This is a genomic window from Rhizobium quercicola (assembly GCF_021168455.1).
Lineage (GTDB): Bacteria > Pseudomonadota > Alphaproteobacteria > Rhizobiales > Rhizobiaceae > Ferranicluibacter > Ferranicluibacter quercicola.
Genome location: NZ_JAJOZR010000002.1, coordinates 1 through 115,343 on the forward strand (window position 1 = coordinate 1; position 115,343 = coordinate 115,343).

92 protein-coding genes (1 of these 92 running past the window's edge) are annotated in these 115,343 nt (G+C 64.6%); 42 read left to right on the forward strand and 50 right to left on the reverse strand.

Features of this window, described 5'->3' with window-relative positions; translation table 11 throughout:
* The first annotated feature begins 545 nt into the window (after positions 1 to 545).
* The 3 genes from hrpB to LRX75_RS03570 all read left to right on the forward strand — a co-directional run bounded on the left by hrpB (position 546) and on the right by LRX75_RS03570 (position 5,020).
* The gene (gene hrpB / locus LRX75_RS03560) at positions 546 to 3,020 is read left to right on the forward strand and encodes an ATP-dependent helicase HrpB (RefSeq protein WP_231812012.1); all 2,475 of its coding nucleotides are present in this window, start codon (positions 546 to 548) and stop codon (positions 3,018 to 3,020) included.
* Positions 3,021 to 4,355 carry an ActS/PrrB/RegB family redox-sensitive histidine kinase gene (locus LRX75_RS03565; RefSeq protein WP_231812014.1) on the forward strand — a complete coding sequence of 445 codons (1,335 nt, stop codon included), beginning with the start codon at positions 3,021 to 3,023 and terminating at the stop codon, positions 4,353 to 4,355.
* A gap of 71 nt (positions 4,356 to 4,426) precedes the next feature.
* Positions 4,427 to 5,020 carry an ActR/PrrA/RegA family redox response regulator transcription factor gene (locus tag LRX75_RS03570; protein WP_231812016.1) on the forward strand — a complete coding sequence of 198 codons (594 nt, stop codon included), beginning with the start codon at positions 4,427 to 4,429 and terminating at the stop codon, positions 5,018 to 5,020.
* A 4-nt stretch (positions 5,021 to 5,024) separates the two neighbouring features.
* Here the strand turns inward: LRX75_RS03570 and LRX75_RS03575 are convergent, their stop codons facing one another.
* Positions 5,025 to 5,555 carry an MmcB family DNA repair protein gene (locus LRX75_RS03575; RefSeq protein WP_231812018.1) on the reverse strand — a complete coding sequence of 177 codons (531 nt, stop codon included), beginning with the start codon at positions 5,553 to 5,555 and terminating at the stop codon, positions 5,025 to 5,027.
* Positions 5,556 to 5,756: 201 nt separating this feature from the next.
* On the opposite strand from LRX75_RS03575, the gene LRX75_RS03580 reads away from it, so the two are divergent.
* On the forward strand, positions 5,757 to 6,428 hold the full coding sequence (locus LRX75_RS03580; protein ID WP_231812020.1) for a L,D-transpeptidase: 672 nt from the start codon (positions 5,757 to 5,759) through the stop codon (positions 6,426 to 6,428).
* A gap of 104 nt (positions 6,429 to 6,532) precedes the next feature.
* On the opposite strand, the gene LRX75_RS03585 is transcribed toward LRX75_RS03580, so the two are convergent.
* From LRX75_RS03585 to hslV, 6 genes are all read right to left on the reverse strand, one after another.
* A complete protein-coding gene (locus LRX75_RS03585) occupies positions 6,533 to 8,692 on the reverse strand; it encodes a malate synthase G (protein ID WP_231812022.1) in 2,160 nt (719 codons plus the stop codon).
* A 100-nt stretch (positions 8,693 to 8,792) separates the two neighbouring features.
* The gene (locus LRX75_RS03590; RefSeq protein WP_231812024.1) at positions 8,793 to 10,187 is read right to left on the reverse strand and encodes a cytochrome P450; all 1,395 of its coding nucleotides are present in this window, start codon (positions 10,185 to 10,187) and stop codon (positions 8,793 to 8,795) included.
* A gap of 43 nt (positions 10,188 to 10,230) precedes the next feature.
* Positions 10,231 to 11,151 carry a DUF1402 family protein gene (locus tag LRX75_RS03595; RefSeq protein ID WP_420851149.1) on the reverse strand — a complete coding sequence of 307 codons (921 nt, stop codon included), beginning with the start codon at positions 11,149 to 11,151 and terminating at the stop codon, positions 10,231 to 10,233.
* Positions 11,152 to 11,338: 187 nt separating this feature from the next.
* Positions 11,339 to 12,646, reverse strand: coding sequence for an ATP-dependent protease ATPase subunit HslU (gene hslU / locus LRX75_RS03600; protein ID WP_113149963.1), 1,308 nt, complete (start codon positions 12,644 to 12,646; stop codon positions 11,339 to 11,341).
* Entirely contained in the window at positions 12,643 to 13,167 is a 525-nt protein-coding gene (locus tag LRX75_RS03605; protein WP_231812028.1) for a GNAT family N-acetyltransferase, read from the reverse strand. Before LRX75_RS03605 ends, hslU begins: the two co-directional genes overlap by 4 nt.
* Positions 13,157 to 13,714, reverse strand: coding sequence for an ATP-dependent protease subunit HslV (gene hslV / locus LRX75_RS03610; protein WP_113149961.1), 558 nt, complete (start codon positions 13,712 to 13,714; stop codon positions 13,157 to 13,159). The genes LRX75_RS03605 and hslV overlap by 11 nt, the downstream gene beginning before the upstream one ends.
* A 211-nt stretch (positions 13,715 to 13,925) precedes the next feature.
* Between hslV and hisB the strand changes: the two genes are divergently transcribed.
* From hisB to coaA, 7 genes are all read left to right on the forward strand, one after another.
* On the forward strand, positions 13,926 to 14,531 hold the full coding sequence (gene hisB / locus LRX75_RS03615; RefSeq protein WP_231812029.1) for an imidazoleglycerol-phosphate dehydratase HisB: 606 nt from the start codon (positions 13,926 to 13,928) through the stop codon (positions 14,529 to 14,531).
* Positions 14,532 to 14,632: 101 nt separating this feature from the next.
* Positions 14,633 to 15,115 carry a DUF2628 domain-containing protein gene (locus LRX75_RS03620; RefSeq protein WP_231812031.1) on the forward strand — a complete coding sequence of 161 codons (483 nt, stop codon included), beginning with the start codon at positions 14,633 to 14,635 and terminating at the stop codon, positions 15,113 to 15,115.
* On the forward strand, positions 15,115 to 15,765 hold the full coding sequence (hisH, locus tag LRX75_RS03625) for an imidazole glycerol phosphate synthase subunit HisH (protein ID WP_231812033.1): 651 nt from the start codon (positions 15,115 to 15,117) through the stop codon (positions 15,763 to 15,765). The genes LRX75_RS03620 and hisH overlap by 1 nt, the downstream gene beginning before the upstream one ends.
* A gap of 1 nt (position 15,766) precedes the next feature.
* Complete coding sequence (gene hisA / locus LRX75_RS03630; RefSeq protein WP_231812035.1) at positions 15,767 to 16,510, forward strand: 1-(5-phosphoribosyl)-5-[(5-phosphoribosylamino)methylideneamino]imidazole-4-carboxamide isomerase; 744 nt, start codon at positions 15,767 to 15,769, stop codon at positions 16,508 to 16,510.
* Positions 16,507 to 17,316 (forward strand): imidazole glycerol phosphate synthase subunit HisF, encoded by an 810-nt coding sequence (gene hisF, locus LRX75_RS03635; protein WP_231812036.1) that lies wholly within the window; start codon positions 16,507 to 16,509, stop codon positions 17,314 to 17,316. Before hisA ends, hisF begins: the two co-directional genes overlap by 4 nt.
* Positions 17,313 to 17,633 carry a phosphoribosyl-ATP diphosphatase gene (locus LRX75_RS03640; protein ID WP_231812037.1) on the forward strand — a complete coding sequence of 107 codons (321 nt, stop codon included), beginning with the start codon at positions 17,313 to 17,315 and terminating at the stop codon, positions 17,631 to 17,633. Before hisF ends, LRX75_RS03640 begins: the two co-directional genes overlap by 4 nt.
* A 32-nt stretch (positions 17,634 to 17,665) precedes the next feature.
* On the forward strand, positions 17,666 to 18,625 hold the full coding sequence (coaA, locus tag LRX75_RS03645; RefSeq protein WP_162742921.1) for a type I pantothenate kinase: 960 nt from the start codon (positions 17,666 to 17,668) through the stop codon (positions 18,623 to 18,625).
* A 4-nt stretch (positions 18,626 to 18,629) separates the two neighbouring features.
* On the opposite strand, the gene tsaE is transcribed toward coaA, so the two are convergent.
* The 8 genes from tsaE to LRX75_RS03685 all read right to left on the reverse strand — a co-directional run bounded on the left by tsaE (position 18,630) and on the right by LRX75_RS03685 (position 28,535).
* Positions 18,630 to 20,123 carry a tRNA (adenosine(37)-N6)-threonylcarbamoyltransferase complex ATPase subunit type 1 TsaE gene (gene tsaE / locus LRX75_RS03650; RefSeq protein WP_231812039.1) on the reverse strand — a complete coding sequence of 498 codons (1,494 nt, stop codon included), beginning with the start codon at positions 20,121 to 20,123 and terminating at the stop codon, positions 18,630 to 18,632.
* Entirely contained in the window at positions 20,120 to 22,585 is a 2,466-nt protein-coding gene (locus LRX75_RS03655) for a PAS domain-containing sensor histidine kinase (RefSeq protein WP_231812451.1), read from the reverse strand. Before LRX75_RS03655 ends, tsaE begins: the two co-directional genes overlap by 4 nt.
* A gap of 482 nt (positions 22,586 to 23,067) precedes the next feature.
* A complete protein-coding gene (gene ahcY / locus LRX75_RS03660) occupies positions 23,068 to 24,468 on the reverse strand; it encodes an adenosylhomocysteinase (RefSeq protein ID WP_231812040.1) in 1,401 nt (466 codons plus the stop codon).
* Between the two features lie 163 nt (positions 24,469 to 24,631).
* Positions 24,632 to 24,904 (reverse strand): HPr family phosphocarrier protein, encoded by a 273-nt coding sequence (locus LRX75_RS03665; protein WP_231812042.1) that lies wholly within the window; start codon positions 24,902 to 24,904, stop codon positions 24,632 to 24,634.
* 15 nt (positions 24,905 to 24,919) lie between these two features.
* Positions 24,920 to 25,321: a PTS sugar transporter subunit IIA gene (locus LRX75_RS03670; protein WP_092931151.1), complete on the reverse strand. Its 402-nt coding sequence runs from the start codon at positions 25,319 to 25,321 to the stop codon at positions 24,920 to 24,922.
* A gap of 173 nt (positions 25,322 to 25,494) precedes the next feature.
* Positions 25,495 to 25,947, reverse strand: a complete 453-nt coding sequence (locus LRX75_RS03675; protein WP_231812043.1) for an HPr kinase/phosphorylase — start codon at positions 25,945 to 25,947, stop codon at positions 25,495 to 25,497.
* 31 nt (positions 25,948 to 25,978) lie between these two features.
* Positions 25,979 to 27,733: a stimulus-sensing domain-containing protein gene (locus tag LRX75_RS03680; RefSeq protein WP_231812453.1), complete on the reverse strand. Its 1,755-nt coding sequence runs from the start codon at positions 27,731 to 27,733 to the stop codon at positions 25,979 to 25,981.
* Between the two features lie 70 nt (positions 27,734 to 27,803).
* The gene (locus tag LRX75_RS03685) at positions 27,804 to 28,535 is read right to left on the reverse strand and encodes a response regulator transcription factor (RefSeq protein WP_092935839.1); all 732 of its coding nucleotides are present in this window, start codon (positions 28,533 to 28,535) and stop codon (positions 27,804 to 27,806) included.
* 387 nt (positions 28,536 to 28,922) lie between these two features.
* On the opposite strand from LRX75_RS03685, the gene LRX75_RS03690 reads away from it, so the two are divergent.
* The 7 genes from LRX75_RS03690 (at position 28,923) to trxA (ending at position 39,923) form a co-directional block, all read left to right on the forward strand.
* Entirely contained in the window at positions 28,923 to 30,533 is a 1,611-nt protein-coding gene (locus LRX75_RS03690) for a phosphoenolpyruvate carboxykinase (RefSeq protein WP_231812045.1), read from the forward strand.
* Positions 30,534 to 30,729: 196 nt separating this feature from the next.
* A complete protein-coding gene (gene arfB, locus LRX75_RS03695) occupies positions 30,730 to 31,164 on the forward strand; it encodes an alternative ribosome rescue aminoacyl-tRNA hydrolase ArfB (RefSeq protein WP_231812047.1) in 435 nt (144 codons plus the stop codon).
* Between the two features lie 128 nt (positions 31,165 to 31,292).
* On the forward strand, positions 31,293 to 31,904 hold the full coding sequence (locus LRX75_RS03700) for an alpha-ketoglutarate-dependent dioxygenase AlkB family protein (RefSeq protein WP_231812455.1): 612 nt from the start codon (positions 31,293 to 31,295) through the stop codon (positions 31,902 to 31,904).
* A gap of 115 nt (positions 31,905 to 32,019) precedes the next feature.
* Positions 32,020 to 32,748 carry a nucleotidyltransferase family protein gene (locus LRX75_RS03705; RefSeq protein WP_231812049.1) on the forward strand — a complete coding sequence of 243 codons (729 nt, stop codon included), beginning with the start codon at positions 32,020 to 32,022 and terminating at the stop codon, positions 32,746 to 32,748.
* Between the two features lie 11 nt (positions 32,749 to 32,759).
* Positions 32,760 to 35,948, forward strand: coding sequence for a double-strand break repair protein AddB (addB, locus tag LRX75_RS03710; RefSeq protein WP_231812051.1), 3,189 nt, complete (start codon positions 32,760 to 32,762; stop codon positions 35,946 to 35,948).
* Positions 35,941 to 39,510 carry a double-strand break repair helicase AddA gene (gene addA / locus LRX75_RS03715; protein WP_231812053.1) on the forward strand — a complete coding sequence of 1,190 codons (3,570 nt, stop codon included), beginning with the start codon at positions 35,941 to 35,943 and terminating at the stop codon, positions 39,508 to 39,510. The genes addB and addA overlap by 8 nt, the downstream gene beginning before the upstream one ends.
* A gap of 89 nt (positions 39,511 to 39,599) precedes the next feature.
* Positions 39,600 to 39,923, forward strand: coding sequence for a thioredoxin (gene trxA / locus LRX75_RS03720; RefSeq protein WP_231812054.1), 324 nt, complete (start codon positions 39,600 to 39,602; stop codon positions 39,921 to 39,923).
* 87 nt (positions 39,924 to 40,010) lie between these two features.
* Here the strand turns inward: trxA and LRX75_RS03725 are convergent, their stop codons facing one another.
* The 9 genes from LRX75_RS03725 to LRX75_RS03765 all read right to left on the reverse strand — a co-directional run bounded on the left by LRX75_RS03725 (position 40,011) and on the right by LRX75_RS03765 (position 48,972).
* Entirely contained in the window at positions 40,011 to 41,351 is a 1,341-nt protein-coding gene (locus LRX75_RS03725) for a bifunctional folylpolyglutamate synthase/dihydrofolate synthase (RefSeq protein WP_231812056.1), read from the reverse strand.
* An 8-nt stretch (positions 41,352 to 41,359) separates the two neighbouring features.
* The gene (gene accD, locus LRX75_RS03730; RefSeq protein WP_231812058.1) at positions 41,360 to 42,286 is read right to left on the reverse strand and encodes an acetyl-CoA carboxylase, carboxyltransferase subunit beta; all 927 of its coding nucleotides are present in this window, start codon (positions 42,284 to 42,286) and stop codon (positions 41,360 to 41,362) included.
* 49 nt (positions 42,287 to 42,335) lie between these two features.
* Positions 42,336 to 43,175, reverse strand: coding sequence for a tryptophan synthase subunit alpha (gene trpA / locus LRX75_RS03735; RefSeq protein WP_231812060.1), 840 nt, complete (start codon positions 43,173 to 43,175; stop codon positions 42,336 to 42,338).
* 4 nt (positions 43,176 to 43,179) lie between these two features.
* The gene (trpB, locus tag LRX75_RS03740) at positions 43,180 to 44,400 is read right to left on the reverse strand and encodes a tryptophan synthase subunit beta (protein ID WP_113149941.1); all 1,221 of its coding nucleotides are present in this window, start codon (positions 44,398 to 44,400) and stop codon (positions 43,180 to 43,182) included.
* Entirely contained in the window at positions 44,397 to 45,071 is a 675-nt protein-coding gene (locus LRX75_RS03745; protein WP_231812061.1) for a phosphoribosylanthranilate isomerase, read from the reverse strand. Before LRX75_RS03745 ends, trpB begins: the two co-directional genes overlap by 4 nt.
* A gap of 75 nt (positions 45,072 to 45,146) precedes the next feature.
* Entirely contained in the window at positions 45,147 to 45,926 is a 780-nt protein-coding gene (locus LRX75_RS03750) for a M48 family metallopeptidase (RefSeq protein ID WP_231812063.1), read from the reverse strand.
* Positions 45,927 to 46,050: 124 nt separating this feature from the next.
* Positions 46,051 to 46,503 (reverse strand): DUF2852 domain-containing protein, encoded by a 453-nt coding sequence (locus LRX75_RS03755; RefSeq protein WP_113149939.1) that lies wholly within the window; start codon positions 46,501 to 46,503, stop codon positions 46,051 to 46,053.
* A 157-nt stretch (positions 46,504 to 46,660) separates the two neighbouring features.
* Positions 46,661 to 47,932: a polyhydroxyalkanoate depolymerase gene (gene phaZ, locus LRX75_RS03760; protein ID WP_231812065.1), complete on the reverse strand. Its 1,272-nt coding sequence runs from the start codon at positions 47,930 to 47,932 to the stop codon at positions 46,661 to 46,663.
* A 236-nt stretch (positions 47,933 to 48,168) separates the two neighbouring features.
* Positions 48,169 to 48,972, reverse strand: a complete 804-nt coding sequence (locus tag LRX75_RS03765; RefSeq protein ID WP_231812066.1) for an HpcH/HpaI aldolase family protein — start codon at positions 48,970 to 48,972, stop codon at positions 48,169 to 48,171.
* Positions 48,973 to 49,174: 202 nt separating this feature from the next.
* Between LRX75_RS03765 and LRX75_RS03770 the strand changes: the two genes are divergently transcribed.
* The gene (locus LRX75_RS03770) at positions 49,175 to 49,777 is read left to right on the forward strand and encodes a nitroreductase family protein (RefSeq protein ID WP_231812068.1); all 603 of its coding nucleotides are present in this window, start codon (positions 49,175 to 49,177) and stop codon (positions 49,775 to 49,777) included.
* A gap of 100 nt (positions 49,778 to 49,877) precedes the next feature.
* On the opposite strand, the gene gyrB is transcribed toward LRX75_RS03770, so the two are convergent.
* From gyrB to LRX75_RS03795, 5 genes are all read right to left on the reverse strand, one after another.
* Positions 49,878 to 52,313 (reverse strand): DNA topoisomerase (ATP-hydrolyzing) subunit B, encoded by a 2,436-nt coding sequence (gene gyrB / locus LRX75_RS03775; protein ID WP_231812070.1) that lies wholly within the window; start codon positions 52,311 to 52,313, stop codon positions 49,878 to 49,880.
* Between the two features lie 267 nt (positions 52,314 to 52,580).
* Positions 52,581 to 52,958, reverse strand: a complete 378-nt coding sequence (locus tag LRX75_RS03780) for a helix-turn-helix domain-containing protein (RefSeq protein ID WP_113149934.1) — start codon at positions 52,956 to 52,958, stop codon at positions 52,581 to 52,583.
* On the reverse strand, positions 52,955 to 53,524 hold the full coding sequence (locus LRX75_RS03785; protein WP_231812072.1) for a Smr/MutS family protein: 570 nt from the start codon (positions 53,522 to 53,524) through the stop codon (positions 52,955 to 52,957). The genes LRX75_RS03780 and LRX75_RS03785 overlap by 4 nt, the downstream gene beginning before the upstream one ends.
* Complete coding sequence (gene mltA / locus LRX75_RS03790; RefSeq protein ID WP_231812074.1) at positions 53,521 to 54,627, reverse strand: murein transglycosylase A; 1,107 nt, start codon at positions 54,625 to 54,627, stop codon at positions 53,521 to 53,523. Before mltA ends, LRX75_RS03785 begins: the two co-directional genes overlap by 4 nt.
* Positions 54,628 to 54,682: 55 nt before the next feature.
* Positions 54,683 to 55,381, reverse strand: coding sequence for a Tim44/TimA family putative adaptor protein (locus LRX75_RS03795; protein ID WP_113149931.1), 699 nt, complete (start codon positions 55,379 to 55,381; stop codon positions 54,683 to 54,685).
* A gap of 220 nt (positions 55,382 to 55,601) precedes the next feature.
* Between LRX75_RS03795 and LRX75_RS03800 the strand changes: the two genes are divergently transcribed.
* A complete protein-coding gene (locus LRX75_RS03800) occupies positions 55,602 to 56,093 on the forward strand; it encodes an FxsA family protein (protein WP_231812076.1) in 492 nt (163 codons plus the stop codon).
* 144 nt (positions 56,094 to 56,237) lie between these two features.
* Positions 56,238 to 56,729 carry a protein-export chaperone SecB gene (gene secB / locus LRX75_RS03805; protein ID WP_113150004.1) on the forward strand — a complete coding sequence of 164 codons (492 nt, stop codon included), beginning with the start codon at positions 56,238 to 56,240 and terminating at the stop codon, positions 56,727 to 56,729.
* Positions 56,730 to 56,788: 59 nt separating this feature from the next.
* Here the strand turns inward: secB and dnaQ are convergent, their stop codons facing one another.
* The 5 genes from dnaQ to LRX75_RS03830 are packed head-to-tail and all read right to left on the reverse strand — an operon-like array spanning position 56,789 to position 60,455.
* The gene (gene dnaQ, locus LRX75_RS03810; RefSeq protein WP_231812078.1) at positions 56,789 to 57,487 is read right to left on the reverse strand and encodes a DNA polymerase III subunit epsilon; all 699 of its coding nucleotides are present in this window, start codon (positions 57,485 to 57,487) and stop codon (positions 56,789 to 56,791) included.
* 48 nt (positions 57,488 to 57,535) lie between these two features.
* Positions 57,536 to 58,126, reverse strand: coding sequence for a dephospho-CoA kinase (gene coaE, locus LRX75_RS03815; RefSeq protein WP_231812080.1), 591 nt, complete (start codon positions 58,124 to 58,126; stop codon positions 57,536 to 57,538).
* Positions 58,123 to 58,986 carry a shikimate dehydrogenase gene (locus LRX75_RS03820; protein WP_231812082.1) on the reverse strand — a complete coding sequence of 288 codons (864 nt, stop codon included), beginning with the start codon at positions 58,984 to 58,986 and terminating at the stop codon, positions 58,123 to 58,125. Before LRX75_RS03820 ends, coaE begins: the two co-directional genes overlap by 4 nt.
* Positions 58,979 to 59,605 (reverse strand): Maf-like protein, encoded by a 627-nt coding sequence (locus LRX75_RS03825; RefSeq protein ID WP_231812084.1) that lies wholly within the window; start codon positions 59,603 to 59,605, stop codon positions 58,979 to 58,981. The genes LRX75_RS03820 and LRX75_RS03825 overlap by 8 nt, the downstream gene beginning before the upstream one ends.
* Before the next feature lie 28 nt (positions 59,606 to 59,633).
* Complete coding sequence (locus LRX75_RS03830; protein WP_110730350.1) at positions 59,634 to 60,455, reverse strand: pyruvate, water dikinase regulatory protein; 822 nt, start codon at positions 60,453 to 60,455, stop codon at positions 59,634 to 59,636.
* Here LRX75_RS03830 and LRX75_RS03835 point away from each other — a divergent pair.
* From LRX75_RS03835 to LRX75_RS03875, 9 genes are all read left to right on the forward strand, one after another.
* Positions 60,423 to 60,788, forward strand: a complete 366-nt coding sequence (locus LRX75_RS03835) for a hypothetical protein (protein WP_231812086.1) — start codon at positions 60,423 to 60,425, stop codon at positions 60,786 to 60,788. The genes LRX75_RS03830 and LRX75_RS03835 overlap by 33 nt on opposite strands.
* Positions 60,789 to 60,861: 73 nt before the next feature.
* The gene (gene hemE, locus LRX75_RS03840; protein ID WP_231812088.1) at positions 60,862 to 61,893 is read left to right on the forward strand and encodes a uroporphyrinogen decarboxylase; all 1,032 of its coding nucleotides are present in this window, start codon (positions 60,862 to 60,864) and stop codon (positions 61,891 to 61,893) included.
* Positions 61,890 to 62,453, forward strand: coding sequence for a protoporphyrinogen oxidase HemJ (gene hemJ, locus LRX75_RS03845; RefSeq protein ID WP_231812090.1), 564 nt, complete (start codon positions 61,890 to 61,892; stop codon positions 62,451 to 62,453). Before hemE ends, hemJ begins: the two co-directional genes overlap by 4 nt.
* 183 nt (positions 62,454 to 62,636) lie before the next feature.
* Positions 62,637 to 63,902 (forward strand): transcription termination factor Rho, encoded by a 1,266-nt coding sequence (gene rho, locus LRX75_RS03850; RefSeq protein ID WP_092990171.1) that lies wholly within the window; start codon positions 62,637 to 62,639, stop codon positions 63,900 to 63,902.
* Between the two features lie 112 nt (positions 63,903 to 64,014).
* Entirely contained in the window at positions 64,015 to 65,331 is a 1,317-nt protein-coding gene (gene mnmE / locus LRX75_RS03855; protein WP_231812092.1) for a tRNA uridine-5-carboxymethylaminomethyl(34) synthesis GTPase MnmE, read from the forward strand.
* Positions 65,332 to 65,390: 59 nt separating this feature from the next.
* Positions 65,391 to 67,268 (forward strand): tRNA uridine-5-carboxymethylaminomethyl(34) synthesis enzyme MnmG, encoded by a 1,878-nt coding sequence (mnmG, locus tag LRX75_RS03860; protein ID WP_231812094.1) that lies wholly within the window; start codon positions 65,391 to 65,393, stop codon positions 67,266 to 67,268.
* Complete coding sequence (locus LRX75_RS03865) at positions 67,265 to 67,927, forward strand: 16S rRNA (guanine(527)-N(7))-methyltransferase RsmG (RefSeq protein ID WP_420851150.1); 663 nt, start codon at positions 67,265 to 67,267, stop codon at positions 67,925 to 67,927. Before mnmG ends, LRX75_RS03865 begins: the two co-directional genes overlap by 4 nt.
* The gene (locus tag LRX75_RS03870; protein ID WP_231812096.1) at positions 67,914 to 68,711 is read left to right on the forward strand and encodes a ParA family protein; all 798 of its coding nucleotides are present in this window, start codon (positions 67,914 to 67,916) and stop codon (positions 68,709 to 68,711) included. Before LRX75_RS03865 ends, LRX75_RS03870 begins: the two co-directional genes overlap by 14 nt.
* A gap of 33 nt (positions 68,712 to 68,744) precedes the next feature.
* Positions 68,745 to 69,632 (forward strand): ParB/RepB/Spo0J family partition protein, encoded by an 888-nt coding sequence (locus tag LRX75_RS03875; protein WP_231812097.1) that lies wholly within the window; start codon positions 68,745 to 68,747, stop codon positions 69,630 to 69,632.
* Between the two features lie 25 nt (positions 69,633 to 69,657).
* On the opposite strand, the gene holA is transcribed toward LRX75_RS03875, so the two are convergent.
* The 3 genes from holA to leuS are packed head-to-tail and all read right to left on the reverse strand — an operon-like array spanning position 69,658 to position 73,852.
* Positions 69,658 to 70,695, reverse strand: coding sequence for a DNA polymerase III subunit delta (holA, locus tag LRX75_RS03880; RefSeq protein WP_231812098.1), 1,038 nt, complete (start codon positions 70,693 to 70,695; stop codon positions 69,658 to 69,660).
* Positions 70,696 to 70,707: 12 nt separating this feature from the next.
* Entirely contained in the window at positions 70,708 to 71,238 is a 531-nt protein-coding gene (gene lptE / locus LRX75_RS03885; protein WP_231812099.1) for an LPS assembly lipoprotein LptE, read from the reverse strand.
* Positions 71,225 to 73,852, reverse strand: coding sequence for a leucine--tRNA ligase (gene leuS, locus LRX75_RS03890; RefSeq protein ID WP_231812100.1), 2,628 nt, complete (start codon positions 73,850 to 73,852; stop codon positions 71,225 to 71,227). Before leuS ends, lptE begins: the two co-directional genes overlap by 14 nt.
* Positions 73,853 to 74,080: 228 nt before the next feature.
* Here leuS and LRX75_RS03895 point away from each other — a divergent pair, with 228 nt between their 5' ends.
* Entirely contained in the window at positions 74,081 to 74,761 is a 681-nt protein-coding gene (locus LRX75_RS03895) for a YggS family pyridoxal phosphate-dependent enzyme (RefSeq protein ID WP_231812101.1), read from the forward strand.
* A gap of 80 nt (positions 74,762 to 74,841) precedes the next feature.
* Here the strand turns inward: LRX75_RS03895 and LRX75_RS03900 are convergent, their stop codons facing one another.
* Positions 74,842 to 75,540 (reverse strand): DUF1013 domain-containing protein, encoded by a 699-nt coding sequence (locus LRX75_RS03900; protein ID WP_110730361.1) that lies wholly within the window; start codon positions 75,538 to 75,540, stop codon positions 74,842 to 74,844.
* Between the two features lie 216 nt (positions 75,541 to 75,756).
* Between LRX75_RS03900 and acs the strand changes: the two genes are divergently transcribed.
* Positions 75,757 to 77,706 (forward strand): acetate--CoA ligase, encoded by a 1,950-nt coding sequence (gene acs, locus LRX75_RS03905; protein WP_231812102.1) that lies wholly within the window; start codon positions 75,757 to 75,759, stop codon positions 77,704 to 77,706.
* 55 nt (positions 77,707 to 77,761) lie between these two features.
* On the opposite strand, the gene LRX75_RS03910 is transcribed toward acs, so the two are convergent.
* A complete protein-coding gene (locus LRX75_RS03910) occupies positions 77,762 to 77,959 on the reverse strand; it encodes a DUF1674 domain-containing protein (protein WP_420851151.1) in 198 nt (65 codons plus the stop codon).
* 131 nt (positions 77,960 to 78,090) lie between these two features.
* Here LRX75_RS03910 and htpX point away from each other — a divergent pair, with 131 nt between their 5' ends.
* The 4 genes from htpX (at position 78,091) to purH (ending at position 84,012) form a co-directional block, all read left to right on the forward strand.
* Positions 78,091 to 79,050, forward strand: a complete 960-nt coding sequence (htpX, locus tag LRX75_RS03915; protein ID WP_231812103.1) for a zinc metalloprotease HtpX — start codon at positions 78,091 to 78,093, stop codon at positions 79,048 to 79,050.
* Positions 79,047 to 80,426, forward strand: coding sequence for an RsmB/NOP family class I SAM-dependent RNA methyltransferase (locus LRX75_RS03920; RefSeq protein ID WP_420851142.1), 1,380 nt, complete (start codon positions 79,047 to 79,049; stop codon positions 80,424 to 80,426). The genes htpX and LRX75_RS03920 overlap by 4 nt, the downstream gene beginning before the upstream one ends.
* A gap of 136 nt (positions 80,427 to 80,562) precedes the next feature.
* A complete protein-coding gene (locus LRX75_RS03925; RefSeq protein WP_231812107.1) occupies positions 80,563 to 82,245 on the forward strand; it encodes a heparinase II/III family protein in 1,683 nt (560 codons plus the stop codon).
* Positions 82,246 to 82,398: 153 nt separating this feature from the next.
* On the forward strand, positions 82,399 to 84,012 hold the full coding sequence (gene purH, locus LRX75_RS03930) for a bifunctional phosphoribosylaminoimidazolecarboxamide formyltransferase/IMP cyclohydrolase (RefSeq protein WP_231812109.1): 1,614 nt from the start codon (positions 82,399 to 82,401) through the stop codon (positions 84,010 to 84,012).
* 21 nt (positions 84,013 to 84,033) lie between these two features.
* On the opposite strand, the gene LRX75_RS03935 is transcribed toward purH, so the two are convergent.
* Both LRX75_RS03935 and LRX75_RS03940 read right to left on the reverse strand, forming a co-directional pair.
* Entirely contained in the window at positions 84,034 to 85,431 is a 1,398-nt protein-coding gene (locus LRX75_RS03935; RefSeq protein WP_231812111.1) for an MFS transporter, read from the reverse strand.
* Entirely contained in the window at positions 85,431 to 90,254 is a 4,824-nt protein-coding gene (locus tag LRX75_RS03940) for an NAD-glutamate dehydrogenase (protein ID WP_231812113.1), read from the reverse strand. Before LRX75_RS03940 ends, LRX75_RS03935 begins: the two co-directional genes overlap by 1 nt.
* Before the next feature lie 240 nt (positions 90,255 to 90,494).
* Between LRX75_RS03940 and pdxY the strand changes: the two genes are divergently transcribed.
* Together pdxY and LRX75_RS03950 are read left to right on the forward strand one after the other, a co-directional pair.
* A complete protein-coding gene (pdxY, locus tag LRX75_RS03945) occupies positions 90,495 to 91,370 on the forward strand; it encodes a pyridoxal kinase PdxY (RefSeq protein ID WP_231812115.1) in 876 nt (291 codons plus the stop codon).
* Positions 91,371 to 91,493: 123 nt separating this feature from the next.
* On the forward strand, positions 91,494 to 92,135 hold the full coding sequence (locus LRX75_RS03950; RefSeq protein WP_231812117.1) for a carbonic anhydrase: 642 nt from the start codon (positions 91,494 to 91,496) through the stop codon (positions 92,133 to 92,135).
* Between the two features lie 141 nt (positions 92,136 to 92,276).
* On the opposite strand, the gene LRX75_RS03955 is transcribed toward LRX75_RS03950, so the two are convergent.
* Complete coding sequence (locus LRX75_RS03955; protein ID WP_231812119.1) at positions 92,277 to 93,092, reverse strand: lytic murein transglycosylase; 816 nt, start codon at positions 93,090 to 93,092, stop codon at positions 92,277 to 92,279.
* Positions 93,093 to 93,256: 164 nt separating this feature from the next.
* Positions 93,257 to 94,291: an aspartate-semialdehyde dehydrogenase gene (locus tag LRX75_RS03960; protein WP_113149905.1), complete on the reverse strand. Its 1,035-nt coding sequence runs from the start codon at positions 94,289 to 94,291 to the stop codon at positions 93,257 to 93,259.
* A 458-nt stretch (positions 94,292 to 94,749) separates the two neighbouring features.
* Here LRX75_RS03960 and LRX75_RS03965 point away from each other — a divergent pair, with 458 nt between their 5' ends.
* Positions 94,750 to 96,636 carry an MFS transporter gene (locus tag LRX75_RS03965; protein ID WP_231812121.1) on the forward strand — a complete coding sequence of 629 codons (1,887 nt, stop codon included), beginning with the start codon at positions 94,750 to 94,752 and terminating at the stop codon, positions 96,634 to 96,636.
* A gap of 57 nt (positions 96,637 to 96,693) precedes the next feature.
* Here LRX75_RS03965 and LRX75_RS03970 read toward each other — a convergent pair whose 3' ends face one another.
* The 5 genes from LRX75_RS03970 to LRX75_RS03990 form a co-directional block, all read right to left on the reverse strand.
* A complete protein-coding gene (locus tag LRX75_RS03970) occupies positions 96,694 to 97,392 on the reverse strand; it encodes a phosphatase PAP2 family protein (RefSeq protein WP_231812123.1) in 699 nt (232 codons plus the stop codon).
* Positions 97,393 to 97,523: 131 nt separating this feature from the next.
* Positions 97,524 to 98,636: a 3-isopropylmalate dehydrogenase gene (leuB, locus tag LRX75_RS03975; protein WP_231812125.1), complete on the reverse strand. Its 1,113-nt coding sequence runs from the start codon at positions 98,634 to 98,636 to the stop codon at positions 97,524 to 97,526.
* 113 nt (positions 98,637 to 98,749) lie between these two features.
* Entirely contained in the window at positions 98,750 to 99,868 is a 1,119-nt protein-coding gene (locus tag LRX75_RS03980) for an OpgC family protein (protein ID WP_231812457.1), read from the reverse strand.
* A 202-nt stretch (positions 99,869 to 100,070) separates the two neighbouring features.
* Positions 100,071 to 108,659: a glycoside hydrolase family 94 protein gene (locus tag LRX75_RS03985; RefSeq protein ID WP_231812127.1), complete on the reverse strand. Its 8,589-nt coding sequence runs from the start codon at positions 108,657 to 108,659 to the stop codon at positions 100,071 to 100,073.
* 423 nt (positions 108,660 to 109,082) lie between these two features.
* Positions 109,083 to 109,976, reverse strand: coding sequence for a LysR substrate-binding domain-containing protein (locus LRX75_RS03990; RefSeq protein WP_231812129.1), 894 nt, complete (start codon positions 109,974 to 109,976; stop codon positions 109,083 to 109,085).
* Positions 109,977 to 110,102: 126 nt separating this feature from the next.
* On the opposite strand from LRX75_RS03990, the gene hglS reads away from it, so the two are divergent.
* Genes hglS through amaB form a run of 3 tightly spaced genes read left to right on the forward strand, consistent with a single transcriptional unit; the run spans position 110,103 to position 114,526 of the window.
* Entirely contained in the window at positions 110,103 to 111,536 is a 1,434-nt protein-coding gene (hglS, locus tag LRX75_RS03995) for a 2-oxoadipate dioxygenase/decarboxylase HglS (RefSeq protein ID WP_231812131.1), read from the forward strand.
* A 14-nt stretch (positions 111,537 to 111,550) separates the two neighbouring features.
* Positions 111,551 to 112,969: an FAD-binding oxidoreductase gene (locus tag LRX75_RS04000; protein ID WP_420851152.1), complete on the forward strand. Its 1,419-nt coding sequence runs from the start codon at positions 111,551 to 111,553 to the stop codon at positions 112,967 to 112,969.
* A gap of 21 nt (positions 112,970 to 112,990) precedes the next feature.
* Complete coding sequence (gene amaB, locus LRX75_RS04005) at positions 112,991 to 114,526, forward strand: L-piperidine-6-carboxylate dehydrogenase (RefSeq protein ID WP_231812135.1); 1,536 nt, start codon at positions 112,991 to 112,993, stop codon at positions 114,524 to 114,526.
* A gap of 43 nt (positions 114,527 to 114,569) precedes the next feature.
* On the opposite strand, the gene phnN is transcribed toward amaB, so the two are convergent.
* Positions 114,570 to 115,160, reverse strand: coding sequence for a phosphonate metabolism protein/1,5-bisphosphokinase (PRPP-forming) PhnN (phnN, locus tag LRX75_RS04010; RefSeq protein ID WP_231812137.1), 591 nt, complete (start codon positions 115,158 to 115,160; stop codon positions 114,570 to 114,572).
* Positions 115,157 to 115,343 carry the end of an alpha-D-ribose 1-methylphosphonate 5-triphosphate diphosphatase gene (locus tag LRX75_RS04015; RefSeq protein WP_231812139.1) on the reverse strand. 956 nt of this gene lie beyond the right edge of the window, so 187 of the gene's 1,143 nt are visible here — the last part of the coding sequence; its start codon lies off the right edge, out of view; its stop codon occupies positions 115,157 to 115,159. Before LRX75_RS04015 ends, phnN begins: the two co-directional genes overlap by 4 nt.

The window sequence follows — 115,343 nt, forward strand, 5'->3', positions numbered from 1 at the left end:
GAAGTCTATTCCATGAACCGTCAAAAGCCCGAAAGCTCTCTCAGATCCGCGCAACATCCGCCGCCCACGTTTCTCTTTCTCATCTTCAATTGTCAAAAAACCGACACAACCCATCAGGTCCGTCACATCCGCAAATCGCCCGCCTTCCGGCAAAACAATCGCAAAACTCTACCACACGAAGCCATCAAGCCATCCGCCCTAGACCCCCAAACACACTCAAAGCTTCAAGAAACTTCAGAGCGAGTTCGTCGGTCGCCAGCAGCGCCGCCGCCCTCGTTGGTGTGCGGTTTATAGATCCGCGGGAGAGCGTTCGTCAACCGTCGTGTTTCAAAAAAATGACATTTCTTTTATGCCATTGAAATTTATCGATATTATTGGATGGATACCCTCGCGACGGTGATGTGGCGTCGAACGCGGTCATCTCCCAACAGGAGAATCGGCTTTTCAGGCAGTCGGGGCGCATCTTGGACCAGTGCCGGCTGAGGGCGTTTGGATTGCCCTTGCGGTGTCGTGCACTTTGCCGCAGCTCCCTATAGGATGACGGCATGACATCCCCTGTTTTTGCCTCTCTTCCCGACCTTCCCGTCAAAGCGGTCCTGCACGAGATCGGTGCTGCCCTCTCGAGCCATGGCATGGCCGTGCTTTCGGCACCGCCAGGTGCCGGCAAGACGACGCTCGTGCCGCCGTTTCTGCTCGATGCGGACTGGAGAGGCGACGGGCGGATTCTTCTTCTCGAGCCGAGACGTCTTGCCGCCAGGGCAGCGGCCGGGCGGATCGCGTCGCTTCTCGGCGAGGAGATCGGCGAACGGGCCGGCTATCGCATGCGGCTCGACAGCCGGATCTCGGCCGCCACGCGGATCGAGGTGGTGACGGAAGGCGTATTTGCCCGCATGGTGCTCGACGATCCCGAGCTTCGAGGCGTTGCCTGCGTTCTCTTCGACGAGTTCCATGAGCGGTCGCTCGATGCCGATGTGGGGCTGGCGCTGGCGCTCGATGTGCGTGCCGCCTTGCGCGAGGATCTGCGCATTCTCGTGATGTCGGCAACGCTCGACGTGGAGCGGGTGGCCGCGCTGCTCGGTCATCCCCCCGTCATCGAAAGCCATGGCCGGACCTTCCCGATCGACATCCGGCACGGCGACCGGTTGCCGAACGAGCGGATCGAGGATGCCATGGCGCGGGCGATCATCGCGGCACATCGCGGCGAGGAGGGCTCGATTCTTGCCTTTCTGCCCGGTCAGGCGGAGATCAAGCGAACGATCGAGCGGCTGGAGGGGCGCCTTCCCCCAACGACCGATCTCATCGGTCTTTATGGGACGCTGAGCCAGGCCGAACAGGATCGCGCGATCCGGCCCGTTGCAAGCGGGCAGCGCAAGGTGGTTCTGGCGACGTCGATCGCGGAGACCTCGATCACCATCGATGGCGTGCGGATCGTCGTCGATAGCGGCCTTCAGCGCCTGCCGGCCTATGAAGCTGCGACCGGCATCACGCGACTGGAAACGGTGCGCGTGTCCAAGGCTTCGGCCGACCAGCGGGCCGGTCGGGCCGGGCGAACCGAGCCCGGGATCGCCATCCGGCTCTGGCACCCGGGCCAGACGGCGGCGCTGCCCGCCTTCACGCCGCCGCAGATTCTCGCGAGCGATCTCTCCGGGCTCGTACTCGATCTGGCGCATTGGGGGGTGACCGACCCGTCGTCGATGGCGTTTCTCGATGCGCCGCCGGTACCGGCCTGGCGCGAGGCACGGGCCCTGCTTGCCGCTCTCGGCGCCGTGGATGCGGAGGGCCGGCTGACGGCAGCGGGACGGCGCATTCGCGAGCTTGCCTTGCCGCCGCGGCTCGCAGCCATGGCCGTGGGGGCGGCGACGGAGGGGGATGGCATGGCGGCCTGCGAGATTGCCGTGCTTCTGACGGAGCAGGGTCTCGGCGGACCGTCGGTCGATCTGGAAGATCGGCTGCGGCAGTTTCGCAGCGACCGGAGCCCGCGAGGCGACGCGGCGCGCGGGCTTGCGCGGCGCATGGCATCCGAGCTTGGCGTCCGGCGCCAGGGCACGGCAGGACCGGTGCTGGCCGGCGCCCTGCTGATCCGCGCCTTTCCCGACCGGATCGCCCTGCAGCGGGGCGGACGGGGGCGGTTCGTGATGGCGAACGGGCGCGGCGCGGAGCTTGCCGAGACGGAACGCCTGGCGGGCGCCAACATGCTCGTCATCGCCGATGTGACCGGGTCGGCCGGACGACACCGGATCCTTTCGGCCGCAGACATCCGGCTCGAGGATGTCGAGGCGCATTTGCCATCCGCGATCACGACCGGGACCGAGACCTTCTTCGACCGCCAGAGCCGGCAGGTTCGGGCGCGGCGCGTGACGCGGATCGGTGCGATCGTGCTCGAGGAGACGCCGATGGCGCGGCCGACCGGCGCGGACGCGGCACAGGCCCTGGCCGACGGGGTGCGGATGCTGGGTCTGACTGTGCTGCCGTTTTCCAAGGAAGGGCGCCAGCTTCGCGACCGGATGGGTTTCCTGCACCGAACGCTGGGAGACCCCTGGCCGGACGTTTCCGAGACGGCGCTTCTCGCCGGTCTCGACGCCTGGTTCGCGCCCTTCCAGACGGAGGCGCGGGGCCTGGACGAGATCGAGCCGGGCAGCCTGACGCAGGGGCTGATGTCCCTCGTTCCCGCCGGAACGCGGGATCTCGCGGCACTCGTGCCGACGCATTTCCAGGCGCCCACCGGCAACCGTCATCCCATTCGCTATGACGGCGACGAGCCGGTGCTGTCGATCCGGGTGCAGGAGCTGTTCGGACTGACCGTGCATCCGGCGATCGGCGGGGGGCGTATACCGCTGTTGCTCGAACTCGTATCGCCGGGGCAGCGGCCGATCCAGACGACACGCGACCTGCCGGGGTTCTGGGCGGGATCGTGGAGGGAGGTGCGCGCGGACATGCGCGGGCGCTATCCGAGGCACTCGTGGCCGGAAGACCCGGCACAGGCGGCGCCCACGGCCCGCGCGAAACCAAGGGGAACGTGAATGGCACATCAGGACACGGCCCTGGAGACCGCGGCCACCGGATCGCGCGAGCCGGACGACCCGACCGCCAGCCGCTCGCTGCGGCTGCAGACCATCGTGCGGCTGCGCTGGCTGGCGGTGGCCGGTCAGTCGATCGCGATCATCATTGTGGCGCTGTGGCTTCGGTTCCCGATGCCGCTGATCGCCTGCTTCCTGCTGATCGCGCTTCTCGCCGTCGTCAACATCTACCTGACGCTGCGCTATCCCCCCGCCCACCGGCTGCATCCGGTCGCCGCCTTCACGCTTCTCGGTATCGATCTCGCGCAGCTGACGGCGCTTCTCTACATGACCGGGGGCATCGCCAATCCGTTCGCGCCGCTGGTGTCGGTTCCCGTCATCATCTCCTCGGCCTCGCAGCCGAAATGGTACAGCGTCGCACTTGCGCTTCTGGCCGTGGCCGGGGTGACGGCGCTCGCCTTCTCGCCCTATCCCCTGCCCTGGTACGATGGCGCTGTGCTCGTGGTACCGCCGGCGCTGATGGTCGGCTTCTGGTTTGCCATCGTTTCCACCACGGCCTTTGCCGCCTTCTACATCTATCGCGTATCGCTGGAGGCGAGCGAGCTGGCCGAGGCGCTGGCCGCGACCGAACTGGTGCTGCAGCGCGAGCAGCATCTGTCGCAGCTCGACGGGCTGGCGGCGGCGGCCGCGCACGAGCTCGGCACGCCGCTCGCGACGATCAGCGTGGTCGCGAAGGAGATGGAGCGCGAGCTCGGCGGCGATCCAAAATATGGCGAGGACGTCCAGCTTCTGCGCAGCCAGAGCGAACGATGCCGCGACATCCTGCGCCGGTTGACGACGCTCTCGTCCCATGACGAGGCGCATATGCGCTATCTGCCGCTCTCCTCCATGATCGAGGAGGTGCTGGCGCCGCATCGGGAATTCGATATCGAGATCACGCTGGTCGAGGCGTCCGGCCGCAAGGGCGAACCGGTCGGCACGCGCAATGCCGGCATTCTCTACGGGCTCGGCAATCTGGTCGAGAACGCCGTCGATTATGCGAAGACCGAGGTCGTCGTCAGCGTGCGCCATTCGGCGGACCGCGTCTCGGTGACCATCGCGGACGACGGCGACGGCTACGCGCCCGATATTCTCAGCCGGATCGGCGAACCCTATGTGACGCGACGGCAGCGGGACGATACCGCAGGCGGGCTCGGGCTCGGGCTGTTCATCGCCAAGACGCTGCTCGAGCGGTCCGGCGCGACGCTGGCCTTCGAAAACGGGGGCGCGGAGAAGCCCGGCGCGCGCGTCAGCGTCGAATGGCCGCGGCATCTGATGGACACCAAGCCGGCGAAATGAGGGGGTTGCGCCTTTCCCGCAGGATCGCCCACCCTTATCTAAGCCGTATAATCCATGGGAAGGATCGCGCCATGAGCGAAAAAGCCGATGCCGGAGCGGCCGGCGAGACTGTCGAGACTGCGTCGAACGCGGCGATCGGGCGCGATCCGTCGCTGCTGATCGTCGATGACGACGGGCCGTTCGTGCGCCGGCTGGCGCGGGCGATGGAACAGCGCGGCTTCACGGTCGAGATCGCCGAATCGGTGGCGGACGGCATCGCCCAGGCAAAGCGGCATCCGCCGAAATACGCGGTGGTCGATCTCCGGCTCGGCGATGGCAGCGGGCTCGATGTGATCGAGGCAATCCGCGGCTGCCGGGACGACACGCGCATCATCATGCTGACCGGTTACGGCAATATCGCGACGGCGGTGAACGCCGTGAAGCTCGGGGCGGTGGACTATCTGTCGAAACCCGCGGATGCCGACGAGGTCTACAACGCCCTCGTCCAGAGCGACGGCGACAAGGCGGAGCTGCCGGAAAACCCGATGTCGGCCGACCGCGTGCGCTGGGAGCATATCCAGCGGGTGTTCGAGATCTGCGAGCGCAACGTGTCGGAGACGGCACGCCGGCTGAACATGCACCGGCGGACGCTGCAGCGGATTCTCGCCAAGCGGGCGCCGAAGTAAGCGTTCAGGCATCGCTATCCTGCGCACCGGACATGATGTCCTGCAGCGGCGAGGCCTCGCTGGTGCCGCCGACACACCATTCCGCGAGCATCAGCCGCTGGGCGGCCGCACGGGCGAAGTTCAGCGTGACCGATTTGCGCTGCGGGGCCGAGAGGCGATGCTCCGGCGCATCGCGAATCATGTCGGCGCCGTAGCCGTCGGAGAGAAACAGGCCGCAATCCCTAGGGAAGATGTCGAGCGGCACCTCCGCATGGGTGGCGAAGAACAGCCGGTCGCAATGCAGCCGGTAGTCCGGCCATTTCCGGTCCACCTTGAAATCCTCGATCGACGTCTTGATCTCGACGATCCAGATCTCGCCCTTGGGCGAGATCGAGGCGAGATCGGCCCGGCGGCCGCCCGAAAGCGTCAGTTCGGGCATCACGGCATGACGCAGATCGTAGAGATAGCGTTGCAGGCCGCGACGGACGAGCATCGCGCGACGGGACTGCCGTCCGTCGATGAGCGGGGTGGTGGCGTGGAGCGAGACGATCGGCATGGCATCTTCCTGTCTGGCATGCGCTTCAAATGCCTGACATGGCGGTCTTTGTTGCAAAAAAACCATCCATGACGAATTTGAATCAGCAGAGCTTCATGCTGCAGCGCATTCCCTTGCAAGGACCCGGCGAATGGAAAATAAGCGTAGTGGCTGATGGTCGAACCACTCGAGCCGTCCTTCGCTTCCTTTTAAGAGATTCTCATGCGCACCCGCAACGCATTCTTCCTGTGCAGCCTTCTGGCAAGCGTCGCTCTGGCCGGTTGCTCCACGGCGCCCGTCACCGCGTCCAACACGCCGATCCAGCATGTCGCGACCAACCAGATCTTCTCGGACGGCTACGGCCCGGTCGAAGATCATGGCTATGCGCTCCCGGCGATCCCGATCAACCGCGTCGATCCGCGCTTCCATCGCCAGATCGTCGATTACGCGACGAACGAGCCGGTCGGCACGATCGTGGTCAACACGCCGAACCGCTTCCTCTATTACGTGCTGCCCGGCGGCAAGGCGGTTCGCTACGGGATCGGCGTCGGCAAGCAGGGCTTTGCCTGGCAGGGCCGCGCCTATGTCGCGTGGAAGCAGGAATGGCCGACATGGCATCCGCCGAAGGAGATGGCGCAGCGTCGTCCCGACGTCGCGCAGTATGTCGAAGCCGGCATGGGCCCGGGCCTGCGCAACCCGCTCGGCGCGCGCGCACTCTATCTCTTCAACGATGAAGGCAAGGACACGCTGTTCCGCCTGCACGGAACACCGGAGTGGAACTCGATCGGCACGGCCGCGTCTTCGGGCTGCATCCGCCTGATGAACCAGGACATCATCGATCTCTATTCCCGCGTTCGCCCCGGCAAGAGCACGCTGGTCGTCGTCCAGCAGTAATCGAACCGCTCCGAGCGTCATCGCCCTTCGCAAGAAACCCGGATCGCTCCGGGTTTTTTTATGGGCTTCTCCTGCTGTCATTTACGATGGCCGGGCAGGCATCGCTATCGCGTTGCCGCTTTCAGCTCGATGCGGCGGCGATGGAGGACCGGCTCGGTGTAGCCGTTCGGCTGTTCACGTCCCTTGAAAACGAGGTCGAGCGCCGCCTGGAAGGCGACAGAGCCGTCGAAATCCGTCGCCATCGGGCGGTAGGCTGCATCGCTGGCATTCTGCCGATCGACGATGCCGGCCATGCGCTTCAGGGTCTCGGTTACCTGATCGGCCGAGACGACGCCGTGATGCAGCCAGTTCGCCATGTGCTGGGCGGAGATGCGCAGGGTGGCGCGATCCTCCATCAGGCCGATATTGTTGATGTCGGGCACCTTGGAGCAGCCGACGCCCTGATCGATCCAGCGCACGACATAGCCGAGAATGCCCTGCGCATTGTTGTCGAGTTCGCGCTGAATTTCTTCCGGCGTCCAGTTCGGGCGGGTGGCGACGGGAATGGACAGGATGTCGTCGAGCTTGGCACGCGGGCGCGTCTTCAGGCTCTTCTGAACCTCTGCGACATCGACTGTGTGATAATGCGTCGCGTGAAGCGTCGCCGCCGTCGGCGAGGGAACCCAGGCGGTGTTGGCGCCGGCCTTGGGATGGGCGATCTTCTGCTCCAGCATGGCGGCCATCAGGTCCGGCATGGCCCACATGCCCTTGCCGATCTGGGCATGGCCGGCCAGACCGCAGGCGAGGCCGATGTCGACGTTCCAGTTTTCGTAAGCCGCGATCCAGGCCGCCTGCTTCATATCGCCCTTGCGGATCATCGGGCCGGCTTCCATGGAGGTATGGATCTCGTCGCCCGTGCGGTCGAGGAAGCCGGTATTGATGAATACGACGCGCTCGCGCGCGGCACGGATGCAGGCCTTGAGGTTGACCGTCGTGCGGCGCTCCTCGTCCATGATGCCCATCTTGATCGTGTTCGGCGCCATGCCCAGCGCCTGCTCGACGCGGGTGAAGATTTCGCAGGCGAAGGCGACTTCGTCGGGACCGTGCATCTTCGGCTTGACGACATACATCGAGCCTTCGCGCGAGTTCATGCGGCGGCCGGACGGGCCGATGTCCCGGAGCGCGATCAGCGCCGTGATCACCGCATCCATGATGCCTTCTGGGACCTCATTGCCGTCCCGGTCGAGGATCGCCGGATTGGTCATGAGGTGGCCGACATTGCGCACGAGCATCAGCGCCCGGCCCTTCAGCGTGGTGCCGCTGCCATCCGGCGCGGTCAAGGTCACGTCCGGATTGAGCCTGCGGGTAAAGCTGCGGCCGCCCTTGGCGACCTCTTCGGCAAGCGTGCCGTCCATCAGGCCGAGCCAGTTGCGATAGATCAGCGTCTTGTCGGCGGCATCGACGGCGGCGACCGAATCCTCGCAGTCCATGATCGCGGTGATGGCGGATTCGAGCACGACGTCGGAAATATGCGCCGGATCGCCGGCACCGATCGCGGTCGTGGCGTCGATGACGATCTCGACATGCAGCGCGTTGCGCTTGAGGACGATCGCGGCGGGCGCCGCGGCGTCGCCCTTGAAGCCTGAAAACTGCGCCGGGTCCTTCAGCGACAGCGACCCGTCGTTGAGGACCAGCCGGCCGTCGGCGACCGAGATCGAGCGCAGATCGGTCCAGCTGGCACCCTCCAGCGGCGCGCTCGAATCGAGGAAATTGCGCGCCCAGGCGATGACCTTGCTGCCGCGGGCGGGGTTGTAACCCTTGCCCCTCTCTGCGCCGCCCTCGTCGGAAATCGCATCCGTGCCGTAGAGCGCGTCATACAGCGAGCCCCAGCGCGCGTTGGCAGCGTTCAGCGCGTAACGCGCATTCATCACGGGAACGACGAGCTGCGGCCCGGCGATCGCGGCGATCTCGGGATCGACGTGATCGGTGGAAACGGTGAAATCCGGCCCTTCGGGCAGGAGGTAGCCGATGTCGGTCAGGAAATCGGTATAGGCCTTGAGATCGACGGGAACGCCGTTTTCCCGGTACCAGGCATCGATTTTTTCCTGCAACGCATCGCGAACCTGCAGCAGGGCGCGGTTCTTCGGGGCGAGATCATGGACGATCGCGGAGAAGCTTTCGAAGAAGCGATCGGCCTCGATTCCCGTACCCGGCAGGGCCTCGTTGACGATGAAGGCGTGAAGGCCCTGTTCGATCTGCAAACCCTGTGTCTCGATGCGGCTCATGAGGTCTCCTCGCTCTTTCCCCGTTGCGTGCATTGCAATGTCCTCACGAACGCCGTGAAGTCAACGTTTTCCGATCGTGAAGGAAACCGCAGCGTGTCTTTTATCGACGCGTGACCCGCATCGGGATACCGCCCTGGGGCTGCGTCGTCAGCCGTTGCACGGGCCAGGGCCGCGTCTGCGGCGTCACGTCGAAGCGATAGGTCTTCATCAGCACGCCGAGCGCGATCACCGCCTCCTGCAGCGCAAAGGTGGCGCCGATGCAGACGCGCGGGCCGGCGCCGAACGGCAGATACTGAAAGCGGTGCAGGCTCTCGCGATTTCCGGGCATGAAGCGCTGCGGCATGAAGGCACGCGGCCGTTCCCAGTAGAGCGTATGGCGGTGCAGGGTCCAGGGCATGACGAGGACCGAAACGCCCTTGGCGATATCGATGCGCTCGCCGGTCGGCGACGTCCAGCTGTCGGCCTCGATCGCCGCGCGGTTGATCGACGGCGCCGGGGGATAGAGCCGCATGGATTCCTCGAAGGCGGCGCGGACATGCGGCATATTCTCCAGCCAGTCGACCGGATCGGTGCCGTTCGCGATGACGCGGTCGATCTCCGCCTCCATCAGCGCGCGGAAGTCCGGCGCATGGGCGATGCAGTAGAACGTCCAGCCGAGCGCCCGGGCCGTGGTCTCGTGGCCGGCGCCGATGAAGGTCAGGATGTTGTCGGCGATCTCGTCGGCATGCAGCCCGTCCGGCCCTTCCCGCTCCAGAAGCAGCGTCAGGAAATCCTGCGGCACCGTGTCGGGATGGGCGCGCATTTGCCGGCGGCGCTCGTCCATGGTGGCCGCCACGACCGTGCCGAAGCGGCGCATCAGCTTGCCGCTGCCCCAGCGCGTGACGCGCGGAACCCAGGAGGGTGCGAGCAGCATATCCATCGGATCGACCCGGCCCATGCTGCCGAGCAGCGTCTCGACATCCCGGGTAAAGCTTTCGGTTTCCGCGGCGATCTGCCCGGAAAACAGGGTTTCCGCCAGGATATCGTAGGTCAGCTCGGTCATGTCGGTGGCGATATCGACGGGGGCGCCGGCATCGACGACGCCATCGTAACGGCTGGCATAGTGCTCGCAGGTCGAGAGCATCTTGTCGGCAAAACCCTTGGCATGGCGCGGCGTGAACACCGGCGCCACCGCCTTGCGGGTGCGCTTCCAAGTCGGACCCTCGGCCGTCAGCAGGCCATCGCGCAGGATCGGCCGCAGCACGAGCCGGCGAACCTCCGACATCTCGTAATTCGCGACGTTCTCGACGAGGATGTAGCGGATCAGGCCGGGATCGTTGACGATCAGGGTCTGCTGGTTGACGAACCGCGTCTCGATCCAGGGCAGCGTATAGGACTGCTCGCTCCAGAGTTCGAGCGGGTTTCGCAGCACCGTCCGGAGAACCTCGAACTTGGAGAGCTCCTGCGTGCGCGGAACGGGGGCCGGCGGCTCGAAGGGTCTTGAGATCATATCCATGGGCAGTTCTGGCCTTTGACGGTTGGGACCGGCCGGACGTGGTTCAGAGAAGCGCCTTCAGTTCCGACAGCTTCTCGTTCACCAGCCAGCCGTAATAATTTTCCTCCGGCCACTCTCCGGCGCCGGACCGGTTCTTCGCCGCAAGGGCGGCCGCGCGCTGGTCGGGATTGCCGATATTGTAAAGCGTTGCGGTAATGCCGGGATTGTCGGAGATGTCGATGTCGGCCACCGAGCGGTAGACGTCGATGGAGTGGCGGATGACGGCGGCCATGTAGGCGAGCGACTGGTCGGGATCCATGATCGCCTTGTAGACATCGGCCGCGCTGTTCTCGTCCAGCGCCTCGTAGCCGGACACGCGCGCCACGGTGTCGGTCATCATCAGGGCCGTCAGCGGATTGATCTGGCCGAGGCCGAAGGTCTGGCCGGCATAGAAGGGCTGGAAGAAGACGGCGGAGAAGCGATTGTTCGGGAAGGACGTGCCTCCGACCGTTTCGCCGCGGAACACCTTGTCCCAGACGCCTTCGCGGCAGCTCCACAGGGCATAGGAGCCCTTTTTGCCGGCGCAGACGGAGAATTGCGAGCGATCGACGAAATCGGCGATCGATTCGCCGTCATAGGCGAAGCGGAAACTGTTGCCGGCATAGGCGGCGGCCTTGACGTAGTAGGACTGCAGCCGGTCGTAGGCATCGACGTTATAGGTATGCTCGCCGACGATGGCGCCGACCATGTGGATCGGGTCGATGCCGTAGGCGCGCGCGGTGGACTTGATCTTGCCCATCAGCTTGCTGTCGGTCGCGAGCAGCTGCCGCACCTTCTCGTACTTGGCGTCGAAGCTCGATTTTCCGGCCTTCGTGCGGCGGACCGATGCGCCGGGCACCGATGGCTGCTCGGCATTGCGGTTGCCCTCCGGCATCACGCGTATCTCCGCTCTGGCCGGTGCGCCCCAAACAAGCAGGGCGGTGATAAGGGCGAGAGCGGGAACGAGTTTGCGCAAGGCTTCAGTCTCCAGAGGGTGCGGCGGTTCGCTTAGGTGATGCGGCGTAAAGGTGTCGGAATCATGCCATCCGTCATTCCTCTGCCATTCCGTCTGTCCCCGCAACAGCTTCCTCCACGCCTTTGAAGCGACGCGGAGGACGCCGTAGATCGGTTCGTCAGAGGATGTAACGCGACAGATCGGTGTTGGCCGCGAGGTCGCCGACATGCTTGCGCACATATTCGGCATCGATGTTCAGTTCCTCGCCCGACTTGTCGGGAGCCGCAAACGAGATCTCGTCGAGCACGCGTTCCATGACCGTCTGCAGGCGGCGCGCGCCGATGTTTTCGACGCTGGAGTTCAAGTGCACCGCGACATCGGCCAGCGCATCGAGCGCATCGTCGGAAAAGTCGAGCGTCACGCCTTCGGTTTCCAGCAACGCCTTGTACTGACGGATGAGGCTTGCCTCGGTTTCCGTCAGGATGCGGCGGAAGTCTTCCTTGGTCAGCGCCTTCAGCTCGACGCGGATGGGCAGGCGGCCCTGAAGTTCAGGCAGGAGATCCGACGGCTTCGAGACATGGAAGGCGCCGGACGCGATGAAGAGGATATGGTCGGTCTTCACAGGCCCGTATTTCGTCGCAACCGTCGTGCCTTCGACCAGCGGCAGCAGATCCCGCTGCACGCCTTCGCGCGACACACCGGCCCCCATGCCGCCGTCGCGGGCGGCAATCTTGTCGATCTCGTCCAGGAACACGATGCCGTCATTCTCGGCCGAGCGCACGGCCTCCCGCTGGATCTGCTCGTTGTCGAGCAGCTTGTCGGACTCGTCGTCGATCAGCAGCGCGTAGGATTGCTTGACCGTCGTGCGCACCTTCTTGGTGCGCGCGCCCATCGCCTTGCCGAACATGTCGGAGAGGTTGAGCACGCCGATATTGGCGCCCGGCATGCCGGGGATTTCGAAGCCGCCGCCAGGGCTCGCCGTATCCGCGACCTCAATGTCGATCTCCTTGTCGTCCAGCTCGTTGTCGCGCAGCTTGCGGCGGAAGCTGTCGCGGGTTGCAGGCGAGGCGGTGCTGCCGACCAGCGCGTCGAGCACGCGTTCCTCGGCATTCTGGTGTGCCTTCGCCTTCACCTCGCCGCGCTTCTTCTCGCGCACGAGGCCGATGCCGACTTCGACGAGATCGCGGATGATCTGTTCGACATCGCGGCCGACATAGCCGACCTCGGTGAACTTGGTCGCCTCGACCTTGATGAAGGGAGCGCCCGCGAGCTTGGCAAGGCGACGCGAAATTTCCGTCTTGCCGACGCCGGTCGGCCCGATCATCAGGATGTTCTTCGGCATCACCTCGTCGCGCAGCTCGTCGGGCAGCTGCTGGCGGCGCCAGCGGTTGCGCAGCGCAATGGCGACGGCGCGTTTCGCATCGTGCTGGCCGATGATGTAGCGATCGAGTTCGGAAACGATCTCTCGGGGGGAAAAGGTGGTCATGGTATGTCCGTTTCTTCAATCTGGGCATCCAGCGCCATGAGATGGGCCGGACCGTAAAGGCTGTGACGCTGGTCGACGAAGCGGAATCCGGCTTTCTCATAGGCCCGGATCGCGCGGGAATTCTCGGGGTGCGGGTCGATGACGATCCGCCTCGTGCCCTCGGCGAACAGCCGGGCGGCAAGGCTTGCGACGATCCTGCCGCCATGCCCCTTGCCGGTTTCCCCGGGCGGGCCGATGGCCATATCGACGCCGAGCGTTCCCGCCGGCTGGTCGCGATAGGGATGGTTCGCCTCCCCATGTGGATCGTAGGTCTGGAGATAGGCGATCGGCCGTCCCTCCCATTCCACCAACATCGGCTGCGCTTCCCCCGTCTTCATCGCCTGCGCGATGGCCTCGAGCTCGACCTCCGCCGCATCCCACCATCGTGCGACATGGGGCTCGGCGAGCCATTGCGCCAGACGTGGAAAATCCTCGTGGCGCAGGGCGCGAAAGACGTAAGGGCTACCCGGCTCAGGCGGCATCCAGCGTCTCGACGACGATGTTGCCGTTGGTATAGACGCAGATATCCCCGGCGATCTCCATGGCGCGGCGGGCGATCTCCTCGGCCGTCCGGTCCGAATCCATCAGCGCCCGGGCCGCGGCATAGGCGTAGTTGCCCCCCGAACCGATGGCGATGGTGCCGTGTTCCGGCTCCAGCACGTCGCCATTGCCGGTAATCGCCAAGGTGATCGTCTTGTCGGCGACCAGCATCATGGCTTCCAGATTGCGCAGATACTTGTTGGTCCGCCAGTCCTTGGCGAGCTCGACGGCGGCGCGCATCAGCTGGTCGGGATATTGCTCGAGCTTGGCTTCGAGCCGCTCCAGCAGGGTGAACGCGTCGGCCGTGGCGCCGGCGAAGCCCGCGATGACCTGGCCCTTGCCGAGCCGGCGCACCTTGCGGGCATTGCCCTTCATCACCGTCTGGCCGAGGCTGACCTGGCCGTCGCCGGCCATGACGACCTGGCCGCCCTTGCGCACGGTGATGATCGTGGTCGCATGCATGGTTCCGTAGGGGTTGTGTTCGCTCATGAAAGTCCTGTTGCTTTCCGCTCCCGGCTCTGTCCCCGGGGCGTTCGAATGCGTGATGTCGCGATCTATGTAAGAATGGCTGCAGCGATTGCAAAGGGTGCCGCACGGGGTGGGCGCGTGCCGCGCGGAGGACGATCGCGCCCGGACAATCGAAGCTGGATATTTCCCGGCCGGCCTGTTATCAGGCGACGTTCACAGACCGGAGTTCCCGATGGCAGAGGCAGAAGGCCGCAGCGGCAGCATATCCCGCAAGACCAACGAGACGTCCGTCTCCGTGTCCGTCGCGATCGACGGCACCGGGGCCTCGACCATCTCGACGGGCGTCGGCTTCTTCGACCATATGCTCGACCAGCTGTCGCGCCACTCCCTGATCGACATGACGATCGAGGCGAAGGGCGATCTGCATGTGGACGATCACCACACGGTCGAGGACACCGGCATCGCCATCGGTCAGGCCATCGCCAAGGCGCTCGGCGACCGGCGCGGCATCACGCGCTATGCCTCAATCGACCTTGCCATGGACGAGACGATGACGCGGGCGGCGGTGGATGTGTCCGGGCGTCCGTTCCTCGTCTGGAACGTCGCCTTCTCCTCGCCGAAGATCGGCACGTTCGACACGGAGCTGGTGCGGGAGTTCTTCCACGCGCTGGCGCAGAATGCCGGCATCACGCTGCATATCCAGAACCTCTACGGCGCCAACAACCATCATATCGCCGAGACGTGCTTCAAGGCCGTTGCCCGCGTGCTGCGCTCGGCAACCGAGATCGACCCCCGCCAGGCCGGCCGCATCCCTTCCACCAAGGGAACGTTGGCCTAAGCCGGACCTTTTCGCAGCGGACGCTGAGCCGGCGTGGTCTCGGCCACGTCGAGACCCTTCTTCCTTAAAGAGAAGACCCTTCTGTTGAGAGCAGGCTGCCAATGACACCGTTTCTCGTCTATCTCCCGCCCGGGGCGCGGCCCGACAGCGCGGATGCGGTCTTCGTTGCCGATCGCTTCGCCTGGCCTGCCTTCGTCTTTCCCGCCTTCTGGCTTCTCTTCAAGCGCCAGTGGGCCGCCGGCATCGCCGTGTTCATCCTCCAGAGCGCAATGACCGCGGCCGGCGGACTGGCCGGTGCCGCACTTGCCGCCATCCTGATCGAGCTGGCTCTGCGGCTTCTCGTAGCGCTGGAAGGACCGACCTATCTCGCGCATCGGCTGGAGAAGCGCGGGTTTACGCTCGCCGCCGTCCTGCCGGCGCCGGATCTGAAGACGGCCGAGGCGATGTATGGCGCGACGCTCGACGATCTCGCCACCGAGCCCGCCCCGCCCCTGCCGCGCCTCGGGCCCGGCCGCGACGGCGTGAAGACCGTCGACCCTGCCAATCCGGGCTTCGGCCTGTTCGACACCTACGGGAGCCGCTGATGCGCGTTGCGATTATCGATTACGGATCCGGAAACCTTCGCTCCGCCACCAAGGCCTTCGAGCGCGCCGCCCGCGAGGCCGGCATCGATGCGGAGATCGAGCTGACGGACCGAGCGGACCGGGTGGCAAGTGCCGACCGGATCGTGTTGCCGGGTGTCGGCGCCTATGCCGATTGCCGGGCCGGTCTTTCCGCCGTCGATGGCATGAACGAAGCCATTATCGAAAGCGTCGAGAAGGCCGGCAAGCCGTTCCTCGGCATCTGCGTCGGCATGCAGCTGATGGCCTCGCGCGGACTGGAAAAGGCGACGACGCAGGGTTTCGGCTGGATCAAGGGCGACGTTATCGAGATGAAGCCGGCGGATGCCGCGCTGAAGATCCCGCAGATCGGCTGGAACACGCTGACGCTCAACCGGCCGCACGCGCTGTTCGACGGTATTCCGACCGGGCCGGATGGATTGCATGCTTATTTCGTGCATTCCTACCACCTTGCGGCTGAGAACCCGGATGACCTCGTCGCGACCACGACCTATGGCGAAGCGGTGACCGCCTTCGTCGCCCACGAGAACAAAGCGGGCGCTCAGTTCCATCCGGAAAAGAGCCAGACGCTCGGCCTTGCCCTTTTGACCAATTTCCTGCGCTGGAAGCCCTGACATGATCCTTTTTCCCGCGATCGACCTTAAAGACGGTGCCTGCGTGCGCCTGAAGCTCGGCGATATGGCAGAGGCCACCGTCTACAATCCGGATCCCGGCGCCCAGGCGAAAGCCTTTCAGGATCAAGGCTTCGAATGGCTGCACGTGGTCGATCTTAACGGCGCCTTTGCCGGCGAGACGGTGAACGGTGCCGCCGTCGAGGCGATCCTCCAGGCGACCACCAATCCGGTCCAGCTTGGCGGTGGCATCCGCACGCTCAGCGATATCGAAAACTGGCTCGCCAAGGGTCTCGCCCGCGTCATCCTCGGCACCGTCGCGGTGCGCGATCCAGCATTGGTCAAGGAAGCCTGCCGGCTGTTTCCGGGCAAGGTCGCCGTCGGGATCGATGCGAAGGGTGGAAAGGTCGCCGTCGAGGGTTGGGCAGAGGCGTCGGAACTCGGCGTCATCGAGCTGGCCCAGCGCTTCGAAGGCGCCGGTGTCGCGGCCATCATCTATACCGACATCGATCGCGACGGCATTCTCGCCGGGATCAACTGGGCTGGCACTCTGGCGCTTGCCGATGCGATCGCCATTCCCGTCATTGCCTCCGGGGGTCTTGCCTCCATGGAAGACATTCATCGCCTCGCCGCACCCGAGATGGCGAAGCTGGAAGGTGCGATTTCCGGACGGGCGCTTTATGACGGTCGGATCGACCCAACGGAGGCGCTTGCCGTGCTCAACCGTGCAAGGGGACGTGCAGCATGACCCTCAAGGCCCGCGTGATCCCCTGCCTCGACGTGAAGGACGGCCGTGTCGTCAAAGGCGTCAGCTTCGTCGATCTGATCGATGCCGGCGACCCGGTCGAATCCGCTAAGGCCTATGACGCGGCCGGTGCCGACGAGCTCTGCTTCCTCGACATCACCGCGTCTTCGGACGGCCGCGACACGATCTTCGACGTGGTCGAGCGCACCGCCGAACATTGCTTCATGCCCTTGACCGTGGGTGGCGGCGTGCGCAGCGTCGGCGATATCCGCCGGCTGCTGCTCGCCGGTGCCGACAAGGTCTCCATCAATTCGGCCGCCGTGCGCGATCCCGATTTCGTGGCGCAGGCGGCCGACAAGTTCGGCAACCAGTGCATCGTCGTCTCGATCGACGCCAAGCGACGGGTGACGCCGGGGGCGGACGACACCAGCGCTTGGGAGATCTTCACCCATGGCGGCCGCACGGCAACCGGCATCGACGCGGTGGACTTCGCCGCGCGCATGGTCGAGCGCGGCGCGGGCGAACTGCTGGTGACATCGATGGATCGCGACGGCAGCAAGATCGGCTACGACCTCGCGCTGACCCGTGCGATTGCCGACCGCGTGTCCGTCCCCGTCATTGCCTCGGGCGGCGTCGGCACGCTCGATCACATGGTGGAGGGCATTCGCGACGGCCATGCGACGGCCGTTCTCGCGGCATCGATCTTCCATTTCGGCACCTACAGCATCGGCGAGGCCAAGCGCTACATGGCCGAGCGCGGCATTCCCATGCGGCTCGATGGCTCCGCGCAGGAGGAAAGCACCTCGTGACCCGGTTTTCGCTTTCCGATCTCGAAGCCATCGTTGCGGAGCGGGCACAGGCCTCGCCCGAGAGCTCATGGACGGCCAAACTCGTCGAGAAGGGGCAGGCGCGGGCTGCCAAGAAGCTCGGCGAGGAAGCCGTGGAAACGGTCATCGCCGCTGTTTCCGGTGACCGTAAGGAGCTCGTTTCCGAGAGTGCGGATCTGCTTTATCATCTGCTGGTGGTATTGAAAATTGCCGACGTTCCGTTACAGGAGGTTCTGGGGGAGCTTGAGGGACGCACTGTCCGGTCAGGCCTTGAGGAGAAGGCGAGCCGAAAGACGTGACCATCGCGGCGCAGAACAGGGGGGACGCGGATATGCCGGACGATCTCGGCAGACGAGACTATTCCCCGTACCACTTCTTCTCGGCCGAGGCGTGGTCGCAGTTTCGCGCGGACACGCCCCTGACGCTGACCGCCGACGAGGTTCGCCGGCTGCGCTCGCTGAACGACCCGATCGATCTCGACGAGGTGCGGCGAATCTACCTGTCGCTGTCGCGGCTCTTGTCCACCCATGTCGAGGCGTCGCAGATCCTCTACGAGCAGCGCAAACGCTTCCTCACGATCTCGGACGAGACCAAGACGCCGTTCGTGATCGGCATCGCCGGATCGGTGGCGGTCGGCAAATCGACCACGGCTCGTATTCTCGCCGAGCTCCTGTCGCGCTGGCCGTCGAGCCCCAAGGTCGATCTCGTCACGACGGACGGGTTTCTCTACCCGAACGCCGTGCTGATGCGCGAAAATATCATGAACCGGAAGGGTTTTCCGGAGAGCTACGATATCGGCGCGCTCCTGCGCTTTCTCTCCGCCATCAAGGCGGGGCAACCGAACGTGCAGGCGCCGAGCTATTCGCACCTCGTCTATGACGTGCTGCCCGATCAGTTCCAGGTGGTGGACCGGCCGGATATCCTGATCTTCGAGGGCATCAACGTGTTGCAATCGCGCGACCTGCCCGAGGATGGCAAGATCGTGCCGATGGTGTCGGATTTCTTCGACTTCTCGATCTATATCGACGCCGACGAGAATCTGATCCATTCCTGGTATGTCGATCGCTTCATGCGGCTGCGCCAGACCGCGTTCAAGAACCCGGAATCCTTCTTCAAGCGGTACGCGCAGGTGAGCGAGGAGGAGGCATTGGGCATTGCCGAGGGCCTCTGGCAGAACACCAACCTGAAGAACCTACGCCGCAATATCCTGCCGACCCGGCCGCGCGCCGATCTCATCCTGCAAAAGGGGACCGATCACCTCGTCCAGACGGTCGCACTTCGCAAGCTGTAGACGCTTACAGGAGCCCCGCTTCGCGAAGCCACGCCTCCAGTGGCGCCAGCGCGGGATGATCGAGCGCGGTGCGGAGATAGGCGAAGGTGCGCGGCATGTGCTTCATATAGCCGGGCTTGCCATCCCGCTGCATCAGCCGAACCCAGATCCCGACGAGCTTGCAGTTGCGCTGCGCGGCCATCAGATGGAAATGCTCGCGGAAGGACGCGTCGTCGAATGGGCCGAGGCGGTGCCGCTCGGCGATATAGGCGTCGAGAATGGCGCGGCCGAGATCCGGCGCGATGGTGACGCGCGCATCCTGCACGAGCGAGGCGACATCATAGGCCGTCGGCCCGATCATCGCGTCCTGAAAATCGATGAGCGCGACACGGTCGATGCCCGTCCTGTCCTCGCGCCAGAGAATGTTGGGCGAATGGACGTCGCGCAGGAGAAGATGCTTTTCGCCGCGGTCCGACAGGTCGATCAGCCGGTCCCAGACGGCAGCATAGCTTTCGCGCTCCTCAAGCGTCGCAGGCGTGCCGCGATGATGCGGCAGGAACCAGTCGAGGAGCAGCCGCGTCTCGATCTTGATCGCCGCCCGGTCGAAGGGCGGCACGACATGGATCGCCCCGCCGGGCAGCGGCAGCCGGTCTTGCGAGGCCTCGCCGTGCAGCCGGGCGAGCAGGCGCGCCGTTTCGATATAGCGTTCGGCAAGGGGCGCGCCGTCCGCATCGAGCACGCCGTCGGCGCCGAGATCTTCCAGAAGCAGAATGCCGGCCTCGAGATCCTGCGCAAGGATCTTGGGCGCACCGAAGCCGCGCCGGCGCAGATAGAGATCGATCGCGACGAAAGCACCGACGTCTTCGGCGATATGGGCGATCTGCTGGTAGTATTTGCCATCTTCGAGGATGGGGCCGGGACTGGTGCGCGGCGCATCCATCAGGATCAGATCCGGCGCGCCTTCCTGGCGGACACGCTCGTAGCCGCGCACGGAGGCATCGCCATTGAGATGACGGCGCGCCGCGCCCCGGTAGCCGTGACCGTCGAGAAATGCGCGGATCGCAAGGCTGCGCCGGATGCGCGACAGGACCGGCGCGCTGCCCGAAAAAATGGCCACGCGGCCATCGCCATCCTGTTCGAGCGTCAGAACGACGCTCTGTCGCGGCAGGTAGCCCTCCGCCCGTTCCGGCCACTCGATCAGGCAGATGCCGTTGGCCGCGAGGTCGTCGAGGCCGAGTTCCAGCACCTCGCTTGCGTCTCCCAACCGGTAGAGATCGAAATGGGAGACGGGAATGCGCAGGTCGTAGGACTGGACGAGCGTGAAGGTCGGGCTTGGGACCTCCAGGAAGGGCTCATCGGCGACAGCGCGGATCAGCGCGCGGGCGAGCGTCGATTTTCCCGCACCGAGATCCCCCGAGAGGGCGATCGTATCGCCCGCTTTGAGCGCCAGCGCCAGATCTTCCCCCAGCGTCATGGTGGACGCTTCGTCCGGCAGCGGCAGGCGCAGCACGTCACTCATTCCGCCGCTTCGGCCTTCGGCAGCGCGCCCGAGGGAATGCGGCAGACGACCTCCGTCCCCTCGCCTTCGCGCGTGACGATGCGAACCTTGCCGTGGTGCAGGGTGATGAAGCTATCGACGATGGAGAGGCCGAGGCCGGCCCCGCCACGCTGGCCATGGCTCTCGAAGCGGTGGAACACGCTTTCGAGCACATCCTTGGGGATGCCGGGACCCTGATCGCTGACGGTAAAGACGAAATCGCTGCCTTCGCGGGCACAGGAGAGACCGACCACGCTGCCCTCGGGCGCGAAATTGGCGGCATTGGTCAGGAGCTTGATGAAGATCTGCTTCAGCCGCTGATGATCGGCAACGAAGGTGCCGAGCATGTCCGGCGTGTCGATGCGCAGGGTGACGGCGCTTTCCTGCAGGCGGTCGGCCATCTGGTGGGAGACTTCATCGAGGAAATCGGTGAGGTTGATCTCGCTGAGATCGAGCTCGACGATGCCCGCATCGACGGTCGCGAGATCGAGAATGTCGTTGACGATGGTCAGCAGCAGCGACGAGGAGGTGGAGATATGATCGACATACTCCGCCTGACGGGTCGAAAGCTCGCCGAAGGCCGGCGTCTTCAGAAGGTCGGCAAAGCCGATGATGTTGGTGAGCGGCGAGCGCAGCTCGTAGGAGACGTGCTGAACGAAGTCGTTCTTCAGCGAATCCGCCATGCGCAGCGCTTCGTTCTTCTCCGTCAGGGCCCGCTCGACCCGGACGCTGTCCGTCATATCGACGAAGGTCAACATGGTCTGAGCGTTGGGCAGCGGAATGATGGCGAAGTCGAGGATGAGGCCCGTGCGCAGTTCCAGCATGCCGCGGCTCGACGGACGCTCGTCCTCGAAACTGGTGATGGCATGCGCGAACTGCTTCCAGCCGTCCGGCTGGTCGTAGGAGACCACGCAGGCCTGCTCGATGGCGCGGATATGGGTGCCGGGTGCAACCTCCGTCTCGCTCACGCCCCAGAGTGCCCGGAACGCGGGGTTCGAGAGCTTGATCCGCCCGTCCGGGCCGAAGACGGCCACGCCTTCGGAGAGATGATCGATCGTTTCGCCCTGGACCTGAACCAGCGTGTTGTAGCGGGTTTCGAGGTCGACCCGCTCGGTGAGGTTCTCGAACACCCAGGTGGCGCCGCCCTGCGGGCGGGCCGTGGCGAAGACGCGCAATGTCTGGCCATTCGGCAGGTGCCACATATCGGTCTGGGTCTCGATCGCCTGGTAGACCGAAAGCGCCTGTTCCTTCCACTGCTTCCAGCTGAGCTGCTCGGGAAGCCGTCCGCTTTCGCGCAGCTGGTCGAAAATCTCGCCATTGCCGGGTCGGCGCGCGAGGAAGGCGGTGTCGAGGTTCCAAAGGGTCTGGAAGGCCTGATTGTAGAATTGCAGGCGCTGCGCGCCGTCGAAGGTGGCGACGGCCGTCGCCAGATGATCGAGCGTTTCGGCATGGCTCTTCAGCGTACGCGAAAGCTCCTCGCGCACGGCCTCGATGGCGCTGACATCCAGCGCGATACCGGCCGTGCCATAGGTGGTCTTTGCATCCACGACATCGAAGAAGGTGCGCTGGCCGCGCACGACGGTCGAAATCTTGTCGCGGAAGGGGGAATCGTAGGTGGACAGCGCCTTGGCTTTTTCACGTGAAACGGTCGCCAGCAGCTCGCGGCCCTCCTGGACCACCACATCGGCGCTCGGCGCCTCCACGGCATCGCGATAGGCTTCGTTGACCCAGGTGATCTGCCCGTCGCGCCCGCGCTGCCAGACCGGCATGTCCACGGCATTCAAGAGCGTCTGCAGGCTGGCGAGATCGCCGCGCAGACGGTCGCGTTCCAGCGTCAGTTCGGCCAGCTCTTCCCGAAGATTGTTGAGCGCCACGAAGCGCACGAAGGCGCGGCCGCCGGAGACACGGCCCTGGGCTTCCAGAATTTCGTTACGATTCGTCTGGACGATCAGGTCAAAGCTTTCCGCATAGGTGCGCAGCCGGTCGATGGCGCGCTCGAGTTCGCTGGCGGACGTCGATCTGATCCAGCGGCCGAAGGCGAGAAAATCGCGGTCGTCCTGCGGGGCCCCGGTCTCGGCCGGCAGCTGGCCGAGAAATTCCGGCTTTTCCGCCGGGCCGTCCCAGACGACGATGCTGCGGTTCTTGTCGGAGATGAGCGCCTGGAAGCGCGAAATGCTCTGACGGGCATCCGCAAGCGCGGTTTTCAGGTCGCGATTGTCGATCTCGACCGTGCTGCGCTGGCGAATGACCCAGACTGCGGAGATCATGGCCGCCGCGATGGCGCCGGTCAGAAGCGAGAAGGTGATGATTTCGGAGGAGTGGAAGACGCTGGCGACACCTTCGGCCGCCATGGCCTCGCCGGAAAGGAGGCCGAGGGCAGAGCCTGCCGCCAGGCGACGAACGAGCTGGGAGAGACGCCCGCGGCGCGGCGTGATGTCGGGCATGCGCGACGAGCGTGCAGGCGAGGAGGATGCGGGGGGCGTCCGGTGTGTCGACGCGTCGGCGGAAGCCATACCGGACCGTACCGGCTCGACGTCCGTCCGTCCCGCGTTCCAAGAAGCTTTCGTCATCGCGTGCCTGTCCCCGTTGCACGGCGTCCTAACCGGCGTTGCGCTAAAGGCATCAACCAGCAGGACACACGTCCGCCGTTCCACACGGTCTCTAGGTAAGGCCGCCTGAACGAATATCGTCTTCTTCGGGATCGTTACGCGCCTATGCTTGCCCGCTGCTTACGGCCCGCTGCGTTCCGTCCTGAAAACCAACGCTTTTTTCTCATCCGGTCCGCGTCAGTGCCGCATCTTCGTGCCGAATCGATACAGGCAGCATACCCACTCCCCCGGCGGGCGGGAAGCGTGGAGACGAAAAAGAGGCCGCACGCTGTCAAGCGTGCGACCTCTTCTCATCTGTGGATGAGCGAAACTTCCGCTTAGTAGCGGTAGTGATCCGCCTTAAACGGACCCTGTGCGGTAACACCGATATAGGCAGCCTGCTCGTCGGACAGGGTCGTCAGCTTGACGCCGAGCTTGGCGAGGTGCAGGCGCGCGACCTTTTCGTCGAGGTGCTTGGGCAGGATGTGGACGCCTGCTTCGTACTGCTCACCCTTGGTGAAGAGCTCGATCTGGGCCAGAACCTGGTTGGTGAACGAGGCCGACATGACGAAGGACGGATGGCCGGTGGCGTTGCCGAGGTTCAACAAGCGGCCTTCCGACAGAAGGATCATCCGGTTGCCCTTGGGGAATTCGATCAGATCAACCTGCGGCTTGACGTTGTTCCACTTCAGGTTCCGCAGGGCGGAAACCTGGATCTCGTTGTCGAAGTGGCCGATATTGCCGACGATCGCCATGTCCTTCATCTCGCGCATGTGCTCGATGCGGATGACGTCCTTGTTGCCGGTCGTGGTGATGAAGATATCGGCGCTGGACACGACGTCTTCGAGCTGCACGACTTCGAAGCCGTCCATGGCGGCCTGGAGGGCGCAGATCGGATCGACTTCCGTCACCTTGACGCGGGCGCCGGCACCCGACAGCGAGGCTGCCGAACCCTTGCCGACATCGCCGTAACCGCAGACGACGGCAACCTTGCCGGCCATCATCACGTCGGTGCCGCGGCGGATGCCATCGACCAGCGATTCCTTGCAGCCGTACTTGTTGTCGAACTTCGACTTGGTGACGCTGTCGTTGACGTTGATCGCCGGGAAGGGCAGCAGGCCCTTGGCATGCAGCTGGTACAGGCGATTGACGCCGGTGGTGGTTTCCTCGGTGACGCCCTTGATGGCGTCGCGCTGCCTGGTGAAGAAGCCGGGCGTTTCGGCCAGACGCTTCTTGATCTGCGCGAACAGGATCTCTTCTTCTTCCGAGCCCGGGTTCGACAGCACGTCCTCACCGGCTTCGGCCCGCGCGCCGAGCAGAATGTACATGGTGGCATCGCCCCCATCGTCGAGGATCATGTTGGAGACGCCGCCGTCGGTCCACTGGAAGATCTTGTCGGTATAGGTCCAGTATTCCGTCAGCGTCTCGCCCTTGACCGCATAGACCGGAATGCCGGCGGCAGCGATGGCCGCAGCGGCATGGTCCTGCGTCGAGAAGATGTTGCACGACGCCCAGCGAACCTCGGCACCGAGCGCGACCAGCGTCTCGATAAGGACGGCGGTCTGGATCGTCATATGCAGCGAGCCGGTGATGCGCGCGCCCTTCAGCGGCTTCGACGCGCCGAATTCCTCGCGCGAGGCCATCAGGCCCGGCATTTCGGTTTCGGCGATGGTGATTTCCTTGCGGCCGAAGTCGGCCAAGCCGATATCGGCTACCAGATAGTCGTTGGTCGTGCTCATGAAGCTCTCCGCTGATGGCGCGCCGGGTCGAAAGCTGCAAGCTTCAGGACCGCTGGCGGGCGTGATCTCGTTGCCCCGGCTGAGCCAGGGCGCGATCTTCCTCTAGCAGGAAAGCGGATCGCAGGCAACAGACACATAAAGACGTCTTTATATGTTTATATGCCTACATTTCCTCGCCGAAACGGTCCCTGACCAGGGCGTCGAGCGCTTCCAGCGCTTCTTCCGCCTGGTTGCCGCTTGCGGTCACGGCGATCGAGCTGCCGGTGCTGGCCGCAAGCATCATCAGGCCCATGATCGAGAGCCCGCCGACGGTCATGCCGTCCTTCGTGACATGGATGTCGGCGTCGTAGGCCTCCACCGTCTGCACGAATTTGGCGGAGGCGCGCGCATGAAGGCCGCGCTTGTTGATGATCTGGAGGTCCCGCGACACTGTCATGAAGGATTGCGTCCGTTATTTGCCGCTGAGAACGCGGCTGGCGACGTTGATGTATTTGCGCCCGGCCTCGGAGGCCTCGACCAGCGCCTTGTCCATGTCGCTCTCGCCCCGCACGCCCGCCAGCTTGATCAGCATGGGCAGGTTGACGCCGGCGATGACCTCGACGGTGCCGCTCTGCATGACAGAGATGGCGAGATTGGACGGCGTGCCGCCGAACATGTCGGTGAGAATGATGACGCCGCTGCCCTCATTGGCGGCGATGACGGCGGTCAGGATGTCCTGACGCCGCTGGTCCATGTCGTCTTCGGGGCCGATACAGACGGTCTCGATGAATTTCTGCGGCCCTACGACGTGTTCGAGCGCATGACGAAACTCTTCAGCCAGCTTGCCGTGCGTGACAAGCACAAGTCCGATCATGTGTCTTTGCTCCAACTGCCTTTTCCCTTCGGCGGACGATAGCCATGCCATGCCGCAATGCAACAATTTCATTCCACCTTGGGGCGGTCATCTTGGCGAGGAAATGCCGGAGTGCAAGTCAAAAATCCTAAAACACGGATCACATGAGCAAAAACTGTGCAGACTGCGACATTTCAAAGTGCCGAAAAACGGCTGAGTGCATCCAGAGGGTCAAGCCCGGGCAGGAGCGGAAGCCGGAGCAAGGGAAGCACGGCCGGGCCGGCATCCCAGGTCTCGGCTTCCGGTGCGACCCGCATGTCGAATGGCGGGGCAACGGGCAGGACGGCATAGGACATGACGGCAGCTTTGACTTTGCGAACCGGAATGGGCCCGACGCCACGCAATTCCGCAAGGCCGGCAATGGTCGCCGGGGCGCGGGCGACGAGGCGCCCGCCTCGAAGACTGACGAGAACCTGATCGTCGGAGACGAGCGCCGCATTCCAGCCGCGGCGGGCGGCGGACGAGAGGCAGGCCAGGGCCGCACTGGTCTTGCCCGTGCCGGAGGGGCCGACGAAGAGATAGCCGACCGTACCGAGGACAATGGCCGTCGCGTGGACGTTGCGGGGGGCGGTCGTGTTTCGCGTCATGCGCTCGCGGTCCGCGGCGTCCGTCGCCGGCTCACGCCGCTTCGCCGACGGGCAGCGACAGGATGAAGCGCGCGCCGGTGATCGCGCCCTGCGCATCCGTCATGTTTTCGGCCCGCAGCGTGCCGCCATGCGCTTCGGCGATCTGCCGCGAGATCGAGAGGCCGAGGCCGGAGTTCTGCCCGAAATCCTCGCCATCCGGGCGGTCGGTGTAGAAGCGTTCGAAGATACGGTCGATATCCTCGGCCTGGATGCCCGGGCCGTTGTCCTCGACCGTGACGACGCAGCGCGTGCGGTTGCGCGACAGTCGGACGATGATGTGTCCGCCCTCCTCCGGCACGAAGGACCGCGCATTCTCGATGAGGTTGGTGATGATCTGCCCGATGCGCAGCTCGTAGCCGCTGACGTCGAAGCGCGCCTTCGGATTGTCCTTCCGCTCGACCACGAAGGTGAGCAGCACCGTCTTCTTCTTGTTGCGCACCTGGCGCGAGATATCGACGAGGTCGCCGAGCAGCTTTTCGAGATCGACCCCGCGCGCGTCGCTGCGGGCAAGCTCCGCATCCAGCCGCGAGGCGTCGGAAATATCGCTGATCAGGCGGTCGAGCCGGCGCACGTCGTGCTGGATGACATCCATCAGCCGCTTCTTGGAGTCGTCGGTGCGGGCGAGCGGAAGGGTCTCGACGGCACTGCGCAGCGAGGTCAGCGGGTTCTTCAGCTCATGGCTGACATCGGCGGCAAAATTCTCGATCGCCGCGATGCGATCGTAGAGCGCGCCGGTCATGTCGCGCAGCGCGACCGAAAGATTGCCGATCTCGTCCTGGCGGGAGGAGAAGTCCGGGATCTCCTGCCGCTCCTTGGCGCTGCCGCGGCGCACGCGGATGGCGGCAGCCGACAGGCGGCGCAGGGGATTGGCGATCGTGCTCGACAGGAGCAGCGACAGGATGACGTTGACGAGGGCGGCGACGCCGAACACCCGGATGATCGCCAGACGCTCGGCATGGACGATCTTGTCGATATCGCCGGCCTGTGTGGAGAGGAGCAGCACGCCGAGCACGGCCCGGAAGCGCTGGACGGGGACGGCGACGGACACGATGAGCTCGCCCTGCTCCGTCACGCGCACCACCGCACCGCGCACGCCCGTAAGCGCATTCATCACTTCGGGGTAGATCGAGCCATTGCCCCCCGGCGGCTCCTTGTAGAGCGGCAGGTTGCCCGGCTGGAGCATGCGATTGTACCAGGTGTTGAGCTTGGCCGTCAGCGTCTGGTTTTCCGGCTCGATCGGCGGCAGGTCGAAGCGCAGCACCTGGCCGCCGGTGTAGAGGTGGCGGCTGTCGAGCAGGAGGTCGGCATCCGCATCGAAAAGACGGGCGCGGGTGCGGGTGGGCGAGATCAGCCGCCGCAGTACGGGGGCGACGCGCTCCTGCGTGATCGGGAATTCGAGGTCCTCGTCGCGCGGCAGCGGCGTGATGCTCTGCCCGGCCTGCAGCTCCAGCAGCTTTTCCGGATCGATGGTGATGGAGTTGGTGTCGACCGAGGCCGAGGCGGCGATCGCGCCGGCGATGATCTCGCCCTGCGTCAGCAGGCTTTCGACGCGGGCGTCGATCAGCCCCTCGCGGAACTGGTTGAGATACATGATGCCGCCGACGAGAACGACGAGCGCCACCAGGTTGAAGAACAGGATGCGGCGCGTGAGGCTGGAAAAGACGGCATTGCCGAAGATCCGGCGGATCAGCGTGAAGGGATGCGCCCAGCGCCGGCCGGAGCGATAGGCTCCGTCCGCTTCCTCGATCGCCGCATGCCTCGTGATATCAGCCACGTCGGACGCTCAGCCTCTCCCGCTTCGTGTGGATGGTCAGGCCTCAGGCCGATTCGCGGAACCGGTAGCCGACGCCATACAGGGTTTCGATCATATCGAAGTCGTTGTCGACCATCTTGAACTTCTTGCGCAGCCGCTTGATGTGGCTGTCGATGGTGCGGTCGTCCACATAGACCTGCTCGTCATAGGCGGCATCCATCAGAGAGTCGCGGCTTTTCACGACGCCGGGCCGCTGGGCGAGCGAATGCAGGATCAGGAACTCGGTCACCGTCAGCGTCACCGGCTCGTTCTTCCAGGTGCAGGTGTGGCGCTCCTGGTCCATCGACAGCTGGCCGCGTTCCAGAGAGCGGGCCTGGATGTCGTCCTTCATCTTCTGCAGGCCCGCGGGACCGGCGGCGGCGGCGGCTTCCCGGTTGGCGGAGCGGCGCAGGATCGCCTTGACGCGCTCGACCAGCAGGCGCTGGGAGAACGGCTTGGTGATGAAGTCGTCAGCGCCCATCTTCAGGCCGAAGAGCTCGTCGATCTCCTCGTCCTTGGAGGTCAGGAAGATGACGGGGATATCCGATTTCTGCCGCAGGCGGCGCAGCAGTTCCATTCCGTCCATGCGCGGCATCTTGATATCGAAGATCGCCAGCTGCGGCGGCCGGGCCAGAAGCCCGTCGAGGGCGGAGGCGCCATCCGTATAGGTCTCGACCTTGTAGCCTTCGGCCTCCAGCGCGATCGAGACCGATGTCAGGATGTTCCGGTCGTCATCGACAAGTGCAATGGTCTGCATCGTATTCCGCTCCATCATATCTTCGCGCCTTTTCTCCTCGATCCCCTCTCCGGCAGGAAACGGAATAACATCGACAGAGGCCGGCCTGAACGGACAGACCTCCAGAGACGGGGGTCGGCCGGGGCCGGCGCGCGTTCATGAGTATAAAGGTGGAACAAATTGTGGCGAAGCGAAAACGTCGCCGTGATGCACAATCACGGACGACAGGGCTGAAAGAGGCGCGGTCTGAAACATTTCAATTGCCGATTTAAACCGATTGAACATTGAACAATTTCCTTTAAATCGATTAATATATTGAATTTATTGTCTTTTTTCTAATGCTATCTTGCGTTTTCCGTAACTCCGGCTAATGTTGCGCTATCGATACAACGCAGGGGAGCAGCGCTCATGGAAGAATTTGGCATTCGCAATCCGGATCTCGGAATCGCTGCACTCGGTTTCGAAGACCTTGTCGCCGTCCGTTACAACCTTTCGCCCGCAGAGCTTTACGAGGAATCGCTGCGGCTCGGCGAAGCGCAGGTGACGGCAGACGGTGCGCTTCGCGCCCTCACCGGCCAGCACACGGGCCGCTCCGCCAAGGACAAGTTCGTCGTTCGCGATGCGACGACGACCGATCAGATCTGGTGGGACAACAACAAGGAAATGTCGCCCGCACATTTCGAAACGCTGTGCAGCGACATGCTCGACCATGCCCGTGGCCGTTCCCTCTACGTCCAGGACCTGATCGGCGGTGCCGACAGCGACAATGCCCTGCCGACCCGCGTCATCACCGAATTCGCCTGGCACTCCCTCTTCATCCGCAATCTGCTGATCCGTCCGGATCGCGAGAGCCTGAAGACGTTTGCGCCGAAGCTGACCATCATCGACCTGCCGCACTTCCGCGCCGACCCGGCCCGTCACGGCTGCCGGACGGAAACCGTCATCGCCTGCGACCTCGTCAACGGTCTGGTGCTGATCGGCGGCACGTCCTATGCCGGCGAGATGAAGAAGTCGGTCTTCACCGCCCTCAACTACCTACTGCCCGAAAAGGGCGTGATGCCGATGCATTGCTCGGCAAACGTCGGCCCGGACGGCGATTCCGCCGTCTTCTTCGGCCTTTCCGGCACCGGCAAGACCACGCTGTCGGCCGACCCGAAGCGCACGCTGATCGGCGACGACGAGCATGGCTGGGGCAAGGACGGCATCTTCAACTTCGAAGGCGGCTGCTATGCCAAGACGATCCGTCTTTCGGCCGAAGCCGAGCCGGAAATCTTCGCCACCACGAAGCGTTTCGGCACCGTGCTCGAGAACGTCATCCTGGATGAGAACAGGGTGCCGGACTTCGATGACGGCTCGCTCACCGAGAACACCCGCTGCGCCTACCCGCTGGACTTCATTCCCAATGCCAGCGCAACGGGCACGGCCGGTCACCCGAAGACGATCATCATGCTGACGGCCGATGCCTTCGGCGTCATGCCGCCGATCGCCAAGCTGACGGCCGATCAGGCCATGTACCACTTCCTCTCCGGCTACACCGCCAAGGTCGCCGGCACGGAAAAGGGTGTGACCGAACCGGAAGCCACCTTCTCGACCTGCTTCGGCGCCCCCTTCATGCCGCGGCACCCGAGCGAGTACGGCAACCTGCTGCGCGAACTGATCGCCGAACACGGCGTCACCTGCTGGCTCGTCAACACCGGCTGGACCGGTGGTGCCTACGGCACCGGCCGCCGCATGCCGATCAAGGCGACCCGCGCTCTGCTCGCTGCAGCGCTCGACGGTTCGCTGGCCGAGACCGAATTCCGCACAGATGCCAATTTCGGCTTCGCGGTTCCGGTCGCGGTCGCCGGCATCGAGGGCGGGATTCTCGATCCGCGCTCGACCTGGGCAGACGGTGCCGCCTATGACGCGCAGGCCAGCAAGCTGGCCAGTATGTTTGTCGCGAACTTCACCAAGTTCGAAAGCCATGTCGATGGCGGCGTCCGCGATGCGGCACCGGGACTGGCGATCGCCGCCGAATAAGCCGCGAAGCGGAGACGCTTCATCGAACGATTTCACGTGAAACCCGGCGCTGGCGACAGCGCCGGGTTTCGTCGTTCGGCCAGATCTTTCTGTCGTCTCGCAATCCCGGACGCAGAACCGCTGCGCAGTTTTGCGGGCGCTGCTCTATTTGCAAAGCGCGCCAAGCTGGAATAAACAGGGAACGAAAGGCGACGGCATGGCAAGCGACCCCCTCTACATCAACGACCGGATCGTGATTGCCGGCTGGGAGCTGAGCGAGCAGTTCGTGCTGGCGGGCGGTCCCGGCGGGCAGAACGTCAACAAGGTCGCGACCGCCGTCCAGCTGTTCTACAACATCGCGGCATCCCCTTCCCTGCCCGAGCGCATCCGCGACAACGTGATCGGCCTTGCCGGTCGCCGGGTTTCGAAAGACGGCGTGCTGATGATCGAGGCGAACCGCTTCCGCAGCCAGGACCGCAATCGCGAGGACGCCCGCGAACGGCTGAAGGCGCTGATCCTCAAGGCCGCCGAACCACCCCCGCCGCCTCGCCGCAAAACCAAGCCGACCCGCGGCTCGGTGGAGCGCCGGCTGAAGGCGAAGAGCGGTCGCGGGGAGGTCAAGAAGATGCGCGGCCGCCCGGATGGCGAATAGATGCGCGTGAAAGCCGAGCAATCCTCGCGGGAGGCCGAAGCAGCGCTCCACCGGGCATCGGTCCCATTCGGACTCCGGCAAAGAACCCTGCCATGAGCGGCTGGCAGCAACGCGAACAGGAGGAGGCCATGCTGGTCCTGCCGAAAGGCTTCCGCCATATTCCCGGTTTTCTCGATCGCGACCGCCAGGAAGCCCTTGTCGAGGAGATCCGCGCGGTCGTTGCGGCGGCCCCGCTCTATCGCCCGGCCATGCCGAAGACCGGCAAGGAACTGTCGGTGCGAATGACGAATTGCGGCACGCTCGGCTGGGTCACGGACAAGGCTCTCGGCTATCGCTATCAGCCGCTGCATCCGGCAACGCAGACACCCTGGCCCGCCATCCCGCAAAGCCTGCTCGATCTCTGGCAGACGGTTGCGGGCGCATCCAAGCCGCCGCAGGCCTGTCTCGTCAATTTCTATGCGGACACCGCGCGGATGGGGCTGCACCAGGACAAGGACGAGCAGGATCTTCAGACGCCGGTCGTCTCGGTGTCGCTCGGCGATGCCTGCCTGTTTCGGGTCGGCGGGCGCGCACGCACCGACCGGACGGTCTCCTTCAAGCTGTCGAGCGGCGACATCGTGGTTCTCGGCGGCGAAAGCCGGCTCGCCTTTCATGGCGTCGATCGCATCTACCCCGCGACCTCGACGCTTCTGAAGAATGGCGGTCGCATCAACCTGACGCTTCGGCGGGTCACGCCATGAGAAGACTCCGGCAACATGACATCCCACACGGCATCCGTTCTTGAACGCAGGCGCGTTTCGGAAATGATGCGAGGCGTCGATCGCGAATCGCGGCGCCAATGAAGGAAAGGGCGACATGCTCATCGAAAATGCCATGGTGCTGGCCGCAGGATTGGGCACGCGGCTGCGGCCCATCACCGACACGATGCCGAAGCCGCTGGTGCCGATCGCCGGCAAGCCGATGATCGACCATGTGCTCGATCTCCTGGTGACCGCGGGCATCAAGACGGCGGCCGTGAACGTGCATCATTTCGCCGATCGCATGGAAGCGCACCTGCATGCCCGGCCGGCGCCGGCGATCCGGATTTCCGACGAGCGCACGGCCCTGATGAATTCGGGCGGAGGTCTTGCCAAGGGGCTGACGCTTCTCGATCCCGGCCCGGTGCTGGTCATGAATGCCGACCTCTTCTGGATCGGCGAGCCGGAAGGGCGCAGCAATCTCGCCCGCCTTGCCGAGGCCTTCGATCCCGCCCGCATGGACATGCTGCTTCTCTGCGTCGATCTTAACCGGACGACCGGCCATGACGGCAAGAAGGATTTCTCGCTTCAGACGGATGGGCGGCTCGTCCGCTACGCCGAGGGGCTGCCGCAGCCCGTCGTCTATGCCGGCGCGATCGCCCTGATGAGCACGCTGTTCGACGAAGCGCCGAAGGATGCCTTCAATCTCAACATCTATTTCGACACGGCGATTGCGGCCGGACGCCTGTACGGGCTGATGCTCGAAGGCGAATGGATCACCGTGGGCACGCCGGATGCGATCGGCATGGCCGAAGCGCAGTTCGCACGACTGGCGGACCCCGCCTGAGGGAAGAAACCATGACGCCTGCACGACAGAATGTCTTCACCATCCCGGCCGGCGTCCCCTTCCTGAAGACGCTCGTCCATGCGATCTGCAATGGCACGATCGTGCCTGATTATCGCTACGATCCGGCCGATCCGCTGTCGCTTGCCGGCGTGACGATTTTCGTGCCGACCCGGCGCGCGGCGCGTGTGCTGCGCTCGGAATTCGTGGATTGCCTCGGCGCCCGCTCGGCCATCCTGCCGGTCATCCGGGCGCTGGGGGAGACGGACGACGATAGCGGCTTCTTCGATGCGGAGATGCCGGCCGTTCTCGATCTCGCACCGCCCTTGACCGGCCCGGCGCGGCTGATCGAACTGTCGCGGCTGATCCTTGCCTGGCGCAACACGCTGCCGCGGATCGTCACCGAACTGCACGGCGACAGCCCGCTGATCGCGCCCGCCAGCCCGGCCGACGCCTTGTGGCTTGCGCGCAACCTCGTGCAGATCATCGACGATATCGAGACGGAGGATCTCGACTGGGAGAGTCTGGGCGCGCTCGATGCCAGCAACTATGCGCAGTGGTGGACGCTGACGCTGGAATTCCTGCAGATCGCCAGCCAGTTCTGGCCGGCCCGGCTGGCCGAGCTCAGCCGCTCCTCGCCCGCCCGCCACCGCAATGCGGTCCTTGAGGCCGAAAGCCACCGGATCGCTGCCGGCGCGATCGACGGCCCTGTTATCATCGCGGGATCGACAGGGTCCATCCCCGCCACGGCCCGGCTGATCCTCGCGGTGCAGACGCTGTCGCAAGGCGCGATCGTGCTGCCCGGGCTGGACGAGACGATGACGGATGCGGACTGGAGCCTCATCGATCCGCCACCGCGGGACGCTGCCCGCAGCCATGAGTCCGCCAGCCGCAGCCACCCGCAATACGGCTTCGTGCGTCTCCTGCGGCGCATGGGCATCGCGCGCGCGGAGGTCGTGTCGATCGGCACCGTGGACGCGGATCTCGCCGTTCGGGCGGAGACGCTGTCGCATGCCTTCCTGCCGGTCGAGGCCACCAGTTCCTGGGACGCCGTGCGACGCTCGCTGGATGCGCGGCGTGTCGAAGCAGCCTTTTCGGATGCAGCCCTGATCGAGGCGGTGAACGAACGCGAGGAGGCGACGGCGATCGCGCTGTCGTTGCGGCTGGCATTGCAGAGGGACGAGGAATGCCAGGCCGCGCTGATCACGCCCGACCGCGATCTCGCCCGTCGGGTGGCCGCGGAACTGCAGCGCTTCGGCATCGAGGCGGATGATTCCGCGGGAACGCCGCTCGCATCCACGCCCCAAGGCACACTTGTCCGGCTTCTCCTCGACGTGGCGCTGCGTCCCGGCGATCCCGTCGCCATCACCACGCTGATGAAGCATCCGCTCGCCTGCTTCGGCGTGTCGCCCGAGCGTTTTCGCCCGGCCGTGACGCTGCTCGAACTGCTCGCTCTGCGCGGGGGCACCGTGCCGGCCGATATAGCGGATCTCAGGCCGCTGCTCGACGAGGCGGCGGTGCGCCGGCGCGCCGATCGCCATGCGCCGGAATGGCTGGTGCAGGTGACGGATGCGGATATCGAGGATGCCCGCGTCGTGGCTGGTGCGATCGCCACGGCCATCGAGCCGCTCGTCGCCATGCTGGTGCGGCGGCGAAAGGGTGCCGGCGGGTTCAGCACGTCGCTGATGCTGTCGGACTGGGCCGAGCGGACCGGCCGGGCGCTGGAAGGTGTGGCCATGACGGAGACGGGCGACCTCGGGGCGCTCTGGTCCGGCGAGGCGGGCGCGGCACTTGCCGATCTCCTGCGGGCCGTCATCGAAGCGGACGGGCAGATCGAGGCGGATGGCGGGCAGTGGTGCGAGGCCGTGGACGCGCTGATGGCCGGTTCCGCCGTCAAGCCCCGCGCCATGCGGCACCCGCGCGTCTTCATCTTCGGCGCGCTGGAAGCCCGGCTGCAGAGCGTCGATCTCGTCGTCCTCGGCGGCATGAACGAGGGGACATGGCCGGGGCAGACCGCCAACGATCCCTTCCTGTCGCGCAGCATGAAAACCGGCATCGGCCTGGAACCGCCGGAGCGGCGCATCGGCCAGCTGGCCCACGATCTCCAGATGGCCTGCGGCACGCGGCGGCTGGTGTTCAGCCGGTCTCTGCGCAAGGGTGCGACACCCACCGTCGCCTCGCGCTGGCTGCAACGGCTGCTCGCCGTCGGCGGCAAGGATCTGGGCCAGCGCCTGCGCGAAAACGGCCGCGACCGGCTGCGCTATGCCGCTCTTCTCGACGCGCGTCCCGACACGCCGCTGGCCAGACGGCCGGAACCCAAGCCCGCTTTCGCGCTGCAGCCGCGGCGCTATTCTTTCAGCGAGGTCGGGCGTCTGCGTCGCGACCCTTATTCCATCTATGCCCGACGCATCCTGCGCCTTCAGCCGATCGACGGCTTCAATGACGACCCCGGTGCGGCCGAGCGCGGCACGATCTACCACGCCATCGTCGAGCGCTTCGCCAAGAGCACGGTCGATCCGGCGGGCCCGGAGGCGCAGGCAGTCATGCAGCAGCTGATCGGTGAAGCCTTCGACGAACAGCGATTGCCGGTTCACATCGATGTCATCTGGCGACCCCGGTTTGCGGCCGTCGGCCGGGCCTTCATCGACTGGGAGGTCTCCCGCAAGGACGGCATCCGGCAATCCTTCCTGGAGCGCTACGCGAAATTCCAGGTCGGCGTGGCCGATATCGAACTGACCGGCCTGGCCGACCGCATCGACATCGGCCCCGACGGGGCGGCTGTCATCGTCGATTACAAGACCGGCGCCAACCCATCCGTCAAGGAAGCCCGCGCGCTGCTCGACCCGCAGCTGCCGCTCGAAGCCGCGGCCCTGAAGGCCGGCGCCTTCGACACGGTCGGCCGGCGTCATCCCGCCTCGCTGCTTTATGTCCGGCTGAAGCCCGGAGACCGGTTCGAGGTGGACGAGGTCAACAATGAGGGGCGGGCGCGGGGCGATGTCGAGCCGAAGACGGCGGAGATGCTGGCCGACGAATCGCTCGCCCAGTTCACCGGCCTGCTGCGGGCGCTGCAATCGGGCCAGCGCGGTTTCGCCTCGCGCGTGATCGTCCAGAAGGAGAAATCCTATGGGGGGGAATACGATCATCTGGCGCGCGTCGCCGAATGGTCGACGGCCGATGGCGAAGAGGAGACGGGGGATGCCTGACGATCTCGCACCGAAAAGCGGCTCGCCCGCCGACTGGCTGAACTGGACGACGGCGCAACAGGCCATCGCCTCGGATCCGCAGCGATCGGCCTGGGTCTCGGCCAATGCCGGCTCGGGCAAGACCCATGTGCTGACCCAGCGCGTCATTCGCCTCTTGCTTTCGGGATGTCGCGCCTCGGCCATCCTCTGCCTGACCTATACGAAGGCGGCGGCGGCCGAAATGTCGAACCGCGTGTTCGAGCGGCTGGCGGAATGGGTGACGCTCGATGACGCGACGCTTTCGGCGCGGATCACGGCGCTCGAAGGGCGGGCGCCGAGTGCCGCCACGGTCGCCGAGGCCCGGCGCCTGTTTGCCCGCGCGCTGGAAACGCCGGGCGGGCTAAAGATCCAGACGATTCACGCCTTTTGCGAAGCGTTGCTGCATCAGTTTCCGCTGGAAGCCAATGTCGCCGGCCACTTTTCCGTGCTCGACGACAGGACGGCGACGATCCTGCTGGCGGACGCGCGCCGTCTTCTCCTGACGGCGGCGGCGACCGAGGGCGATCCGGTGCTGACCGGCGCCTTTGAGACCGTGCTGGCGCTGGCCGACGACACCGGGCTCGAAAGCCTGCTGTCGATGATCGTCGCCAACCGCACGGCGCTGCAGGCTTTCCTGACCGAGGCCGAACAGACGGGCGGCACCGACCGCGTCCTGCGCGAGGCGCTGGGACTGGATGCCAAGGAGACGGCGGACGGCGTCATCGCGCAGTTCTGGCCGCTGGCCGGCCTCAACGGTCCGGATCTCACGCGCTATATCGATATCGCGCGCGCTTCGGGCGGTGCCAAGGTGCGGGATTTTGCCGACGGGCTGGCGGTTACGGCTGAGCTCAAAACGCCGCTGCAGCGCTATCAGGCCGTTCGGGACCTGTTCTTCTCTGCGTCCTCGGGCAAGCCGCGGGCGATGTCGGGCTTCTTTTCCGCGCCGCTGCGCAAGGCGGCCCCCGATCTTGAGGACAAGGTGCAGGCTGCTTACGAGGCCGTCCTGTCGCTCTCCGACCGGCTGGCCCTCGTCCACATGTTCGAGGCGACACAGGCCGCAATGGTGCTCGCCGAGCGGCTGACGCAGGACTACGAAGACATCAAGAAGAGCCGCAGCCAGCTCGATTTCGACGACCTGATCAACCGGACCGCGCGTCTTTTAACCCGCGCGGATGTCGGCGCCTGGGTGCATTACAAGCTCGACCAGGGCATCGACCATATTCTCGTAGACGAGGCGCAGGATACGAGCCCGGTGCAGTGGTCGATCATCCGGTCGCTCGCCGAAGACTTCTTTACCGGCGACAGCGCCCGCGGTCGCCACCGGACGCTGTTTGCCGTCGGCGACGAGAAGCAGTCGATCTACTCGTTCCAGGGCGCGCGGCCGGAGCGCTTTTCGGAAGAGGCGCGCGCGGCGAAGCGGCGGATCGATGCGAGCGGGCTCGCTTTCAGCCCCGTGCAGCTGCAGCTTTCCTTCCGCTCGACCGAGGACGTGCTGTCCGCCGTCGACACGGTGTTTCGGGAGCCAGCCCATGCGCGCGGCCTCAGCGCCCGCAACGAACCCGTCGTGCACGCCTCGAACCGCGTCGGCCATCCGGGTCTGGTCGAGATCTGGGACATGATCGCCCCTGCACCGAGCCTCGAGGAGGAGGACTGGACCGCAGCCTTCGATGCGACGCCGGAACATGCGCCGGCCAACATTCTGGCCGAACGCATCGCAGCGACGCTGGCGCACTGGATCGGCACCGAGACCATCATCGAGAAGACCACGCGCCGTGTCATGCGGCCGGGCGACGTGATCGTGCTGGTGCGCAAGCGCGATGCCTTCGTGAACGCGCTGATGCGGGCCCTGAAGACGCGGCACGACATCCCTGTCGCGGGTGCCGACCGGCTGGTGCTGACGGCGCATATCGCCGTTCAGGATCTGATGGCGCTCGGCCGGTTTCTGCTCCTGCCGCAGGACGACCTGTCGCTGGCCGCGGTGCTGAAGAGCCCGCTCTTCGCCGTGACCGAGGAGGTGCTGGCGGACGCTGCAACCCTGCGCCCCCTCGGCCACAGCCTCTGGAGCGCGCTCCAGGCGTCACCCGATCCGGCGCTCGCGCCGGTCGTTGCGCGGCTGGCGACCTACCGGACGCTGGCGGATACGCTCTCGGTCTATGACCTCTATGCGCGCCTGCTGGGCGCCGATGGCGGGCGGGCGGCGTTCCTGTCGCGGCTCGGCAGCGAGGTCAGCGACATTCTCGACGAGTTCCTCACCTTCTGCCTCGATCACGAGGCCAACGGGCTTCCCGGTCTGCAGAGCTTCATTTCCGGCCTCGAACTGGAGGCGCCGACCATCAAGCGGGAGCAGGACAAGGAGCGCAACGAGGTTCGCGTCATGACCGTTCATGCGGCAAAGGGCCTGGAGGCGCCGGTCGTGTTCCTGGTCGATGGCAGCGGCAAGGCGTTCAACAATCAGCATGTTCCGGCACTCCGCATGGTGCCGTCGCCGCACGGGCGCGGTGCCGACGGGGAGGCCTCGACCATTCCCGTCTGGCGGCCGCCGCGGGCACCCTCCAACAGCCTGATCGACAGCGATACGCAGCGACTGAAGGCAAGTGCCGAGGAGGAGTATCGTCGGCTGCTCTATGTCGGCATGACGCGGGCAGCCGACCGCCTGATCGTCTGCGGCTATCGCGGCAAGCTCGACAATCCGGAAAGCTGGCACGCCATGGTGCGCGCCGGTCTGGCCGCGGATGCGGAAGGCCGGCTGGTGCCCGTCGATTTCTCGGTGGCCGGGCTGCAATGGAGCGGCGCGCGCTGGCATGCGCTGACCAAGCGGACGGATTTCGACATCGAGCCCGCAGAGGTCGATATCGCGGCCGATGACGTCGGCAGCTTGCCGCAAGCGCTGCTTGAACCCCTGCCGCCACAGCGCCACCTTCCCCGGCCCTTGAGTCCTTCGGGCGCAGGTTTCACAGTGGAGGCGGACGCGGCGGACACGATCACCGGTTCGCGCCTCTTTCTCGACGACAAGGCCACGGGACCGTCTCTGTTGCGCGGCGCAATCCTGCATCGGTTGCTGCAGGTTCTGCCTGCGCGGCCGCCGGAGGCGCGCGAAGCCAATGCCGCACGTTATCTGTCGCGCGCCGCCCCCAACTGGAGCGAGGCGCAGCGGGACGGCATCGTGCGGTCCGTTCTTGCCGTCATCGACGATCCCGCACTTTCCGCGCTTTTCTCCAGCTCCAGCCGTGCCGAGGTCTCGATCATGGGCACGCTTCGGCTCGGTGTGCGCGAACACGCCGTCTCCGGCCGGATCGACCGTTTGGCGGTTGCCGAGAACTGTGTCGTAATCGCGGACTTCAAGACGAACCGGACCGTGCCCGGCGACGTCGGCGCCGTACCGAACGTCTACCGCACGCAGCTTGCGATCTACCGGGAGATCCTGCGGCCGCTCTACCCGGCCCATCGGTTCCGCTGCATCCTCGTCTTCACCGAGGGCCCAACGGCAATCGAGCTGCCGGAGGCGCTTCTCGATGCCGCGCTTGTGGACCTCGCCACAAAATGAGATACCGGACATTGAAATGCAGGGTCCGGATCATCACATCCTGATCATGCCCCGCGGGTTACCCGCACCATAGGAATGAGGAGCGCATCATGGCGACCGTGAAAGTCGATACATCCAATTTTCAGGATGAAGTTCTCAATGCACAGGAGCCGGTTATCGTCGATTTCTGGGCGGAATGGTGCGGTCCGTGCAAGATGATCGCGCCCAGCCTCGAGGAAATCTCCAACGAGATGGCCGGTAAGGTCAAGGTCGCCAAGATCAACATCGACGAGAACCCCGAGATTGCCGCCCAGTACGGCGTGCGCTCGATTCCGACGCTCGCCCTCTTCAAGGCCGGCGAGGTTGCCGACATCAAGGTCGGTGCCGCACCGAAGACCGCGCTGACCTCGTGGATCACCAACGCCGCCGCATAGGCGTCCGCTGGATCGTGCGATACGACATATGGAAAACCCGGCCTTCGCAGCCGGGTTTTTTCATGCCGTTTTTTCCATTGCCGCCATTCAGCGCGGCGGCGTGCCGTTGTCGGCGAGGACATTGCCGACGAGATAGAGCGAACCGCCGATGAGGATGCGCGGGGCGACCGGCTGGTCTTCGAACAGGCCCGAGATAACGGCCAGCGCTTCCGCGACCGAAGAAACCGGCTCGACCTCGAGGCCCTGGGCCGCTGCGTCTTCCGCCAGCGCCACCGGGTCGATACCGGCGTCCGAACCGCGGATCGGCACGGTGAAGACCTGTTCCGCAAGGCCGGAGAAGGACTGGAAGTAGCCGGCGGGATCCTTGGTGTTGAGCATGCCGATGATGAGGAACAGAGGCCGCGGGTCGCGCTCCTCGAGATTGGCCATCGTCTCGGCGATCACCTTGCCGGCACCGGGGTTGTGGCCACCATCCACCCAGATTTCGGCGCGTTTCGGTGCGCGTTCCGCCAGCCGTCCGCTGGTGAGCCGCTGCAGGCGGCCGGGCCATTCGACCGTCGTCAGGCCTTTCTCGATCGCCGCGTCCGACGGATCGAAACCGGCGGCGCGGATCGTGCGGATGGCTGCGGCGGCATTGGCATATTGATGCCGGCCGGGCAGGCGCGGCAGCGGCAGGTCAATCAGTCCGGCATCGTCCTGATAGATCAGGCGGCCGAACTCCTCATGCGCCATGAAGTCCTGTCCGTAAACGGACACGGGGCAGCGCAGCCGCTCGGCGGTGGCGACCAGCACGTCGCGCGCGGCCTCCTCCTCCTGCTGCCCGATGACGACGGGACAGCCGCGCTTCATGATGCCGGCCTTTTCGGCAGCGATCAGTTCGACACGATCGCCGAGATAGGCCTGATGATCGAGCGAAATCGGCATGATCGTGGAGACGGCCGGCGCCGTGATGACGTTCGTCGCATCGAAACGACCGCCGAGGCCGACCTCGACGATCGCGACATCGGCGGGATGCTCGGAGAACAGGACGAAGGTGACGGCGGTCAGGATTTCGAAGACGGTGATGGTCTCGCCGCGATTGGCAGCACCCACGCGGCGCACCGCCTCTGCGAGAACCGCGTCCGTGGCATAGGCACCGCGACCGCCCTTGACGCCGAGGCGATAGCGCTCATGCCAGCTGACGAGGTGCGGCGAGGTGTGGACATGGACGGAGAGACCCGCCGCCTCCAGGATCGCCCTGGAGAAGGCCGAGACGGACCCCTTGCCATTGGTGCCGGCCACGTGAATGACGGGCGGCAGCCGGTCCTGCGGGTTGCCGAGCCTGTCGAGGAGGCGGGTGACGCGCTCGAGCGACAGATCGAAGCCTTTGGGATGAAGGGCAAGGAGCTTGTCGATCTCCTGCGTGGCTTCGCTTGCCGCAACGGTCATCGCAGACCTTAAACGCCGGCCGCAACCGGCACGGCTGCCGGGGGAACGACGATCTCGGGCTCGACGGTACGCTTGACGACATCGACCGGCTTCTTGAGCATGATCTTCAGCACGCGTGCGAGCGTCGAAGGAATGTCGTGACGCTTGATGACCATGTCGATCATGCCGTGATCCATCAGATATTCCGACGTCTGGAAGCCCTCGGGGAGCTTTTCGCGGATGGTCTGCTCGATGACGCGCTTGCCGGCAAAGCAGATTTCGGCACCCGGCTCCGCCAGATGCAGATCGCCGAGCATGGCATAGGACGCGGTGACGCCGCCGGTCGTCGGGTTCGTCAGGACAACGATATAGGGAAGGCCCGCTTCCTTCAGCATCTGCACGGCCACGGTGGTGCGCGGCAGCTGCATGAGCGAGAGGATGCCTTCCTGCATACGGGCGCCGCCCGAGGCCGGGAAGATGACGAGCGGGCACTTTTCGGCGATCGCGCGCTCGAAGGCCTTGATGATCGCCTCACCGGCGGCGATGCCGAGCGAGCCGCCCATGAAGGCAAATTCATGCACGACGGCCACGAGCTTCAGGCCCTCGACGGTGCCAACACCGGCGAGGATCGTATCCTCCATCTCGGTCTTGGCACGGCTGTCGCGCAGGCGGTCAGTGTATTTCTTCGAGTCGCGGAACTTCAGCGGGTCCTGCGCCACCTTCGGCTGCGGCAGGGCCTCGTAGACGCCATCATCGAACAGATCCTTCAGGCGCGCCTTGGCCGGCATCTTCATGTGGAAGCCGGATGCGGGAATGACCCATTTGTTTTCTTCGAGATCGCGGTGAAACACCATCTCGCCCGTTTCCGGGCACTTGATCCAAAGGTTTTCCGGAACCTCGCGGCGGCCGAGCATCGAATTGATCTTCGGGCGAACGTAGTTGGTAATCCAGTTCACATGAAACTCCTGAAATCGTTCAGCCTGTCATTGCCCTGAATGTGGGCGATTATTCGGCTGCGGCAAGACGTGCGGCCCGGACGCCGGCCGAAAGGCCACAGACGAGGGCCTCCACGCCCGGAACGGTCGCACCCGTTGCCTGACCGTCTTCGGTGAGGCTGGAGGCGACCTGATTGATGATGACGGTACCGACGACCACGCCGTCGGCAGAGGCGCCGATGGCGCGGGCATGCTCGGCCGTCTTGACGCCGAAGCCGACGCAGACCGGCAGGTTGGTATGCTCCTTGATGCGCGCCACGGCGCCGCCGACCAGGGCCGGCTCCGGCAGCGCCGAGCCGGTGATGCCGTTCATGGAAACGTAATAGACGAAGCCAGAGGTGTTTTCGAGAACCTTGGGCAGGCGCCGCCCGTCCGTCGTGGGCGTTGCCAGCCGGATGAAGCTGATGCCCTTTCTGAGAGCGGGCAGGCAGAGCTCGTCGTCCATTTCCGGCGGCAGATCCACGACGATCAGGCCGTCGATGCCGGCGGCAAGCGCGTTGTCGAGAAAGCGATCGACGCCATAGATGTAGATCGGATTGTAGTAGCCCATCATGACGATCGGCGTGTCCGTATCCGTCTTGCGGAACTGGCGGGACAGCTCCAGCGTTTTTTCGAGCGTCTGGCCGCCGCGCAGGGCGCGCTGGCCGGCCAGCTGGATCGCCGGGCCATCCGCCATCGGGTCGGAGAAGGGCATGCCGAGCTCGATGATGTCGGAGCCGGCCGAGGGCAGCGCCTTCATGATCGACAGGGATGTGTCGAAATCCGGATCGCCCCCCATGATGTAGGTGACGAGCACCGGCCGATGCTCGGCGGCCGCCTTGGCGAAGGTCCTGTCGAAACGTGCGCTCATGTTCTTACAGTCCCATTCCGAGCAGCTTGCCGACGGTGAAGATATCCTTGTCGCCGCGTCCGCAGAGGTTCATCACGATGATCTGGTCCTTGTCCATCGTCGGCGCCCGCTTGATGACTTCGGCCAGCGCATGGCTCGGCTCGAGCGCGGGAATGATGCCTTCGATGCGGGTCAGGAGCTGGAAGGCTTCGAGCGCCTCATGATCCATGATCGGCACGTATTCGACGCGACCGGCATCCTTCAGCCAGGAATGCTCGGGGCCGATGCCGGGATAGTCGAGGCCGGCGGAGATGGAGTGGCCTTCCTTGATCTGTCCGTCCTTGTCCTGCAGCAGATAGGTGCGGTTGCCGTGAAGAACGCCCGGCGAGCCCGCCGTCAGCGAGGCACAGTGTTCCTCGCCGTCGAGGCCCTTGCCGCCGGCTTCCACGCCGACGATCTTGACGCTGGCGTCGTCGAGAAACGGATGGAAGAGACCGATGGCGTTGGAGCCGCCGCCGACGGCGGCAACCAGCATGTCCGGCAGGCGGCCTTCCATGGCCAGCATCTGCTCGCGCGTTTCCCGGCCGATGACGGCCTGGAAGTCGCGCACCATTTCCGGATAGGGATGCGGGCCGGCAGCGGTGCCGATCAGATAGTAGGTGTCGTCGACATTGGTGACCCAGTCGCGCAGGGCCTCGTTCATCGCGTCCTTCAGCGTGCCGTGGCCGGCCGTGACGGGACGCACTTCGGCACCGAGCAGCTTCATGCGAAAGACGTTCGGCGACTGGCGCTCGACGTCGGTCGCGCCCATGTAGACGACGCAGGGAAGGCCGAAGCGGGCCGCGACGGTCGCCGTCGCCACGCCATGCTGGCCGGCGCCGGTTTCCGCGATGATGCGGGTCTTGCCCATGCGCTTGGCGAGCAGGATCTGGCCGAGGCAGTTGTTGATCTTGTGCGAACCGGTGTGGTTCAGCTCGTCGCGCTTGAAATAGACCTTCGCGCCACCCAGTTCCGCCGTCAGCCGCTCGGCAAAATAGAGCGGGCTCGGACGGCCGGTATAATGGGTGTTGAGGTGTTCCAGCTCGGCCTTGAAGGCGGGATCGGTCTTTGCCTTCTCCCATTCGGCTTCAAGCTCGAGGATTAGCGGCATCAGCGTTTCCGCGACGAAGCGGCCGCCGAAAATGCCGAAACGACCATCCTCGTCGGGGCCGGAACGGAAGGAATTGGGTAGAGGGGTCTGATTCACGTCGTGCTCCTTGACCGGAAAGGCTCAGCGCAAGCCTGTGCAACGGCATCGAAAAACTCTTCCATCCGCCCGATGTCCTTGACGCCGGGTGCGCGCTCCACTCCGGAGGAGATGTCGATCGCGCGCGTGCCCGTCATCGCCAGGGCCTCGCGGATGTTTCCGGCATTGAGGCCGCCGGAAAGCATGTAATCCACCTCGGCGTCAAGCGCATGGAGGAGCGTCCAGTCGAACGCCACGCCATTGCCGCCCGGAAGGTCGGACCCCTTGGGCGCCTTGGCGTCGAACAGAAACCGGTCGGCAATGCCGATATAGGCATCCACCGCGCGCAGGTCGTCGGCCTCGCGCACCGAAAATGCCTTCATCACAGGCCGGCCGTAGATGGCACGGATGTCCAGCGCGCGTGCGGCGGTCTCGTGGCCGTGAAGCTGCAGGATGTCGGGATCCAGCGACGAGACGATCTCGTCCAGCGTGTCGTTATCCGCATCCACCGTCACGGCGACGATCTTTGCCCGGCCGCGAATCCGGTCGGCCAGCCGCGCGGCATCGTCCGGCTCGATATTGCGCGGGCTCTTCTCGAAAAATATGAAGCCGACATGGTTCGCGCCCAAGGCAACCGCCTTGTCGACGGCCTCGGCGGTCTTCAATCCGCAGATCTTGACATCGATGGTCATAAGGCACCGCATTTGCATGAATCGGCCTGCGAGTCGAGCCAAAACAAGGGCCCAGGCCGTTGTCGCAGGACGCGATCAGGTGAAGTCGATGGCGTGCAGCAGCGTGCCGTTGCGCTTCAGCCAGTGACGGGCATCGGCCGTGTGCGGGCAGAGCCGCTCGCAGAGCGCCCAGAAGTTCGGGCCGTGGTTCATTTCCTTGAGGTGCGCGACCTCATGGGCGGCGAGATAATCGATGACATAAGGCGGCGCCATAACGATGCGCCAGGAGAAATTCAGCGCGCCATCCACGGCGCAGGACCCCCAGCGGCTTCGCGTGTCGCGCAGCGTCATCGACTTGATCCGTCGCCCCACGTTCAGCGCATGAGCCGGCGCCAGCTGCTCCAGATCCCTGCGGGCTTCCTTCTTCAGGAAATCGGCGATGCGGCGGCCGAGATGTTCCGACGCGCCGCTCACCCGCAGCACGGCCTCGTCATCGACCACGACGCTTTCCGTCACGCCGCGGAGCCGCCCCGTGCGCTCAATGCGGTGCGCCACGCCGCGCACGAAGATGATGCCGCCCTCTTCCAGCACGCTCTCGCCGGAGAAGCGTGCCAGCCGGCTGGCCAGCCACGCCTGATGGCGGTCGAGAAACTGAGTGATCTCGCGTTCGGGCAGGCCGGTCGGAATGGTCATCTTGAGGGCGCGACCACCCGGCTCGATCCGCAGCGTCATCCGTGTCGCCCTCGGGTTCTGCCGGATCGTCAGAGGAAGCGCCCGCCCGTCCACGGTCAGCGTCTTCACGACGGTCTTCGTCACCGGTTTGACAGGTGCGGCCGGCTTCTTGCGGCGAACGGGCTTGAGCAGCAGAGGAAACATGGGTTCCTGATAGATGATTCGCGGGATTTCCGCCTCGGGACCGGCATGAAAAAGCCGGCCTTCCCGCAAGAGGAAGGCCGGCGCATTTCCATGGGGGCGCCATCATCCGACGGCGCGTTCCGGATCAGTTGCCGGTGTAACCGGTGACCGGGCCGTTCGACGGCGTGTTGCGCTCGCGCATGAAGCGGTCGAAATCGTCTTGGTCCTTGGCGCGGCGCAGTTCGCGGACATAGGCGTCGAAATCTTCGCGCATGTCATCCAGACGGCGGCGCTCTTCATCGAGACGCGCCAGCTCGGCTTCGCGCCAGTCGTCGAAGGCGACGTTGCCGGTGTGGCCGGCGCGGAAGGTGCCGCGCGAGAAGCCCGTCTTGCCGAAGCCGCCGAACCCGCCTTTGACGGTGGAGAAGACGGTATCGACGGAGGCGTTCGCGTCGCGCTTGAAGGATTTCAGGCGTTCGCCGAAGATAATGTAGGCGAGCATGGCGAGGCCAAGCGGCCAGAAGACGACGAAGCCGAGAACCATCAACGCAATGGTCGCGGGCGTCCAGTCAGGACGGATCAAGGCATTCTGATTCATGGAGATTAAGTCCTCGTCAATGGAGGGTTCGATCGTCGAACCCGCTTGTAAGGATGTGGGAACAGGTCCATTCCATCGCAAGACGAACCGATCAGAAATCGGGCAAGGGCTTGCCCGATCTCACCATTTTTTGATGTTTCCGTCCGCTTTCCAGCCTTTAAGCGGTTTTTCCGCCCTTGATGACCTTGACGGCTGCAGCCTTGTGGCCGTGCTCGCGCTGGAAGGCGGTGATGCGCGGCGCGATTTCCCGACGGAAACGCGACCCGTTGAACACGCCGTAATGGCCGACATCCGGCTGCACGTAGTGCATCCGCATATGGTCGGGAATGTTGGAACAGATGGTCTGCGCCGCCTCCGTCTGACCCGCGCCGGAGATGTCGTCGTTCTCGCCCTCCACCGTCAGCAAAGCCACCTTACGGATAGCATGCGTATCCACCCGCTCGCCCCGATGCATCATCTCGCCCTTCGGCAAGGCATGCTGCATGAACACGACATCGACGGTCTGCAGGTAGAATTCGGCGGTCAGGTCCATTACCGCGAGATATTCGTCGTAGAACTCGCGGTGCTTCTCCGCCGCATCGCCGTCGTGCTTGACGAGATGGTCGAAGAATTCCTTCTGGGCATTGATATGCCTGTCGAGGTTCATCGACATGAAGCCGGAAAGCTGGAGGAAGCCGGGATAGACCGGCCGCATGAAGCCCGGCTGCGGAAAGGGAACGGGCATCACGACATTGTCGCGGAACCACTCGATCGGCTTGTCCTTGGCGAGCTGGTTGACGGCCGTCGGGTTGATCCGCGTGTCGATCGGCCCGCCCATCAGCGTCATCGAGGCCGGCGACAGCGCATCGCCCCGGCCTTCCATGATGGCAGCCGCCGCGAGAACGGGCACGGCCGGCTGGCAGACCGCGACGACATGCGTATCGGGCCCGAGGAAATGCAGGATCTCGATGACGTATTCGATGTAGTCGTCGAGATCGAAGGTCCCCTCGGTCAGAGGCACCATGCGGGCGTCGATCCAGTCGGTGATGTAGATGTCGGAGGTCGGCAGCAGCGCTTCTACGGTGCCGCGCAGAAGGGTCGCGTAATGGCCGGACATCGGGGCGACGATCAGGACGCGCGGATCGGACCGGGCCGGCTTTTCGAGAACGCGCTCGAAGTGAATGAGATTGCAGAAGGGCTGACGCCAGACGATCTTCTCGTCGATCGAAATCGGCTCGCCGTCGATGATCGTCTCGTACAGGCCGAATTCCGGCTTTCCGTAGCGACGTGTCGAGCGCTCGAAGACTTCCAGGCCGGCGGCGGCGGTGCGGCCGAGATAGGTTTGCGATAGCGGATTGAGCGGATTGCTATAGGCCAGACGCATCGCGTCGGCAGCGGCACGCCAGGGGGCCATGATCGCGTGGTTCAGCTCGTAGAACTGGTAAAACATTGGATGCAAACTCCTTTTTACCATGAGCGGAGACAGTTCTGGCGTAACGTCTCCGTTTCATATTCCTCTAATATTACAGGCTACGCTCTCTTGTGCAGTGCGGCAAGTGCGTCAGAGTATCACGCCGGGCCGGTGCGAAACTGTTGCAAGACGTTTTCCTCCCATCATCTTGAAATCCTCCGTTATTCTCCGACCGCAGTGTGCGCCTCCAGGCATTGACAAGTCGCTAAGCCTTCTCAATACCCGGTTGAACCTGCCGGGCCTTGCGTGTCCTCGCCCTGATATTGGCGACGCAGCCGGGTCGTTGCTTCCACCAGTGTCGTGACATCCGTGCCGATCGCCATGAAGTCCGCGCCCAGCGTGCGGTAGAGCCGCGCCTGATCGAGGTTCAGCGTCATGATGCCCGACGCCTTGCCGGCGCGGGCGATCCGCGCGAAGGCATCGCGAATGGCGGCCGTGACATCGGCATGGCCCGGCTGCCCGAGAAGGCCCATGTCGGCGGCGAGATCGGACGGACCGATGAACAATCCGTCGATGCCGTCGATCGCGGCGATCCGGTCGAGAGCGTCGAGACCTGCCCGGCTCTCGATCTGGACGATCAGGCAGATTTCGCGGTCGGCCGTTTCCAGATAGTCGCCGATGCGGCTGAAGCGGGAGGCGCGGCCAAGCGCTGCGCCGACGCCGCGGTCGCCGTGCGGCGGATAGCGCACCGCCCGCACCAGCCGCTCGGCGTCCTCGACGGTTTCCACCATCGGGATCATGACGGTCTGGGCGCCGGCATCGAGAATCTGCTTGATCATCCAGGTCTCGCCCACCGGCAAGCGCACGACCGCATGGCTCTGCGAGCCTTTGAGCGCCTGGACCTGCGCCGCCAGCGAGGGAATGTCGTTCGGGGCATGCTCGCCGTCGATCAGCAACCAGTCATAGCCGCTGCCGGACACGACCTCCGCCGCATAGGGGCTGGCCAGCGCCACCCAGAATCCGAGCTGGAAGCGCCGCTCGTTCAGCGCCGCCTTGAATGGGTTGACCGGTGCCGGCACGTCGCTCTCCTTCTCGCCCTCACCCGTTTCAGATAGGGCACATGGCAATCGTCTCCATGGCGAAGACACTCTATTCGCCAAAAGCATCTTGTCGGGAACGGCGTGGACTTACTAGATGGTGCGGTGCGCTCTCCGTTGCGCCCATGCTTTTCCCCTCGGCAACCGCTGGCTCAGCGGCCGACCCACGCGAAGGACCAGAACCATGACCACGTCGAGCAATTTCCGACAGGCCGACCATCCGATCGAAGCAAGCTTTCTCGACCGCTGGTCGCCCCGCGCGTTCAAGGACGAGACGATGGACGAGGCCCAGCTTCTCACGATTCTCGAAGCCGGCCGCTGGGCGCCGTCGGCCTTCAACTCGCAGCCCTGGCGCTTTTCCTACGCGCTGCGCGGCACGCCGGAATGGGACACGCTTCTCCCGATCCTCAACGATTTCAACCAGAGCTGGGCGAAATCGGCCTCCGCACTGGTGATCATCATCTCCAAGACGCACTTCACGGCACCGGGCTCCACCGAATCCAAGCCGTCCTACAGCCATAGCTTCGATGCCGGCTCGGCCTGGGGTGCCATCGCCCATCAGGCCATGCTGCTCGGCTACCAGGCGCACGGCATGACCGGCATCCATTTCGACAAGGCTGCGGAGATCCTCGGCATTCCCGAAGGCTACCGCGTCGAGGCGGGTGTTGCGATCGGCCGGGTCGGCGACAAGTCGGTGCTGCCGGAAGGTCTGCAGGCTCGAGAAACCCCGAGCCCCCGCCGCCCGCTCTCCGAACTCGCCTTCAACGGCAGCTTCAAGGCCGACTGATCGGCATCCGTCTCAAGGCCTGAGACAGACAGCAAAAGGCCCTCGCAACCATTCGGTTGCGAGGGCCTTTTCAATGCCATTTCCTGACGAAGGACGTCCGTCAGATATCGAGGTTCGCCACGTTCAGTGCGTTCTCCTGGATGAAGTCGCGACGCGGCTCCACTTCGTCGCCCATGAGGCGGGAGAACAGGCTGTCGGCATCGGTCGCATCGTTGACGCGGACCTGCAGCAGCGAGCGGACGTTCGGGTCGAGCGTCGTTTCCCAGAGCTGTTCGGCATTCATTTCGCCCAGACCCTTGTAGCGCTGCATGGAAAGACCCTTGCGGCCGCTGGCGAAGATGGCGTCGAGCAACGCGCGCGGACCGCTGATCTCCTGCGTGCCTTCCTTGCGCCGCAGCACGGGCGGAACGGCGTAGATGTCGTGCAGCTTGGCGTTCAACTGGTCGATCAGCCGCGCATCCTGCGAGGCGATCAGCGCCATGTCGAGGAAGGCCAGTTCCTTGACGCCGCGAACCATGCGCTCGAGCCGCAGGCCGCCGTCACCGGCGATCTCGGCGCTCCAGCCGCGTTCGGTTTCCTCGGCGATGAGATCCAACCGCTCGGCGAGTTCGCGCGCGATGACCGCGGATTTCTCGTCGTCGCGCAGGCGTTCCGGATTGAGTGCACCGGCAATCGCCGCCTGCTCGACGACCGAGCGGCTGTAGCGGGAATGCAGACCGTCGATGAGCGCGCGCAAGCGCAGCGCATCGGTGATGACTTCGCGCAGATCCTGCCCGGCGCGCACTTCGCCGGAGCCGAGCTCCAGCCGCGCTTCTTCCAGGCCCATCGAGATCAGATACTCCTCGAAAGCCTTCTCGTCCTTCAGATACTGGGCCGACTTGCCGCGCGTGACTTTGTAGAGCGGCGGCTGGGCGATGTAGAGGTGGCCGCGCTCGATCAGTTCCGGCATCTGGCGGAAGAAGAAGGTGAGCAGCAGCGTCCTGATATGCGCGCCGTCCACGTCGGCGTCCGTCATGATGATGATCTTGTGGTAGCGCAGCTTTTCCGGGTTGAACTCGTCCTTGCCGATCGACGTGCCGAGCGCCGTGATCAGCGTGCCGATTTCCTGGCTGGAGAGCATCTTGTCGAAGCGCGCGCGCTCGACGTTGAGGATCTTGCCGCGCAGCGGCAGAATGGCCTGGTTCTCGCGCGAGCGTCCCTGCTTGGCGGAGCCGCCGGCGGAGTCCCCTTCGACGAGGAAGAGTTCGGATTTGGAGGGGTCGCGCTCCGAGCAGTCGGCCAGCTTGCCGGGCAGCGAGGAGATGTCGAGCGCGCCTTTGCGGCGGGTCAGCTCGCGCGCCTTGCGGGCGGCCTCGCGGGCGGCGGCGGCTTCCACCACCTTGCCGACGAGGATCTTCGCATCGGCCGGATGTTCTTCGAACCAGGTGCTCAGCGCCTCGTTGACGAGACTTTCGACCACGGGACGCACTTCCGACGAGACGAGCTTGTCCTTGGTCTGCGAGGAGAACTTCGGATCGGGAACCTTGACGGAAAGCACGGCGGTCAGGCCTTCGCGGCAATCCTCGCCCTGAAGCGTCACCTTCTCCCGCTTGGTGATGCCCGACTGGTCGGCATAGGACGTCACCTGGCGCGTCAGCGCGCCGCGGAAGCCGGCCATATGCGTGCCGCCGTCGCGCTGGGGGATGTTGTTGGTGAAGCAGAGCATGTTCTCGTGGTAGCTGTCGTTCCACCACATCGCGACCTCGACGGTGATGCCGTCCTTCTCGCCGCGGATGGAGACCGGCCGCGTAACCAGGGGCTTCTTGGCGCGGTCGAGATAGACGACGAAGGCCTCGAGGCCGCCGTCATACATCATCTCTTCCTGCTTGATGTCGGAGTGGCGCTTGTCCGTGAGAACGATGCGGACGCCGGAATTGAGGAAGGCGAGCTCGCGCAGGCGATGCTCCAGCGTTCCATAGTCGAACTCGACCTGCGTGAAGGTATCGGTGCTCGGCAGGAAGGTGACTTCCGTGCCCGTCGTGCCGCCGCTGTCGCCGGTCACCTGCAGCGGGCCATCGGCCACGCCGTGGGTGAAGCTCATCTCGTGGATCTTGCCGACGCGACGGATCTTCAGCTTGAGCGAAACGGAGAGCGCATTGACCACGGACACGCCGACGCCATGGAGACCGCCAGAGACCTTGTAGGAATTCTGGTCGAACTTGCCGCCCGCATGCAGCTGGGTCATGATGACCTCGGCGGCGGACACGCCCTCCTCCTTGTGGATGTCGGTCGGGATGCCGCGGCCATTGTCGGTCACGGTCACGGAGCCATCCGCATTCAGCGTCACCGTCACGAGATCGGCATAGCCGCCCAACGCTTCGTCGATGGCGTTGTCCACGACCTCGTAGACCATGTGGTGCAGGCCCGAACCGTCGTCGGTATCGCCGATATACATGCCCGGCCGCTTGCGCACGGCATCGAGACCCTTGAGAACCTTGATGGAATCGGCACCATATTCGGCATTCGCGCCGGTTGCGGCATCAGGCAGTTCGGTCATAGAGGTCGGGTCTTTCCATTGTTACGGCGTGTTCCGCGCTTGCCCTGCGATCGCCGGGCCATGCGGGAATCCGGGAGAACGAATCAGCGTGCCGGCAATCGTCTGAATATAGGCATTTCCGGGTCCGGTTCCATATTTGAGAGATGGTTGCGGGCCGGAAACGGGACTTGAAAACGACCCGGCGGCAGCGGGATCGTGGGGTGGGTTCTTCCGTTTTTCTCGCAGCTCCCCAGGCAAGATCGCCAGGCTCATTTGCCGGAGAGCATTTCAGGCACCATCTTTAGCACCCTTCTGCGCATTGTCCAAAAGTTGCGTGATATCCACAACCGTCTGGTCGGGAAGATGACGGATCCGGGCCGCCAGACGGTTGGCCAGGATGGTGTGCGCGGCGGGGAGACCCGATGTATCGACGGTAACGCGCGGGTTCGACTGCGCCGCAAGCGCGAACAGGGCGTCCGCCTCGTCCCAGATGATGTGGAAGTAGCCGGCGACCCGCTGGAGGAAGTCGAAGCTCGGCGTGCCGCGGCGGCCGTGCTCGAGCGCCGAGAGATAGGCGGCGGACACGTTGAGCGCCTGCGCCATCTGCTTCTGCGTCACCCCGCGCTCGGCGCGCAGGCGAACCATCTCCTCACCGAAGGGCGTCATGCCGTGGGGCCGGAGCCGTGCCGCGAGACGCCGTGCCGCGACAGGCGGACATAGAGCGCGCCTTCGCCGCCATGATTGCGCGCAGCGGGCTCGTAGGAGGAAATCAGCGGGCGGAAATCGGGCAACGAGAACCAGAGCGGTACCGCCCGTTTCAACGCGCCTTCGCTGCCCATCGACGTGCCCTTGCCGGTGATGACGAGAACATGCCGCAGGCCGTGATCATGCGCCCGCGCGATGAAGCGGAGCAGAAGGCCATGCGCTTCCGATTGCGCCATGCCGTGAAGGTCGATGCGGGCATCGATCGGCAGGTGTCCCTTGGCGAGCTTCCGCTTGACCGGCTTTTCCAGCGGCTGGTGACGTCGCGGCGTTTCGACCCTGGCGACGGGCACGGGCTCCCGTACCGCCTTCGCTGCAGGCACGGGCACAGGTTCGGCAGGCTTTGCCGGCGCGTCCTCTCCCTCGAAGAGCGCGAGCAGTTCCATGCGCCCGGGAAGCGCGCGCGTCGAGCGGGCGACCTTGCCCCAGAGAATGCGGTCTTCGCTCGAAAGCGTCTTCTTCCTCGTCATGCCTCGTATCTTGCCGCCGCCGCCTTCGGAATCAAAATGAAAAAGTCCGCATCGTTGCGCACCGCGCCCGCCCGCTCGCCGGCCTCGTCGCCCGACCCGGTGAAGATATCGCCGCGGGCCGGACCGACGATGGCCGTGCCCGTGTCGAGAGCCAGCATCAGCCGGCGGAACGGACGGCCGTCGTCGATGCGGGTGAGGCTGTCGCTCGCGATGAAGAACGGCACACCGAAGGTATGGATCAACCGATCGACCGCCAGCGAGCGTCCCGGCACCAGGGGCACCTTGGCGGCGGCCACGGGTCCGAGCGCAGGATCCTCGACCGCGGCCTCGCGGAAGAAGATGAAGGAACGATTGTGCCACATCACCGCGTCGGCCTCCTCGGGATGGGTATCGAGCCAGGCCTTGATCGACTGCATGGATACGGTCGCCGCATCGATCTCGCCGCGGTCGATCAGCAGGCGGCCGATGGCCGAGAAGGGATGGCCGCTTTTGCCGGCATAGGTGATGCGCTCCGAAGAGCCGTCCGGAAAAAGGAGACGCGCGGCCCCCTGGACATGGGCGAAGAAGACGTCGCTCTTCGAGCGGGCAAAGGCGATCTCCAGCCCGCGGCCGGCGAGACAGCCGGTCTCGATCGCGCGCCGGTCGGGATATTCCTCGATCCGGTCTCCCACGCGTCGGGCGAAGACAAAGCTCTCGTCCAGCCCGGCCGGGCGGTTGGCCGCGTCGAGATCGACCAGATCGTCCGGCCGGCGATAGAAGGGATAGGCATATTCGGCCGTTCGTACCCGGCTGACGGCAACGGTCGGCTCGAAGAAGGCGGTGACAAAGCCCGGCCGCCCGTCGCGACGCGCGATGGCGAAGGGCTGGAAGTGTTCCTCGAAGAAGGTGCGGGCGGCGGCGGCATCCCGTACGTCCACCGCATCGGCGGCATGGAAGGCCGGCAGGAGATCGTGCGAGGATATGCCGAGCGATCCGGACCGGTGGGGCTTGACCGTCTCGACATGGTGCCGGCACCGGCGCAGGGCTGGCAGGAGATCCGACGGATCGTCGCCTGCCCAGCCGGGCAGATCCGAAAAGGCGACCTTGCGCAGCGCGAAATCCATCGGCGATCCCTATCTCTCTCAACAGGCCCGCGCAAATGCCCGGACGCCCGGGACCTCAGTTTTCGGATTCGGTCGCGATCAGCTTCCAGTTCGGATCGCGCGAGCGGGTGTCGCGGGCAAACGTCCAGAGGTCGTTAACCTCGGAGACGGCTTCCGCATCACCATCGACGATCGTTCCGGCCTTGTCGAAGGTTGCCGAGATCAGCTGGCTGAAGATCCGCACGGTGACGATCGCTTCGCCGTCCTTGAGATCGGCCGAGACGATGTCGGACTTCTCGATGCCGACGAAGGTGGATTTGACGATTTCGCCCTTGGCCTCGCGGTCGGCGATCGCCGCCTCGAAGCCGTCATAGACCTCCTTGGACAGGAGCGACTTCAGGGTCTTCCTGTCGCCATCGGCAAAGGCGGTCACGATCATTTCATAGGCCATCCGTGCACCGTTCACGAACTCCTTCGGGTCGAAGGCGTTGTCGGCGTCGGTGATCTTGCGCAGCGAAGCGTTCAGCGGGGTCTCGGGCTTGGCGAAGGCATCGATCGCGGCATAGCGCGCCGCCTCGTCCACGACAGTGTCGCGGCGGGGAAGCTGGACGACCTTGCCGGTCGGGTCGGAACTCTCGACGGGTTCGCGGGCGGAGAAGGGATCGGACGGCGGGCGTTCATTGCCTGTCCGACGGCCCAGCACGCTGCGAAGCTGGATGAAAATGATCACCGCGGCGACAAGAAAGAACAATGTTACGAAGTCGAAAGATCCCATTTCCACCAATGCCGCTTTTATGATGTATCTTAGAGACCCATATAGACGCGATGACCCCATCATTCAAATGGCCAGGAGCAGATTGCCAGACCGCCGAAAGCAGATCGGCAGAGCGAGCAAAGCAGACCAATGGCCAGGGCATGATCCGATGCCGCCTTATAGCTCCGATGCCACGCGGCATCGGGCAGACGACAACCCTTCCAACCGACACGTGGACCGAATGCGCCTTTCCCTGATCCCGCTCTTCTTCCTGCTCCTGCCGATGGCGGAAATCGCCACCTTCATCGTCGTCGGGCGCGAGATCGGCGTGGGTGCCACGCTCGGTCTCATTCTCCTGTCCGCCGTCGTCGGCGCGCTTCTCTTGCGGGCGCAAGGCCTTGGTGTGCTGCGGAAACTCCAGTCCGCATCGCGCACCGGCGAGAACCCCGGCCGGCAGATCGTGCATGGCGCGATGATCGTCATTGCCGCCTTTCTCCTGATCCTGCCCGGCTTCCTGACGGACATCTTCGGCATCCTCCTCTTCATCCCCGCCGTGCGCGAAGCGGTCTGGCAGTTCCTGCGCAAGCGGATCACCGTGGTGACGCGGACGAGCAGCACGCGACCGGATCCGGCCGGCGCCCGGCCCCGCGCCATCCCCGGCGTGATCGATCTCGATGACGCAGAATTTACCAGGGACCCCGACCGCAGTGACCCGAACGACCGGCTGCGGTGACCGCGCGCATGCCGAAGACGCGTTGCTCCTGCCCCGCCCGGCCGCTCGGGTTGTAAGGGCATGCCCGAAATGATAGATGCGCTCGACCATTGAACCGCTCCATCCAACGCATCATTTATCGAACGCCTCCAAGGAACGCGCCTCATGACCGATACAGCAGCACCCACGAACGGTGGCACCGGCGAAAATCCGTCGCTGAACATTCTCGCCCAGTACATCAAGGACCTCTCGTTCGAAAATCCGGGTGCGCCGCGCTCGCTCCAGGCCCGCGACAAGGCTCCGGCGATCAACATCAACGTCAATGTCAACGCCAATCCGATGACGGATACGGAGTTCGACGTCGTGCTGACGCTGAATGCCGAAGCCAAGGATGGCGACAAGATTCTGTTTGCCGTCGAGCTGACCTATGGCGGCGTCTTCCGCGTCACGGGCTTCCCGCAGGAGCACATGCTGCCGCTGCTCTTCATCGAGTGCCCGCGCCTGCTCTTCCCCTTCGCGCGCCAGATCGTGGCCGACGCGACGCGCAATGGCGGTTTCCCGCCGCTGATGATCGACCCCATCGATTTCGCGCAGATGTTCACGCAGCGCATGGCCGAAGACCGCGTCCGCGCGCAGGTGTCCAGCACCCCGAACTGATCGGCATCCCAGCCGAACGCCTCGAACGCCCGGTCCGAAAAGGCCGGGCGTTTTTCGTTTCAGACCGCGTAATGCGACCAGATGGCCTTTTCGCCCATCTTCTTAACGAGCGCTGCATGGGCGGCGATATCGTTTTCGGCCAGGCGCGGGGGCAAGGGCGCCGGACGCGCGCGCGGCACGACGACCAGGTCGTCGGAGGCTTCCGCCTGTGCGCGGCTTTCCTTGGTCGTCAGGCCCAGTGCCGCCTGCCGGCCGCCGATCATCTCGATATAGACTTCGGCGAGAAGCTCGGAGTCGAGCAGCGCGCCGTGCTTCGTGCGGTGCGTGTTGTCGATGCCGTAGCGCCGGCAGAGCGCATCGAGCGAATTGGGACCCATCGGATGCTTGCGGCGGGCCATCGACAACGTGTCGGTGACGAGGTCCTGCGAGACCGCCGGGCGATCGAGACGCGCCAGCTCGGCATTGATGAAGCCCATGTCGAAGGTGGCATTGTGCGCGACCCAGCGGGCGCCCTCGAAGAAGGCCATCAGCTCTTCCACGATCTCGGCAAAGACCGGCTTGTCCTTCAGGAAATCGTCGGTGATGCCGTGAACGGCGAGCGCATCGGGATGAACCTTGCGATCGCCGGGATGAATGTAGCGATGAAAGGTCCGCCCGGTCGGAAAGTGATCATTGAGTTCGATGCCGCCGATTTCGATGACGCGGTCCTGGCGATTGTCGAGGCCGGTGGTTTCCGTATCGAAGATGATTTCCCGCATGGCCTTGTCCTTCCGTCGAATACGATCGCCTGTCTACCCGGGGAAATATTATCCCGCTCGGGCGGTCAGAGCGCCGACAATCTCTTCGACCCTTTGGCGCGCGGCGTCTAGTCCGTGGCCGGTGTCGATCACATAGTTTGCACGGGCGCGTTTCTCTTTGTCCGGCATTTGCCGGGACAGGATCAGCGCGAATTTCTCCGGCGTCATGCCGGGGCGGGCAAGAACACGGGCGCGCTGGATGGCGGCGTCGCAGGTGACGACCGCCACCGCATCCACCCGTCCCTGCCCGCCCGTTTCGTAGAGCAGGGGAATATCGAGGACCACGAGCGGGGCGCCTGCTTCTCGTTCCCGGTCGAGAAAGACCCGCTCTTTTTCCCGCACGAGCGGGTGGACGATCGCTTCCAGGGTCTTGAAGCCCTCGGGATGCTTCGCGAGTGCCGCACTGAGGGCGGCCCGATCGACAAGACCGTCGGTCGTGGAGCCGGGAAAAGCGGCCTCGATGGGTAAGACGGCCTCGCCGCGATAAAGTTCGTGAACGACAGCATCGGCATCATTGACGGGAACGCCCAGCGCCGTGAACATCCCGGCCGTGGTGGACTTGCCCATGCCGATCGATCCGGTGAGCCCGAGGACGATCATGCGTGCGCCGCCATGTCGGCGATGACGAGCGCCCGCAGCGTCTCGTCCACCTGAGGTTTTCGACCGAACCACTTTTCAAAGCCGGGCGCCGCCTGATGCAGCAACATGCCGAGCCCATCGACGATGGTGCGACCCTGCGCCTGCGCCTGCGCGAGAATGGGTGTGACGAGGGGCACGTAGACGATATCCGTCACGACGGCATCGCCGGGCATGCGCGTGAAATCGAACTCGGGAACCGGCGTGCCGTCCATGCCGAGCGAGGTCGTGTTGATGAAGAGGCTGGCCTCGGGCAAAAGCTCCGGCAACGCCGCCATGGCATGGGCGACGACACGCGTCCGGCCGAAGCGATCGGAGAGTTCCCGGGCACGGGGCAGCGTCCGGTTGACGACATGGATGGTGCGCACACCGCGATCCCGCACCGCCTGGATGACGGCGCGGCTCGCGCCCCCCGCACCGAGCACGATGGCGGTTTCGGCCGTGTCCCAGCCGGGTGCCCGCGCGTCGAGATTGGCGGCAAAGCCGAGGCCGTCCGTGTTCGTCGCCTTGAGCCGACCTTCTTCCAGCCAGACGGTGTTGGCCGCACCCATTTCCCGGCTCAGCGCGTCGGCCTCATCGACATGGGCGATCACCGTCTCCTTATGCGGGATGGTGACATTGCCGCCGACAAAGCCGGATTGTCCGGATTTGAGGAGCGCGATGAAATCGGGGAAGATGGCCGGCGTGACTTCGCGCGTGGTGTAGCTGCCTTCCAGACCCAGGGTCTTCAGCCAGTGGGAATGGATCAGCGGCGAGCGCGAATGGCGGACGGGATAGCCCGCGACGAAGGCATGGTTAACAGATGTTTCACGTGAATCACGCATCGATGACACGCAGCCTCCGCAGTTCGCCGAGCAGCGGCAGGATCGGCAATCCGAGGATCGTGAAGTAGTCGCCGTCGATCGCCTCGAACAGCTGAACCCCCTCGCCTTCCAGCTGGTACGCGCCGACGCTGGTCAGAGCCTTTTCCCCCACGCGAGCGAGATGCCGCGCGATGAAGCCATCATCGAGACGGCGCATCGTCAAGCGGGCGGTCGAGACGTGAGACCAGAGGGTCCGGCCATCCTGATGCAGGGCGATCGCGCTGTTGAGCTGATGGGTCGCCCCCGACAGGGCGCGCAGATGGTCTCGCGCCTCCGCCATCGAGGCCGGCTTGTGAAACACACGGTCTCCGAGCGACAGGGTCTGGTCCGACCCGATGACGACGGGCGCGATACCCTCCCCCGCCCCTTGCGCCTCGCGCAGCGCCGCGGCGACCGATTCGGCCTTGGCCTCGGCCAGCACGGTCGCTACTTTTTCCGGCGATGCGCCTTCGGCGGCGAGCGGTTCTTCCAGTGCCCGCTCGTCGATCTCGGCCGCCTGCCAGCGAAAGGCGATGCCGGCATTTTCGAGCAGCATGCGCCGGAACGGGCTCGCCGAGGCGAGGACAAGCTGATGCGTCATGGATGATCTCTCCCTATCGCGATGCGCACTAGCGCAGGCGCGGCCTCAGGGCAACGATGGCGGCGGCCGTTTCCTCGATCGAGCGTCGCGTGACGTCGATGATCGGCCAGTTGTTGCGGGCGCAGAGCGCGCGGGCATATTTCAGTTCCTCGGCGATCGCTGCCCGATCCGTATAGTCCTGCCCGTGGAACCCGTGCGTGGTGCCGAGCACCCGGTGTTCGCGCACCTGAGAGACGCGATCCGCCGTCGCGATGAGGCACACGACCAGCGGCTTGGTCGCCTCCAGCAGCCGCTCCGGCAGGGGCACGCCCGGCACGATCGGAATGTTCGCGGTGCGGATGCCGCGATTGGCCAGATAGATGCTGGTCGGCGTCTTCGATGTGCGGCTGATGCCGATCAGGACGACGTCGGCATCGTTGAAATCGGCCGGAAGCTGGCCGTCGTCATGATCCATCGTGAAGTTCAGCGCGTCGATCCGCGCGAAATAATCGGCATCCATCACATGCTGGGCGCCGGACCGGCGCCGGGACGATGTGCCGAGATAGGTCTGGAACAGATCGATGATCGGTTCCAGCACGGACACGCAGGGCACGCCGATTTGCTGGCACTGGGCATTGATGATGTCGGAAAGCTCGCGATCGACGATCGTATAGAGAACGATGCCCGGGGCCGTGTCGATGGATTCGAGCACCTGCATCAGCTGCTTGCGATTGCGGATCAGCGGATAGACATGCTCCAGCGCATGATAGGTCTGGAATTGCGCCGCGGCTGCCCGGCCGGCTGCGATCAAGGTTTCCCCGGTCGAGTCGGAGATCAGATGCAGGTGGAAATAGTTTTTGTGATTGTCCACGCTATTCTCGGCCGCCTGTTGATGATGGTGGATAAGCGGAGCCTAGGGGTGAGCCTGCCCGGCAGGCAAGGGGAAAACCTCCGACTTATTCACAAAGAGGCCCGCGTCGGCGACATTTCCGGAGAGCTTGTGAAAAAGACTCGCGATGCGACCGATCGCCGCCGATCCTCAACAGGTCATCCACAGGCCAGGGAAACGTCGTTCGTTTGCCAAGTTGCTCGAATGACGGGATTTTTTCTGGTTGTTCCCTATATTGTTCCTGATGCGCCCTGTCCTTCTCCCATCACATCGGACGGAATGGGGTTCTGGGGACAAAGGACCGACAACCTTTAATCCTTGATAGTCACCGACTCTAAGAAATAGAAACCCTTAGATTCAAGATTCTATTTTAAGAGGGAAGCTGTGTGTGACGTCTGAAAACCGCAAGCTCGTCAGTGTTCTGAACGGAGAGACGCTGACCCCTCCGCCCCTCTGGCTGATGCGCCAGGCCGGGCGATATCTGCCAGAATATCGCGAGACGCGGGCGCGGGCCGGGAGCTTTCTCGATCTCTGCTATTCTCCCGACTTCGCCACGGAAGTGACCCTGCAGCCGATCCGGCGCTATGCGTTCGATGCGGCCATCCTGTTTTCCGATATCCTCGTCATTCCCGATGCCCTGAAGCGCAACGTCCGCTTCGAGGAGGGCAGCGGACCCAAACTCGATCCGATCGATGTCGACGGCATCGAGGCTCTCGATGGAAGACCGGTCGCCGATCATCTTCGTCCCGTGATCGAAACCGTGGCACGCTTGCGCCGGGAGCTTCCGACGGAAACGGCGCTGCTCGGCTTCTGCGGAGCGCCCTGGACGGTCGCGACCTACATGATTGCCGGGCACGGGACGCCGGACCAGGCGCCGGCGCGGCTGTTTGCCTATCGGCATCCGCAAGCCTTCGATGCGCTGCTGGCCCTGCTTGCCGAACTGTCCGCCGACTATCTGGTCGCCCAGCTCGACGCCGGCGCGGATGCGGTCCAGATCTTCGACTCCTGGGCCGGTGTTCTCGGGGAGGATACGTTCGAGCGTTTCGCGGTCGCGCCCGTTCGCCGGATCATCGACAGCGTGCGGGCCCGCCGGCCGGATGCAAAGATCATCGCCTTCGCCAAAGGCGCCGGCCTGTTGCTGAAGGACTATCGCCAGAAGACGCAGGCGGACGCGATCGGCCTCGACTGGTCGGTTCCCCTGTCGTTTGCGGCGGACCTGCAGAAGGAGGGCCCGGTACAGGGCAATCTCGATCCGATGCGGGTCGTTGCGGGGGGTAAGGCTCTGGAAGAGGGTATCGATCATATTCTGGACCGCCTCGGACAGGGACCGCTGATCTTCAATCTCGGCCATGGCATCACGCCGCAGGCGGATCCCGCCCATGTCGCCGATCTCGTGGCCCGTGTCAGGAGCCGCGTGTGAGCACCCCTGAGCGCGAGGAGGGGGGTACACGGCAGACCGATGCCCCGGCGGGCCGGAAATCGCGTGTGCGGGCCTTTGTGGCGCTTTCGGTTCTCGTCGCGATCGTCGCCGGACTGATCGTCTGGCAGCCGGCCGATCTCATCCTCTGGATCAAGGCGCTGCATGTCGTGGCCGTTATCTCCTGGATGGCCGGGCTGCTCTACATGCCGCGCCTGTTCATCTATCACACCGATGCTGAGCCGGGCTCGCAGACATCGGAGACCTTCAAGGTGATGGAGCAGCGGCTCCTGAAGGTGATCATGCGCCCGGCCATGATGATCACCTGGGTGCTCGGGCTTTATCTCGCTTGGAGCGTCTACGGTTTTCAGGGCGGCTGGCTTCACGCGAAGATCCTCGCCGTGATCCTGCTGACCGGCGTGCATGTGCACTATGCCGATGCCGTCGGTCGTTTTTCGCGCGATGGTACGCGACGCACGGCGCGCTACTGGCGTCTGATGAACGAGGTGCCGACCGTTCTGATGATCGTCATCGTGATCCTCGTCATCGTAAAGCCGTTTTGATCCATCACGGACATTTTAGCCTCTTGCACCGCGAGCCCCCTTGCGGTGCGGGCCGGAAGTCGCTAGCGTGTGACATCCCATCTTTCTGGCGCGCGTTAAAGTTCGAGTGGCTAGCCCCCTGCCGCTCCCTTGACCCACACAGCGCCAGCCCTTCCATTCCCTCTGCAAGTGTGATTTTCCTTCATGGCTGAAATGAAGCTCCAAGACCTCAAGAACAAATCTGCAACCGATCTTCTGGCGTTCGCCGAGTCGGTGGAGGTCGAAAACGCCAGCGTGATGCGCAAGCAGGAGCTGATGTTCGCCATCCTCAAGATGCTCGCGGCGCAAGACGTCGAGATCATCGGCGAAGGCGTCGTCGAGCTGCTCCAGGACGGTTTCGGCTTCCTGCGCTCCGCCAATGCCAACTATCTTCCCGGCCCCGACGATATCTACATCTCGCCCTCCCAGATCCGGCGCTTCTCGCTGAAGACGGGCGATACGGTCGAAGGCCCGATCCGGGGACCGAAGGAAGGCGAACGCTACTTCGCGCTTCTGAAGGTCAACACGATCAATTTCGAGGACCCGGAGAAGATCCGGCACAAGGTACACTTCGACAACCTGACGCCGCTCTATCCGAACGAACGCTTCAAGATGGAGCTCGAGGTTCCCACCTCCAAGGATCTTTCGCCGCGCGTGATGGATCTCGTCGCACCGCTCGGCAAGGGCCAGCGCGGCCTGATCGTCGCGCCGCCGCGCACCGGCAAGACCGTGCTCCTGCAGAACATCGCCCATTCGATCACCGCCAACCATCCGGAATGTTATCTGATCGTTCTCCTCATCGACGAGCGGCCGGAAGAAGTGACGGACATGCAGCGCTCGGTAAAGGGCGAGGTCGTTTCCTCCACCTTCGACGAACCGGCCACGCGCCACGTTCAGGTCGCCGAGATGGTGATCGAGAAGGCCAAGCGTCTGGTCGAGCACGGCCGTGACGTCGTCATCCTGCTCGATTCCATCACGCGCCTCGGCCGCGCCTACAATACGGTCGTGCCCTCTTCCGGCAAGGTTCTGACCGGCGGTGTGGATGCCAATGCCCTGCAGCGCCCGAAGCGCTTCTTCGGCGCGGCACGGAACATCGAGGAAGGCGGCTCGCTGACCATCGTCGCGACGGCGCTGATCGATACCGGCAGCCGCATGGACGAAGTCATCTTCGAAGAGTTCAAGGGAACGGGCAACTCCGAAATCGTGCTCGACCGGAAGGTTGCCGACAAGCGTATCTTCCCGGCGATGGACATTCTGAAGTCCGGTACCCGCAAGGAAGACCTGCTCGTGCCGCGTCAGGATCTTCAGAAGATCTTCGTGCTTCGTCGTATCCTCGCGCCCATGGGCACCACGGATGCGATCGAGTTCCTGATCGACAAGCTGAAGCAGACGAAGACGAACGGCGACTTCTTCGATTCCATGAACACCTGAGACCCACGGCTGCGCGCAAGCCCTGCGCCGCGTTGGACACCTTCCGAAAATCCCTGGCTTCCCCCAGGGATTTTTGCGTTTACCTCATAGGGCTCCTCCAAGGACGGTTCGAATGTCATCGGCGAGCGATACCATCTATTCCCTCTCCTCCGGAGGCCTGCCCTCCGGCGTCGCCGTTCTCCGGGTCAGCGGGCCATCGGCATCGACCGTTTGCGATGTTCTTTGCGGTGGCCCGGTTCCACCACGTGTCGCCGCGCTGCGAACGATTCGGTCCCGGAACGGAGAGATCATCGATCAGGGTCTGGTCCTCTCGTTTCCCGGTCCAGCCTCGTTCACGGGGGAAGACTGTGTCGAGCTTCAGGTCCACGGTGGACGGGCCGTGGTGGAGCGGCTTCTCGATGAGCTTGGGACGTTCCCGCATTTCCGCCATGCCGAAGCTGGCGAATTTTCGCGCAGGGCGTTCGCACAGGGGAAACTGGATCTCGTGGAGATCGAAGGTCTCGCCGACCTGATCTCGGCCGAGACGGAGATGCAACGGCGTCTTGCGAGCGAGCATGCCCGCGGCGGCGTCTCGCAGATCTATCAGGGTTGGGCGAAGCGTCTGACCCATGCCCGCGCGATGATCGAGGCGGAGCTCGACTTCGCGGACGAGGATGATGTTCCCGGCTCCGTCAGCGCGGCGATCTGGCGGGATATGGAACACCTAAGCAGAGAGATCAGTGACCATCTGGCGGGCGCGAGAACGGGGGCAATCATTCGGCATGGCTACCGTATCGTGATCTCCGGCCCTCCAAATGCCGGAAAATCGAGCTTGCTCAATGCCCTGGCCAAACAGGACATCGCCATCGTGACCGATATCGCGGGAACGACGCGGGATGTGCTGAGCGTCGATATTTCCTTAGCCGGATTCGTCGTGAAACTGTTCGACACCGCCGGTTTGCGGGAGACAGACGACTTGGTCGAGCGCGAAGGCATCCGCCGGGCCAAGGCGCTACAGGACGAGGCGGATCTCATCCTCTGCCTTTCCGATGCGCCACACGGTTTCATGCTCCCGGACGAGGGTGAGACCGAGATCCTTCGAGTGGCCACCAAGATTGATATTTCGCCCGAACTGTGGGATAGAACCGCTGCCGACGTGCTTGTCTCCGTCGAGACGCCGCAAGGCTTGGAAGCGCTGATTTCTGCGATCACGGAGCGGCTTCCCGACAGCGCGGCAGCTGACAGCTTTTCTGTTCCGTCCCGTCGACGGCATGGGGATCATCTGACGCAGTGCCTTGCTGCCCTGAATGAGGCGGCAAAGAGCGCTGATCTGGATCTCCAGTCGGAACAACTTCGTCGGGCCAGTGATGCCTTGGGGCGGATTACCGGCCGGATCGATGTCGAGGATCTGCTGGATGTGATTTTTTCGGAATTTTGCATCGGCAAGTAGTCTGCAACGCATGCGAGTCGTCCCGCACGTTTCACGTGAAACATTGAATCGGAATCGAAATGACCGTGATGTATGATGTCATCGTTGTTGGTGGCGGGCATGCCGGATGTGAGGCCGCGGCGGTGGCCGCCCGCTTGGGTGCCTCCGTAGCGCTCGTCACGCACCAGCGCCAGACGATCGGCGTGATGTCCTGCAACCCGGCCATCGGTGGACTGGGCAAGGGGCACCTTGTCCGCGAGATTGACGCGTTCGATGGATTGATGGGTCGTGTTGCTGACCGCGCAGGCATCCAGTTCCGACTGCTGAACCACAAGAAGGGTCCCGCCGTTCGTGGACCCCGGACACAGGCGGATCGGCGGCTCTACCGCGACGCCATGCAGGCGGAACTCGAAAGACTCTCATCGCTGACAGTGATCGAAGGCGATGTGGTCGATCTCGTCCTCAAGGGGTCGACCGTTGGCGGCGTGGTTCTTGCGACCGGACAGACCGTCACCTGTGGCGCTGTGGTTTTGACCACGGGGACTTTTCTCCGAGGCCTCATCCATATCGGTGACCGGAAGATCCCGGCGGGTCGTGTCGGCGAGGCACCGTCGGTTGGTTTGTCGAAGGTCCTTGAGGATCATCAGGTCGCACTGGGACGGTTGAAGACGGGAACACCGGCACGGCTGGACGGGCGCACGATCGGCTGGGACCGGATCGGACGGCAAGCCGCGGATGCAGAGCCAGTTCCTTTTTCCTTCATGACGGATCAGATTACCACGCGGCAGATCGACTGCGGCGTGACCCGCACGACGGATGCGACGCATCGGATCATCGAAGAGAACCTGCAGCGCTCTGCCATGTATTCGGGACAGATCTCGGGCGTCGGGCCACGCTATTGTCCATCCATCGAAGACAAGATCGTCAAGTTTGGCGAACGTGATGGGCACCAGATTTTTCTGGAGCCGGAAGGTCTCGATGATCACACCGTCTATCCGAACGGCATTTCCACCTCTCTTCCGGAAGAGGTTCAGTCTGCTTTTATCCGGACCATCCCTGGTCTGGAGACGGCAACGATCCTGCAGCCCGGCTATGCCATCGAATATGATCATGTCGATCCGCGCGAACTTTCTGCCAGCCTCGAGGTCCGAAAGATCCCGGGCCTGTTCCTTGCCGGCCAGATCAATGGGACGACGGGTTACGAAGAGGCGGGTGCTCAAGGCCTCGTCGCCGGCTTGAACGCAACGCGAAAGGTGGCCGGGCAGAGCGCACATCTCTTCTCTCGCACGGATTCCTATATCGGCGTCATGATCGATGACCTGATCACACGCGGTGTTGCCGAACCCTACCGGATGTTCACCTCTCGTGCGGAGTACCGTCTGTCTCTGCGGGCCGACAATGCCGACATGCGGCTGACACCGGCGGCGATCGCACTGGGTTGTGTCTCCCGCGCCCGGCGCGAGCGGTTTATGAACTGGGAGATGACCTTTGCGCGGTGGAAGGAGACGCTCCAGCAGCGCCTGTTGACGCCGAACGAAGCCGGCGCGCACGGCCTGAATCTGAACAAGGATGGACAGCGACGCTCGGCTTTTGATTTGCTCTCGCATGCCGATATCACGCTTGATCGCCTTTCGGCGATCTGGGGCGACCTTGCGGATATTTCGCCGCGCCTCGCGGAGGCCATCGAGATTGATGCGCATTACGCGGTCTATATGGATCGCCAGGCGGCCGATATCGTGCGGGCGCGCAAGGAAGAAGAGCGAACGATTCCGGACGACTTTGCCTATGCCGATCTCTCGGGCCTTTCGAACGAGCTCAAGCAGAAGCTGACCCGCATTCAACCGCGAAACTTCGCACAGCTTCAGGTGATCGATGGTATGACACCGTCGGCCGCCACGCTGATTCTGACCCATCTGCAGCGCTACGAGCGGCGTGATGCAGCACAAGGTGTACACTGATGGCGAGTCAGCCCACGGAATTGATCGGCTTGCGTGTTTCACGTGAAACGACCGAGCGGCTTGAACATTTTACACAGCTGTTCCTGAAATGGGCGAAGACGATGAATCTCGTTGCGCCGTCGACGTTGGGCGATGTCGGCAATAGGCACATCCGCGACAGCGCTCAGATCTATGCCCTCGCTCCCGGTCCGAAAACCTGGATCGATCTGGGCAGTGGCGGCGGCTTTCCCGGTGTCATCACCGCCATCCTTCTCGCCGAGACGGCCGGAGGATGGGTCCATCTTGTCGAAAGCAATCAGAAAAAAGCGGCCTTCCTCCGTGTCGCTCTTCAGGAAACAGGTGCCCGCGGATCAGTGCATGTTCTGCGCATTGAAGACGCGCCGGCGAAACTTCCCACCTGTGACGCGATCTCGGCACGGGCCGTCGCTGATCTCTCCCTGCTGTTGCAGTTCATCGAGCCCTGGATGGCAAGCGGCATGACGCGCGCTTTCTTCCACAAAGGCCGGGATTACGAGTCTGAGGTCGCGAAAGCGCGTGGCCGGTATGATGTCGATCTGGTAAAACACCAAAGCATTGTCGAGGCTGACTCCGTCATTCTCGAGATCACGCGGATGCAGCAGCTGAGCCAGGGCGCAGGAGCGATCAATGTCGCGCGATAAAAACCGGATTATTACGATCGCGAACCAGAAAGGTGGCGTTGGCAAGACGACGACCGCCATCAATCTTGCGACAGCCTTGGCCGCGATCGGGGAATCGGTCCTGATCATCGACCTCGATCCGCAGGGCAATGCAAGCACCGGACTTGGTATCCAGCGGCGTGATCGTCGCTTCTCGTCCTATGACCTGATGATGGGAACGCATACGATCGATACAATCGTTCATCCGACCGTCGTACCAAACCTGTCGATTATTCCCTCGACCATGGATCTTCTTGGTCTGGAGATGGAAATTTCCCGGCAGAGTGACCGCGTTTTTCGGCTGAAAAAGGCTTTGGGGACGCCAGAGGCTTTGGCTTACTCCTATATTCTGGTCGATTGCCCGCCCTCGTTCAACCTGTTGACCATGAACGCGATGGCTGCGGCCCATTCTGTGCTTGTGCCGCTCCAGTGCGAGTTCTTCGCACTGGAAGGGTTGAGCCAGTTGCTGGAAACGGTCGATCAGATCCGGCAGAGCGTTAATCCGCAGCTCGACATCCAGGGCATCGTGCTGACGATGTTCGATTCCCGGAACAATCTCGCCCAGCAGGTCGTCAGCGATGTTCGCACCCATTTGGGCGAAAAGGTTTACCATACGCTGATTCCGCGGAACGTCCGGGTCTCGGAAGCGCCGTCCTATGGAAAGCCTGCTATCCTTTACGATCTGAAATGTGCGGGAAGCCAGGCCTATCTGCAGCTCGCTTCGGAAGTGATTCAGCGCGAGCGTCAGCGGAAAGCTGCGGCCTGATCGATTCGGCTCCAGAACCATGAGGAGAACGCCATGAACGAAGATCCCGCACGGCGCCGTCTCGGACGCGGTCTCGCCGCCTTGATCGGGGAGATGGACCAGCCCATCGTCGCCGAATCCACGCCCGCACCAACCATCCCGGCCGATCGCCGCGTTCCGATCGAGCATGTCACGCGCAACCCGCGCAATCCTCGGCGGACCTTCGACGAGGCGGAATTGCAAGATCTCGCGAACTCTGTCCGCCAGCATGGCATCGTCCAGCCCGTCGTGGTTCGCACGGTGAATGGCGACCGGTTCGAGATCATCGCCGGCGAGCGGCGCTGGCGGGCAGCCCAGCTCGCCGGGTTCTCCGACATTCCGGTCATCGTTCGGGATGTCGACGATCGCACAGCGCTCGAAATCGCGATCGTCGAGAATGTGCAGCGTTCGGATCTCAATCCGCTGGAAGAGGCGATGGGCTACGAGCTGCTGATTGCCGACCACGGCTATACGCAGAACGACCTTGGCGAGATCATCGGCAAGAGCCGGAGCCACGTGGCCAACAGCCTCCGTCTCCTGAAGCTGCCGGAGCCGGTGCGCGATATGCTGTCGTCCGGGACGTTGTCCGCCGGCCATGCGCGCGCGCTCATCCCCACCTCCGACCCGACGACGCTGGCCCGCGCGATCATCGCCAAGGGCCTGTCCGTCCGCGATACAGAGAAGCTCGCCCAGAACGATATTCGCGCCCAGAACGATCCCACCTTCGGTACGAAGCCTCGTCCCGAAAAGGATGCGGATACCGTTGCGCTCGAACGCTCCCTGACCGACAGCCTCGGCCTCGAAGTCTCGGTCAATCACCGGGCAAGTGGCGGCCATCTGAAGATCAGCTACAAGACGCTGGAACAGCTCGAAGATATCTGCCGGCTGCTCGAGCGCCGCTGATCCACGCTCAAGCAAAGATCCGCGTTCAGGCTGAGCGCTGTCTGGCGGCCTGAAAGGCGATGGCGATCAGCGCCTGGCTCGCGATGTCGGCCTCCAGCGTCTGACGGCTGCGGCTTTGCAGGATCGCGTTCTGAAGCCGCTGCAGATCACGCCGGATCGCCGGCAGCCCCCAGGTCTTCAAGGCCGCTTCGATCAAGGGCTTTCGCCGGAAGTGGATGCCGCGGCCGAGTGTTGCGGTGACCTGCGAGGGTCCGAGACGCTTGGCGTCCATCTCCGCCCGCAGGATATCGAGCTGCTGAAACTGACGCAGGCAGCTTTGCAGCACAAGGAACATTGACGTTTTCGAGGCTTCCACCTTACGGAGCGATGTCATCAGGCGGTCCATGTCGCCCGAGAGAACCGCGTCCACGGCATCGTCCACGGAGGTGGAGCTGGCGTCGCCGATAATGTCCAGGACATGGCTTTCGTCGATCACCGGTTCGTCCCGGCAGTAGAGCGCAAGCTTGGCAATCTCGTAGCGTGAGGCCAGCCGGTCGGCGCCCAGGAGATCGCGGAGCGCCTCGCGAGCCGCCGGTGTGATGCGCAGGCCCGCAGCGCCCAGCTCCTTATCGATCAGGCCATTGATGGCTTTCACGTCGTCCGCATAGCAGGCAACCGAAAGGACGCTGCGCGCCGTTTCGCCGATCTTGCGGAGAGCCGTGCCCTTCTTCAAGTCGCCGGCTTCCACGATGACGAAGGCGTCGCGCGGCGGCTCCTCGGCAAGATAGGCCAGGCCCTCGCTCAGGGCCTTTTCGGTTCCCGAGGCCCGCACCCAGACGAGTTTGCCGCCCCCGAAGAGACCGAGGGCATTGGCCTCGTCGGCGAGCCTGCCGGGGGAAAGATCGCTGCCGTCCAGCTTGATCAGGGAAAAGGGATCGTCCAGCGCAATGCCGGTTTTCGCGGCGATCGCCGCAGCGCGTTCGGCCACCAGGCCGCGGTCGGGCCCGTAGAAAAGATAAAGCCGCTGGCTGGGCAGCGGCCTTTCCACGAAGCCGTCGAACTCGTGGGATTTGATCTCACTCATGCCGGCGCCGGATCAGTTGCCGAGCGCTGCGGCGAGATCGGCGCGGATGATTTCGGCGAGTTCGCGGGCTGCCCTGTTCTCGGCATCCTTGATTGCGCGAAGCTTGGCGAATTCCTGGACCGGAAAATCGACCAGGGCCACGGCTTTGCGGTGACCGGATTTTACCGTCTTGCCGGTATCGACACGGGTCAGGTTGTAGTCCGCCTCTATGACGAGACGACCGGCCGACGCCGTATCGTTGTCGTTGCGCTCGTTGAAGAGCACGCCGGTGGTCTGCTGGCTGACGCTCAGCGCCAGCTGGTACTGCGGCGCTGTGGGTTCGCCCTTGCCACCGGACGTGAGGAAGATCAGGGCGTTGCGCACGCGCTGCTCCACCCGGTCCTTGGCTTCCGAAATCCCGATCGAGGCCAAGGCCGTTGCCGGGGCGCCGCTGGGGCCATCGGAATAGAGCGGCCGAACCTGGCAGCCGGCCATCAGCAACAGGGAAAGACCGGCAAAGCCGAGGGCGATGCGGCGGCGGGGATCGAACTTAGACGACGACATTCACGATCCTCTGCGGCACGACAATGATCTTCTTCGGCGTCCGGCCTTCCAGCGCGGTCCGCACGGCATCGAGGCAGAGCACGGCGGCCTCCACGGCAGTCTGATCTGCATCGCGCGCAATTGTCAAATCCGCGCGCTTCTTGCCATTGATCTGGACCGGCAATACGATCTCGGACACCGTCACCAGCGCCTCATCAAAGCGCGGCCATTCCGCCTGTGCGATCAGACCCTCGCCGCCGATGACGCTCCAGCACTGTTCGGCCAGATGCGGCGTGATCGGCGCCATCAAATGGATCAGGATCTCGACCGCGTCGCGCATGGCGGCAGTCGTCACAGTGTCTGTTCCGGTGGCGACATCGGTGAGCGGGGCTGCCAGCGCATTCACCATCTCGTAGAGGCGGGCGACGGCCTTGTTGAAGGCGAGCTTGTCGTAATCCGACTCGACCGCCTTCAGCGTCCTGTGTGCGACCTGGGAGACGGCGCGCGCCGGGCCTTCCGTGGCGGGCGCCGCCGTTGCGGTTGCCAGAGCCGGTGCTGCCTCGGAGATCAGGCGCCAGACGCGCTGGACGAAGCGATGCGCGCCCTCGACGCCGGCTTCCGACCAGATGACGTCGCGATCCGGCGGCGAGTCCGACAGTACGAAGAAGCGTGCCGTGTCGGCCCCGTAGGATGCGATGATGTCATCAGGGTCGACGACGTTCTTCTTCGACTTCGACATCTTCTCGATGGAGCCGATGGCGATTTCCTCGCCGGTTTCGTTTAGCGTCGCCCTGCGGCCGTTGCCGAGGTCCTCGATGGTGATGGCGGAGGGATTGATCCATTCCCGCTGGGCGCCCTCTCCGCGGCTGTAGGTCTCGTGGACGACCATGCCTTGGGTGAAGAGGCCCTTGAACGGCTCGGACAGCCCTGCGTGACCCGCCGCCTTCATGGCGCGGGTGAAGAAGCGGGAATAGAGCAGGTGCAGGATCGCATGCTCGATGCCGCCGATATACTGATCGACGGGCATCCAGCGATCGACCACCGCACGGTTGGTCGGCTGTTCCTCCCATGGCGCCGTGAAGCGCATGAAGTACCAGGAGGAATCGACGAAGGTGTCCATCGTGTCGGTTTCGCGGCGGGCCGCAGCGCCGCATTGCGGGCAGCCGACATGGCGCCAGGTCGGGTGGCGGTCGAGCGGGTTGCCGGGCTTTTCGAAGGTAACGTCGTCGGGCAGACGAACCGGCAGGTCCTTCTTCGGCACGGGAACGACACCGCAGACTTCGCAGTGGATAACGGGAATCGGGCAGCCCCAGTAGCGCTGACGAGAAATCCCCCAGTCACGCAATCTGAAGTTGACTTTCCGCTCGGCCTGCGGGCGACCGGCGAGCTCTTGCGTTTCCAGCAAGCTCGCCACCCGCTCGAAGGCCGCTTCCGTGGCCAGACCATCGAGGAAGCGCGAATGGATCATCACGCCGTCGCCGGTATAGGCCTCCGTGCCGACACTAAATGTCGCGGCATCGCCGTCGGCCGGCATGACCACGGGGGTCACGGGCAGGCCGTAGCGGCGCGCGAAATCGAGATCGCGCTGGTCGCCCGAGGGGCAGCCGAAGATGGCGCCCGTGCCGTAATCCATCAGCACGAAGTTGGCGACGTAGACCGGCAGCTCCCAGGCTGGATCGAGCGGATGGCGGACGCGCAGGCCGGTGTCGATGCCGCGCTTCTCGGCCGTTTCCAGGGCCGCCAGCGACGTCCCCGCGCGGCGGCATTCCTCGCAGAAGGCTTCCAGCTCGGCATTGCCGGCGGCGACCTTGCGCGCCAGCGGATGATCTGCGGCAATCGCCAGGAAAGAGGCGCCGAACAGGGTGTCCGGACGGGTCGTGTAGACCTCGACCTCGGTTTCACCGGGTGCCCGTGCGTCTGCAACGAGCTCCCAGCGGATGGAGAGACCTTCGGAGCGACCGATCCAGTTCTTCTGCATCAGCCGGACCTTTTCCGGCCAATGCTCCAGCGTATCGAGGGAATCCAGCAGGTCCTGGCTGAAGTCGGTGATGCGGAAGAACCACTGCGTGAGTTCGCGCTGTTCGACGAGCGCGTTCGAGCGCCAGCCGCGGCCGTCGATGACCTGCTCGTTGGCAAGCACGGTGTGATCGACCGGATCCCAGTTGACCTTCGACTGCTTGCGATAGACCAGCCCCTTTTCCATAAAATCGAGGAAGAGATGCTGCTGCTGCTGGTAATAGGCGACATCGCAGGTGGCGAACTCGCGGCTCCAGTCGAGCGAGAGCCCCATGACCTTCAGCTGCGCGCGCATGGAGGCGATGTTCTGGTAGGTCCATTCGGCGGGATGAACGCCGCGCTCCATGGCGGCGTTTTCCGCCGGCATGCCGAAGGCATCCCAGCCCATGGGGTGCAGCACGTTATAGCCGCGTGCGCGCTTGAAGCGGGCCACGACGTCGCCCATGGCGTAATTGCGCACATGGCCCATGTGGATGCGGCCGGAGGGATAGGGAAACATCTCCAGGACGTAGTATTTTTCCCGCGGGTCGTTATTGTCCGTCTTATAAACGGATTTCTCGTCCCATTCGCGCTGCCAGCGAGGTTCTGCATCGCGCGGGTTATAGCGTTCTGTGGCCATGTGTTTCGTCGTTCCGGAAATTGTGGCGGGGCGCTGCCGCTCGGGTCTTATGTGGCGTGACCTTCATCATGAAACAACGGTAGCGTCAAGTTTTGCGGGCCTTTGGCCGGGCTCTGCGGCATTCCCCGCAAGCTTGCTTGGCGGCGTGTCGCGGATTGGCTATAGCGGGCAAGCAATCGTACACACCGTGGCACTTCGAGCCACATGACTGCCAGGGAGACCTTGCCGATGACCCGAGTGGACCAGTGGAACGAGGTGTTGTCGCGCATCCACGCGGCGGAGGAGGGCGCTGCGCGTTCCCGCGGCTCCGTGGCGCTGGTCGCGGTGTCGAAGACCTTCGATGCCGACGCCATCCGTCCCGTGATTGTGGCCGGGCAGCGTGTGTTCGGCGAAAACCGGGTGCAGGAATCGCAGGGCAAGTGGCCCGAGCTGAAGGCGGAGACGCCGGGGATCGTGCTGCATCTGATCGGCCCGCTCCAGTCCAACAAGGCCGCCGATGCCGTCGCCCTGTTCGACGTCATCGAGACCATCGATCGAGAGAAGATCGCCCGTGCCGTGGCCGCGGAGATCGAGCGGCAGGGCAAGCCGGTCCGGATCTATGTGCAGGTGAACACCGGGCTTGAGCCGCAGAAGGCGGGCATCGCGCCGGAAGAGACGGCGGCCTTCGTGGCGATGTGCCGCGATACGCTCGACCTTCCCGTGGAAGGGCTGATGTGCATTCCCCCGGCAGACGAAAATCCGGGTCCGCATTTCGCGCTGCTGGCAAAGCTCGCGCAAGAAAACGGCGTCGAGAAACTGTCGATGGGCATGTCCGGAGATTTCGATGTCGCTGTTGCCTTCGGGGCTACCAGCGTTCGCGTGGGGTCGGCGATCTTCGGTCTGCGCGACGTCGCGGTGCCGACCGCCTGAGGATCCTGAAAAGCTGAGGTCACAAAAAACCCGGCGCATGGCCGGGTTTTCGATCGGTGCCGCATGGAAGAATCCGCGGATCAGTATTTCTCTTCTTCCTCGTCCGGCGTCGCGGATTTCAGCGACTTCAGCTTTGCGAAAACGGCGTCCGCGTCCATTTCCTTCTCTTCCTCGCGCTCATAGCCATAGCTGAAGCGTTCGGTTTCCTGCGCCGGTTCCAGCGTGGCGCCGAGATCGGCGGCTGTCGGCAGCGGGCGGCCCTTGGAGGCGCGTTCGACTTCGAGGTCGAGATCGATCTGGCTGCAAAGACCGAGCGTGACCGGGTCGCTCGCCGTCAGGTTGGCGGAGTTCCAGTGCGTGCGCTCGCGGATCTGCTCGATCGTCGACTTGGTGGTGCCGACGAGACGCGAGATCTGGGCGTCCTTGAGTTCAGGATGGTTGCGAACCAGCCAGAGGATGGCGTTGGGGCGGTCCTGACGCTTGGAGACCGGCGTGTAGCGCGGGCCCTTGCGCTTGGACTCGGGAACGCGAACCTTCGGATCGGAAATCTTCAGCTTGTGGTTCGGATTGCCTTCGGCGCGGACGATTTCGTCGCGCGACAGCTGTCCGGTGGCGATCGGATCGAGGCCCTTGATGCCCTGGGCTGATTCGCCGTCGGCGATCGCCTTGACTTCCAGCGGATGCAGCTTGCAGAACGTGGCGATCTGCTCGAACGACAGGGCGGTATTATCGACAAGCCAGACCGCCGTGGCTTTCGGCATCAGCAATTGTTGAGCCATAGATATAGTCCTTCTGTCCGCCGCGCCGGTGTCGCGGGCCGTGGAATACCACTGATTTCCGGGAATAGGGCGCTTCTATACCCCTCTTGTCGCAGAATTGCAATTCTTCTCGACGTCCTGACTTTCGTCTCATTGCCGCCGGCTCCGCACCTGATATGTATCCCCTGAAAAGCGCCGTGAGGATGCGCGAGCACGACAGCAGGGAGAGAGAAGACCATGTCCGACAAGACCTACCCCGTCTCGAAGGAAACGCAGGCACATGCCCTCGTGGACAGGGCGACCTATGACGCATGGTATCGCGAAAGCGTGGAAAACCCTGATGTCTTCTGGGGCGAACACGGCAAGCGGATCGACTGGTCGACGCCCTATACCAAGGTCAAGAATACCTCGTTTACCGGCGACGTCTCGATCAGATGGTTCGAGGACGGGCAGACCAACGTCTCCTTCAACTGTATCGACCGGCATCTGGAGACGCGAGGCGATCAGGTCGCGATCATCTTCGAGGGAGACAATCCCTATATCGACAAGAAGATCACCTATCGCGAGCTGCACCAGCATGTCTGCCGGCTGGCGAACGTCATGAAGGCGCAGGGCGTCGGCAAGGGCGATCGCGTGACGATCTACATGCCGATGATCCCGGAGGCCGCCTATGCGATGCTTGCCTGTGCCCGTATCGGCGCCGTTCATTCCGTCGTCTTCGGGGGCTTCTCACCCGATGCGCTCGCCGGGCGGCTGGTGGACTGTGCCTCCACCTTCATCGTCACCTGCGACGAGGGCATGCGCGGCGGCAAGCCGATCCCGCTGAAGGACAATACCGACAAGGCGGTGGAGATCGCCGCGAAAAACGGCGTCGAGGTGAAGACGGTGCTCGTCGTGCGCCGCACGGGCGGCAAGATCACCTGGGCGGATGGCCGCGATATCTGGTATCACACCGCGACGCAGGTGGCCGATACCGCGTGCGAACCCGTGCCGATGAACGCGGAAGACCCGCTGTTCATTCTCTACACCTCCGGTTCGACCGGTAAGCCGAAGGGCGTGCTGCACACCACGGGCGGCTATCTCGTCTATGTCGCGATGAGCCACGAATATGTGTTCGACTACCATCCCGGCGATATCTACTGGTGCACGGCCGATGTCGGCTGGGTGACCGGCCATTCCTACATCGTCTATGGACCGCTTGCGAACGGTGCGACGACGCTGATGTTTGAAGGCGTTCCGAACCATCCCGACCAAGGCCGGTTCTGGGAGATCATCGACAAGCATCAGGTAAACATCTTCTACACGGCGCCGACGGCGATCCGCTCGCTGATGGGCGCAGGCGATGCCTATGTCACCCGGTCATCGCGCAAGAGCCTGCGGATCCTCGGCACGGTCGGCGAGCCGATCAATCCGGAAGCGTGGCAGTGGTATCATGACGTCGTGGGCGACGGTCGTTGCCCGGTCGTCGACACCTGGTGGCAGACGGAAACGGGCGGACACATGATCACGCCGCTTCCGGGTGCGACGGCTCTGAAGCCGGGGTCGGCCACTCTGCCCTTCTTCGGCATTCGGCCGGAGCTTGTCGATAACGAGGGCAATGTGCTCGAGGGTGCTGCGGACGGTAATCTCTGCATCGCCGACAGCTGGCCGGGACAGATGCGGACCGTCTATGGCGATCACGAGCGCTTCATCCAGACCTATTTCTCAACCTATAAGGGTAAATATTTCACGGGCGACGGCTGCAAGCGCGACGCGGATGGCTATTACTGGATCACCGGCCGTGTGGACGACGTTCTCAATGTTTCGGGACATCGCATGGGCACGGCCGAGGTCGAATCCGCGCTCGTCAGCCACGATGCGGTGTCGGAAGCGGCGGTCGTCGGTTACCCGCACGATATCAAGGGTCAGGGCATCTATTGCTACGTGACGCTGATGTCGGGCCGGGAGGGGTCGGACGATCTGCGCAAGGCACTCGTGGCGCATGTGCGCAACGAGATCGGACCGATCGCTTCCCCCGACAAGATCCAGTTTGCGCCCGGCTTGCCGAAAACCCGCTCGGGCAAGATCATGCGACGCATTCTCCGCAAGATCGCCGAAGATGATTTCGGCGCGCTCGGCGATATCTCGACGCTGGCAGATCCGGGCGTCGTGGACGATCTCGTCGCCAACCGGCAGAACAAGAAGTAGTTATGAAAGGACCGGCCGACGAAGGCGTCCGCCGGTCCTCCTCGCGATCGAACGATCAGAAATCGATGGCGCGGCCGTTGATTTCCCAGTCACCGAAACGGACAGGTTCCGCGCCGCCGCGGCCGCCGATTTCCGTCGGTAGCTCCAATGCGGCGCTTGCCTCACGGCGGGCAGCCGCTTCCTCAAGAGCGCGACGCGCGGCCGGCGAAAGAACCTTGCCCGGCTTCTCCTGATCGTTGTCGTTGTCATTCAGCATTGTGTGACCTCACTACGCCGTTGAATCCATGGTATCTCCGCCCCATCATATAGGGAGAGATGCGGCAATCCCACGATGATTCACGTGAAACGCCGCCGAAAATGCACCTTCTGCTTTCGGAGACGCGCATGAACCTCATTCGCACGGCCATGCTTCTGGCCTTCATGACAGCGCTTTTCATGGGCATCGGTCTTCTGATCGGCGGTCGCGGCGGCATGATGATCGCCCTTCTCATCGCCATCGCCATGAACGCGTTCTCCTATTGGAACTCGGATCGGCTCGTGTTGCGCATGTATGATGCGCAGGAGGTCGATGCGCGCAGCGCACCGGAATATTACGGCATCGTTCGGGATCTCGCGGCCAATGCCGGTCTGCCCATGCCGCGGGTTTATGTGATCAACAATCCCCAACCCAACGCCTTTGCAACGGGTCGCAACCCGCAAAACGCGGCGGTTGCCGCGTCCACCGGACTCCTACAGATGCTGACCTATGACGAGGTGGCCGGCGTCATGGCGCACGAGCTGGCCCATGTGCAGAACCGGGACACGCTGACGATGACCCTGACGGCGACACTGGCCGGCGCCATTTCCATGCTCGGAAACTTCGCCTTCCTGTTCGGCGGCAATCGCGAGAACAACAATCCGCTTGGTTTCATCGGAACGCTGACGGCGATGATCGTCGCGCCTTTCGCCGCCATGATGGTCCAGATGGCCGTGAGCCGGACGCGGGAATATTCCGCCGACCGTCGCGGGGCCGAAATCTGTGGGCAGCCGCTTGCCCTTGCCTCCGCTCTGCGCAAGATCGCCGGCGCCGCGCATCACGTGCCCAATGCAGCGGCCGAGCGCAATCCGGCAACGGCGCATATGTTCATCATCAATCCTCTTTCCGGCGAGCGGATGGACAACCTGTTTTCGACACATCCCGCGACGGAAAACCGCATTGCGGCGCTCGAAGACATGGCCAGCAGCGTTTCCCGGCCCTCGACGCGCGTCGCTCAGCCTGCTACGGCGACCCGAAAGACGCGTTCCGTGCCGAGCACAGGTTGGGGGCGTGATCGCTCCGAACCTCCAAAGGGCCCGTGGTCTTGATGACGAAGACAAAGAACGATTCGGCAACGCAACGATCTTCGAAGCTGGCGGCCGGGCCACAGAAGCCGGGCCTTCTGGCGCGGCAGGCGGCAGCGAAATTGCTGGGTGCGGTGATCGAGAAGAAGATCTCGCTGGATGGCATGCTCGATCCGATCGGTGGAAATCCGGCTTATCGTCAGCTGTCCGATATCGATCGGACGCTCGTCAAAGCCATTCTGCACACAGCCTTGCGCCACCTTCCCCGCATCGAGGCCATGCTCGACCGGCTTCTGAATACACCATTGCCGGATGGTGCGCGTGCCCTGCATCACCAGCTCGTCGTTGCGGCAACGCAGATCGTCTTTCTCGATATTCCAGATCACTCGGCCGTCGATCTTGCCGTGGAACAGGCCAATGCCGATCCGCGAAATCGGCGCTTCGCCAGCCTGACCAATGCCGTGCTGCGCCGCTTCTCGCGCGAAAAGAATGATCTTCTTCGAATCGTGTCCGAAACGACGCCGTCGCTCCCGGCGTGGTTCAGGTCAAGGCTCGTCTCGACCTACGGGCAGGATCATGCCCAGCGCATTGCCGATGCGCTTCTTGAGCCAGCGGCGATCGACATCACGGTGAAGTCCGATCCGGAAGGGTGGGCGCAGCGCTTGGGAGGCATCGTCCTTCCGACCGGCAGCGTTCGCCTCGCATCGTTTCAGGGGGCGGTCTCGACGCTCGAGGGGTTCGATGCTGGCGAATGGTGGGTGCAGGATGCTGCGGCCTCGCTGCCGGCGCAGCTGTTCGGCGATCTCCGTGGCCAGCGCGTCGTGGATCTCTGCGCCGCCCCCGGCGGCAAGACCGCGCAGCTGATCGGTGCAGGGGCAAAGGTCACAGCGCTCGACCAGTCCGCCAGCCGGCTGAAGCGGCTGAACAGCAACCTCGAACGGCTCGGCCTGACGGCGGAGACCATGGAATGTAACATGGCGGACTTTCGGCCGGAGACGCTGTTCGATGCGGCCCTGCTCGATGCACCCTGTTCCTCGACCGGCACGATCCGTCGCCATCCGGATGTGCCCTATACCAAGGGTCCGGAGGACATCACCAAGCTCGCAGGCCTGCAGGAACGGCTGCTGCGCCATGCCCTGACGGTCGTCAAGCCGGGTGGCCTCGTGGTGTTCTCCAACTGCTCGCTGGACCCGGCCGAGGGCGAAACGATGGTGGCGCGGGTCGTCGCCAGCGGCGGATGCACACGCGTCCCCGTCGATCCCGCGGCCTTTCCGGGTCTTGAGGAGGCGATCACGCCGCTTGGGGAACTGCGCACCACGCCCGCCATGCTGGCGCCGCAGACGGGTTTTTCCGGCGGGCTGGACGGCTTTTATGCCACAGTCCTTCGTAGATCGTTGTAACGAAACAGTTTCCACACCTTGACCGTAAGTGTTCGCTACGTCATCCACTGGCGCTGGCGGCGGAAACACGGCACTGTGTATTCGATCGTGAACATTCCGGCCTGTCGCCGGAATGGGGTGGGGCTTCATTTCATTCATGCGGATGTCGGACAGTCGACGGCTGATCTCTCTCACCATTCGGGAAGCCTGGTGGCGCCTGTCGCGCCGCCTCGTGCTCGGTCGCATGTCGTTCATCCGCTTCTCCGGCACGACGCCCGACCGGCTGATCGTCGCGCCGACGGACCTCAGGGTCATCGATCCCCATGTCGCCAGCGAGATCGTGGCCGGGCGCTTTCCGCTGGCCGGACGGATCCTCGAAACGGATGGCGAATCGCCGTTCGAAGTCGATCTGCCGTCTCGTGAATTCGCCGTCCGGCTCCATACATTCAGCTGGGCGCGGCATATCAGGGCGCTGACGGAGGAAGACGATCTTTCCCGCGCGCGCCAGCTGGTCAGCCGCTGGCTGGCCACGCACGGTCGTGGCATCAAGGGCATCGCCTGGGAGCCGGATGTCGCGGCACAGCGACTGATCGCCTGGCTCTCGCATTCGCCGGTGATCCTGAAGCAGGCGGATCATGTCTTCTATCGCCGGTTCCTCAAGAGCCTCGCCGTGCATGTGCGCTACCTCCGCCATGTCGCCAATGCGGTGCCGGATGGCGAGGGGCGGCTGCGCGTGCGGGTCGCCATCGCCTTTGCAACGGTGTCCATGCCCGCCTCCGTGTCGGCCATCCGCCGCGCGGCGCGCCATCTGGACGACGAGCTTGATCGCCAGATTCTCCCCGATGGCGGCCATGCCTCGCGCAATCCGCGCGTGGCGCTCGATCTCCTTCTCGATTTGCTGCCGCTGCGCCAGACCTATGTCAATCTCGGTCACGACGTGCCGGTCAAGCTGATCCCCTCCATCGACCGCATGTTTCCGGCCTTGCGCTTCTTTCGCCACCAAGGCGGAGAGCTGGCACTGTTCAATGGTGCGACCTCCGCGCAGGCAAACGAGCTGATGTCGGTGCTGCGCTATGACGAGACGGCCGGTCAGCCGTTCAAGGGTCTGCCGGACAGCCAGTACGAGCGTCTGGCGGCAAAGGACGTGGTGGTCATCATGGACACCGGCTGCCCGATTTCGGCGGCCCTCTCGCGCGAGGCGCATGCCGGCTGCCTGTCGTTCGAGCTGTCGTCCGGTCGGCATCGGTTCATCATCAATTCCGGCGCGCCGCGCTTTGCCGGCGACCGGTTTCGCCAGATGGCGCGGGTCACGGCGGCGCATTCCACCGTCACCGTCGAAGACCGCTCGTCGGCCCGGCTTTCGACCTCGCGCTTTCTCGGGCCCATCATCACCGGCGGCGTGACGCAGGTCTCGGTGACGCATTCGCCCAGCGAGGGTAGCGACAGCGTGGTCGCGCGCCACAACGGCTATTCCGGTGCTTTCAAGCTGATGCACGAGCGGGACCTGATCCTCAATGCCACGGGCACGACCCTGCGCGGTCGCGACCGGCTGGTGACGCAGGACGGGGCGGATCCCGATCCGGGCCATGCGGCGACCGCTGTCGCGCGCTTCCACATCCACCCCGCCATTACGGTGCGTCAGGCGGATGCGTACGAGGTCAAGCTGATCGCGCCGGACGGCGACAGCTGGGTGATGACCTGTCGCGATGGCGCGATCGCGGTGGAGGAGGATATCTTTTTCGCCGATCCCTCGGGCCTGCGGAAGACGCAGATGCTGACGATCGGTTTTTCTGCCGGGGTGCAGCCGGAAATTCAGTGGATTCTGTCCCGGCGGACGTGACACCTTCTTTGCGGATTCGGTGAAATGACGGTCGGCTGCGGGCAGGCGCGGTTCCTTCCCGGCGACAGCTGTGCTAACGGCAGCGGCATCCGGCCGGCCGGGCTTTTGCGGCCCCCCGGCTGTCCTGCCCCCTTTCCTTGCCAGGAGCCCGTCATGGCCGTTGCCTCCAAGAATATCCCCGCCCCCGACCGCGTTGCCTTGCGCACGGCTCTTCTCTCCGTCTCCGACAAGAGCGGCATCGTCGCGCTGGCGCGTGCGCTGCATGAAAAGGGCGTCGCCCTCGTCTCGACGGGCGGTACGCACAAGACGCTGTCGGAAGCCGGCCTGCCGGTGCGCGACGTGTCCGAGCTGACGGGCTTCCCCGAGGTGATGGACGGCCGCGTCAAGACGCTGCACCCGGGCGTCCACGGCGGCTTGCTCGCGATCCGCGACGATGCCGAGCATGTCGCGGCCATGGAGACCCATGGGATCGCCGCGATCGATCTCGCGGTGATCAATCTCTATCCGTTCGAGGACGTGCGCGCCAAAGGCGGCGACTATCCGACGACGGTGGAAAACATCGACATCGGCGGCCCGGCGATGATCCGCGCGGCCGCGAAGAACCATGCCTATGTCACCGTCATCACCGACCCTTCCGACTACGACACGCTGATCGCGCAGCTCGGTGACGACGCTGCAACCACATTCGCCTTCCGGCGCCAGATGGCCGCCAAAGCCTATGCGCGGACGGCCGCCTACGACACGGCGATCTCGGGCTGGTTTGCCGAGGTCTTGGACATGCCGATGCCGCGGCACCGGACTATCGGTGGTGTGCTGAAGGACGAGATGCGCTACGGCGAGAACCCGCACCAGAAGGCAGCCTTCTACGTGACCGGCGAAAACCGCCCGGGTGTCGCCACGGCGACGCTGCTGCAGGGCAAGCAGCTTTCCTATAACAACATCAACGATACGGATGCGGCCTTCGAGCTGGTGGCCGAGTTCCCGCCCGAAACGGCGCCTGCCTGCGCCATCATCAAGCACGCGAACCCCTGCGGCGTGGCCACGGCGAAGACGCTCGTGGATGCCTACCGGCGCGCGCTGGCCTGCGACAGCACCTCGGCCTTCGGCGGCATCATTGCGCTCAATCAGGAACTGGACGGTGCGACGGCGGACGAGATCGTCAAGCTCTTCACCGAGGTCATCATCGCACCGTCCGCCAGCGACGAGGCGAAGGCGATCATCGCCCGCAAGGCCAATCTGCGCCTGCTCGTCACCGGCGCCCTGCCCGATCCGCGCCTGCCCGGCCTGTCGGCCAAGACGGTGGCCGGCGGTCTTCTGGTGCAGACGCGCGACAACGGCATGGTCGAGGATCTCGATCTCAAGATCGTCACCCGCCGCGCGCCGACGGCGCAGGAGCTCATCGACATGAAGTTCGCCTTCAAGGTGGCAAAGCATGTGAAGTCGAATGCCGTCGTCTATGCCAAGGACGGCCAGACGGTCGGCATCGGCGCCGGGCAGATGAGCCGGGTCGATTCGGTACGCATCGCCGCGATCAAGGCCGAGGAGGCGGCACGCGCCCTCGGACTGGACAAGCCGCTGACGATCGGCTCGGCCGTGGCGTCCGAAGCCTTCCTGCCCTTTGCCGACGGTCTTCTGTCGGCCGTTGCGGCCGGTGCGACCGCCGTCATCCAGCCGGGCGGCTCGATGCGCGACGAAGAGGTCATTGCTGCGGCCGACGAGGCCGGCGTCGCCATGGTCTTCACCGGCATGCGCCATTTCCGGCATTGAGCCGGAGCGGCCCAAAAACCTCTACCCTGTCCGGTCGCCCTTGTCGGCCGGATAGGGCGTCGCCAGCAGGATCAGAAGCCCGGTGACGAGGAACGCGATCAGCGCCATCATGCCGATCCGTGCGGAACCGGTGGCAAGCGTCAGGGTCGCGACGCTGGCGGGTGCGAGGAACGAGGTTGCGCGGCCCGACAGGGCATAGAGGCCGAAATATCGGCCGGCCTCCTCCGGTGCGACGCTGCGGGCGAGATAGGAGCGGGCGGAGGCCTGCACCGGCCCGAAGGCGATGCCGACCAGCAGGCCGAAGAGGATATAGGCCTTTTCCGCCGCTGTCCCGAACAGGCCGCCGCTGTCGGCGGTCGAGAGCTGCACGAGGCCGAACAGCGTAAAGCCCGGCCCTGTCGAGACGATGCCGATCGTGGCGACGGTCAGGCTCAGCAGACTGAGACTGACGATGGTCTTTGAGCCCAGGGCTGTGTCGAGCCGGCTCGCGACCAGGCAACCGCCGATCGCCACCACGTTGAGGATGATGCCGAACAGGCCGAGTTCGAGCGTCCGCCAGGCGAACATGCCGGCCGCAAACGTTCCGCCCAGCGCCAAGAGCCCGTTGACGCCATCCTGGAAAATCATCCGGGCGATCAGGAATTTGAGGATGCCGCGCCACTGGCGCAGGCCGAGGATCGCGCTCTTCAGGTCGGCAAGGCCCTCAGCGATCGCGGCGCGCGGTGCCGTCGTCGCTTTCGGCGCGTCCGGCGTGAACAGGAACATCGGCAGGATAAAGAGCGCGTACCAGGCGGCGGCCAGCGGCCCAGTGATGCGGGCATCGGCACCGGTCGCCGGGTCGAGGCCGAAGAGGGGCGCGATGCCGAGCGCCGTCAGGCCCGTCTCGGGACTGCCGGCCAGAAGCGCCACCACCGTCATGAGCACGATCATGCCGCCGAGATAGCCGATGCCCCAGGCGATGTTGGAGATCCGGCCGGTGTCCTCCGGCGGCACCAGGCGCGGCATCATGCTGTCGTTGAAGACGATCGAAGACTCGGCCGCGATCGATGCCAGCACGATGCAGACGAAGGGCAGGACGAGCGGAGAGCCCGGTACCGCCAACCAGAGCGCCGAGAGGGCTGCGATCTTGACCACCGCAAAGCCGGCGATCCACGGCTTTCGTGCGCCTGTGGCGTCTGCCAGCGATCCGAGGATCGGGGACATGACCGCGATGACGATACCGGAAACGGTGAGCGTATAGCCCCACATCGCCTGGCCCGCTGCCGGATCGTCCGTCAGGCGGGAGACGAAATAGGGGCCGAAGATGAAGGTGATGACGACGGTGAAGAAGGGCTGGGCCGCCAGATCGAACAGCATCCAGCCCCAGAGACCCGCGCGGCCGACCCTGTCCCCGTGCGCCCCCGCCCCCGTCTCCGCCATCACCGGGCCCTGTCTTCGGCGAGATCGCTCAGCAGGCCTGCCGCCACGGTGATCTTGGCAAGCGTCGTTTCGCCCTTCTCCGTCATCTGCGCCAGCTGCGTCACCACGCGGTTGAAGCGGTCGGCATCGCCTTCCTGCCAGGCGAGCACCGGTTCCTTCTCGCCCTTGCGCTGGGTGAGCGCGGCAATGGTGATGGCACGGCGGGCATCGGCGATATCGCTGGTGCTGCGGGCAAGCGCCATGGCCTCGTAAGGATCCGTGGTGATGATACGCTCGGCCGCTGCCAGCAGCCGGCCGACCTTGAGGCTCTGCGTGACGGCGAAATAGCTCTGTGCGGTTCGGGCGAGCGACGTGCCCGCCACCGAGGAGATCTGCATGATTTCCGGCACGAGGGTGATGAGGAACAGGCGGGCGATATCCTGTGCCAATGCTTCCGGAACACCCTTTTCGATCAGGGCCGCCGTGCGTGCCTCGATCTCCGTCACCGCCTCTTCCGGCACCGCGCCATGAGCGGCCGTCGTCAGTTTCTCCAGCGCCTTGCGCAGCGTGTCGATCGCCTGACCGAGAGGCCCGGTGCTCGCCCGGGTTCGCAGCGTGCGCTCGGTGACGATCGCGAAGATGCGGCCGACATCCTGGTAGAGCTCGTTCTGCACCGTGCCGGGCACCGTGTTGTCGAGCGCGTCGATGGCGTCGTAGAGGCGCGGCAGGTCGTAGCCGTCGCGGGTCAGCACGGCCGCCTTCACCACATCGGCCGGCAGGAAGCCGGTCTGGTCGATCATGGTGGAGACAAAGGCCGGGCCGCCGCGGTTGATCACATCGTTGCAGAGCAGCGTGGCGATGATCTCGCGCCGCAGGCGATGGGTCTCGATGTCGCCCTGATGCGCCTTCTGCATCTTGCCCGGGAAGTAGCCGATCAGCGTTTCGTGGAAATAGGGATCGTCCGGCAGATCGCTGTCGACGATCTCGTCGAAGAGCACGATCTTGGCGTAAGAGAGCAGCACGCCGATCTCGGCCCGGGTCAGGGCCTTGCCGGACTGGTAGCGCTCGCTGAGCGCACTGTCGTTCGGCAGGACCTCGACCTTGCGATTCAGCAGTCCTTCTGCCTCCAGCCGCGTCATCAGCCGGGCGAGCGATGTGCGGTTGGCAGCGCCTTGCATCTCCGTCAGCGAGATGGCGAGCGACTGCTGATAGTTGTTGTGGAGCACGAGAGACGCCACCTCGTTGGTCATCGAGGCGAGCAGCGTATTGCGCTTGGCGCGCGTCAGGCGGCCGTCGCGCATGGCGGAGGCCAGCGCGATCTTGATGTTGACCTCGACGTCGGAGGAATTGACACCGGCCGAATTGTCGATGGCGTCAGAGTTGCAGCGGCCGCCGGCAAGGCCGAAGGCGATGCGGCCGCGCTGCGTGACGCCGAGATTGGCGCCCTCTCCGATGACCCGTGCGCCGACCTCCTCCGCGGCGATGCGGATCGGATCGTTCGCGCGGTCGCCGACATCGGCGTCGTTCTCGCTCGGGCCGCGGACATAGGTGCCGATGCCGCCGAACCAGAGCAGATCGACGCGCGCCTTGAGGATGGCCGTCATGATCTCGAAGGGCGTCGCCTGTGTCTTTTCGAGCCCGATGGCGGCCGCCGCTTCCGGGGTCAGCTTCACGGATTTTTCCGTCCGCGAAATGATCATGCCGCCCTTCGACAGCGCGGCGCGGTCGTAGTCCTGCCAGCTGGAGCGGGGCAGCGCGAACAGCCGCTCGCGCTCGGCAAAGGATGCGGCGATGTCGGGGTCGGGATCGATGATGATGTCGCGATGATCGAAGGCGCCGATGAGGCGGATCTGGCGCGACAGCAGCATGCCGTTGCCGAAGACGTCGCCGGACATGTCGCCGACGCCGACGACGCTGAACGGCGCCGTCTGGATATCGATGTTCATCTCGCGGAAGTGGCGCTTGACCGTTTCCCAGGCGCCGCGCGCCGTAATGCCCATCTTCTTGTGGTCGTAGCCGGCGGAGCCGCCGGAGGCGAAGGCGTCGTCCAGCCAGAAGCCGGCGTCCTGCGCGAGGCCGTTGGCGGTGTCGGAGAAGGTGGCCGTGCCCTTGTCGGCGGCGACCACGAAATAGGGATCGTCACCGTCGAGCCGCAGCGTGTCGTTCGGCGGCACGATCTCCTGATCGACGATGTTGTCGGTGATCGACAGCATGGTGCGGATATAGGTCTTGTAGGCCTCGGTCCCCACGCGGAAGATCTCGTCGCGCGTCCCGCCTGCCGGCAGCAGCTTCGGGAAGAAGCCACCCTTTGCGCCGACGGGCACGATGACGGCGTTCTTGACCTGCTGCGCCTTGACCAGACCCAGCACTTCGGTGCGATAATCCTGGGCGCGATCCGACCACCGCAGGCCGCCGCGGGCGACCTTGCCGAAGCGCAGATGCACGCCCTCCACCTCGACGCCATAGACGAAGATCTCCCGGAAGGGCCGCGGCTCCGGCAGGCCGTCGAGCAGCTTGGGATCGAATTTGAAGGCCAGCATGACGCGCGGTTCGCCGGCTTCGTCGCGCTGGAAGTAATTGGTGCGCAGTGTCGAGAGCACGGCGTTCATCATGCGTCGCAGAATACGGTCTTCGTCGAGGCTCGGAACGGCGTTCAGCGCCTCTTCGAGGCCGGTCTGCAGCCTGGAGGCGTCGCGCGTCCGCTCCTTCTCCCCGGTCTGCGGGTCCATCCGCGCGATGAAGAGGCGGAAGATATCGGCAGAGATCGCGGGATATTTGTTCAGCGTCTCGGCGATCAGGCCTTGGGAATAGGGGATGCCGGCCTGACGGAGGTAGCGGGCATAGGCCCGCAGCACCGTGACGTCGCGCGCGTTGAGCCCGGCCAGCAGGATCAGCCGGTTGAAGGCGTCGTCCTCGATCTTGCCCGTCCAGGCGGAGAGGAAGGCCTCCTCCAGCAATGGGCCCATGGACGAGACGTCGAGCGTCTTTCCGTCGCGGTGGATCAGCTCCATGTCGTGGAGAACCACCAGCCGCTCGCCCTTCGCATCGGACACGGAGAGGTCGTGGGTCTGCTCGCTGATGACGCGGAAGCCGAGATTTTCCAGCAGCGGCACGCGCTGGGAGAGCGAGACGGCGCGATCGGCGTGGAAGATCTTCAGCTCGAGACGATCGGCGTTCGCGGTGTCCTCCCCGGCCGTCTCCGAGGGCGTGCCCTGCAGCCGGTGGCGCTCATAGAAGGCGATGCGGATCGGGTCGTCCGTTTGCGCGGCGGCGATGTCGGGCAGGTCGGCATAGGCTTCGGCGGGGGTGAAGGCCGCCTGATAGCCTTCGTTCACGGTGAGCGAGAGGCCGTCGCGGCGGGCGAGCAGATGGAAACGGTCGGACCAGCGCGTGACGATCTCGCGGACGGCATCTTCCAGCGTGCTCTGAGCGACCCGCGGTGTCGTGCCGCCGGAACGGCCGATGATGAAATGGACGCGGGCGAGCCCGCCGGCCGGAAAGGCCGGATAGTAGGCCGAGACCCGGCCCTCGTAGACATCCTTGAAAACGTCGCCGATGCGCTCGCGCACGCGGGAATCATATTGTTCGCGCGGCACGTAGACGATGATCGAGACGAAGCGATCGAAGCGGTCGATGCGCGGCAGGACGCGCACGCGGGGGCGATCGGCAAGCTCGTTGATCTGCTCGCAGAACACCTGCAGTTCTTCGACGTCGATTTGGAACAGGTCATCGCGCGGGTAGGATTCGAGCGTGTTGATGAGCATCTTGCCGGAGTGGCCGCGCGGATCGAAGCCGAAATGCTCAATGACACGGCGCACCTTCAGACGCAGCAGCGGAATGTCGGCCGCCGAGCGCGTATAGGCCGTCGAGGTGAAGAGGCCGACGACGCGCAATTCGCCGATGACGTTGCCCTGGGCATCGAAGCGCTTGATGCCGATGTAATCCATATAGGCGCGGCGGTGGACGACGGCCTTGGTGTTCGCCTTGGTGACGATCAGGAAATCGGGACCCTGCAGGAAGGCGAGGATTTCCGGCGTGGTGACCACAGCGTCGTGTCCCTGGCGTAGCACGCGGACGTTCGGATCGGACAAGATGCCGAGACCATGCCCGGTGCCGCGATCGAGCGTCGCCTTCTGCCCGTCGCCGGAATAGCTGTATTCGCGCATGCCGAGGAAGGTGAAGTTGTCGTCGCGCAGCCAGGTGAGGAAGGCGAGCGCCTCCTTGCGGTCGGCATCGCGGTCGCCTGTCGCCTGCTCTTCCAGTTCGCCCATGGCTTCGCCGAGAAGCGCCTTCATCGGCTCCCAGTCGCCCACGGCCTGATGCACCTGCGCAAGGACGGTCTCGATCGCGCCCACCAGCGCCGTCGCCTCCTCGGGCGCGAGATGGCCGAGGTGAATCTGGATGTGGCTCACGCGCTCGGTCGGATCGCTCTCCTCCTCGGGGTCGAACAGCACGGGCTCGGCGCCCTTGGATACGACCAGGATCGGGTGGACGGCGAGCGAGAGATCGCGATGCCGGCTCGTGACCTCGCCCATGATGGAATCGTAGAGAAAGGGCATGTTGCGGTCGGTGACGCAGAGAACGGAGACCGGCGCGCCGCCGGGCTTGACGCTTTCCAGATCGGTGACGGTGACGCGGGACGTGTCCTTCTTGCGGGCGGTCACCTCCTTGTAGGCGTGCGCCGCGGCGGCGGCGAGCATGCCCGCATCATAGGCGGCGATATCGTCGGGGCTCGCGCGTCCGAAAAGAATGGCCGGCGACAGGAAGGGCTGACCGAGGCGTTCTGCCGCCTGCTCGATCTCGCCGATCAGTCGGGTTTTCTTCGGATGATGTCGCGTGCCCATGGTGTTTCGTCCTCCAGCCGTTGTTTTTCCCTGAACCTAGCAGAAGAATTCGTGATTGCGACCGCTAAGCCCGCCTCTTTCTGCCAAAGCGGGTATGCGCGCATGGCAGGGCGCCGGATCGAGCGGATCGGAACCGGCCTTCGGCTGTCATGGTCCATGCTCCCCTTCCCATGTGCAGTTGACAGCAGCGTGACCGTCGGGCGATCTGGCGGCAGCGCCCCCGAGAGAAAGACCTGCAGCATGTCCGAGACCGCCGCCGGTACCGTCATCGTCATTTCCAGCCACGTCATGCGCGGCTCCGTCGGCAACCGCGCAGCCGTCTTCGCGCTGGAGACGCTGGGTTTTACCGTTTGGGCCGTGCCGACGGTCATCATGCCCTGGCATCCGGGACACGGCCGCTCGACGCGGATGGCGATCGACCCGGATACGTTCGATGCGATGCTGGGCGAGCTTGCGGCGTCTCCCTGGGTGGGCGAGGTTCGCGCCGTGCTGTCGGGCTATCTCGGCAATGCGCAGCAGGTCGAGGCGGTGGCACGCCTGGTCGAGACGCTGAAGGCGCGCAATCCGCATCTCCTTTATGCCTGCGATCCGGTGATCGGCGACCGGGGCGATCTCTATGTGCCGGAGGCGGTCGCCTTGGGCATCCGGGACAGGCTCCTGCCGCTGGCGGGGCTCGCCACGCCGAACCGCTTCGAGCTGTCCTGGCTCTCGCATGCCGACCTCGACAGCAATACGGCCATTCTGGACGCCGCGCTGGCGCTCGGGCCCTCGCGCATGCTGGTGACGTCGGCGATCGCCATGATGAACGGCAGCACGGGCAATCTCTACCTTTCCGGGCATCATGCGCTGCTGGCCGAGCACCGGCTGGTCGACAATCCGCCGAACGGGACGGGCGACCTGATGGCCGCGTTGTTTCTGGGGCGGCTTCTGGAGGGGCAGAGCGAGGAGAAGGCGCTGCAGCTCGCCACCGCCAGCGTGTTCGAGATGGTGGCCCGCTCGGCGCGGCGCGGTGCCGACGAGCTGACGCTGCAGCAGGACGCACATTGCCTGACCGGGCCGATGTCGCTGGTGCAGATGCGCCACCTGATGCATCCGTCGCAGACGCGCAAGCGCTGATACGGGAATTCGCGGTTCGGAGTCGTGCCCGGCCCGCCGTAAATTAACCGAGCGGACCGCGTCACTCTTGCCTCTTCGGACAATCGGCGCTTAAACACGGGTCAGCAAAGAGGGCACAGGCACATGTATCAATTTCCCGAGCACCTGCTGGGCGGTTACCAGAAATTCATGAACGGCCGGTTCGCCGAGCAGCAGGCCCGCTACAAGACGCTGGCGGAAACCGGACAGCAGCCGAAGACGCTGATCGTCGCCTGTTGCGACTCCCGCGCCGCGCCGGAAACCATCTTCGACAGCGGACCGGGCGAACTCTTCGTGGTGCGCAACGTCGCCAACATGGTTCCGCCCTACGAGCCCGATGGTCAGTATCATTCGACCTCGGCGGCGCTGGAATTCGCGGTCCAGTCGCTGCGCGTCAAGGACATCGTCGTCATGGGCCATGGCCGCTGCGGCGGCATCAAGGCTGTGCTCGACAGCGGCGCTGAGCCTCTGTCGCCCGGCGATTTCATCGGCAAGTGGATGAACATGCTGAAGCCGTCGGCCGAACAGATCGCCGGGAACGACATGATGACGGCGGCGGAGCGCCAGCGCGCGATGGAGCACGTGTCGATCCGCAATTCCATCGTCAACCTGCGGACGTTCCCCTGCGTCCAGATCCTCGAGCAGCGCGGCAAGCTGCAGCTGCATGGCGCCTGGTTCGATATTTCGACGGGTGAGCTGTGGGTGATGGATCCGAAGTCGGGCGATTTTTCCCGGCCCGGGACCTGATCCGCGCCGGATTATCGTTTCCAGAGAGGCTGCACGGGCGACCGTTGCAGCCTTTTTCATGTGTCATGGCCGAAAAGCCGACGTGAAAAAACCCCGGAGCGCTTTCGCGCCGGGGCTTTCTGTCGTCGAAATCGAGAAAGATCAGCCGTCGATGTCGGCAGCGATCTGGGCGATCGCCTGCTGGTAGACGCTGGCCGCGTTCCAGCCCTGGATGGCGCCGAAGTTGCCTTGGCCCGGCTGATAGCCGCCGCCTGCCCGCCAGCCATGGCCGCGCAGGAAGTTGGCCGTGGAGGCCAGGGCGTCGGCCTTCGAGCGAACCATATCGACATGGCCGTTGCCATCGCCATCGACGCCGTATTTCACGACGTTTGCCGGGAGGAATTGCGTCTGGCCGATTTCGCCATGGGCCGCACCGCGGGCATCCGTCGAAAGATCGCCGCGCTGGACGAGCGTCAGGGCTGCGTAAAGCTGGTCGGTGAAGTAGTCGGAGCGGCGGCAGTCATAGGCGAGCGTCGAAACGGCCGACAGCGTGTGCTCTTTGCCCATGAAGCTGCCGAAGCCGGTTTCCATGCCCCAGATCGCGATCAGCGGGCCGGCCGGCACGCCGTAGCGCTGCTCGATGGAGGCGAAGAGGGCTGCGTTCTGCGCCTTCATCTTCTTGCCGCGGGAGACGATGGCCGCACCGCCGCGCTTCTTCATAAATTCGTTGAGCGAGAGCTTGAAGCTCTTCTGGCCGCGATCGGCGCGGATCGTGGCCGTGTTGTACTTCACATTGGCAAAGGCGCGGTCGAGCACGGCGGGGCTGATGCGGCCGGCGGCTTCCTGCTTGAAGTCCTGAACCCAGGCGTCGAAACCGGCAGACGTGTTGCCGCAGCTGGCGGCGAAGGCCGCTTGCGGTGCGAGGGCGGCAGCTGCAGCCAGTGCAAGACCTGCCAGTGCGAACGTCTTCTTCAGCATAAAAAACCCCGTAGCCCTGCTTCTGATGGCCGACAACCTTGCCGTCTGGCAGAGGCAGCGCCTTGATGTTTCACGTGAATCCGTCCGTCAGCGTCCGTCTTCAACCTTTGGGCACCCGCCGTCCCTGTCCCGGTCGGCGGGTCCCCTCGTCTCTTTGCCGCCGATCAGGCAGCCTGCTTCTTGGCCGTTATCAGGCCGCGGGCGACCAGCAGCTCGGCGATCTGGATCGCATTTAGTGCGGCACCCTTGCGTAAGTTATCGGACACAACCCAGATGTTGAGGCCGTTTTCGACCGTCGCATCTTCACGAATGCGTGAAATGTAGGTGGCGTCCTCACCGGCGCTTTCGTAAGGCGTCATGTACCCGCCATTTTCATGCTTGTCGATGACCAGGCAACCGGGCGCCTCGCGCAGAATGTCGCGGGCCTGATCGGCCGTGATCTCGTTTTCGAACTCGATGTTGACCGATTCCGAATGGCCGATGAAGACCGGGACGCGCACGGCCGTGCAGGTGACCTTGATCTTCGGATCGAGCATCTTCTTGGTTTCGGCCAGAACCTTCCATTCTTCCTTCGTATAGCCGTCTTCCATGAAGCTATCGATGTGCGGAATGACGTTGAAGGCGATGCGCTTGGTGAACTTCTTGCTTTCGACCGGATCGGCCACGAAGACGGCGCGGGTCTGGTTGAAGAGCTCGTCCATGCCGTCCTTGCCGGCGCCCGAAACGGACTGGTAGGTCGAGACGACGACGCGCTTGATCTTGGCGAAATCGTGCAACGGCTTCAGCGCGACGACGAGCTGCGCCGTGGAGCAATTCGGGTTGGCGATGATGTTGCGCTTGGTGAACTGGGTGATCGCATCGGGGTTCACTTCCGGCACGATCAGCGGCACGTCGGCGTCGTAGCGCCATGCCGAGGAGTTGTCGATGACGACGCAACCCTGCGCGGCGATCTTCGGGGAATACTTGAGCGAGACCGCACCGCCGGCCGACATGAGGCAAATGTCGGTGTCGGAAAAGTCGTAGTTTTCGAGGTTCTTGACCTTCAGCGTCTTGTCGCCGAACGACACTTCGGTGCCATGCGACCGGGCCGAGGCCAGCGCCACGACCTCATCGGCCGGGAAGCCGCGTTCGGAAAGGATATTGAGCATTTCGCGCCCGACATTGCCGGTGGCGCCTGCTACGGCGATCTTGAAACCCATTGTCTTGCTCTCTTTCTCTTCTCTCCGCGGAAGCTGGGGGAGAAACCCGGATCGCCTGTGGCGCGGGCTTCGCGTCCCCGGCCGTGCCGGGGAGAGAGCGGTGGGCCAGAGACGTCAGACGGTTTTCGTCGTCGTTTTGGCCGTGTTTGTGAAAAGTGCGGACAGGGGTTCCGGCGCTCCTGCCGAAGCAAGACCGTTTGCGCAGCCGATGATGGACATCCGACGAAGCATGAACCCTTCCCTTTCCGCTGCTGCTCATATTCATTCTGCCGGTAAAGTCAAGGTTCTTCGTGCGACCAGAGCCGTCGTGCCAGGCGGCCCTTAGACGAAAGTCATAATCCGAAAGGATCGCTGCCCGACGCCGTCCCGATCTGGCATTCTTGCCCATCGGTGTACTCCGTGAACCGATCGAGGAGGATCGGTGGGGTGCACGCCTGGATTTTGGGAGGACGACTGCAATGGCAAATGTGACATCCGTGGGCCGGACGAAGGCCGCACCGATGACCGGGGAGGAGCGCAAGGTCATCTTCGCCTCCTCGCTCGGCACCGTGTTCGAGTGGTATGATTTCTATCTCTACGGCTCGCTCGCCGTCTATATCGGGGCAACCTTCTTCAGCCAGTATCCGGAGACGACGCGCAACATCTTCGCGCTGCTCGCCTTTGCCGCCGGCTTCCTCGTGCGGCCGTTCGGCGCCCTCGTCTTCGGGCGGCTGGGCGATCTCGTCGGGCGCAAATACACCTTCCTCGTCACCATTCTCATCATGGGTCTCTCGACCTTCCTCGTCGGCATTCTGCCGGGTGCCGCGACCATCGGCATCGCCGCACCGATCATCCTGATCATCCTGCGCATGCTGCAGGGCCTGGCGCTCGGCGGCGAATACGGGGGTGCCGCAACCTATGTGGCAGAGCATGCGCCGCACGGCCGGCGCGGCTATTTCACGTCCTGGATCCAGACCACGGCGACGCTCGGGCTGTTCCTGTCGCTTCTCGTCATTCTGGGCGTGCAGTTCGCGCTCGGCAAGGAAGCTTTCGCGGCCTGGGGCTGGCGCATTCCGTTCCTCGTCTCGGTCGTGCTTCTCGGCGTGTCCGTGTGGATCCGCGTGAAGATGAACGAGTCGCCGGCTTTCCAGAAGATGAAGGCGGAGGGCAAGACCTCGAAAGCGCCGCTGAAGGAGGCCTTCGGCACGTGGAAGAATGCCAAGATAGGGATTCTCGCGCTCTTCGGCGCCACGATGGGACAGGCCGTCGTCTGGTATTGCGGTCAGTTCTATGCGCTGTTCTTCCTGCAGAACATCCTGAAGGTGGATGGTCAGTCGGCCAACATCATGGTCGCCATCTCGCTGCTCATCGGCACGAGCTTCTTCGTGATCTTCGGCCTGCTCTCCGACAAGATCGGCCGCAAGCCCATCATCATGGCCGGGCTGCTGCTCGCCATGCTGACCTATTTCCCGCTGTTCAAGGCCATGACCTGGACGGCAAACCCGGCACTGGCCGAGGCGCAGGCGACCGTCCGCGCAACGGTGACCGCCGATCCGGCAGACTGCACCTTCCAGTTCAACCCCACGGGCACGGCGAAGTTCACGACGTCCTGCGACGTGGCAACCGCGTTTCTTACCCGCAATTCGGTGCCCTACGACATCGTCCCGGGTCCCGCGGGCCAGGCTGCGGCCGTCAAGATCGGCGATGCCACGGTGCCGAGCTACGATACGGTGGCTGCCGGTGCGGATGCGAAAGCCAAGGCTTCGGCGTTCGAGAAGGGCATCAACATGGCGCTTCACGATGCGGGCTATCCGCTGCAGCGGGGGGCGGCGAAGGTGCCGGACAGCAAGCTCGACGGCTTCGTCGCCGCCAATCCGGAACTGTCGCTCGATCCGGCAACGGTGCGGGCTTCGGCGCCGGCAACGATGACGGCCGACGAACTGGTGGCGGCCAAGCTGCTGACGGCGGAGGAAGCCGCCGGCGTGACGTCCATGCCGGTCTATACGGTGGCGAATGGCGGCACCTATTCGATGGTCGCCGATCCGCAACGGGTCAACTGGATCGGCACAATCGCCATCCTGACGGTTCTCGTCATCTACGTGACCATGGTCTACGGGCCGATCGCCGCCCTGCTGGTCGAACTGTTCCCGACCCGGATCCGGTATTCGGGCATGTCCCTGCCCTATCACATCGGCAATGGCTGGTTCGGCGGCCTGCTTCCGGCCATGGCGTTCGCGATGAGCGCGGCGAAGGGCGATATCTATTACGGCCTCTGGTATCCGATCATCTTCGCCGGCATCACGCTGGTGATCGGCCTGCTCTTCCTGCCGGAAACCAAGGACCGCGATATTCACGCCATGGATTGAGCGCAATCGCGATCCGAATAAACATCAACCCGGCGGGCTTGCTCGCCGGGTTTTTCGTCAGACGTTTTCAGGGGTCGGAAACTGGGTCTTCGGTCGTGGCCAGCCCTTTTCGTCGAGCCGGAAGACCCAGTTCTGCCGGGCAAAGAGGAAGGCGATCATCAGGGCGCTCCAGAGACCGACGAGCAAGCCGGCGGCGACGTCGCTCGGATAATGCGCGCCGACCACCACCCGGGTGACGCCGATGGTGAGGGCGCCGAGCGCAAAGAGGATCCGCAGGCGCGGGGCCAGCATGGCGAAGGCCCCGAAGAAGGAGCCGACGGCTGCCGAATGACCCGAGGGGAAGCTCTGGAACAGCCAGTCGGAGGCAAACGGCGTCAGGCTATAGGCGCCGAGATCGGAAAAGGCCTCCGGCCGGGCGCGGCCGATGAAGAATTTGAGGATATGGACCACGGCGCTCGCCGTGCCGATGGTCACGAGGAAGTAGAGCGACAGGCGCCGCGCCGCCCTCGCCTTCTCGGCAAGGCCGTGGCTGCTGACGACGCGCGCGAGGATGTAGGCGATGATCACCAGCGCCGCGGAGCCGTAGATCATCCAGGCGAAGGTGCCGAAATCCGTGATGCGTGCATTGAAGGCGACGAAAGGCTCCGGCAGCGCCTGCGCCGATTGCGACAGGCGCGGATCGAATGGCACGAGTGCCGCGACCAGAAGGATGGCGCTCAGCAGCAGCCAGACGGAGGAGGAGATCGGCCTGTTCATGATGTTCCTTCTTTTCCGTCTGGTCGATCCCGCGAAAACTGTTTTCGCTTTCGCTGAAGTCAACCACCGGACACGAAAATGCCCCGGTCTCCGCCGGGAGCCGGGGCATTCGACGTGTCTGCCGACAGATTTCAGGCCGCCAGCGCCTTGAACTCGGCCAGAATGGCGTCGCCCATCTCGGTGGTGCCGACCTGGCGGGCGCCGGGGGCCATGATATCGCCCGTGCGGATGCCCTGGTCGAGCACGTTGGCGATCGCCTTTTCCAGACGGTTGGCTTCCGCGATCATGTTGAACGAGTAGCGCAGGCACATGGCGAACGACGCGATCATCGCAATCGGGTTGGCGATGCCGCGGCCGGCAATGTCGGGAGCCGAGCCGTGAACCGGCTCGTACATCGCCTTGCGCTTGCCGGTCGTCGCGTCGGGCGCACCGAGAGAGGCGGAGGGCAGCATGCCGAGCGAGCCGGTGAGCATGGAGGCGACGTCCGACAGCATGTCGCCGAACAGGTTGTCGGTGACGATGACGTCGAACTGCTTGGGCTGGCGCACCAGCTGCATACCGCCGGCATCGGCCAGCATGTGGTCCAGCTGCACGTCGGAATATTTGTCCTTGTGGGTCGCGGTGACGACCTGGTTCCACAGAACGCCCGACTTCATGACATTGCGCTTTTCCATGGAGCAGACGCGGTTGGAGCGGGTGCGGGCGAGCTCGAAGGCGACGCCGGCGATGCGCTCGATCTCGTAGGTGTCGTAGACCTGCGTGTCGATGCCGCGCTTCTGGCCATTGCCGAGGTCGATGATCTCCTTCGGCTCGCCGAAATAGACGCCGCCCGTCAGCTCGCGCACGATGAGGATGTCGAGGCCTTCGACCAGCTCGGGCTTCAGCGACGATGCAGCCGAGAGCGCGGGATAGCAGATGGCGGGGCGCAGGTTGGCAAACAGCTGCATGTCCTTGCGCAGGCGCAGGAGGCCGGCTTCGGGGCGTGCTTCGTAGGGCACGTCGTCCCACTTCGGGCCGCCGACGGCGCCGAACAGCACGGCGTCGGCTGCCATGGCCTTCGCCATGTCGGCATCCGAGATGGCGGCGCCATGGGCGTCGTAGGCCGAACCGCCGACGAGACCCGTGTCCGTGACGAAACCGGCGGCGGCGTCCGTGTTCATGTGGTCGATGATCTTGACGACCTCGGCCATGGCTTCCGGACCGATGCCGTCACCCGGCAGAAGGAAAAGTGTGCGCGTGGACAAGAAGGCCTCCCATGGCTTTGATCTGCAGTGCGGGGATAGAACGAATTGCGGGTTCCTTACCGCATGTCGTCCGGCAGGAAAATGCCGTTCCGGCAAGAATAAGACCTCTCATGTCAGGTTTTGAGCGGTGCAGCCGTGGCAAGGCCGCCGAGCCAGTCGAGATAGCGGGCATAGGCGAAATGCAGCGCGATGCCGACCACCACAAACAGCGTGCCGATCAGCGGATCCTTGCCCGTCACGAACAGCAGCACCTGGCCGATCATCGCGAGGATCGTCCCGAAGATGAAGACCGGCAGAGAGTGGCGACCGATCATGACCAGGGGATGATCGAGGCGCAGACGCGACAGCCGGTTGAAGACCGGGGTGACGGCCAGGAGATAGCCGAGCGCGAGGACGTGCAGGAGGCGGGTCAGCGACAGGAAGGTCTTGTCGAAGCCGGTGAGGACGGCCGGCAGGCCGTGGGAGAAATCGATCGACCACCAGGAGAACAGCACCCAGGCAAAGGAAACGCCGACATAGAGCGCTGCGACCGACACGAGGGCCGGGTGGCGCGGCAGCTGGATGCCCTTGCGGGCGCGCATCATGGCGACAAGGCCGATGGCGAACAGGAACTGCCAGGAAAACGGGTTCAGGAACCAGTAGTTATGGTCGAGGAAATTGATCGGCACGATATGGAAGAGGCCGGCGAGGAGCCAGGCCAGTGCCGAGATTCCGATGAGGAGCGTCGGGCTGATCGTCTGCAGGAGGAGCATGCCGGGCAGCATGAGGAACACCACGGCATACATGGAGAGGATGTTGTTGTAGCCGAACTGGTGGCCGAGCAGCACCATCGCGACCACGCCCTGCTCGGTATTGTCGACCATGGGGCGGATGTTGATCTCGCCGATGAGATCCTGCCGGTGGAAGTAGAGCGCGCCGCCGGCGAAGATCGCGAGCGTGATGATGCTCGACATGATGTGGGCGATGTAGAGCGTGAAGGCACGCCGCCAGATGCGCAGGCTGAGCGCCAGCCGGTTGCCGGGCAGGAACTTCCGGCCATAGGCAAGGCCGGCCGAGAGACCCGAGATCAGCACGAAGGCTTCCGCCGAATCGGAGAAGCCGAAATTCTTGGTCGTGACGTATTCGAGATACTGGCCCGGTACATGGTTGATGAAGATCATCAGCAGGCAGATGGCCCTGTAGGTATCCAGCCGGGTATCGCGTTCGCCCGGAACGGGCGTCCGGGAGGGCATGACACCGGGTGTCGATGCGGACACCGGCTGCAGCAAGGGCTGCAACAGGGCCGGAGGGGCGGTGCGCAGCACCGGAGGCGTGTCTTGAAGCATTCGGGGTCTCATGCGGATCTTGGCGCCCCAGCCCCTCAACCTCGCCGATATCGTTCAGGCTTCGTTGCAGACCGGCCCGGGTTCGACCGGGCCGGTCTGCCATTGGTGGCTAGAGCAAAACGCCATCATGCGCGTTTTTTGTGACAGTCGTATCTACTGTAACTTCAAACGCACCATTATCGTCGCCGCCGCTTCTGGCCACGGCGATCTCGTGCACCTTGCCGTCGATCGTCAGCCGGGCCTTGAAGCCCTGCCACTCCGAGGGAAGGGCGGGATCGACGATCAGGCGTTCGCCCTCCTTGCGCAGGCCGAGAATGCCTTCCACGGCAACGCGGTAGAGCCAGGCGGCCGAGCCGGTGTACCAGGTCCAGCCGCCACGGCCGGTCAGGTCGCCATGGCCGTAGACGTCGGCGGCCACGACATAGGGCTCGACCCGGTAGACATTGGCGTCTTCGCGGTTCAGCGCGTGGGTCACCGGGTTCAGCATCTGGAACGCCTTCCACGCATCGTCGCCGCGCTTCAGGCGGGCAAGCGCCAGAACGACCCAAGTGGCCGCGTGGGTGTACTGCCCGCCGTTTTCACGCACGCCGGGCGGATAGGCCTTGATGTAGCCCGGATCCTGCTCGGTGCCGGAGAGCGGCGGCGTGAACAGGCGGATCAGCCGGTGTTCGTCATCGGCAAGCTCTGAAAGCACCGCATCCATGGCCTGCGTGGCGCGGGCCGGATCGCCTTCGCCCGAGAGCACGCTCCAGGACTGGGCAATCGAGTCGATGCGGCATTCGTCGGATGAGGCCGAGCCGAGCGGCGTGCCGTCGTCATAGTAGCCGCGGCGGTAGTGCGTGCCGTCCCAGCCTGCCGTCTCCAGCGCCTGCTTGAGGCTCTCGAGATGGGCGGTCCAGGCGGTGACGCGGGCGGCGTCGCCGCGCGCCTCTGCAATACCCGTGAAGGCGCGCAGGGTGGAAGCAAGGAACCAGCCGAGCCAGACACTGGTGCCGCGACCATCGATGCCGACACGGTTCATGCCGTCGTTCCAGTCGCCGCCGAGGATCAGCGGTAGGCCGTTTTCACCGGTCCGCTGGATGGCGAGGTCGAGGGCCCGGGCGCAGTGCTCGTAGAGGCTTGCGGTGGTTTCCGAGACCTTCGGCTGGAAGAATCTGTCGTGCTGGCCGGGCGCGAGCGCCGCCCCTTCGATGAAGGGAACGGTCTCGTCCAGAATGTCCGTCGTGCCGGTGACCTCGCAGTAATGCTGCGTGGCGTGGCCGAGCCAGACGACATCGTCGGAGATCAACGTGCGCACGCCGGCGCCGGAGCCCGGCAGCCACCAATGCAGCACGTCGCCTTCCGCAAACTGGCGGGCGGCCGCGTTGAGGATCTGCGTCCGCGCCAGCTCCGGGCGGTGCACGATGAAGGCCAGCGTGTCCTGCAGCTGGTCGCGGAAGCCGAAGGCGCCGCTTGCCTGATAGAAAGCCGAGCGGGCGAGAATCCGGCATCCGAGGCTCTGATAGGGGAGCCAGCGGTTGACGAGGTTGTTGAACGCCTTGTCCGGGGTCTCGATTTCCAGAACGCCGGTGAAGTCTTCCCAGAAGGCGGTCGAGGCTGCGAGGACCGTCTCGAACGTGTCGGCCTTGGCGGCTTCCAGATGTTCGAGCGCCTGGGCCCGGTTGTCGCTGTCGCCCATGTAGAAGACGAGATCGCGCGTTTCGCCCGGCTTCAGGGTGACGTCGAGCGAGAGTGCCGCGCAGGCATCGCCGTCGATATCGGAGCTGCCGGTGAGAACGGCGCCGTCGACCACGGCCTGCGGTGCCAGGATGCCACCCGTGCGGCCGAGGAACTCCCGGCGGCTGGCGGTGAAACTTGCCGGGGTCTCGCTGACGGCGAGGTAGGCTGTCCGGCCCGCATAGTCGATGCTGTAGGGGTTGGTCGCCGCCATCATGCCCGCGACCTCGTCATAATGGCTGACGACGAAGGGTGCGGTGCGGGCGCGGTTGTTGCCGAGCACCCATTCGACATAGCCGTAGAGACGCAGGCGACGGGCTTCGCCGGCGCCGTTCGTCAGGCGCAGGCGGGTGTATTTGACGGGCAGCGTGCGATGCACGGTTTGCGTGGCTTCCACCGTCAGACCGTCCTGGACGCTCGAGAAGGTGGAGACGCCGAGACCGTGACGGGTCTCGAAGGTCACGTCCTTGCGGCGCGACAGTGCGCCGTAGGGCGTCACGACCGAGCCGCTGGTCATGTCCTTGATGAAGATCGCTTCTCCGGGCCGGTTGCCGACCGGATCGTTGGTCCAGGACGTCAGCTGGTAGTCGCGCGAATTGCGGCTCCAGGTGAAGGCCGAGCCTTCGGCCGAGACGTGGAAGCCGAAGATATCGTTGGAGATGACATTGATCCACGGATGCGGCGTCGCCTCGCCGCCGCGCAGACGCGTGACATATTCGCGGCCGTCGGCGGAGAAGCCGCCATAGCCGTTCCAAAAGTCGAGACCGTCGCCGGAGATGACTGCAGGCACGACGTCGGTAACGATCGGGGCGGCCAGCAGCGGCACGGAGCCGGTTGCGGGCTTGTCCTTCTTGATGCTCGGCGTGGAGTAGAGCGCTTCGGCACGGGCCATCTGGTCGGAGATCTTGCCGTTGCGGGCGTGGAAGACCGCGCGGGAGGCCGACAGCAGCGCCGCCCAGGTCTCGGCTTCCATGATGTCGCGGCGGACGGCGAAGACGTGCTGGCGCGCACCATCGGACTGGCCGCGCAGGCGCAGGTTCTCGCACATGCTGTCGATCGCGTGCTGCATGTCCTGGGCGTAGGAGGCGGCACGCTCGTTGATGATGACCAGGTCGGCGGTCACGCCGCGGGCGCGCATATATTCCTGCGCGCGCAGCGCTTCGCGCGCGATGCCCATATCGACATCGTCGTTGATGCGGACGGTGAAGATCGGGAAGTCGCCGGAGATCGCCAGAGGCCAGAGCGCCGACTGCGGACCGAGACCGGCGCGCACCGTCGCCGTGTCCGCGCGCAGCTGCATGTCGGGATAGACGAGGTAACGGCCGAGGATCTGGAAGCTTGCGGCTTCCTGCGAGGTCACGCCGACATGGCGCATCTGCACCTGGCTGCGCGTCCAGGCATGGATCATTTCATGGCTGAAGCTGTCGGGATGCCGGTAGCGCTCGACGGCGCGGTCGATATCCGTGCGGTTGGGTGCCGCGATCGTCCAGAAGATGACGCTCACCTTCTTGCCGGCCGGCACGCGGACGGTGCGGCGAAGCGCCATGACCGGATCGAGCGTGAAGCCCGAGGTGCCGGAAAGGCTGACATCGCCGTCGAAGGCGCGGGCTTCCGCCAGCGTGCGGCCTTCGCCGATGAAGCGGCGGCGATCGGTCTCGACCTCCGTCGGACGGTCGGTGCCGGCGTTGTCGACGATCAGATGCGCGACCTGCATGTCGGGCTCGCCCGGCGCGCGCTTGTTGCGCGTCACGCGGATGAGATCGCCCTTGGCGTCGATTTCCGTCTTTACGAACATCTTGGCAAAGAGCGGATGGGCGTTGTCCGTGTCGTCCGTCGTCAGCACCGGTTCGGCATAGGAGGTCACTTCGATGAAGCGGTCCTCCGAGCCGGTGTTGACCAGCGTCACGCGCCGGCCTTCGGCATCGTGCTCCGTCGCGACGATGACCTCGACCTCGCTGGTGAGGTCGCCGACGATCTTGATGAACTCGGCCTTGTCGTCGCCGAAGCGGGTCGTTGCCCGCTCGCCTTCCGCACGGCGCGGCTCTGATGTGGCCGACCACCAGTCGCCGGTCTCGGTGTCGCGCAGGAAGATGAAGGTGCCGGTGCGGTCCTCGACCGGATCCGGCTTCCAGCGCACGACGGTCTGGCCATTCCAGCGGGAATAGCCCGAGCCGACGGCGGTCAGCATGATCGCGTAATGGCCGTTCGAGAGGAACACGGTCTCGCGGTCCTTGGCGAGCGGGTTCTTCACGACGCGGACCTCGGGGCGCAGCAGGTCTTCCTGGCCCTTGCCGAGCGCTTCCGGCTCGCGCTTGGCGTTCATGATCGGGATGTCGCGCGGCGCCTTTTCCTGCAGCAGGAGTTCGGCGGCCTCGATGACCGGATCGGCGTGGAACCACTCGCGCAGGCGGCCATTGAAGACCACGTTGGCGACGGCGGCAATCGACATGCCATGGTGGTGCGCATAGTAGTTGCGCACGACCGCGCAGGTCTTGCCTTCGGGAACGCGGGTCGGCGTGAAGTCGACCGAGTCGTAGAAGCCGTACATGCCGAGCGCGCCGAAGCCGCGCAGGCGGTCGAGGTTGGAAAGCGCCGCCTTCGGGTCGTACATGCTCGCCAGAATCGACGCATAGGGTGCGATGACGGCATTCTGGCCGAGACCGCGCTTCAGGCCGAGCGAGGGCACGCCGAAGTTGGTGTACTGGTAGGTCAGTTCATGGTCGCGTGCGTTGAAGGCGGCTTCCGAGATGCCCCACGGCGTGCCGAGGCGACGACCGTGGTTCATCTGCTCGCGCACGATCAGATTGTTCGTCTGGTTGAGAATACCGCCCTGACGTTCCTGCATGACGAGCGGCGGCATCAGATATTCGAACATCGAGCCGGACCAGGAGACCAGCGCGCCGCGCGCGCCGATCGGCACGACAGGACGGCCGAGCTTGTACCAGTGCTCCGTCGGCAGGTCGCCCTTGGCGATCGCAAACAGGCTGGTCAGACGGCATTCCGAGGCGAGAAGGTCGTAGCAGGCTTCGTCGAGCTCGCCGCTGTTGACGCGGTAGCCGATCGACAGCAGGCGGCGTTCCTTGCGGAAGAGGAACGTGAAGTCCATCGAGAAGGCGATGTCGCGGCTGCGGTCGCGCAGCACGATGAGGCGCTGGCGCAGCGCGTCGATGGCGCCGAGGTCGAAGACGCTGTCGGCGATGTGCGCCTCGCAGGTCTGGACCAGAAGGCCCGCCCACTTGACGACTTCGCCGCTGGCACCGCTTTTCACCTCGTGGTCGAGGTTCAGCGACAGCTTCTGGATGTCGCGGGCGAGGACCGAAAGGTTGATGACGCGGATCGAGGCGAATTCATGCTCGCGCTTGACCGCCTGCAGCGCGCTCTGGAAGCCGATCAGGCGTTCTTCGATACGGCGGCGCAGCGGACGGACGGTCTTGCGGTCGTCGGGCAGGGCCGCCAGCATTTCGGCAAGGATCGACACCACGTCGCCGATGCCGTCGAGGCTGCCCTGCACGTGCGCGGACGGGGCTTCGGCCCATTCGCGGCACATGGAGGAGACGGCAATGAGGTGGCCGGCAAGGTTGCCGCTATCGACGGCCGAGATGTATTTCGGCTCCATCGTTTCCAGGCGGTTCGTCGTGTACCAGTTGAACAGGTGGCCGCGATATTTCGGCAGGGCGTCCACGGTCGCGACGGTTTCCTCGAGACGGCGGATGGTTTCCTCGAAACCGATCCAGCCGAAGTCGCGGGCCGACATGACGGAGAGCAGGTAGACGCCGATATTGGTCGGCGACGTCCGCTCCGCGAGGATCGGATGCGGGATCTCCTGGAAATTGTCCGGCGGCAGGAAGTGCTGCTCGGCGGTGACGAAATCCTCGTAGAAGCGCCAGGTCCGGCGCGCGATCTTGCGGAATTCGGCCTTCACCTCGTCGGAAACGTCGAGCTGGTCTTCGGTCTCGGCCGACTGGCTGACGAGCCAGGCGATGGCCGGGGAGAGTGCCCAGAGCACGGCGAAGGGGATGCCGATGAAGGGCAGGCCGGTGGCCGAGACGGCGGCCAGTCCGAGCGACACCACGGCGATGACCGGGGCAATCCACATGGTGCGGTAGTAGTCGAGCACGGAGCCGGTGGCACTGCTCTGGACCTGGGCGGCCGTGCGCCATTCCAGCATCAGCTTGCCGCTGACGAAGGTGCGGTAGACGGCCCGCGCGATCGCATCCACCATCATGCCGGCGGAGTGGGCGATGAAGACGATGCGCAGCGCGACCTGTGCGTTGGCGGCGCTGATCTCGGAGAGAACGGCGTGGAAATGCGCACGGGCGACGATATCGTTGCGGCGCGGCATCAGGCCGGAGATGAGCGACAGGGTGGGGGCAACGAAGAGCGAGAAGATCAGCACGACCTGCCAGATCAGCGCCTGCGTCGGCTCCATGTAGTACCAGCCGAGCACGGAGGCGATCAGCCAGGCGACGGGAATGAGCGAGCGGCGCAGATTGTCGTACATCTTCCAGCGGCTGAGCATGGAGAGGCCGTTGGACGGATTGAAGATGTAGGGCAGGAGCTGCCAGTCGCCACGCGCCCAGCGATGCTGGCGCGACGTCTCGACCTCGTAGCGGATCGGGAAGTCCTCGACGAGTTCGACGTCGGTCACCAGCGCGCAGCGCGCGAACGATCCTTCGAGAAGGTCATGGCTGAGAACGGCGTTCTCGTCGATGCGGCCCTTGATCGCCGCTTCGAAGGCGTCGACATGGTAGAGGCCCTTGCCGGTGAAGGTGCCTTCCGAAACGATGTCCTGATAGACGTCGGAGACGGTGAAGACATAGGGGTCGATGCCGCGATTGGCCGAGAAGATGCGCTGGAAGGACGAGGCTTCGCTGCCGGTCGTCAGCGACGGGGTCACGCGCGGCTGCAGGATCGAGTAGCCCGACAGGATCTTCTGGTTCTTGGCATCGATCACGGGGCGGTTGATGGGATGGTACATCTTGCCGACGAGCTTGGTGACCGCATCGCGCATCAGGCGCGTGTCGCTGTCGAGCGTCATGACGTACTGGACGTTCTCGGGCACCTTGTCGGCACCGGAGATGAAGGTCGTGTCGCGGTCGCCGCGCAGAAGCAGGTTCAGCTCATGCAGCTTGCCGCGCTTGCGCTCCCAGCCCATCCAGGCGCCTTCGCCCTCGTTGTAGAGGCGGCGACGGTGCAGCAGGTAGAAACGGGTGCGGCCGTCATGGGCGTAGCGCTTGGACAGCGTCGCGATCTCGCCCTTGGCATAGTCGAGGACGTCGAGGTCTGCGGCGGTTTCCTCGGTCTGGCTGTCGGCCCAGTCGCTGACCAGCGCGAAGTAGATCTCGCCCTTGGGGTTTGCGAGGTAGTGGACCTCGATATTGCGGACGAGTTCGTCCACGTTATCGCGCTTGGAGATCAGGCAGGGAACGACGACCAGCGTGCGCGCGTCCTCGGGAACACCGGAGAGGAACTCGTATCCGACGAGCCGCGACGGGGTGAGGAAGAAGGTCACGACCGTGTTGAAGAGGCCGGCGGCACCTTCTGAAGCCGGCAGGGCGAAGAGCAGCAGGATGATCAGCTTGGCGCCCGTCGGCATGTCCATCGGGCTGATGAAATCATAGACGAGCACGATGGCGAGGATCGTGAGGATGATGTTGGGCAGAGCGATGGCGAGCCAGCCCATGCGGCGCGCGGTGCGCACCACCGACTGGACGGGTGTCGGGCGGTAGCCGATCGCCTCCTCGAAGGCTTCCGTCCGGTTGCCGACCAGGAAATCGCCGACATTGTTGGCCGGCGTCGGGATATCGACATCACTGGTCTCGGCACCTGTTTCGATCCCGGTCTCGATTCCGGTTTCCGGCACCGTGCCGCCGGCGGCCGGGCGGATCGGCACGATGTTCTGCCCTTCGGCCGCCATGGCGATGGCGCGCTGGGTGACCTCGAGCTCGGTGAGGCCGGAGCGCTTGGCCAGGCGTTCGATCGTCGTGCGGTACTTGTTGCGGGAGCCGAAATCGAGCGCCATGTAATCGGAGTGCTCGCGCAGCTCGGCATCGAGCTTGCTGACGCTTTCGAACCAGACGGCCCAGTCATTGTCGTCGATTTCGCGCAGCGAGCGGATGATGTTGCTCATCGTCGCATTGCCGGACGACAGGCGGTTCTGCTCGGCGACCAGTGCCTCCTCGACGTCGCTGCCGCGCTTTTCCAGCTGTTCCTCGAGCCAGGCGATGACGACACGGCCGCTCTGCGAACCGTCGCGCAGGCGATAGAGAAGCTGGGCGACGAAGGAATTGTCGGCCGTCAGGCCTTCGTAGTCCTTCAGAAGGTCGGCCGATTTGTCCGGATCGCTCAGGCGGACGATCTGGTCGGCGACATCGTTGGCCTTGTGGCGCATGGCGCGCGAGCGCTCGACACGGATGGCGATGCGGCGCAGGTTTTCGATCAGGATGAAGCGCAGGATGGAGGGAAGGGCCCAGAGTTCGCCGATCTTGAAGGTGGCATGCTCATGGAAGCCCTCGACCATGGCGGTCAGGCTTTCGCGCGAGACGGTGGAATGGGTGTGAGCCGTGTAGAGCCAGGCCAGCGCCATGGTGCGCGGAATGGACGTGCCGGCAACCGGAATGGTGGGCAGCTGGCGGTAGAACCTGCGAGGGAAGTCGCGCCGGACCTCCTGGATTGCTTCTTCCACGACATAGTGGTTGTCGAGCAGCCATTCCGCCGCCGGCGTGATGGTGGCGCCGGCTTCCACGTCGGCGGCCGTGATCTTGTAGACCCGGAAGATCTCGCCTTCGTTCTCGCGGTGACGCTGGTGAAACTCGAACGGGAAGAAGCTCGGCAGGGTCGTCGCGCCGTCTCGTGCCAGTGCCGCACCTGCGGCCCGAAGTTCCTCGTTCGTGAAATAGGTCGAACGGATCGAGTCGTTGGTGTCGAGAAGGGCGGGCTGGGCTTCGCGCGGCGAGGTCGTGTGTGTGTCTTGCAGGGCCATGGAGCGGGTTCTGGATCCAACCGTTGAGTTAAGAGAAGGCGACTGCACGGGGCGCAGTCGGTCGGCGTGAGGCGTGGCCTCTCAATCGGGCGCTTTCACGGCGCCGGCATCGTTTGCAGTGAACCGCCTCCGGAACGCACCGTGATGGCGGCCGACGCGCGGGATCGCCGATCGGATGTGAGGCATCTGAAATAAAGGCTTTGTTTTCTAGCGGGATGCCGGTGCGCTTGCAAGGCAAAGCGCAGCTTCGGCCCGGCCGGACACAGGGTGGGCAGCAGGGGAAGGCGGGGCGTCGTCACAGCTGTTTTCGGATGACATTCGATGGCCGCCACCTCCCGGGCTCAAAGCGAAAGCATGGCAGTTCTCTCTGCGCGAAAACGCAGCTTGCACGCTTTTGTTCCGTGAGCGTCGCCTCGGGCTGTCTCATGTCACCTGACCCATGATCCAGTCGCGGAAGGCAAGGCCTGCCCGGTTCTCCATCTTGCCCTCGGGCACGACGAGGTAATAGCTGTTCTCGGTCTTCATCGGCCGGTCGAACACCACGACCAGGCGGCCGATTTCCAGCTCGTGCTCGATGAGATAGCGCGGCAGAAGGGCAAAGCCGAGGCCCGCGATCGCCGCTTCGATCACCATGGCGAACTGGTCGAACCGGCTGCCGCGATAGGCGCTGTCGGCCGCCGTGCCGTTTGCCTCGAACCATTCCGCCCACATTTTCGGCCGGGTCGCGAGGTGCAGCAGCGGCGCGCCGGCGAGCTTGGCCGGTTCGGAGGCCGCGTGGCGTGCCAGGAGGGCTGCGCTGGCCACGGGCACAATGACCTCGCTGCACAGATAGTCGCAGGTCGCATGCGCCCAGACCGGCTGACCATAGTGAATGGCGAGATCGAAGTTCTCCTCGCCGAAATCGAACGGCTGGGACCGCGCGGCGATGTTGAGGATCGTGTCGGGGTAAAGGCGGAGAAAATCCGACAGGCGCGGCGTCAGCCACCGGCTGCCGAAGGTCGGCAGCGTCGCGATCGACAGGGCATTGTCGGAGCGGGCCGCGCCCATGGCCCGCACCATCAGCTCCTCCGACTGGCGCAGCAGGCGGCGCACCTCGGGCAGGAACTTCTGCCCCGCATCCGACAGGATGACGCGCTGGCGGATGCGCTCGAAGAGGAGCACGCCGAGCTGGCCCTCGAGGTCCTTGATCTGGCGGCTGACGGCGCTCTGGGTCAGGCTCAGTTCGGCTGCGGCCTGCGTGAAGCTGCCATGGCGTGCGGCGCATTCGAACGCCTGCAGCGTGGCAATGTCGGGCACCAGTCTTCGGCTCAACTTCATTCCACCCCCGCATGATCATAGTCAAAACAGTCGCAATCAAAGCGCATTTCGGGGTAGTATCATACGAAACCAGAATGATCAGCGCGACACATCCTATCGTGACGCCATATCGCGAGGCAAGCTGCCATGACCGAGACGACCTTCGTTCAGAACGACGATATCCGCTCCGCCTTTTCCGCCGCCATGTCGGCCATGTACCGGGCGGAAGTGCCGGCCTATGGCACGCTGATGGATCTCGTGGCCGAGGTGAACGCGCAGGTGCTCGCAGCCGCGCCCGATCTTGCCGAGCGGCTTGCCGAAACCGACGCGCTGGACCGGATTTCGCAGGAGCGGCACGGCGCCATCCGGCTCGGCACGCCTGCGGAATTGTCGATGATGCGCCGCGTCTTCGCGGTCATGGGCATGTTTCCGGTCGGCTATTACGACCTCAGCACGGCCGGCGTGCCGGTTCATTCCACGGCGTTCCGTCCGGTCGGTGCCAGCGCTCTCAGCCGCAACCCCTTCCGCGTCTTCACGTCGCTGCTGCGTCTCGACCTGATCGACGATGCGGACCTGCGGGCGGAGGCCGAGCGCGTGCTGGAGACGCGTGCGATCTTCACCCCTGCCGCCGTCGCGCTGACGGAAAAGGCCGAGGCCGAGGGCGGGCTCGATGCCCAAGACGCCGCCGCCTTCGTCGAGGCGGTGCTGGAGACGTTCCGCTGGCATGACAAGGCGATCGTCGATGCCGGCCTCTACAAGCGGCTGCACGACGCCCATCGCCTGATCGCCGACGTCGTCTCCTTCAAGGGACCGCACATCAACCATCTGACGCCGCGCACGCTCGACATCGATGCGGTGCAGGCGCGCATGCCGGACAAGGGCATTGCGCCCAAGGCCGTCATCGAAGGTCCGCCGACGCGGGCCTGCCCGATCCTGCTTCGCCAGACCTCGTTCAAGGCGCTGGACGAGCCGGTGTCCTTCGAGGACGAGACCGGCGCCTGGGTGGCGGGGTCGCACACCGCCCGCTTCGGCGAGATCGAGCAGCGCGGCATCGCCCTGACCCCGAAAGGCCGGGCGCTTTACGATGCGCTGCTCGACCGGTCGCGCAAACAGGTGCGACCCGCCGCCGACGGTTCCAATGCCGTGGCCTACGAGCAGGCGCTGGCGGAGGCGTTCCGGGACTTTCCGGACAGCTGGGACGGTCTTCGCGCGCAGGGGCTCGGCTATTTCACCTACAGCCTGACGGAGGCGGGCCGCGATGCCGAGACCGCAGGCGACATCGAGACGATGCTGCGTGACGGGCGCGTGCGGTTCGACCCGGTCGTCTACGAGGATTTCCTGCCCGTGAGTGCGGCCGGCATCTTCCAGTCGAACCTCGGCGATGCCGCCGCGCAGGATTTCTCCGCGAGCCCCAGCCAGCAGCAGTTCGAGGCCGATCTCGGGCAGGCGGTTCTCAACGAATTCGACCATTACGCTGCGATCGAAGCGGCGTCGATCGCGGCCTGCCTGTCCGGCACATCGGGGCAGGCGACAGTGCGTGCCCCGGGGCAGGCGACATCGCGCGTCGAGGCGGCCGAGTGAGCGCTCGCGTCGTCATCGGGCAGGAGCACGCGCAGGCGCTGACGGCGCTGGTGGGCGAACGCGGCTTCGTGTCTCAAGCCGGCGACATGGCGGCCTACGAGACCGGCGCGCGCTACGATGCGGGCCGGGCGCTCGCCGTCGTGCGGCCGCAGACCACGCAGGAGGTGTCCGCCGTCCTCTCCTATTGCGTGCGCCACGGCCTCGCCGTCGTGCCGCAGTCGGGCAATACCGGCCTCGTCTCCGGCTCGACGCCGGACGCGGCGGGCGGACAGATTGTGCTCAGCCTCGACCGGATGACCGGGCATTTCGCGCTCGATGAAGACAACCGCTCGCTGGAGGCCGATGCGGGCCTGTTGCTGTCGGACGTCAACCGGCGGCTGGAGGCGTCCGGCCTGTTCTTTCCGATCGACCTCGGGGCCGATCCGCGTCTCGGCGGCATGATCGCCACCAATACCGGCGGCTCCCGCTTTCTGAAATATGGCGATGTCCGGCGCAACGTGCTGGGGCTGACGGTCGTTCTGGCCAACGACGAGGGCACGATCCTCGAATTCGGACAGGCGCTGCGCAAGAACAATACCGGCGTGGACTGGAAGCAGCTCTTCATCGGCACCTCCGGCGCGTTCGGCGTCGTCACCCGTTGCGTGCTCAATCTGGAGCGCCTGCCGCTGCAGACTGCGACGGCCTATCTGGTACCGGCGGGGCCCGAGGCCGTGATGCCGCTGCTGCGGTTGATGGAAGAGCGGCTCGGCACGACGCTGTCGGCCTTCGAAGGCATGTCCCGCAATGCCATCGCGGCGGCGCTCGACCATGTGCCGTCGCTTCGCAATCCGTTCCAGAACGGCGAGATCCCGGACTATGTGATTCTCGCCGAGGTCAGCCGGACGTGGCAGGCGCGCGAGAGCGAGGAGCCGCTCGGCGACCTGCTCGAATCGGTGCTGGCCGAGATCTTCGAGACCGAAGCGGCGCCGCTGGCCGATGCCTTCATCGGTCCGGCGCACGAGATGTGGGCGTTGCGGCACGCTCTGTCGGAAGGCGTCAAGCAGTCCGGCCGCCTCATCGCCTTCGACGTCGCCTTCCGGCGCGGCGATATCATGGCGTTCTGCGAGCGGATGAAGCACGACATGCCGGAGCGCTTCCCGCAGGGCCGGATCTGCGATTTCGGCCATGTCGGCGATGGCGGCGTCCATCTCAACATCGTCTTCCCGCGCGACGCGGACGGGCTTGCCGATGGCTCGCTGGAAACGGCGCTGCGCGACTGGGTCTATGCCGTTGTCGTCGAGGATTTCGCCGGCAGCTTCAGCGCCGAACACGCCATAGGCCGCAAGAACCAGCAGTATTACGATCTCTATACGCCGCAGACGATCAAGGACATGGCCTGCGGCCTTCTTACCCTCACCTCGCCCGGCGGTCTCGGCACCGTCCGCTTCGGCTGATCCCTTTCAGGAGTTGACCCCATGAACATCGCCCATAAGCCGCTCGACGTCGTTGCAGAAACCGGCCGGCTGCTCGGCCTTCTCGGCGTCGATCCCGCCCTTCACACCGGCGGCGACATGGCGTCCTTCTCGCCGGTGACCGGCCAGGAGATCGCCCGTCTGAAGACCATCTCGGCCGACGAGACCGGCGCCCGCATCGAGACCGCGCACGAGGCCTTCAAGGCCTGGCGCCTGATCCCCGCGCCGCGTCGTGGCGAACTGGTCCGCCTGCTCGGCGAGGAGCTGCGGGCGCACAAGGCCGATCTCGGCCGTCTCGTTTCGCTGGAAGCCGGCAAGATCCCGTCGGAGGGGCTCGGCGAAGTGCAGGAGATGATCGACATCTGCGATTTCGCCGTCGGCCTCTCCCGCCAGCTCTACGGCCTGACCATCGCGACCGAGCGTCCCGGCCACCGGATGATGGAGACCTGGCATCCGCTCGGCGTCATCGGCGTCATCTCGGCCTTCAACTTCCCGGTCGCCGTCTGGGCCTGGAACGCGGCGCTCGCCTTCGTCTGCGGCAATGCCGTGGTCTGGAAGCCTTCGGAAAAGACGCCGCTGACGGCGCTGGCCTGCCAGGCCGTTCTGGAAAAGGCCATCAAGCGCTTCGGCGAGGACGCACCGTCCGGTCTGTCATCCGTGCTGATCGGCGATCGGGGGATCGGCGAGGTTCTGGTCGATCATCCCAAAGTGCCGCTCGTTTCAGCCACGGGCTCCACGCGCATGGGCCGCGATGTCGGTCCGCGGCTTGCCAAGCGCTTCGCGCGGGGCATTCTGGAGCTTGGCGGCAACAATGGCGGCATCGTCTGCCCGTCGGCGGATCTCGACATGGCGTTGCGCGCCATCGCCTTCGGCGCCATGGGCACGGCCGGCCAGCGCTGCACCACGCTGCGCCGCCTGTTCGTGCATGACAGCGTGTATGATGCGCTGCTGCCGCGGCTGAAGAAGGCCTATGGCAGCGTTTCCGTCGGCAATCCGCTCGAAAGCACCGCCCTCGTCGGCCCGCTGGTCGATCGCCCGGCCTATGAGGGCATGCAGAAGGCGCTTGAGGAGGCCAAGGCCCATGGCGGCCGTGTGACGGGCGGCGAGCGCGTCGATCTTGGCCATGCCGAGGCCTATTATGTGAAGCCGGCGCTGGTCGAAATGCCGGACCAGGCAGGGCCGGTGCTGGAGGAAACCTTCGCGCCGATCCTCTACGTCATGAAATACAGCGACTTCGACGCGGCGATCGCCGCCCACAACGCCGTGGCCGCCGGCCTTTCCTCGTCGATCTTCACCCGCGACCTGCAGGAATCCGAGCGGTTCCTGTCGGCCGACGGCTCGGATTGCGGCATCGCCAACGTCAATATCGGCACGTCCGGTGCCGAGATCGGCGGTGCGTTCGGTGGCGAGAAGGAAACCGGCGGCGGTCGCGAATCCGGTTCGGATGCCTGGAAGGCCTATATGCGCCGGGCGACCAACACGGTGAACTATTCCAAGGCGCTGCCGCTGGCGCAGGGCGTGTCGTTCGACATCGAATAGGACCACGAGGAATGGGGGCGCATCTGCCGCCCTCATTCGTCTGCTAACTGGCTTCGGCTCTTGCCAGCGACAGCACGAAAGCTGCGAAGCGTTCGCCGGCCTCTTCCAGCGGACCGCTATTGTCGATGGTGGTCAGGTGCGGATCGCTCTCGATGTCGGGGACCTGGCGGGCAAGCCTCTGGCGGATGTCGGCTTCGCTCTCCCGGGCGCGCGCGATCAGCCGTGCCGCGATGACCTCGGGCGACGCCACGATATTCACGACCGCCACGCGCGGGAACGCAGTCCGGAAACCGTCGAGCACGGCGCGGCTGCCATTGGCGACCAGCGTGCGCCCCTCCGCGAGCCTCGCGTGGCACGCCACCGGGATGCCATAGCAAAGGCCGTGGGCCTCCCACTGCACGGCGAAGGCACCCTGTTCGGCACGGGCGCGAAAATCCTCCGGCGAGACCGCCTCGTGATCCTCTCCACCGGCATCCTGCGCGCGCGTGATCACGCGGCGGACGAGCTCGACCTCGGCCGATCGGGCCTTCAGCCGGGTCATGGCGTAGGCGATGACGCTGTCCTTGCCGGCGCCGCTCGGGCCGACGACGACGATCATGGAGCCGGTGCCGCCCGTCGGGTGATCCGGGGTCATGCGACACGCCGCCCGTTGCGCCAGACGGAGCGGACGATCGGCACGCCGCTCGGTCGCTCGACACGCACGAGGTCGGCACGGCGGCCGACCGCGATCCGTCCCCGATCCTCGAGACCGACCGTGCGGGCGGGATTGTCGCTGACGAGCGCGATCGCTTTTGCCAGGCCGAAGCCGTCGATGGCG

Coding starts and splice junctions, on each gene's coding strand:
- coaE (WP_231812080.1), bottom strand. CDS start 58,126: ATGATCGTCCTCGGGCTCACCGGATCGATCGGCATGGGCAAGTCCACC.
- LRX75_RS03570 (WP_231812016.1), top strand. CDS start 4,427: ATGAGCGAAAAAGCCGATGCCGGAGCGGCCGGCGAGACTGTCGAGACT.
- LRX75_RS03950 (WP_231812117.1), top strand. CDS start 91,494: ATGTATCAATTTCCCGAGCACCTGCTGGGCGGTTACCAGAAATTCATG.
- LRX75_RS03745 (WP_231812061.1), bottom strand. CDS start 45,071: ATGACCATCGATGTCAAGATCTGCGGATTGAAGACCGCCGAGGCCGTC.
- LRX75_RS03925 (WP_231812107.1), top strand. CDS start 80,563: ATGCGGATGTCGGACAGTCGACGGCTGATCTCTCTCACCATTCGGGAA.
- hisH (WP_231812033.1), top strand. CDS start 15,115: ATGCGCGTTGCGATTATCGATTACGGATCCGGAAACCTTCGCTCCGCC.
- ahcY (WP_231812040.1), bottom strand. CDS start 24,468: ATGAGCACGACCAACGACTATCTGGTAGCCGATATCGGCTTGGCCGAC.
- secB (WP_113150004.1), top strand. CDS start 56,238: ATGACCGATACAGCAGCACCCACGAACGGTGGCACCGGCGAAAATCCG.
- hslU (WP_113149963.1), bottom strand. CDS start 12,646: ATGACCACCTTTTCCCCCCGAGAGATCGTTTCCGAACTCGATCGCTAC.
- LRX75_RS03725 (WP_231812056.1), bottom strand. CDS start 41,351: ATGACCGTTGCGGCAAGCGAAGCCACGCAGGAGATCGACAAGCTCCTT.
- LRX75_RS03580 (WP_231812020.1), top strand. CDS start 5,757: ATGCGCACCCGCAACGCATTCTTCCTGTGCAGCCTTCTGGCAAGCGTC.
- purH (WP_231812109.1), top strand. CDS start 82,399: ATGGCCGTTGCCTCCAAGAATATCCCCGCCCCCGACCGCGTTGCCTTG.
- LRX75_RS03705 (WP_231812049.1), top strand. CDS start 32,020: ATGCTCATCGAAAATGCCATGGTGCTGGCCGCAGGATTGGGCACGCGG.
- addA (WP_231812053.1), top strand. CDS start 35,941: ATGCCTGACGATCTCGCACCGAAAAGCGGCTCGCCCGCCGACTGGCTG.
- lptE (WP_231812099.1), bottom strand. CDS start 71,238: ATGTCGTCGTCTAAGTTCGATCCCCGCCGCCGCATCGCCCTCGGCTTT.
- trpA (WP_231812060.1), bottom strand. CDS start 43,175: ATGAGCGCACGTTTCGACAGGACCTTCGCCAAGGCGGCCGCCGAGCAT.
- LRX75_RS03875 (WP_231812097.1), top strand. CDS start 68,745: ATGAACGAAGATCCCGCACGGCGCCGTCTCGGACGCGGTCTCGCCGCC.
- LRX75_RS03655 (WP_231812451.1), bottom strand. CDS start 22,585: ATGCCCGACATCACGCCGCGCCGCGGGCGTCTCTCCCAGCTCGTTCGT.
- acs (WP_231812102.1), top strand. CDS start 75,757: ATGTCCGACAAGACCTACCCCGTCTCGAAGGAAACGCAGGCACATGCC.
- tsaE (WP_231812039.1), bottom strand. CDS start 20,123: ATGAGTGACGTGCTGCGCCTGCCGCTGCCGGACGAAGCGTCCACCATG.
- phaZ (WP_231812065.1), bottom strand. CDS start 47,932: ATGTTTTACCAGTTCTACGAGCTGAACCACGCGATCATGGCCCCCTGG.
- mltA (WP_231812074.1), bottom strand. CDS start 54,627: ATGGATTTCGCGCTGCGCAAGGTCGCCTTTTCGGATCTGCCCGGCTGG.
- LRX75_RS03605 (WP_231812028.1), bottom strand. CDS start 13,167: ATGCCGCCTGAGCCGGGTAGCCCTTACGTCTTTCGCGCCCTGCGCCAC.
- LRX75_RS03575 (WP_231812018.1), bottom strand. CDS start 5,555: ATGCCGATCGTCTCGCTCCACGCCACCACCCCGCTCATCGACGGACGG.
- trxA (WP_231812054.1), top strand. CDS start 39,600: ATGGCGACCGTGAAAGTCGATACATCCAATTTTCAGGATGAAGTTCTC.
- LRX75_RS03585 (WP_231812022.1), bottom strand. CDS start 8,692: ATGAGCCGCATCGAGACACAGGGTTTGCAGATCGAACAGGGCCTTCAC.
- leuS (WP_231812100.1), bottom strand. CDS start 73,852: ATGGCCACAGAACGCTATAACCCGCGCGATGCAGAACCTCGCTGGCAG.
- LRX75_RS03665 (WP_231812042.1), bottom strand. CDS start 24,904: ATGACAGTGTCGCGGGACCTCCAGATCATCAACAAGCGCGGCCTTCAT.
- phnN (WP_231812137.1), bottom strand. CDS start 115,160: ATGACCCCGGATCACCCGACGGGCGGCACCGGCTCCATGATCGTCGTC.
- dnaQ (WP_231812078.1), bottom strand. CDS start 57,487: ATGCGGGAAATCATCTTCGATACGGAAACCACCGGCCTCGACAATCGC.
- LRX75_RS03670 (WP_092931151.1), bottom strand. CDS start 25,321: ATGATCGGACTTGTGCTTGTCACGCACGGCAAGCTGGCTGAAGAGTTT.
- LRX75_RS03620 (WP_231812031.1), top strand. CDS start 14,633: ATGACACCGTTTCTCGTCTATCTCCCGCCCGGGGCGCGGCCCGACAGC.
- LRX75_RS03990 (WP_231812129.1), bottom strand. CDS start 109,976: ATGAAGTTGAGCCGAAGACTGGTGCCCGACATTGCCACGCTGCAGGCG.
- LRX75_RS03750 (WP_231812063.1), bottom strand. CDS start 45,926: ATGTTTCCTCTGCTGCTCAAGCCCGTTCGCCGCAAGAAGCCGGCCGCA.
- LRX75_RS03955 (WP_231812119.1), bottom strand. CDS start 93,092: ATGCTGAAGAAGACGTTCGCACTGGCAGGTCTTGCACTGGCTGCAGCT.
- LRX75_RS03825 (WP_231812084.1), bottom strand. CDS start 59,605: ATGACGCATCAGCTTGTCCTCGCCTCGGCGAGCCCGTTCCGGCGCATG.
- LRX75_RS03685 (WP_092935839.1), bottom strand. CDS start 28,535: ATGCAGACCATTGCACTTGTCGATGACGACCGGAACATCCTGACATCG.
- holA (WP_231812098.1), bottom strand. CDS start 70,695: ATGAGTGAGATCAAATCCCACGAGTTCGACGGCTTCGTGGAAAGGCCG.
- LRX75_RS03795 (WP_113149931.1), bottom strand. CDS start 55,381: ATGGGATCTTTCGACTTCGTAACATTGTTCTTTCTTGTCGCCGCGGTG.
- LRX75_RS03870 (WP_231812096.1), top strand. CDS start 67,914: ATGTCGCGCGATAAAAACCGGATTATTACGATCGCGAACCAGAAAGGT.
- mnmE (WP_231812092.1), top strand. CDS start 64,015: ATGTCATCGGCGAGCGATACCATCTATTCCCTCTCCTCCGGAGGCCTG.
- arfB (WP_231812047.1), top strand. CDS start 30,730: ATGGCAAGCGACCCCCTCTACATCAACGACCGGATCGTGATTGCCGGC.
- LRX75_RS03970 (WP_231812123.1), bottom strand. CDS start 97,392: ATGAACAGGCCGATCTCCTCCTCCGTCTGGCTGCTGCTGAGCGCCATC.
- LRX75_RS03960 (WP_113149905.1), bottom strand. CDS start 94,291: ATGGGTTTCAAGATCGCCGTAGCAGGCGCCACCGGCAATGTCGGGCGC.
- LRX75_RS03900 (WP_110730361.1), bottom strand. CDS start 75,540: ATGGCTCAACAATTGCTGATGCCGAAAGCCACGGCGGTCTGGCTTGTC.
- LRX75_RS03700 (WP_231812455.1), top strand. CDS start 31,293: ATGCTGGTCCTGCCGAAAGGCTTCCGCCATATTCCCGGTTTTCTCGAT.
- mnmG (WP_231812094.1), top strand. CDS start 65,391: ATGACCGTGATGTATGATGTCATCGTTGTTGGTGGCGGGCATGCCGGA.
- gyrB (WP_231812070.1), bottom strand. CDS start 52,313: ATGACCGAACTGCCTGATGCCGCAACCGGCGCGAATGCCGAATATGGT.
- LRX75_RS03770 (WP_231812068.1), top strand. CDS start 49,175: ATGACCACGTCGAGCAATTTCCGACAGGCCGACCATCCGATCGAAGCA.
- hisA (WP_231812035.1), top strand. CDS start 15,767: ATGATCCTTTTTCCCGCGATCGACCTTAAAGACGGTGCCTGCGTGCGC.
- LRX75_RS03785 (WP_231812072.1), bottom strand. CDS start 53,524: ATGACGAGGAAGAAGACGCTTTCGAGCGAAGACCGCATTCTCTGGGGC.
- LRX75_RS03835 (WP_231812086.1), top strand. CDS start 60,423: ATGCAGGTGGAAATAGTTTTTGTGATTGTCCACGCTATTCTCGGCCGC.
- LRX75_RS03935 (WP_231812111.1), bottom strand. CDS start 85,431: ATGGCGGAGACGGGGGCGGGGGCGCACGGGGACAGGGTCGGCCGCGCG.
- pdxY (WP_231812115.1), top strand. CDS start 90,495: ATGTCCGAGACCGCCGCCGGTACCGTCATCGTCATTTCCAGCCACGTC.
- LRX75_RS03780 (WP_113149934.1), bottom strand. CDS start 52,958: ATGACGCCCTTCGGTGAGGAGATGGTTCGCCTGCGCGCCGAGCGCGGG.
- LRX75_RS03565 (WP_231812014.1), top strand. CDS start 3,021: ATGGCACATCAGGACACGGCCCTGGAGACCGCGGCCACCGGATCGCGC.
- LRX75_RS03940 (WP_231812113.1), bottom strand. CDS start 90,254: ATGGGCACGCGACATCATCCGAAGAAAACCCGACTGATCGGCGAGATC.
- hrpB (WP_231812012.1), top strand. CDS start 546: ATGACATCCCCTGTTTTTGCCTCTCTTCCCGACCTTCCCGTCAAAGCG.
- LRX75_RS03690 (WP_231812045.1), top strand. CDS start 28,923: ATGGAAGAATTTGGCATTCGCAATCCGGATCTCGGAATCGCTGCACTC.
- LRX75_RS03820 (WP_231812082.1), bottom strand. CDS start 58,986: ATGCGTGATTCACGTGAAACATCTGTTAACCATGCCTTCGTCGCGGGC.
- LRX75_RS03895 (WP_231812101.1), top strand. CDS start 74,081: ATGACCCGAGTGGACCAGTGGAACGAGGTGTTGTCGCGCATCCACGCG.
- hisF (WP_231812036.1), top strand. CDS start 16,507: ATGACCCTCAAGGCCCGCGTGATCCCCTGCCTCGACGTGAAGGACGGC.
- LRX75_RS03755 (WP_113149939.1), bottom strand. CDS start 46,503: ATGAATCAGAATGCCTTGATCCGTCCTGACTGGACGCCCGCGACCATT.
- addB (WP_231812051.1), top strand. CDS start 32,760: ATGACGCCTGCACGACAGAATGTCTTCACCATCCCGGCCGGCGTCCCC.
- rho (WP_092990171.1), top strand. CDS start 62,637: ATGGCTGAAATGAAGCTCCAAGACCTCAAGAACAAATCTGCAACCGAT.
- LRX75_RS03980 (WP_231812457.1), bottom strand. CDS start 99,868: ATGCCCTCCCGGACGCCCGTTCCGGGCGAACGCGATACCCGGCTGGAT.
- hglS (WP_231812131.1), top strand. CDS start 110,103: ATGACCGAGACGACCTTCGTTCAGAACGACGATATCCGCTCCGCCTTT.
- LRX75_RS03985 (WP_231812127.1), bottom strand. CDS start 108,659: ATGGCCCTGCAAGACACACACACGACCTCGCCGCGCGAAGCCCAGCCC.
- coaA (WP_162742921.1), top strand. CDS start 17,666: ATGCCGGACGATCTCGGCAGACGAGACTATTCCCCGTACCACTTCTTC.
- LRX75_RS03590 (WP_231812024.1), bottom strand. CDS start 10,187: ATGGATATGATCTCAAGACCCTTCGAGCCGCCGGCCCCCGTTCCGCGC.
- htpX (WP_231812103.1), top strand. CDS start 78,091: ATGAACCTCATTCGCACGGCCATGCTTCTGGCCTTCATGACAGCGCTT.
- LRX75_RS03800 (WP_231812076.1), top strand. CDS start 55,602: ATGCGCCTTTCCCTGATCCCGCTCTTCTTCCTGCTCCTGCCGATGGCG.
- hslV (WP_113149961.1), bottom strand. CDS start 13,714: ATGAGCGAACACAACCCCTACGGAACCATGCATGCGACCACGATCATC.
- LRX75_RS03965 (WP_231812121.1), top strand. CDS start 94,750: ATGGCAAATGTGACATCCGTGGGCCGGACGAAGGCCGCACCGATGACC.
- hisB (WP_231812029.1), top strand. CDS start 13,926: ATGGCAGAGGCAGAAGGCCGCAGCGGCAGCATATCCCGCAAGACCAAC.
- LRX75_RS03675 (WP_231812043.1), bottom strand. CDS start 25,947: ATGACGCGAAACACGACCGCCCCCCGCAACGTCCACGCGACGGCCATT.
- amaB (WP_231812135.1), top strand. CDS start 112,991: ATGAACATCGCCCATAAGCCGCTCGACGTCGTTGCAGAAACCGGCCGG.